Source organism: Salipiger sp. PrR003 (assembly GCF_010500785.1).
GTDB lineage: Bacteria > Pseudomonadota > Alphaproteobacteria > Rhodobacterales > Rhodobacteraceae > Salipiger > Salipiger pacificus_A.
Genome location: NZ_JAAGOV010000035.1, coordinates 1 through 107,341 on the forward strand (window position 1 = coordinate 1; position 107,341 = coordinate 107,341).

Annotated in this window: 108 protein-coding genes; 54 read left to right on the plus strand and 54 right to left on the minus strand. The window is 60.4% G+C overall.

What is annotated here, in order from left to right; genetic code table 11:
* Nucleotides 1–69: 69 nt before the first annotated feature.
* The 15 genes from G0D83_RS10190 to G0D83_RS10255 all read right to left on the minus strand — a co-directional run bounded on the left by G0D83_RS10190 (nucleotide 70) and on the right by G0D83_RS10255 (nucleotide 11,657).
* On the minus strand, nucleotides 70–1,146 hold the full coding sequence (locus G0D83_RS10190; RefSeq protein WP_164192977.1) for a type IV secretion system protein: 1,077 nt from the start codon (nucleotides 1,144–1,146) through the stop codon (nucleotides 70–72).
* A gap of 12 nt (nucleotides 1,147–1,158) precedes the next feature.
* The gene (locus G0D83_RS10195; RefSeq protein WP_164192981.1) at nucleotides 1,159–1,569 is read right to left on the minus strand and encodes a hypothetical protein; all 411 of its coding nucleotides are present in this window, start codon (nucleotides 1,567–1,569) and stop codon (nucleotides 1,159–1,161) included.
* The gene (locus tag G0D83_RS10200) at nucleotides 1,566–1,760 is read right to left on the minus strand and encodes a DUF4177 domain-containing protein (RefSeq protein WP_164192984.1); all 195 of its coding nucleotides are present in this window, start codon (nucleotides 1,758–1,760) and stop codon (nucleotides 1,566–1,568) included. The genes G0D83_RS10195 and G0D83_RS10200 overlap by 4 nt, the downstream gene beginning before the upstream one ends.
* Complete coding sequence (locus tag G0D83_RS10205; RefSeq protein WP_164192987.1) at nucleotides 1,757–2,743, minus strand: ATPase, T2SS/T4P/T4SS family; 987 nt, start codon at nucleotides 2,741–2,743, stop codon at nucleotides 1,757–1,759. The genes G0D83_RS10200 and G0D83_RS10205 overlap by 4 nt, the downstream gene beginning before the upstream one ends.
* A 4-nt stretch (nucleotides 2,744–2,747) precedes the next feature.
* Nucleotides 2,748–4,127 carry a TrbI/VirB10 family protein gene (locus G0D83_RS10210; protein ID WP_164192990.1) on the minus strand — a complete coding sequence of 460 codons (1,380 nt, stop codon included), beginning with the start codon at nucleotides 4,125–4,127 and terminating at the stop codon, nucleotides 2,748–2,750.
* Entirely contained in the window at nucleotides 4,124–4,819 is a 696-nt protein-coding gene (locus G0D83_RS10215; protein WP_164192993.1) for a TrbG/VirB9 family P-type conjugative transfer protein, read from the minus strand. The genes G0D83_RS10210 and G0D83_RS10215 overlap by 4 nt, the downstream gene beginning before the upstream one ends.
* A 1-nt stretch (nucleotide 4,820) precedes the next feature.
* Nucleotides 4,821–5,477: a virB8 family protein gene (locus tag G0D83_RS10220; protein WP_164192996.1), complete on the minus strand. Its 657-nt coding sequence runs from the start codon at nucleotides 5,475–5,477 to the stop codon at nucleotides 4,821–4,823.
* A gap of 14 nt (nucleotides 5,478–5,491) precedes the next feature.
* Entirely contained in the window at nucleotides 5,492–6,301 is an 810-nt protein-coding gene (locus G0D83_RS10225) for a type IV secretion system protein (RefSeq protein ID WP_164193158.1), read from the minus strand.
* Nucleotides 6,301–7,389 (minus strand): lytic transglycosylase domain-containing protein, encoded by a 1,089-nt coding sequence (locus G0D83_RS10230; RefSeq protein WP_164193161.1) that lies wholly within the window; start codon nucleotides 7,387–7,389, stop codon nucleotides 6,301–6,303. Before G0D83_RS10230 ends, G0D83_RS10225 begins: the two co-directional genes overlap by 1 nt.
* A gap of 55 nt (nucleotides 7,390–7,444) precedes the next feature.
* Nucleotides 7,445–7,612: a hypothetical protein gene (locus tag G0D83_RS31875; RefSeq protein ID WP_203595582.1), complete on the minus strand. Its 168-nt coding sequence runs from the start codon at nucleotides 7,610–7,612 to the stop codon at nucleotides 7,445–7,447.
* On the minus strand, nucleotides 7,609–9,972 hold the full coding sequence (locus tag G0D83_RS10235; protein ID WP_164192999.1) for a type IV secretion system DNA-binding domain-containing protein: 2,364 nt from the start codon (nucleotides 9,970–9,972) through the stop codon (nucleotides 7,609–7,611). The genes G0D83_RS31875 and G0D83_RS10235 overlap by 4 nt, the downstream gene beginning before the upstream one ends.
* Nucleotides 9,962–10,240, minus strand: a complete 279-nt coding sequence (locus G0D83_RS10240; RefSeq protein WP_164193003.1) for a VirB3 family type IV secretion system protein — start codon at nucleotides 10,238–10,240, stop codon at nucleotides 9,962–9,964. The genes G0D83_RS10235 and G0D83_RS10240 overlap by 11 nt, the downstream gene beginning before the upstream one ends.
* Nucleotides 10,233–10,517 (minus strand): TrbC/VirB2 family protein, encoded by a 285-nt coding sequence (locus G0D83_RS10245; RefSeq protein ID WP_087213113.1) that lies wholly within the window; start codon nucleotides 10,515–10,517, stop codon nucleotides 10,233–10,235. Before G0D83_RS10245 ends, G0D83_RS10240 begins: the two co-directional genes overlap by 8 nt.
* A 107-nt stretch (nucleotides 10,518–10,624) precedes the next feature.
* Nucleotides 10,625–11,245, minus strand: a complete 621-nt coding sequence (locus G0D83_RS10250) for a lytic transglycosylase domain-containing protein (protein ID WP_164193006.1) — start codon at nucleotides 11,243–11,245, stop codon at nucleotides 10,625–10,627.
* 43 nt (nucleotides 11,246–11,288) lie between these two features.
* A complete protein-coding gene (locus G0D83_RS10255; protein ID WP_089963164.1) occupies nucleotides 11,289–11,657 on the minus strand; it encodes a hypothetical protein in 369 nt (122 codons plus the stop codon).
* A gap of 210 nt (nucleotides 11,658–11,867) precedes the next feature.
* Between G0D83_RS10255 and G0D83_RS10260 the strand changes: the two genes are divergently transcribed.
* From G0D83_RS10260 to G0D83_RS10270, 3 genes are all read left to right on the plus strand, one after another.
* Nucleotides 11,868–12,119 carry a hypothetical protein gene (locus tag G0D83_RS10260; protein WP_072794323.1) on the plus strand — a complete coding sequence of 84 codons (252 nt, stop codon included), beginning with the start codon at nucleotides 11,868–11,870 and terminating at the stop codon, nucleotides 12,117–12,119.
* A gap of 124 nt (nucleotides 12,120–12,243) precedes the next feature.
* Nucleotides 12,244–12,501, plus strand: coding sequence for a helix-turn-helix transcriptional regulator (locus G0D83_RS10265; protein ID WP_164193010.1), 258 nt, complete (start codon nucleotides 12,244–12,246; stop codon nucleotides 12,499–12,501).
* Nucleotides 12,502–12,668: 167 nt separating this feature from the next.
* Nucleotides 12,669–12,896, plus strand: a complete 228-nt coding sequence (locus tag G0D83_RS10270; RefSeq protein WP_009503808.1) for a hypothetical protein — start codon at nucleotides 12,669–12,671, stop codon at nucleotides 12,894–12,896.
* A gap of 119 nt (nucleotides 12,897–13,015) precedes the next feature.
* On the opposite strand, the gene G0D83_RS10275 is transcribed toward G0D83_RS10270, so the two are convergent.
* Nucleotides 13,016–13,762 (minus strand): hypothetical protein, encoded by a 747-nt coding sequence (locus tag G0D83_RS10275; RefSeq protein WP_235958025.1) that lies wholly within the window; start codon nucleotides 13,760–13,762, stop codon nucleotides 13,016–13,018.
* A 271-nt stretch (nucleotides 13,763–14,033) separates the two neighbouring features.
* On the opposite strand from G0D83_RS10275, the gene G0D83_RS10280 reads away from it, so the two are divergent.
* Entirely contained in the window at nucleotides 14,034–16,292 is a 2,259-nt protein-coding gene (locus G0D83_RS10280) for a heavy metal translocating P-type ATPase (protein WP_235958027.1), read from the plus strand.
* Here the strand turns inward: G0D83_RS10280 and G0D83_RS10285 are convergent.
* From G0D83_RS10285 to G0D83_RS10320, 7 genes are all read right to left on the minus strand, one after another.
* Complete coding sequence (locus G0D83_RS10285) at nucleotides 16,289–17,248, minus strand: IS481 family transposase (RefSeq protein WP_164193016.1); 960 nt, start codon at nucleotides 17,246–17,248, stop codon at nucleotides 16,289–16,291. The genes G0D83_RS10280 and G0D83_RS10285 overlap by 4 nt on opposite strands.
* A gap of 152 nt (nucleotides 17,249–17,400) precedes the next feature.
* Entirely contained in the window at nucleotides 17,401–17,931 is a 531-nt protein-coding gene (locus G0D83_RS10290; protein ID WP_071974103.1) for a plastocyanin/azurin family copper-binding protein, read from the minus strand.
* An 86-nt stretch (nucleotides 17,932–18,017) separates the two neighbouring features.
* Nucleotides 18,018–18,707: a copper-binding protein gene (locus G0D83_RS10295; RefSeq protein ID WP_089852425.1), complete on the minus strand. Its 690-nt coding sequence runs from the start codon at nucleotides 18,705–18,707 to the stop codon at nucleotides 18,018–18,020.
* Between the two features lie 47 nt (nucleotides 18,708–18,754).
* A complete protein-coding gene (locus G0D83_RS10300; protein WP_110506225.1) occupies nucleotides 18,755–20,113 on the minus strand; it encodes a multicopper oxidase family protein in 1,359 nt (452 codons plus the stop codon).
* An 11-nt stretch (nucleotides 20,114–20,124) separates the two neighbouring features.
* Complete coding sequence (locus G0D83_RS10305; RefSeq protein ID WP_164193019.1) at nucleotides 20,125–21,588, minus strand: TolC family protein; 1,464 nt, start codon at nucleotides 21,586–21,588, stop codon at nucleotides 20,125–20,127.
* Nucleotides 21,589–21,882: 294 nt separating this feature from the next.
* Nucleotides 21,883–22,299: a hypothetical protein gene (locus G0D83_RS10315; RefSeq protein ID WP_235958029.1), complete on the minus strand. Its 417-nt coding sequence runs from the start codon at nucleotides 22,297–22,299 to the stop codon at nucleotides 21,883–21,885.
* Between the two features lie 204 nt (nucleotides 22,300–22,503).
* The gene (locus G0D83_RS10320) at nucleotides 22,504–22,704 is read right to left on the minus strand and encodes a heavy-metal-associated domain-containing protein (RefSeq protein ID WP_066010354.1); all 201 of its coding nucleotides are present in this window, start codon (nucleotides 22,702–22,704) and stop codon (nucleotides 22,504–22,506) included.
* Nucleotides 22,705–22,844: 140 nt separating this feature from the next.
* On the opposite strand from G0D83_RS10320, the gene G0D83_RS10325 reads away from it, so the two are divergent.
* The 4 genes from G0D83_RS10325 to G0D83_RS10340 all read left to right on the plus strand — a co-directional run bounded on the left by G0D83_RS10325 (nucleotide 22,845) and on the right by G0D83_RS10340 (nucleotide 27,582).
* Entirely contained in the window at nucleotides 22,845–25,352 is a 2,508-nt protein-coding gene (locus tag G0D83_RS10325; RefSeq protein WP_164193022.1) for a heavy metal translocating P-type ATPase, read from the plus strand.
* An 18-nt stretch (nucleotides 25,353–25,370) separates the two neighbouring features.
* Nucleotides 25,371–25,790, plus strand: a complete 420-nt coding sequence (gene cueR / locus G0D83_RS10330) for a Cu(I)-responsive transcriptional regulator (protein WP_066010352.1) — start codon at nucleotides 25,371–25,373, stop codon at nucleotides 25,788–25,790.
* A 132-nt stretch (nucleotides 25,791–25,922) separates the two neighbouring features.
* Nucleotides 25,923–26,795, plus strand: coding sequence for a DUF305 domain-containing protein (locus G0D83_RS10335; protein ID WP_164193025.1), 873 nt, complete (start codon nucleotides 25,923–25,925; stop codon nucleotides 26,793–26,795).
* Nucleotides 26,796–26,817: 22 nt separating this feature from the next.
* Nucleotides 26,818–27,582 (plus strand): MauE/DoxX family redox-associated membrane protein, encoded by a 765-nt coding sequence (locus G0D83_RS10340; protein WP_172839579.1) that lies wholly within the window; start codon nucleotides 26,818–26,820, stop codon nucleotides 27,580–27,582.
* Nucleotides 27,583–27,685: 103 nt separating this feature from the next.
* Here the strand turns inward: G0D83_RS10340 and G0D83_RS10345 are convergent, their stop codons facing one another.
* From G0D83_RS10345 to G0D83_RS10420, 17 genes are all read right to left on the minus strand, one after another.
* Nucleotides 27,686–28,423 carry a cytochrome c biogenesis CcdA family protein gene (locus tag G0D83_RS10345; protein WP_164193168.1) on the minus strand — a complete coding sequence of 246 codons (738 nt, stop codon included), beginning with the start codon at nucleotides 28,421–28,423 and terminating at the stop codon, nucleotides 27,686–27,688.
* Complete coding sequence (locus G0D83_RS10350; protein WP_164193029.1) at nucleotides 28,423–28,914, minus strand: hypothetical protein; 492 nt, start codon at nucleotides 28,912–28,914, stop codon at nucleotides 28,423–28,425. Before G0D83_RS10350 ends, G0D83_RS10345 begins: the two co-directional genes overlap by 1 nt.
* Nucleotides 28,911–29,606: an SCO family protein gene (locus G0D83_RS10355; protein WP_203595585.1), complete on the minus strand. Its 696-nt coding sequence runs from the start codon at nucleotides 29,604–29,606 to the stop codon at nucleotides 28,911–28,913. Before G0D83_RS10355 ends, G0D83_RS10350 begins: the two co-directional genes overlap by 4 nt.
* Before the next feature lie 60 nt (nucleotides 29,607–29,666).
* Entirely contained in the window at nucleotides 29,667–29,939 is a 273-nt protein-coding gene (locus tag G0D83_RS10360; RefSeq protein WP_164193032.1) for a hypothetical protein, read from the minus strand.
* A gap of 404 nt (nucleotides 29,940–30,343) precedes the next feature.
* Entirely contained in the window at nucleotides 30,344–30,856 is a 513-nt protein-coding gene (locus G0D83_RS10370; protein WP_043772509.1) for a TlpA disulfide reductase family protein, read from the minus strand.
* Complete coding sequence (locus G0D83_RS10375) at nucleotides 30,853–31,449, minus strand: DsbE family thiol:disulfide interchange protein (protein WP_043772511.1); 597 nt, start codon at nucleotides 31,447–31,449, stop codon at nucleotides 30,853–30,855. Before G0D83_RS10375 ends, G0D83_RS10370 begins: the two co-directional genes overlap by 4 nt.
* Nucleotides 31,446–31,823 carry a cytochrome c gene (locus G0D83_RS10380; protein ID WP_237267629.1) on the minus strand — a complete coding sequence of 126 codons (378 nt, stop codon included), beginning with the start codon at nucleotides 31,821–31,823 and terminating at the stop codon, nucleotides 31,446–31,448. Before G0D83_RS10380 ends, G0D83_RS10375 begins: the two co-directional genes overlap by 4 nt.
* 202 nt (nucleotides 31,824–32,025) lie before the next feature.
* Entirely contained in the window at nucleotides 32,026–32,160 is a 135-nt protein-coding gene (locus tag G0D83_RS32505) for a hypothetical protein (protein ID WP_009503829.1), read from the minus strand.
* A gap of 66 nt (nucleotides 32,161–32,226) precedes the next feature.
* Nucleotides 32,227–32,469, minus strand: a complete 243-nt coding sequence (locus G0D83_RS32155; protein WP_235958030.1) for a DUF411 domain-containing protein — start codon at nucleotides 32,467–32,469, stop codon at nucleotides 32,227–32,229.
* The gene (locus G0D83_RS32160) at nucleotides 32,450–32,683 is read right to left on the minus strand and encodes a hypothetical protein (protein WP_235958031.1); all 234 of its coding nucleotides are present in this window, start codon (nucleotides 32,681–32,683) and stop codon (nucleotides 32,450–32,452) included. Before G0D83_RS32160 ends, G0D83_RS32155 begins: the two co-directional genes overlap by 20 nt.
* Nucleotides 32,684–32,721: 38 nt before the next feature.
* Entirely contained in the window at nucleotides 32,722–34,161 is a 1,440-nt protein-coding gene (locus G0D83_RS10390; protein WP_164193035.1) for a multicopper oxidase family protein, read from the minus strand.
* An 84-nt stretch (nucleotides 34,162–34,245) separates the two neighbouring features.
* Nucleotides 34,246–34,605 (minus strand): hypothetical protein, encoded by a 360-nt coding sequence (locus G0D83_RS10395; protein ID WP_089851992.1) that lies wholly within the window; start codon nucleotides 34,603–34,605, stop codon nucleotides 34,246–34,248.
* 221 nt (nucleotides 34,606–34,826) lie between these two features.
* On the minus strand, nucleotides 34,827–35,189 hold the full coding sequence (locus tag G0D83_RS10400; RefSeq protein ID WP_164193038.1) for an STAS/SEC14 domain-containing protein: 363 nt from the start codon (nucleotides 35,187–35,189) through the stop codon (nucleotides 34,827–34,829).
* The gene (locus G0D83_RS10405; RefSeq protein ID WP_028095360.1) at nucleotides 35,161–36,126 is read right to left on the minus strand and encodes a cation diffusion facilitator family transporter; all 966 of its coding nucleotides are present in this window, start codon (nucleotides 36,124–36,126) and stop codon (nucleotides 35,161–35,163) included. The genes G0D83_RS10400 and G0D83_RS10405 overlap by 29 nt, the downstream gene beginning before the upstream one ends.
* Nucleotides 36,116–36,871, minus strand: coding sequence for a transglutaminase family protein (locus G0D83_RS10410; protein ID WP_164193171.1), 756 nt, complete (start codon nucleotides 36,869–36,871; stop codon nucleotides 36,116–36,118). The genes G0D83_RS10405 and G0D83_RS10410 overlap by 11 nt, the downstream gene beginning before the upstream one ends.
* Nucleotides 36,872–36,966: 95 nt before the next feature.
* A complete protein-coding gene (locus tag G0D83_RS10415; RefSeq protein WP_164193041.1) occupies nucleotides 36,967–37,545 on the minus strand; it encodes a cation transporter in 579 nt (192 codons plus the stop codon).
* Nucleotides 37,546–37,648: 103 nt separating this feature from the next.
* Nucleotides 37,649–38,077, minus strand: coding sequence for a helix-turn-helix domain-containing protein (locus tag G0D83_RS10420; RefSeq protein WP_037954972.1), 429 nt, complete (start codon nucleotides 38,075–38,077; stop codon nucleotides 37,649–37,651).
* Between the two features lie 171 nt (nucleotides 38,078–38,248).
* Here G0D83_RS10420 and G0D83_RS10425 point away from each other — a divergent pair, with 171 nt between their 5' ends.
* From G0D83_RS10425 to G0D83_RS10480, 13 genes are read left to right on the plus strand one after another with little or no spacing between them, the layout of a single operon-like run.
* Nucleotides 38,249–38,851 (plus strand): SCO family protein, encoded by a 603-nt coding sequence (locus tag G0D83_RS10425; protein ID WP_235958034.1) that lies wholly within the window; start codon nucleotides 38,249–38,251, stop codon nucleotides 38,849–38,851.
* 5 nt (nucleotides 38,852–38,856) lie between these two features.
* Nucleotides 38,857–39,279 (plus strand): disulfide bond formation protein B, encoded by a 423-nt coding sequence (locus tag G0D83_RS10430; protein WP_094037491.1) that lies wholly within the window; start codon nucleotides 38,857–38,859, stop codon nucleotides 39,277–39,279.
* Nucleotides 39,276–39,935 carry a thioredoxin domain-containing protein gene (locus G0D83_RS10435; protein WP_164193046.1) on the plus strand — a complete coding sequence of 220 codons (660 nt, stop codon included), beginning with the start codon at nucleotides 39,276–39,278 and terminating at the stop codon, nucleotides 39,933–39,935. Before G0D83_RS10430 ends, G0D83_RS10435 begins: the two co-directional genes overlap by 4 nt.
* A gap of 23 nt (nucleotides 39,936–39,958) precedes the next feature.
* Nucleotides 39,959–40,426 (plus strand): copper chaperone PCu(A)C, encoded by a 468-nt coding sequence (locus G0D83_RS10440; RefSeq protein ID WP_009503840.1) that lies wholly within the window; start codon nucleotides 39,959–39,961, stop codon nucleotides 40,424–40,426.
* Nucleotides 40,426–41,052, plus strand: coding sequence for an SCO family protein (locus G0D83_RS10445; RefSeq protein WP_164193050.1), 627 nt, complete (start codon nucleotides 40,426–40,428; stop codon nucleotides 41,050–41,052). Before G0D83_RS10440 ends, G0D83_RS10445 begins: the two co-directional genes overlap by 1 nt.
* Nucleotides 41,049–42,422 (plus strand): M23 family metallopeptidase, encoded by a 1,374-nt coding sequence (locus G0D83_RS10450; RefSeq protein WP_164193054.1) that lies wholly within the window; start codon nucleotides 41,049–41,051, stop codon nucleotides 42,420–42,422. Before G0D83_RS10445 ends, G0D83_RS10450 begins: the two co-directional genes overlap by 4 nt.
* Before the next feature lie 3 nt (nucleotides 42,423–42,425).
* The gene (locus tag G0D83_RS10455) at nucleotides 42,426–42,881 is read left to right on the plus strand and encodes a DUF411 domain-containing protein (RefSeq protein ID WP_164193056.1); all 456 of its coding nucleotides are present in this window, start codon (nucleotides 42,426–42,428) and stop codon (nucleotides 42,879–42,881) included.
* Between the two features lie 12 nt (nucleotides 42,882–42,893).
* A complete protein-coding gene (locus G0D83_RS10460) occupies nucleotides 42,894–43,676 on the plus strand; it encodes a ZIP family metal transporter (RefSeq protein ID WP_013959873.1) in 783 nt (260 codons plus the stop codon).
* A gap of 28 nt (nucleotides 43,677–43,704) precedes the next feature.
* On the plus strand, nucleotides 43,705–44,163 hold the full coding sequence (gene lspA, locus G0D83_RS10465) for a signal peptidase II (RefSeq protein WP_164193059.1): 459 nt from the start codon (nucleotides 43,705–43,707) through the stop codon (nucleotides 44,161–44,163).
* Nucleotides 44,130–45,743 (plus strand): apolipoprotein N-acyltransferase, encoded by a 1,614-nt coding sequence (gene lnt / locus G0D83_RS10470; RefSeq protein WP_089851970.1) that lies wholly within the window; start codon nucleotides 44,130–44,132, stop codon nucleotides 45,741–45,743. Before lspA ends, lnt begins: the two co-directional genes overlap by 34 nt.
* Nucleotides 45,734–45,901 (plus strand): hypothetical protein, encoded by a 168-nt coding sequence (locus G0D83_RS31880; RefSeq protein ID WP_009503847.1) that lies wholly within the window; start codon nucleotides 45,734–45,736, stop codon nucleotides 45,899–45,901. Before lnt ends, G0D83_RS31880 begins: the two co-directional genes overlap by 10 nt.
* 24 nt (nucleotides 45,902–45,925) lie before the next feature.
* On the plus strand, nucleotides 45,926–47,863 hold the full coding sequence (locus tag G0D83_RS10475; protein WP_164193062.1) for a penicillin acylase family protein: 1,938 nt from the start codon (nucleotides 45,926–45,928) through the stop codon (nucleotides 47,861–47,863).
* The gene (locus G0D83_RS10480; protein WP_066010418.1) at nucleotides 47,860–48,861 is read left to right on the plus strand and encodes a cytochrome c oxidase assembly protein; all 1,002 of its coding nucleotides are present in this window, start codon (nucleotides 47,860–47,862) and stop codon (nucleotides 48,859–48,861) included. Before G0D83_RS10475 ends, G0D83_RS10480 begins: the two co-directional genes overlap by 4 nt.
* A gap of 219 nt (nucleotides 48,862–49,080) precedes the next feature.
* Here the strand turns inward: G0D83_RS10480 and G0D83_RS10485 are convergent, their stop codons facing one another.
* The 3 genes from G0D83_RS10485 to G0D83_RS10495 all read right to left on the minus strand — a co-directional run bounded on the left by G0D83_RS10485 (nucleotide 49,081) and on the right by G0D83_RS10495 (nucleotide 52,452).
* Complete coding sequence (locus G0D83_RS10485; RefSeq protein ID WP_164193065.1) at nucleotides 49,081–49,593, minus strand: L,D-transpeptidase family protein; 513 nt, start codon at nucleotides 49,591–49,593, stop codon at nucleotides 49,081–49,083.
* A gap of 182 nt (nucleotides 49,594–49,775) precedes the next feature.
* The gene (locus tag G0D83_RS10490; protein WP_009503851.1) at nucleotides 49,776–50,063 is read right to left on the minus strand and encodes a zf-TFIIB domain-containing protein; all 288 of its coding nucleotides are present in this window, start codon (nucleotides 50,061–50,063) and stop codon (nucleotides 49,776–49,778) included.
* A 34-nt stretch (nucleotides 50,064–50,097) separates the two neighbouring features.
* Entirely contained in the window at nucleotides 50,098–52,452 is a 2,355-nt protein-coding gene (locus tag G0D83_RS10495; protein ID WP_089851968.1) for a cation-translocating P-type ATPase, read from the minus strand.
* A gap of 182 nt (nucleotides 52,453–52,634) precedes the next feature.
* On the opposite strand from G0D83_RS10495, the gene G0D83_RS10500 reads away from it, so the two are divergent.
* Nucleotides 52,635–52,919, plus strand: a complete 285-nt coding sequence (locus G0D83_RS10500; RefSeq protein ID WP_164193177.1) for a hypothetical protein — start codon at nucleotides 52,635–52,637, stop codon at nucleotides 52,917–52,919.
* Nucleotides 52,920–52,966: 47 nt separating this feature from the next.
* Here G0D83_RS10500 and G0D83_RS10505 read toward each other — a convergent pair whose 3' ends face one another.
* The 7 genes from G0D83_RS10505 to mntR form a co-directional block, all read right to left on the minus strand.
* Complete coding sequence (locus G0D83_RS10505) at nucleotides 52,967–53,629, minus strand: L,D-transpeptidase (RefSeq protein WP_009503854.1); 663 nt, start codon at nucleotides 53,627–53,629, stop codon at nucleotides 52,967–52,969.
* A 291-nt stretch (nucleotides 53,630–53,920) separates the two neighbouring features.
* The gene (locus G0D83_RS10510) at nucleotides 53,921–54,442 is read right to left on the minus strand and encodes a c-type cytochrome (protein WP_131821879.1); all 522 of its coding nucleotides are present in this window, start codon (nucleotides 54,440–54,442) and stop codon (nucleotides 53,921–53,923) included.
* On the minus strand, nucleotides 54,435–54,929 hold the full coding sequence (locus tag G0D83_RS10515) for a DUF411 domain-containing protein (RefSeq protein WP_089851965.1): 495 nt from the start codon (nucleotides 54,927–54,929) through the stop codon (nucleotides 54,435–54,437). Before G0D83_RS10515 ends, G0D83_RS10510 begins: the two co-directional genes overlap by 8 nt.
* Complete coding sequence (locus G0D83_RS10520) at nucleotides 54,929–55,858, minus strand: exo-alpha-sialidase (protein ID WP_235958035.1); 930 nt, start codon at nucleotides 55,856–55,858, stop codon at nucleotides 54,929–54,931. The genes G0D83_RS10515 and G0D83_RS10520 overlap by 1 nt, the downstream gene beginning before the upstream one ends.
* Nucleotides 55,859–55,875: 17 nt before the next feature.
* Nucleotides 55,876–57,321 carry a multicopper oxidase family protein gene (locus G0D83_RS10525; RefSeq protein ID WP_164193068.1) on the minus strand — a complete coding sequence of 482 codons (1,446 nt, stop codon included), beginning with the start codon at nucleotides 57,319–57,321 and terminating at the stop codon, nucleotides 55,876–55,878.
* 136 nt (nucleotides 57,322–57,457) lie between these two features.
* Nucleotides 57,458–57,802: a hypothetical protein gene (locus G0D83_RS10530; protein WP_164193071.1), complete on the minus strand. Its 345-nt coding sequence runs from the start codon at nucleotides 57,800–57,802 to the stop codon at nucleotides 57,458–57,460.
* 106 nt (nucleotides 57,803–57,908) lie between these two features.
* The gene (mntR, locus tag G0D83_RS10535; protein WP_164193074.1) at nucleotides 57,909–58,379 is read right to left on the minus strand and encodes a manganese-binding transcriptional regulator MntR; all 471 of its coding nucleotides are present in this window, start codon (nucleotides 58,377–58,379) and stop codon (nucleotides 57,909–57,911) included.
* Between the two features lie 311 nt (nucleotides 58,380–58,690).
* On the opposite strand from mntR, the gene G0D83_RS10540 reads away from it, so the two are divergent.
* Nucleotides 58,691–59,704, plus strand: coding sequence for a multicopper oxidase domain-containing protein (locus tag G0D83_RS10540; RefSeq protein ID WP_203595591.1), 1,014 nt, complete (start codon nucleotides 58,691–58,693; stop codon nucleotides 59,702–59,704).
* Nucleotides 59,701–60,882 (plus strand): metal transporter, encoded by a 1,182-nt coding sequence (locus G0D83_RS10545; RefSeq protein ID WP_164193077.1) that lies wholly within the window; start codon nucleotides 59,701–59,703, stop codon nucleotides 60,880–60,882. Before G0D83_RS10540 ends, G0D83_RS10545 begins: the two co-directional genes overlap by 4 nt.
* A gap of 327 nt (nucleotides 60,883–61,209) precedes the next feature.
* Here the strand turns inward: G0D83_RS10545 and G0D83_RS10550 are convergent, their stop codons facing one another.
* Nucleotides 61,210–62,289: a hypothetical protein gene (locus tag G0D83_RS10550; RefSeq protein WP_164193080.1), complete on the minus strand. Its 1,080-nt coding sequence runs from the start codon at nucleotides 62,287–62,289 to the stop codon at nucleotides 61,210–61,212.
* 226 nt (nucleotides 62,290–62,515) lie between these two features.
* Here G0D83_RS10550 and G0D83_RS10555 point away from each other — a divergent pair, with 226 nt between their 5' ends.
* The 18 genes from G0D83_RS10555 to G0D83_RS10640 all read left to right on the plus strand — a co-directional run bounded on the left by G0D83_RS10555 (nucleotide 62,516) and on the right by G0D83_RS10640 (nucleotide 81,156).
* Nucleotides 62,516–63,397, plus strand: coding sequence for a recombinase family protein (locus G0D83_RS10555; RefSeq protein ID WP_164193084.1), 882 nt, complete (start codon nucleotides 62,516–62,518; stop codon nucleotides 63,395–63,397).
* A 134-nt stretch (nucleotides 63,398–63,531) separates the two neighbouring features.
* The gene (repA, locus tag G0D83_RS10560) at nucleotides 63,532–64,725 is read left to right on the plus strand and encodes a plasmid partitioning protein RepA (protein WP_009827042.1); all 1,194 of its coding nucleotides are present in this window, start codon (nucleotides 63,532–63,534) and stop codon (nucleotides 64,723–64,725) included.
* Nucleotides 64,709–65,638: a plasmid partitioning protein RepB gene (gene repB, locus G0D83_RS10565; protein WP_089963198.1), complete on the plus strand. Its 930-nt coding sequence runs from the start codon at nucleotides 64,709–64,711 to the stop codon at nucleotides 65,636–65,638. The genes repA and repB overlap by 17 nt, the downstream gene beginning before the upstream one ends.
* Before the next feature lie 213 nt (nucleotides 65,639–65,851).
* A complete protein-coding gene (gene repC / locus G0D83_RS10570; RefSeq protein ID WP_164193088.1) occupies nucleotides 65,852–67,063 on the plus strand; it encodes a plasmid replication protein RepC in 1,212 nt (403 codons plus the stop codon).
* A gap of 1,196 nt (nucleotides 67,064–68,259) precedes the next feature.
* Entirely contained in the window at nucleotides 68,260–68,745 is a 486-nt protein-coding gene (locus tag G0D83_RS10575) for a hypothetical protein (protein WP_164193091.1), read from the plus strand.
* A gap of 40 nt (nucleotides 68,746–68,785) precedes the next feature.
* Nucleotides 68,786–69,724, plus strand: coding sequence for an ArdC family protein (locus G0D83_RS10580; protein WP_088726106.1), 939 nt, complete (start codon nucleotides 68,786–68,788; stop codon nucleotides 69,722–69,724).
* Nucleotides 69,725–69,747: 23 nt separating this feature from the next.
* Complete coding sequence (locus G0D83_RS10585) at nucleotides 69,748–69,957, plus strand: DUF6330 family protein (protein WP_164193094.1); 210 nt, start codon at nucleotides 69,748–69,750, stop codon at nucleotides 69,955–69,957.
* An 87-nt stretch (nucleotides 69,958–70,044) separates the two neighbouring features.
* Entirely contained in the window at nucleotides 70,045–70,434 is a 390-nt protein-coding gene (locus G0D83_RS10590) for a DUF3768 domain-containing protein (RefSeq protein ID WP_164193099.1), read from the plus strand.
* 156 nt (nucleotides 70,435–70,590) lie between these two features.
* Complete coding sequence (locus tag G0D83_RS10595; protein ID WP_164193102.1) at nucleotides 70,591–72,573, plus strand: ParB/RepB/Spo0J family partition protein; 1,983 nt, start codon at nucleotides 70,591–70,593, stop codon at nucleotides 72,571–72,573.
* Between the two features lie 72 nt (nucleotides 72,574–72,645).
* A complete protein-coding gene (locus G0D83_RS10600) occupies nucleotides 72,646–73,239 on the plus strand; it encodes a regulator (protein ID WP_089963187.1) in 594 nt (197 codons plus the stop codon).
* Nucleotides 73,239–73,895: a hypothetical protein gene (locus G0D83_RS10605; RefSeq protein ID WP_089963186.1), complete on the plus strand. Its 657-nt coding sequence runs from the start codon at nucleotides 73,239–73,241 to the stop codon at nucleotides 73,893–73,895. Before G0D83_RS10600 ends, G0D83_RS10605 begins: the two co-directional genes overlap by 1 nt.
* 104 nt (nucleotides 73,896–73,999) lie before the next feature.
* Nucleotides 74,000–74,299, plus strand: coding sequence for a type II toxin-antitoxin system RelB/DinJ family antitoxin (locus tag G0D83_RS10610; protein ID WP_044353023.1), 300 nt, complete (start codon nucleotides 74,000–74,002; stop codon nucleotides 74,297–74,299).
* A complete protein-coding gene (locus G0D83_RS10615; RefSeq protein ID WP_089963184.1) occupies nucleotides 74,286–74,561 on the plus strand; it encodes a type II toxin-antitoxin system RelE/ParE family toxin in 276 nt (91 codons plus the stop codon). The genes G0D83_RS10610 and G0D83_RS10615 overlap by 14 nt, the downstream gene beginning before the upstream one ends.
* A gap of 106 nt (nucleotides 74,562–74,667) precedes the next feature.
* Complete coding sequence (locus tag G0D83_RS10620) at nucleotides 74,668–78,930, plus strand: bifunctional class I SAM-dependent methyltransferase/DEAD/DEAH box helicase (protein ID WP_164193105.1); 4,263 nt, start codon at nucleotides 74,668–74,670, stop codon at nucleotides 78,928–78,930.
* Between the two features lie 119 nt (nucleotides 78,931–79,049).
* Complete coding sequence (locus G0D83_RS10625; protein ID WP_164193108.1) at nucleotides 79,050–79,436, plus strand: DUF6878 family protein; 387 nt, start codon at nucleotides 79,050–79,052, stop codon at nucleotides 79,434–79,436.
* 1 nt (nucleotide 79,437) lies between these two features.
* Nucleotides 79,438–79,899, plus strand: a complete 462-nt coding sequence (locus G0D83_RS10630) for a hypothetical protein (protein ID WP_164193113.1) — start codon at nucleotides 79,438–79,440, stop codon at nucleotides 79,897–79,899.
* A gap of 100 nt (nucleotides 79,900–79,999) precedes the next feature.
* A complete protein-coding gene (locus G0D83_RS10635; protein ID WP_164193116.1) occupies nucleotides 80,000–80,302 on the plus strand; it encodes a hypothetical protein in 303 nt (100 codons plus the stop codon).
* A 125-nt stretch (nucleotides 80,303–80,427) separates the two neighbouring features.
* Entirely contained in the window at nucleotides 80,428–81,156 is a 729-nt protein-coding gene (locus G0D83_RS10640; protein WP_108887203.1) for a DUF736 family protein, read from the plus strand.
* A gap of 166 nt (nucleotides 81,157–81,322) precedes the next feature.
* Here G0D83_RS10640 and G0D83_RS10645 read toward each other — a convergent pair whose 3' ends face one another.
* A complete protein-coding gene (locus G0D83_RS10645) occupies nucleotides 81,323–83,662 on the minus strand; it encodes a S8 family peptidase (protein ID WP_235958037.1) in 2,340 nt (779 codons plus the stop codon).
* Nucleotides 83,663–83,693: 31 nt separating this feature from the next.
* Complete coding sequence (locus G0D83_RS10650; protein WP_081536350.1) at nucleotides 83,694–84,776, minus strand: ATP-binding protein; 1,083 nt, start codon at nucleotides 84,774–84,776, stop codon at nucleotides 83,694–83,696.
* 687 nt (nucleotides 84,777–85,463) lie between these two features.
* Here G0D83_RS10650 and G0D83_RS10655 point away from each other — a divergent pair.
* The 5 genes from G0D83_RS10655 to G0D83_RS10675 all read left to right on the plus strand — a co-directional run bounded on the left by G0D83_RS10655 (nucleotide 85,464) and on the right by G0D83_RS10675 (nucleotide 92,623).
* Nucleotides 85,464–86,393, plus strand: a complete 930-nt coding sequence (locus G0D83_RS10655; protein ID WP_164193123.1) for a DUF2493 domain-containing protein — start codon at nucleotides 85,464–85,466, stop codon at nucleotides 86,391–86,393.
* A gap of 536 nt (nucleotides 86,394–86,929) precedes the next feature.
* Entirely contained in the window at nucleotides 86,930–87,136 is a 207-nt protein-coding gene (locus G0D83_RS10660) for a hypothetical protein (protein ID WP_007120662.1), read from the plus strand.
* 564 nt (nucleotides 87,137–87,700) lie between these two features.
* On the plus strand, nucleotides 87,701–88,294 hold the full coding sequence (locus G0D83_RS10665; protein WP_164193126.1) for a transposase: 594 nt from the start codon (nucleotides 87,701–87,703) through the stop codon (nucleotides 88,292–88,294).
* The gene (locus G0D83_RS10670) at nucleotides 88,281–90,614 is read left to right on the plus strand and encodes a relaxase/mobilization nuclease domain-containing protein (RefSeq protein ID WP_164193130.1); all 2,334 of its coding nucleotides are present in this window, start codon (nucleotides 88,281–88,283) and stop codon (nucleotides 90,612–90,614) included. Before G0D83_RS10665 ends, G0D83_RS10670 begins: the two co-directional genes overlap by 14 nt.
* Before the next feature lie 8 nt (nucleotides 90,615–90,622).
* Nucleotides 90,623–92,623 (plus strand): type IV secretory system conjugative DNA transfer family protein, encoded by a 2,001-nt coding sequence (locus tag G0D83_RS10675; RefSeq protein ID WP_164193134.1) that lies wholly within the window; start codon nucleotides 90,623–90,625, stop codon nucleotides 92,621–92,623.
* A gap of 4 nt (nucleotides 92,624–92,627) precedes the next feature.
* Here the strand turns inward: G0D83_RS10675 and G0D83_RS10680 are convergent, their stop codons facing one another.
* Nucleotides 92,628–93,422, minus strand: coding sequence for a hypothetical protein (locus tag G0D83_RS10680; protein ID WP_088664992.1), 795 nt, complete (start codon nucleotides 93,420–93,422; stop codon nucleotides 92,628–92,630).
* A gap of 77 nt (nucleotides 93,423–93,499) precedes the next feature.
* On the opposite strand from G0D83_RS10680, the gene G0D83_RS10685 reads away from it, so the two are divergent.
* The 7 genes from G0D83_RS10685 (at nucleotide 93,500) to G0D83_RS10715 (ending at nucleotide 107,141) form a co-directional block, all read left to right on the plus strand.
* Nucleotides 93,500–94,642: an exonuclease SbcCD subunit D gene (locus G0D83_RS10685; protein WP_164193138.1), complete on the plus strand. Its 1,143-nt coding sequence runs from the start codon at nucleotides 93,500–93,502 to the stop codon at nucleotides 94,640–94,642.
* Nucleotides 94,639–97,713 carry an AAA family ATPase gene (locus tag G0D83_RS10690; RefSeq protein ID WP_164193141.1) on the plus strand — a complete coding sequence of 1,025 codons (3,075 nt, stop codon included), beginning with the start codon at nucleotides 94,639–94,641 and terminating at the stop codon, nucleotides 97,711–97,713. The genes G0D83_RS10685 and G0D83_RS10690 overlap by 4 nt, the downstream gene beginning before the upstream one ends.
* Nucleotides 97,714–98,128: 415 nt before the next feature.
* The gene (locus G0D83_RS10695; RefSeq protein ID WP_164193145.1) at nucleotides 98,129–100,657 is read left to right on the plus strand and encodes a TerB N-terminal domain-containing protein; all 2,529 of its coding nucleotides are present in this window, start codon (nucleotides 98,129–98,131) and stop codon (nucleotides 100,655–100,657) included.
* Nucleotides 100,650–101,957, plus strand: coding sequence for an ATP-binding protein (locus tag G0D83_RS10700; protein WP_164193149.1), 1,308 nt, complete (start codon nucleotides 100,650–100,652; stop codon nucleotides 101,955–101,957). The genes G0D83_RS10695 and G0D83_RS10700 overlap by 8 nt, the downstream gene beginning before the upstream one ends.
* A gap of 5 nt (nucleotides 101,958–101,962) precedes the next feature.
* Nucleotides 101,963–104,134, plus strand: coding sequence for a DEAD/DEAH box helicase (locus G0D83_RS10705; RefSeq protein ID WP_164193152.1), 2,172 nt, complete (start codon nucleotides 101,963–101,965; stop codon nucleotides 104,132–104,134).
* 95 nt (nucleotides 104,135–104,229) lie between these two features.
* Nucleotides 104,230–106,437 (plus strand): hypothetical protein, encoded by a 2,208-nt coding sequence (locus G0D83_RS10710; RefSeq protein ID WP_164193154.1) that lies wholly within the window; start codon nucleotides 104,230–104,232, stop codon nucleotides 106,435–106,437.
* Between the two features lie 11 nt (nucleotides 106,438–106,448).
* Nucleotides 106,449–107,141: a competence protein CoiA gene (locus G0D83_RS10715; protein WP_164193156.1), complete on the plus strand. Its 693-nt coding sequence runs from the start codon at nucleotides 106,449–106,451 to the stop codon at nucleotides 107,139–107,141.
* Nucleotides 107,142–107,341: the final 200 nt, after the last annotated feature.

A 107,341-nucleotide genomic window follows, 5' to 3' on the forward strand; every position in this document is an offset into this window, starting at 1 on the left:
CCGTCACCGTCACCGTCACCGTCACCGTCACCGTCACCGTCACCGTCACCGTCACCGTCACCGTCACCGTCACCGTCGCCCCAGTCGACCCAATCTCGCCAGCTGCGCTAGCATTTTTGACCCTGAGTCTGCGGACCCTGTGCCGCCTGTGGAACCCGTCTGACCCATGCCTTGCCTCGCCGGCATCTGCTGCACGCCAAAGAACTGCCGCGCCCTGAGGGCTGCGTATTCCGCACCGCTTGCGCCTCCGATCAGGTAGCGGTTGTAGGCCTGCTGGCTGCCCATGGCGGCGCGGGCAAAATTGTATCCGCCGCCGAGGCCACCGGAGAGGGCGGGCATCATGATGTTGCCGGAAATCGCGCGGACGATGAAGGGTGTTGCGATTATGAACCCTTTGGCCATGAGCACCATCATAAAGAAGGGTATGAGCGCGCCGATGTTGGAAGCCCCTTCCGGATCACCCAACTCACCTATGAGAGCCGAGGCCACCCCGGTGATGGTCGCGAAGACCCCTGCGACCACGATAGGGTAGATCGCGAATGAGATAAGCGCGGATAACCAGCGCGCGAAATAATCCTTGGTCACCTCGAAGAGGGTCAGGAAAATCATCACCGGGGCGATCCCGATCAGAAGCGCGATCATCAGTCGGGAGGCCACGAGGATGAAGGCGGCCAGTCCGCCGAGGATCGAGAGCAGAAGCACACCGACGATGTCGAGCATGGCGCCAGCCATCCAGTTCAGCTCGGACCCGGCGGCATTCAGGTAATCGCCGAGCTCGGCGATCAGCCGGTCGAATTCTTCAGCGAAAGTTCCAGAAGGCCCCGGGCTGCCGCCGCCGACGGAGGCCACGAGCGCGCCCGCGATACTGTCGATCCCATAGAGAATGGCAGACGAGAAAGCGTTGAACTGCATCCAATTGGTCGCGAATATCCCGATGAGCCCGATCTTGACCGCGAGCCAGAAGGCTGTGTGCCCATCCATGGCCCGATATTGATAGATCATGTTGATGCTGACGAGGATCACCACCAGCGTTGTCCCCAAAACCAGGAGCGTGCCGACCGTTGCCGCAACCGCACCAAACTGGGTTTCGGCAGCGGTGTCGAGATAGGCTTGGGAGGTTTCAACGAAATAGGTGACGACGCTCATCGCGGGGCTTCCTTACCAATTGCCCGCGACGTCGCAGATGGCCTGGGCTTCCGGACGGGCGGCGTTGGCGCGGCGGTTGTAGGCGTCCGAGGCTTGCAGCATTTCCCATCGTTCGTCGCTCGCGTAGCTCTCATGAAACTCGGCCTCGGCTGCGTCCCAAGAGGGGAACCGGGTCGCGCAGTCGCAGTTGCCGATCTCGACGACCCGCTCGAGATTCTGGGCGCGATAGATGTCCTGAACCAGAACCCGCTGATAGGCTTGGCGCAGGGGGATCTCCTGCATCCAGACGGGTTCAGCGGGCCGGTTCGGACAGACGTCAAAGCTGCGATCGAGGGTTGGCACTAGGTTGCGCTCGGCAACGGCGAGGGTCGGCGTCAAGCTTAGGGCCAGCGCAGCCAAGGCGAGGCAACGCGCCCGCCTCATGTCGTGACTCCAGCGGGTGTGGTCTCACGCTTCAGGAAGACGGTGTGCCCGACATTGGCGAATTCCGAAGAGCTGATCGACACGACCTCCCAGCCTTCCGCACCTTTGGCATTCAGGCTGGCCTGCATGTCGGCGAGACTGGTCTTGCGGGTCATGGGGAAACTGAGGATTTCATATTCAAAGGTCTTCATTGGGAAGCTCCGATCTGATTTGCGCCGGGGAGGTAGAATTCCGTGATGCCGCGTTTGCCGTCATGGCGACCGGCCTGGATGATCACATCGATGGAATTTTCGATGTACTGGATCATGTCGGCATAGGTCATCGGGATTTCGGTCTTGAGTGCAGCGATCGCGAGCCGCTGTACGGCGAGTTGCGGGGTTTCGGCATGCAGCGTGGTCATCGAGCCGCCATGGCCGGTGTTGATGGCTTCCAGAAAGGTCATGGCCTCCTTGCCGCGCACCTCGCCGAGGATGATCCGGTCGGGGCGCATGCGCAGCGTGGCGGTGAGAAGCACATCGGCGGATTGGAATTCCGCGTCGCGATTGGCGATGAGGGTCACGGCATTCGGCTGGGTCGGAAGAAGCTCGGCGGCTTCTTCGATAGTGACGATGCGCTCCTCAGCAGGCACATGAGAGAGGATTTTCCGCGCTGCAACCGTCTTGCCGGTGGAGGTGCCGCCCGAGACGATCATGTTGAGCTTGTTCTCGACGCAGAAGGCAAGCGCGTCATCGATCACGCCCGCTGCCACGACGGCGCGCAAGGCGTGCTTCTTTTCGATGCGCAGGTCTTCGAGCTTGCGCTCCTGGCCGTAGAGAAAATCGAGCGCAATGCCGTCGAGTGGCAGGCTTGAGAAGAACCGCAGGCTAATCGACATGGCCGAGAGCACGGCAGGCGGGGTGATGACCTGTGCGCGGATCGGGCGACCCTTGTAGGTGATCGAGACCGAGACGATGGGGCGGTCCTTGCTCATCGTGGTGTTGGCAGAGGACGCGATCTGGTTGCCAAGGTCCCTGACCTGAACGCCCGTCAGCCTTTGATCCAGCGCGCGCATGAAGTGATCGCCCTGGAATTCGCCCCAGCAGGTTCCGTCTGGGTTGATGCAAATCTCGATGACATCGTCGCGAGCGGCGGCGTTGATCCGGTCCAGGGAGGTTTCGAGATAGCTCAGCGACATGGGCTCAGAATATCTCCAGATCGCGGTCGACCATGACCGTGACGCGGGCGCCCTGGTCGACATAGATGACGGGGCCGATGGAGAGGTAATCGCCAATGACGCTGTCCGTGGCATCTGCCAGATCATCGCCAACGTCTTCGAGAACGTCGGCGGCAGTCTCATCCTGGACCTCGGAGGCGGCGGCACTTGGCGCGGCGGAGATCAGCGAGATCAGGGCGGCCGACCCGAAACGCTCGGCGAAGCGTGTGTCCACGAAACCCGTGACGCCAGAACGGCCCAGTTCATCACCCCCGAATGAACTGATCTGGACGGTCTGGTTGTCGGGCAGGATAATCCGATCCCAGGCGATCGTGACGCGGCGCTGCGCGATATCGACGCCGGCGCGGTAGCGCCCGATGAGACGGGATCCGCGCGGGATCAGGAGGCGCGCGCCATCGACGCTGTAGACATCTTCGGAGACAACGGCACGGGTCTGGCCAGGCAGTGAGCTGTCGAGAGCGGTTTCCATGACGGCCTGGATCATGGTGCCCTGGATGATCGTGTTGGAGGGATTGGCGATCACCTCGGCTTGCGTCACGGTGGAAGGCAACGCACCGTTCAGCACGAAATCTGTCACCTCGCCAAAAGTGCGTTCGGTCAGAGCCGTTTCATTCGCTCCGGAGGCACCGCCAAAAGCGATGGTGGGCGAGGCGATGCGCCGCTCCTGAAAGGCGCGTTCCTCCCCTGCGCGGCGCTCCAGCTCGGCCATGCGCCGGGCTTCTTCCTCGCGGCGCAGTCGCTCTTGCTCGCGTGCGCGCAGCTCATCTTCCGTGGGGCCCGCTGGGGCGGGTTGCGGGCGATTGGCCTCGAGTTGGGCCAGTTCCAGATCCATGCGTAATTGCTCAAGGCTGCGATCCCGCGCCGTCAGTTCGTCCTGAAATCGTTGCTGTGCGGCTTCCGAGGCGGCTTGCAGCGCAGCGATCTGGGCGGTCAGCGCGTCGATCGCCTCTGCGGCGGCGGTGTCTTCCTCGACGACCGGTTCGGGGGCGTTGCGCAATTCCTCGATCTGAGCCTGCAGCGCGGTGATCTGCGCCAGAAGCTCCGCGTTGGGCGCGACTGGATCCGGTCCGACAAACACAACCTCGGGCTCGGGCGGGGGCAAGGTCTCGATAGCGCCAAAGCCGTCCCCCTCGTTTTGGAAGACGTCCGGGGTGGCCGTCGGCAAGGCTTCCTCTTCGTCGGGCTGTGAGAGGAGATAAAGCAGGGCACCACCCGCGACGATGACGAGGACCACGATCAGCGCGAGAAGGGGCGATCGTCGCTGCGCCGCCGAGGGGGTGCGCGCATTGCCTTTCTCAAGGGCGGCGAGGCGTTTTTCCAGCTCGGTGTTCTCGGTATCGCTCATGAGGCGGCCTCCGCGGGCGGGATTGCCTCGATGCAGACCACCTCTTCGCCCAGTCGCAGGACCCATTGGCGGTTTATGCCGCTGACGCGGATCACGCCGTCCTCAGGGGTTTGCGTGTTGACCGTGCGTTCACGGCCGCCCGCGTAGCGGAAGATCGCGGGCACAGGGGCGTTTCTTGGAAACGCGAAATAGGTGAACGTCCCGTCATCCCAGATGCGGGTGGGCGTGAACTCGGTCCGCGCGCTGGCACCGTAATTGTAGTTTGGGGCTTGGGCCGCGATGGCCCGGGTCGGGCGCGCATCGTCCTCCGGATAGCGGAACTGCACCACGTAGAAGGTTGGGCTGCGGACCTCCTGGACGTTGAAGTAGTAGCTCCGGCGGTTCGTATAGACTGTCACATTGGTATGCACCCCGCGCGCCACAGGCTTGATCGCGAAGGCCTGACCGCCCGGGACGCCGTCGATCTCGAAGCCCTCGGTGTCGCCCGCGATGATCGAGCGGATGCTTTCGCCCTCGCCGAACTCGACCGTCGTCACATGGGTGAGCGAGACGCTGATGCGGTAGACCTGGCCTTCCTGGTAGGTGGCCAGCCGCACACGACTGTCATTTGGACCACCGCGCGGGATCGCTTCGGCAAAGGCAAGGCCGGGCAGCAAAACAAATATGGCAGCAACAAAGAACTTATTGATCAAACTAATTCTCCAATCTGTCGGAGCGGATGGAATATTCGAGCACAGTGAACCCAAACGGGTTGGTCCAGACCTCATCGATGGAACGACGGGTTTCGGGACGGAACTCGAAGAGAAGGGTCGCGGTGAAGAGCCCGGTTTGGGTGCCGTTGATGGAGGTCAGACGCTTGCGCAGGCGCACCGTGGCGCGGTTGCTGCCGATCCGGTTGATGCTGAGAATTTCCACGTCGAGCCTGGCGTTGGGGCCATAGACGGTCGGCGGATAGGTCTCATTTGCGCTGTTCCAGATCTGGCGCAGCCCGCTTTCGGCGGCCCCGTCCGAGCGGCGCAGGACGCTGCGGATGCGCAGATCGTTGTCGAGCTGATTGTAGACCTCCCGGTCGGTCACATAGCGGAAGACCTCAGCCTCGATGATCGCCTGGTTGGCGGTGACGGATGTGGCCCCAACGGAGGCCTCGGGGAGTGCAAAGCCGGTGGCGGGATCATAGGGGACAACGACGGGGGGCGGATCGACATCGAGGATCGAGACAGCTGCCGCGCTCAGACAGCCGATGATGCCGAAGACAAGGCCTATCAGGCCAAGACGCTGCCAAAGCCGTTCACGGCGCAGGGCACCGTAGACCAGTTCTTCCTCGATGATCTCTTGTTCACTCGCCACCATTCATGCCCCCACGATCAGTCTGCCCGGAGGTCCGGTAACGTGAAATCCATGAAGCGCTGCTCTTCGGCGATGGTGGCGGCATCGATCACGCCGCCCGTGCCATCGCCCACGGTTTGAATCGCTTCCAGCTGCCACATTGCCACGAGGGCGATGGCCAATTCAGCTGTCACGCGCGTGTTGAGATCGACGCTTTGCTTGAGCTCTTCCATGTCGTCGATGAGCCCGACAAGGCGGTCTACCCGCTCGAGCGATTGGCCGGCATCCTCATAGCTGTTCTGGGCCGCCGCCGAGACGAGCGCACCGGTCGTGGCCTGCGTCGCCACGCGGTTGGCCCCGGGATTGCCGCTGGTGGCCATTTCCGAGAGGGTGTCTTCATCGAAGCCGAGATCGGCCAGCACCCGGTCCATCTGGGTTTCGATTTCGCCTGCGCCAGAACCGGACAGGCCCGAGAAATCCCCATTCTTGATCGCCTCAATCGTGGCGAGGATGTCCCCGAACTCTTGGTCGAGCAGACCGTTCAACTCGTCTTCCATTTCCGTCCGGATGATTTCGGGAAGCTCGGCAAGTCGGGTGAGCGCTTCATAGGTTCTTTGCAGCTCCGCGAGTTGATCCGTGAGTGTGGCAAGCTGTTCGCGGAGCTGCGTCAGCTGCTCGTTTTGCAGGATCTCGTCTTCGATCATCTGCCGGAGCTGCTGGATGTTTTGCGCGATGTTCTGGGTATCGACGACTGGCACGCCTTGTGCTGCGACAGGGGGTAGTGCGCTGAACTGCAAGCCAATGCCAAGCGTTGTGACCAAAGCTGTCCTCAAGAGCAGATGTCCCATCATTCAATCTCCCTGATCGTAAAATCCATGAACGCGCCTTCGGCCATGCGGGCGCTGGCCTGGGCCAGCTCTTCGGCGGAGAGTACGCGGGTGCGGGCGGCCTGAAGCCGGATGCGGGCGGCCACGAGACGCACGAGTTCGGCGCGGGCATAAGTGTTGAGCGCAACGCTCTCCTGCACATCCTCGGTCTCGGAAATCCGTTCGACGATATCCGCAATACGCAGGGCGGCTTGTCTGATCGCGGCGGGTGAGTTGTTGCCATAGAAGGCCGCGCCGTGCCCAGTGAGCGAGAGGTTGGCATTGGCCAGAAGCGCGGGGTCGATCGTGCCAAGCGCTTCGATCCCGCCGATACGGGTCAAATAGAGGTTATAGCGTTCGGGGATCACCTGGACGTAGTGCTGGGTCTCGCGGAAGGGTGGCACGCCGCCATACTCGAAAACCCGGCCGGGTCCGGCGTTATAGGCCGCGAGGGCGTTGATGATGTTGCCATCGAATGTGTTCAGTTGGGTTGCGAGATAGCGCGCGCCGCCATGCACCTGCAGATAGGGGCTGTCATAGTATTCTGGGTTGATGCCGAGATCGCTGGCCGTGCCAGGCATGATCTGGGTGAGACCATAGGCGCCAACGGGAGACCGTGCCCCAATCGTAAACCGGCTTTCCTGCCAGATCAGCGCTTGCAGCAACGCGCGCCATTGGACGGGGGAGAGCCCTGCGCGGCCAACACCCGCAAAGCCACTGGTTTCTTGAGCCACGCGGATGATGAGCTGCTCGATGGTCTCAGACGCATCCCCGAACATCTGTGCGCCGCCGGGATTGGGATCGATTTCTCCCGTGCCATAGACGGCTTCCACGGCGCGGTCGGGATCGCCGCTGCCGCTTTCCAGCCCCGAGACCATAGCCGGCAAGCCCTGACCGCCGAAGCTGGTCTGGGCATCGAGGATGCGTCGGAGGGTTTCCAGCTGCTCCCGTTCGATCTCGGCGATGAGTTCGCGCACGGCAAGCTTGTCGGCCTGAAGGGCCAAGTCTGCCTCGCGATCGCCGGTCTCGACGATATCACGCGCGGTCAGCCCACTGTCATTGGTAGGCACGCCTTGTGCGGCGACCAGACTGGGCAGCAGGCAAAGTGCCAGGATATGAGGCAGGCTAGACTTCAATGTCGCCCTCCGGCGCATCTAGAGGCGTGAAGGTGCAATCAGGCGCGACAGGGGCTGTCGAGGCCAGGAAGGTGAAGCAGTTTGCCTGCGGTTCCTGATACTGGGCGCAGGAGGCCAAAGCGCAGAGCGCGGTGAGAAGAAACAGGGTACGGATCATGAAAGCCTCCAGAAATCAGGGCGGTCGCGGTAATCGGCGCCGACGAGCGCCTCGCCTTTCTCCATGCCGCCAAGGATGGTGAGATTGGGTCCAAGCGTGCTCAGATCGGCATCGACGACGATTGAGCCCTGATCGTCGCGGATCAGTGCGAGGCGGCTGTTGCTGCCCGTGTTGAGAAGGACGTCGAGCTCCTTCTCCGTGAGGTTCAGCATGGCGTAGTCCGCAGGCTGCGCGCGGATATTGGGCAGCAGGATCTGCGTCGGAACGGCTTCGACGATGGTCTTGCCGGTCCGGGTGCGCTCAAGCTGGCTGGCATATTGCGTCATCATCACCGCGACGGTGTTCTGCTTGCGCGCGGTCACCAGCCAGTTCGACAGCCGTGCGGCGAAATATGCGTTGTCGAGGGCCTTCCATGCTTCGTCGATCACGATGATGGTGGGGCGGCGGTCCTCGATCTCGCGCTCGACCCGGCGGAAAAGATAGGACAGGATCGCCATCCGTTCCTTGTCGGCCTCGCTGTCGAGAATGCCGGTCAGATCGAAGCCCACCACATCGCCTTTGAGTGAAAAAGTGTCCTCAAGGCTCTGCCCGAAGATCCAGCCGTAGCGGCCGTCTTCGGTCCACTCGAGCAGGCGCTGGTGCAGATCGCCGCCGTCATCCGTAGACACAAAAAGCGATGCGAAATCCCGCCAGTTCCGCAGGGCCGGATTGGTGGCCTGGGCATTCTGGCGCACCACTTCCTGGATGCGGTTGGTCTGCGCCGGGGTCAGGGGTTTGTCGGCGCGGTAAAGTAGCGTGGCAAGCCAGTCCGAGAGCCAGGCGGTGCCGCGCGCATCGGTCTCTGTCCAGAGCGGGTTGAGACCCGTGGGCTGGCCGGCGTTCAGGGAGGCGTAGCGCCCGCCATTGGCGCGCACCGCCATCTCCATGCCAAGACGGTAATCGAAGACGAAGATCCGCGCCCCTGCGCGACGGGCCTGGGTCATCAGAAAGGCTGACAGCACCGATTTGCCGGACCCGGGCCGCCCCATGATCAGGGTATGGCCGCTGGTCGGTTCTTTGTCGGGCGATCCCTGCTCGTGATAGGAAAACCGGTAGGCGCTCTGCTCCGGCGTGGGCAAATATGTGACGACCCGGCCCCAGGGGGTAAGTGCTGCAGGTTTGCCGAGCTGTGTCCGGTGGAAAGCCGCAAAATCCGCGAAGTTGCGGTTGGTGACGGCGCTGGCGCGGACGCGCTTGGGCTGGTTGCCGGGATGCTGGCTGAGGTAATGGGCCTTTGCGGCGACCCGCTCGCCGATCATCTTCACGCCTTCGGTTGCGGCGGCGTTCACGATCTCCGCGCTGAGGGTCTGCAGCTCTTCGAGCGTGTCGCAAAAGAGCGTCACGACCATGTGATGCTCGCCGAAGCTTTGGCGCTTGGCCTCGAGATCATCGGCGGCGATGTCGAGGGCTTCCAGGAGGGAGAGGGCCGCATCCTGGCTGGCCTGCATCTGGCGCTTTTGCCGTTTGATGCGGCCCGCCATGAGGTTCGAATTGATCGGCGTGAAGGAGTGCGTCACGATCATGTCGACCGGCAGGTTCAGCATGTCGAACATGGTGCAGGAGGTGCCTTCCGAGTATTCTCCGATGGTGAAGCTCTTGCCGTAGCGGTGGCCCACGACGCCTTCCGAGAGCTCGAAATGGTCGCCGTGAAACGTCACGCGGGTATTGGCGACGTTGAAGGACAGAAAGCCGTAGGTGTTGGCCGGGTAGAGCGGCAGCTCGGTGCCCGTGTTGAGCGCGCCCAGAAATCCCACCAACTCTCCCGATCCGGCTGACAGCAGGCGCGGCTTGAGCTCGGTGAGCCCCGAGAGAAAGACGTTCACGGCCTCACCGAGGCGCTGCAGGCGTTTGCGGGTCTCCTCCTTCAGTCGGTCCGGCGCGCTGCGGCTGAGGAACGGCAAGAGGCTTTTGGGGGGCGGGCGGTGAATGACGGTGAGCGTCAGTGTTTTGTCGCGGAGCCCGCTGGTCTCGAGTTTCGCGCGCCAGCGCCGGTCCACCTCGTCCGTGAAGCTGTCCTCACGGATCGGGTCGAGATCCGGTTTGATGGCCTTGGAGACCTTGTGGACGTAATAGCTGAATTCCGGACCGAGCTGCGCGACGATGCGGGCAAAAAGTGCTGTCACCTTGTCGAGATAGGCATCGTCCGTCGTGTAGCTGTTGATCCCCTCGAGCCGGATGCAGCGGAAGAGCTCGTTGACCCGGGTCCGCACGGTCTGGTCATCGACGAGGCTCACATAGGGCAGCATATGCGCAAGGCGGGTCTCGCGCGCATACCACTCCGGCGTCATCGTGCGCGGATCGAGCGCTGCATCACGGGGCATAGCTGTCCCCGCCATGGATGCTGCGGTTTCGCGTGGGTGGCGTTTCCTGCAGTGCCGTCATCATCACATCGATGAAGCGCGGATCCCAATCGGCAGCTTTCCAGAGAACCGGGTAGAGTAGGGCGGCCACGCCCAGCGCCCCGATGTGCTGGACCCAGACGAAGAGAAGCACCGAGCCGAAGAGCCAGACCATCGCATACATGATGGGCAGGCCCAAAAGCTTCGGCGGGCGCACGAGGCCGAGAAAGAGAGGCGCGCGCTCAGCCACCGGCAAAGACCGCGGCAACGATGGTGGGGGCGGCGGCAACACCAGCGATGCCCACGAGGACCCAGAGCGCCTGGCGCAGATCGATGATGTTGAAGAACCAGCTGAGAAAGACCCCGAGAACGGCAAGCGTCGCGATGACAACGCCAAGTGGGCCGGTCAGCGCATCGACGATGCCCTGCAACAGGCTCTGGATCGGGGAGAGATCAATGCTCTGGGCGAGGGCGGGTTCGGCAATCAGCAGGAATAGCGCCAGCGAGGCGACGAATAGGTGCGAAATCCAACTTGTTTGGAAAAAGCGGTATCGCCAATGCACTGCCGCGCTGCGCGCTCTCGTGACATTGGCGATAAGTGTTTTGAGGAATGATTTCCAAAAAGGTTGGGACATCATGAATTTGATCCTTCCAATCGGGCCACGACGGCCACGACGCGGGCCACGTGGTTCTGGGTTTCTCGGTAAGGGGGAATGCCACCGTGTTGGCGCACGGCGTCCGGTCCCGCGTTGTAGGCCGCCAGCGCCAGATGCGGATCGCCGAACGTCTCCAGCATCATCGCGAGGTAGCGGGCGGAGCCGTCGAGGTTCTGCAGCGGATCACGTGGGTCAACGCCGAGATCACGGGCAGTGGCGGGCATTAGCTGGCCAAGGCCGATAGCGCCCGCGCGGGAGACCGCATCCTGCCGGTAGGCGCTCTCAACCTCGATATTGGCCCGGTAGAGAGCCAGCCAATCCGTGACGGAAAGCTCCGCGCGACGCAGGCCGGGGTGGCCGGCATAGCGCAAGGCCGTTGCCTCGATGCCCGAGAGAACGTCTGCGCGGGGCAGGGGTGCTGGTTGGGCGAACGCCGCAAACCTCAGCGCGTCAGGCTCGGAAGCCGCTTCAGTCTCACCAAGAATGGCCAGACCATCGGACGCCGATCCCTGACCAACGCCGTCATTGTAGTTCCGGGCAAAACCGCTCTGAGACCGGGATGGGGTCAGAGAGCCGTCGCTCTCCATGACCAGGACCATTTGCGCTGAGGCTGGCGCGGCGACCAGCCAGAGGCAGACAAGGTTAGTTGCCAGCGCCCTTGTCTGATGGGGCTTTGTCTGGCGGGGCGAGTTTATGCGTGCGGCTCGTACCCGCCTCAAGCGGCAGGTCGACATGCGCAAAGCCAAGGCCAATGAAGAATGACACCACGCCGGAGATCGTCTTGAACTCGCGGATCTTGATATCGTTGTAGGTCGTCCGCGTGCGGGCGGTGACGAGGAGCTTTTCCACGCCTTCGTCAGAGACAACGCGCATGATCCAGACCCCGTAATAGCTGGGGCCTTTCTTATGTGCCGACTCCTGGCACAGGATTTCTGCGCTATAGCCGCTTTCCACGAGCTCGCGGAACCTGGCTTCCGTAACCACATTTGGTGCTTCGATGTCCCAGTTCATGGCCCGGCTCACGCTTTCTCCAATGGCGCGACCCCAGGCATTCCCACTTGAAGCCCAGAGTTACGATAGTATACTATCAACCGCAAGATGTAATATCGTGCTTTAGCTGTAGTTTGGTCACGCAAACACTAGTCACGGCCAGTGTCCGCGATCAAGGAGATAACAGGTTTGAGAAACCCAAGGTTGACATGCCTGCTCCCATTGCAAGCTATAGTCCTTCTAATCTGCGTTCCCGGGCCGGTTTTGGCGGAATCCTGCTTCGCCCCGGCCCGTCCTTTCCTGCCAAGCGATTCGCAGGCGGCGCGGGACTATGCGGACATCATCCGTGGCGATTTCGAAAACTACATCCAGGATATCCAGAGCTACTTCCGTTGCCTCGACAGCGAACGCGCCCGCGCTTTCGAGGAAGCGCGCGAAGTCAGCGAGGACTATGGCCGATTTCTACAATTGGTAGGGGATTGATGGGCGACCTCGGGAGCATCAGACTTGCAGCCCATGGAAACCAAACGCCGATAACACCCTCATATATCTACTTTTTAGATAACAGATTTCATCCGCTAGCGACGTCACAAAAGGTATGTGACGCGTGGCAAAGACAATCAGAAGCACGGGACAGGTGGCACTCTGCCAGGCGTTGGTCGACGCCCGAATCAAGGCAGGCCTTGGACAGGCTGAATTGGCGACTAAGCTCAGATGCCACCAATCCCTCATTGCCCGCCTTGAAAGCGGCCAGCGCCGAGTCGACGTCGTCGAACTGGTCGTCCTCGCCCGCGCCATCGGCTTTGACCCCTACGAGGTTCTCGCGATCGTTGAAGCCGCCACGGAGCCCGACCATAGAATTTGAGAAAAATGCAGATTTGGGGCGTACCGCTTTGGATGTCCCTTCGTGAAATCCGCTACCTCAAGGAAGAGCAGTTAGCCAACATCCACCAATTGCGTCATGCTGTGCAGGCGAAGCCTGGGAACACGATGCCGCGATTGCAGCGCCAAAGTGCAGGAAGTCAGTAAACAGTGGACGATGATAATGGTGAAGGCGTCGCGATTGCCAATCTGATCGGGACCGACGGGCGCAGCGTTGTTGGTTGGGTTTATAGCTGGACTACAGGCGCACACGCGGTGATGTGGGACGTCCATGGACCCCAGCCGGTATCGAAAATCCGGCCGGATATAAGTGACGAACAGAAGCAAGAAATCGACTTCGAGGCGCTCATGCGGATCGGAAGAGACGAGGGCGGGTGAGGAGGGCTACCCTGCGGCGTTTGCCGAAATGCCAAACCGCACTGCGATGACTAACGCGCGAGGTGGCATTACACATGTCCAAGAAACCAATCTTACAGTCCGAGCCATTTTGCGTAAGTTCAGTAGTTCACCTGTTCAAAGCCGTAGTTGCCCTCGTAGTCACGCCAGTCGACGAAAACGGATCGATGATAGATACCGGGGCAATTCTGGCCCCATCGTTCGAGACCGGCATGGGCGGCTGGTAGGGCGGTTATGGAGGACCTCTGCCAGGCGAAGTCACCTTGCGTTCCATATGTGCCGAGGACCACGGTGGCACTACGGTTGCAATCGCCGTCGCGTCCGGATTCGTGCTGTCGCGCATACCGGACATCAAAGACGCGGATGGACCGCACGAAGTTGAACTCAGGTCCGCTGATATCAATGTCCGCGCGATCTTGAACGACCCGGAGGGCCTGCTCGGCGGGAACAAGGTAGTCTGGGGCTTCTGAGGTGCGCCAAGCGGCCGCAATTGGGTCAGCGGTATCGTGCGCTGGAAAGGATTGTCGCGGACCAGTGCCGTTGTACTGGAAGAACGCTTCAAAGATGCGGTCTGAACTGTTTGGTGCTGGAGCGGTCTCAAAGGAAGCGCCCATAGGACAGCGCCAGATTTGAAGCGGAGGTTCCACCGGCCAAGGCGTAATGCGTCGGATGAATTCGGCTCGAGCTCTGGCGCATGGCACGGAAGCAGGCCAGCCGCCAGACAGGCACAGAAGGATCGCGCAATCGATCGGGTACGTCTGCGCGCGGGCGGGCATCGGCAGCCACGTACTTGTCACAGTCAAAGCGACTGCGAACGAGGGGAGGAGCTTCTTGAGTAAATGACGCATGCTGAAGTCCTAATGTGATAGGTCTCAGCATACATACGATAATATACTTTCGCAACACTTAGTATAAATACGCATAATGAAGTTTATGTAATATATTGGTAGTATCAATCAGCTTTCCTTCGCTAATCAGCAATCCAAGCTTGACCTTCCAGTTGCTGGAAGCCCCATCTTAGGAGTTGGCATCATTTTGGAGGGCTAGAGCATGATACAGGTAACAGAACCGCACCCGCGAGAGCGGTCATCCGATCAGGCCAAGGATCCAGTTTGCGGCATGTCCGTCACTATGTCTCCGGAGGCCCGTCAGGCGGATTATGACGGTGAAACCTTCTACTTCTGCTCCGATAAGTGCCAGACCAGGTTCGAGGCCGATCCGATCTACTATGCCTCAGGTACGGCATCGGATCACAGCATGACCCCGAAAGCCGGGACTCAGTACACCTGCCCAATGCACCCCGAGATAGTTCGTGACGAGCCCGGCGCCTGTCCGATCTGCGGCATGGCGCTTGAACCGATGGTGCCGTCGGATGAACCCAGCGAAGAACTGACCGACTTTACCCGCCGAATGTGGATCAGTGCCGCCGCGGCCGTTCCTCTGGTTATCCTGACTATGGGAGAGCTGGTCGGTTTGCCGGTCCGGGACTGGATCGGACATCGGCTGGCGACATACATCGAGTTTGTGTTGGCGACGCCGATCGTGCTGTGGGCGGCGAAGCCGTTTTTCGTGCGGGGTTGGGCGTCGATCGTGAACCGCTCACCCAACATGTGGACGCTGATCGCGATTGGTGTCGGCGCGGCATATCTCTATTCGCTGGTCGCCACGTTCCTTCCTGGTGTGTTTCCGGACGAGTACCGAATGGGCGCGGGTGTCGGCACCTATTTTGAAGCTGCCGTCGTCATCATCACTCTGATTTTCGTCGGGCAGGTTCTGGAATTGCGGGCGCGTGAACGGACCGGCGATGCCATCCGGGCACTGCTCGATCTAACGCCGAAAACCGCGCGGCGTATCCTGCCCGACGGCACCGAATACGACGCACCGCTGGAAAACATCGTGGAGGGAGATCGCTTAAGGGTTCGCCCGGGCGACGCGGTCCCCGTCGACGCCAAGGTCATTGACGGCACGTCTTCCATCGACGAGAGCATGATCACTGGCGAGCCAATGCCAGTCGAAAAAGGCCCCGGCGATACGGTCACCGGCGGCACGATCAACAAGAACGGCTCGCTTGTCATAGAAGCCGCCCGAGTGGGGGCCGACACGATGCTGAGTCAGATCGTCGAGATGGTCTCGAACGCGCGGCGATCCCGTGCACCGATCCAGGGGCTCGCGGACCAGGTTTCTTCCTATTTCGTGCCGACCGTTGTCGTGGTCGCCATCCTTTCCTTCGCCGCTTGGCTCGGCTTCGGGCCCGAACCGGCACTCGTCTTTGCTATCGCCTCGGCGGTGTCAGTGCTGATCATCGCCTGCCCCTGTGCTCTGGGTCTGGCGACCCCGATTTCGATCACGACGGCCGCAGGTCGCGGTGCGCAGGCGGGTGTCCTGATCAAGGACGCCGAAGCGCTGGAACGCATGGCCAAGGTCGATACGCTGATCGTCGATAAGACCGGCACCCTGACCGAAGGCAAGCCGACGCTAACCGATGTGAACGCTTTGGACGACGAGTCCGAAGAAACCATTCTGACCCTCGCGGCTACCTTGGAAAAAGGCTCCGAGCACCCGCTGGCAGAGGCCATCGTCGAAGGCGCGAAAGAGAGAGGTATCAAAGTCGGCAATGCCGAGAACTTCGAAGCCGTGACCGGCAAGGGTGTGAGCGGAACCGTCTCGGGCCGAGCCGTCGCGCTTGGCAACACCGCGATGATGCGCGACATGTCCCTCGACACCTCCGCAGCAGAGGAGGCAGCGGATGTTCTGCGCAGCGAAGGCAAGACGGCCATGTTCGTGGCCATAGACGGAAAACTGTCCGGCATCGTCGCGGTCGCCGACCCGATCAAGGAAACGACGGCCGAGGCCATCAAGGAATTGCACGAGGCGGGCCTGCGGATAATCATGGCTACGGGTGATAACGAACGCACAGCAAGGGCTGTGGCGCAGCGTCTTGGCATCGACGAAGTCCGGGCCGGCGTTCTCCCGGAAGACAAAAAGGCACTGGTGGACGAGCTTCACGCGAATGGCAAAAAGGTCGCCATGGCCGGCGATGGTGTCAACGACGCGCCTGCCCTCGCGGCAGCGGATGTCGGCCTTGCCATGGGCACGGGTGCGGACGTGGCGGTTGAAAGCGCGGGCATCACTCTCTTGCGCGGCGATTTGAACGGTATCGTCAAGGCACGGACGCTGGCCGTGGCGACGATCCGTAACATACGCCAGAACCTGTTCTGGGCCTTTGCCTACAACACGCTCGGTGTGCCCTTAGCCGCGGGCGTGCTCTACCCAGTATTCGGGCTGTTGATGTCGCCCATGTTCGCCGCCGCCGCAATGAGCCTCTCGTCGGTCTCGGTCATCGCGAACGCGCTCAGACTACGGCGATTGAGGCTTTAGGTGTTCAGTCCCGGCATCTGGTGGATCGGGTTCAAGATGAATCTGTCCGGCTCTGAAGTCCAGATCTTACAGATGTATTCGTAGGGTGTGAGCCCGTTGAGGGTCTTGAGCCTGCGAGCGAAGTTGTAAGCCGCCATGAAGTCTGCAAGGTGCGTCCGCAGCTGCTCATGGGTGTCGTAGTGGAAGCGTTTTACGGTCGCTTCTTTGATCGTGCGATTCATCCGTTCGACCTGTCCATTGGTCCAAGGATGGTTGGGCTTGGTCAGCCGGTGCTCGATCCCATTGGCCTCACAGATCATGTCGAAACGCATGGGCCGAGAATAGGCAGTATTCCTGTTCCGAGGCTGCTCAGCGAACTGAATGCCGTTGTCAGTGAGGACGGTGTGGACCTGGTATGGCACGGCCTCGAGCATGTGTTGCAGGAATTCCCAAGCTGTCTTCCTGTCAGCCTTTTCGACGAGTTGGGTTACGGCAAACTTGCTCGTGCGGTCGATGCCAACGAATAGAAAGAGCTTTCCTTCAGCAGTCTGCACTTCGGCGATGTCTATGTGGAAGAAGCCGATCGGGTAGCGTTTGAACTTCGACCGCTTTGGCTTGTCGCCCTCGATATCAGGCAGGCGCGAAATGCCATGTCGCTGCAGACAGCGGTGCAGCGCTGAGCGTGTCAGATGAGGGATGGATGGCTGCAGCGCATAAAGGCAGTCATCAAGCGGCAGCAGCGTGTGGCGCCGAAACGCGACGATGGCTGCCGCCTCAGCCTCCGTGAGGACTGTCGAGCGAGGCTCTTTTGGGCCGGTCTTGAGATCCTCGACCGTCTGCCGTTTGCGCCACTTCGCAACCGTCTTGGGATTGATCCCGAACTCCCGGCTCAGCGCCGCGAGCGAAGCTTGCGATCGCTGTATTGCTGCTCTGACGGCGTACGTGGTCGTGGCGCTTCCGTGACGAACTTGTCCCATAGGGCATCCTTCCATTCCTTCGAAAGGATCACACCATCAAACCGTGGGATCAAACACCCAGTCTGCCGTCGCATCGCTGTAGTCGTACCCAAACGCGGCAGATACGTTGTGTACAAGCACGTGATACCTGTCCAGGAGTGACATCAAAAACTCTAACCCTTGGATTTCGGCGCAAGGTGATCGTGCACGATGATGACGCCCCACATGCCCGCTTCCCGGTGGCCGGGTATCAAGCACACGAACTCCAGGTTTGTCATATCGGAGAACTCCCAGATCAGGTCGGCATTTTGTCCACTTGGGATCAAAACCGAGTTGGCGCGATCATGTTGCATATCGGGGTGTTCGCGCATCCACTGCTGATGTTTCGCAATTTCGTCAAAGGAGCCGAGAAAGAACTCGTGATCCAGAGCGCCCGTATTGCCAATCAAAAACCGAACGACCGATCCCTTTTCAATCTGGATCGCGTCCGGCTCGAAAAGCATGTATCCGCTTTCTGTCTCCCTGATGGATATTTCGATCGTCCGGTCGAATGAGGAACCGACACCGGGCTTCCCGATCGCATCATGGCCAGGCAATTCAAAGGCCCGCGCATGAGGTTGCTGGCCTTTGCCACTGGAAGCGTTCACTGAGAAAGCCGGAAAGACGAGCACAAGGGCGGTGGTGCAGATTATCAGGAAATTCATACTGCTCGGCTACCTCCTTAACGCTTGATTTTATTGCCTCAAAGCGTTGGGGCCGGGCGTGTTCGCCTCGGCCCCATTGTCTATCTTCACTTCATCTGCGTGACAGTAAGCTTGCCCTTGACCCGGTCGGCAACGAACTCGATATCCTGACCTTCCGCCATCTTGGCCATCATCGCTTCGTCCGCGCGGAACACCATCGTCATCGCGGGCATATCGAGGTTGACCAGAGGGCCGTGGATGATTGTGACCTTGCCGGCTTTGGCGTCGATCTTCTTGATGGTCCCGCTCGTATATTCCACATCAGCCTGAGCCATCTGGTCCCCCACTGAGACCGCACGGTGCATTCCGGATTCGTAGTGACCCGGGATCAGGCACGCGGCTTCGAACGTACCAGCATTCGCGAACGTCCAGACGACCTCGCCCGTGGCACCCGGATCAAGACGGATACGGTTCGGGTCGTCGTGTTCCATGTCCATCTTGGCCATTTCGATCTTGTGCTCGGCGTTATTTTCCAGCGTGTCGAGAACAAACTCGTGTTCCAGCTCACCCTTGTTCGTGATGTTGAAGCGGATGGTTTCACCCTGCTTGATGGTCATCTCCTCACTCTCGATCAGCATTTCGCCTTCGTCGTTTTCAAGCAGGGTTACATCAATCGACCGGTCGACTTTTGCCGTATGGCCGGGCATACCGACGGCCATTTTGGCATGACCAACGTCAGCGAAAGCCCCCGTTGAAGCGAAAAGGACGAGAGAGGTGCTCAGAAGAAGTTTTTTCATTTGGTTTTCCTGTAGGTTTGGTTTGGTTGGAGTCGACGAAGGGCCGTTCAGCCCTCCGAGTTTGGTTTTGGTGTGAGAATGGTCTTGGGACTGTTGTTCGAGGCGAACTCGGGCAATTCGCCAGTCCATTCGTAGGCCATCTCGCCCGGAGGATTTTCGTACCAGCCGGGATCGGAGTAATCGTCCGCGTCGATGCCGTCCCGCACCTTTACGACCGAAAACATGCCGCCCATCTCGATGGGGCCGTAGGGCCCCCAACCCGTCATCATCGGGATCGTGTTGTCAGGCAGCGGCATTTCCATTTTCGCCATGTCCCCCATGCCGGACATGCCCATGGGCATGTATTCCGGCTGGAACTGACGGATCTTCTGGGTCAGCGGCTTCTTGTTGACCCCGATGAACGTCGGCACATCGTGACCCATGGCATTCATCGTGTGGTGCGACTTGTGGCAGTGAATCGCCCAGTCACCCAGATGGTCTGCGACGAACTCATAGGCGCGCATCGCGCCCACGGGGATGTCGATGCTGACCTCCGGCCATTGCGCTTCTGGCGGCACCCAGCCACCATCCGTGCAGGTGACCTTGAAGTCATAGCCATGCATGTGGATCGGGTGGTTTGTCATCGTGAGGTTGCCGACGCGTACTCGCACCTTGTCGCCCTTGTTCACGACCAGCGGATCGATGTCGGGGAAGATCCGACTGTTCCACGTCCACAGGTTGAAGTCCGTCATCGTCATGATGCGGGGCACGTATGTGCCGGGATCGATGTCAAAGGCATTCAGCATGATCAGAAAATCGCGATCCACCGGCATGAAGGTGGGATCCTTGGGATGGACCACGAACATGCCCATCATCCCCATCGCCATCTGGGTCATTTCGTCGCCATGGGGGTGGTACATGAACGTGCCGGACTTCACCAAGTCGAATTCGTAGACAAACGTTTTTCCTGGCGGGATGCTGGGATGACTCAACCCGGAGACCCCATCCATGCCCGAGGGCAGGATGAGCCCGTGCCAATGCACCGTGGTGCCTTCCGGCAGCTTGTTGGTGACGTAGATGCGGACCCGGTCGCCTTCGACTGCTTCGATCGTTGGACCGGTGGACTGGCCGTTGTAACCCCACAAATGCGCAATCATGCCGTCTGCAAGTTCGCGCTCTACCGGTTCGGCGACGAGGTGAAATTCCTTGACCCCGTTGTTCATCCGGTGCGGCAGGGTCCACCCGTTCAGCGTGACCACAGGTGTGTAGTCCGGCCCTGACGACGGACGCGCCGTAATCGCCGTTGCCGCACTGTCCATCTGCGCGGCTTCGGGGAGGCCCATGTTCAGGGTTTGACCCCAGGCTTTTGAAGAGACCAGCGTTGCACCTGCGGCGCCGGCTCCGAGTAATTGACGTCTGTTCAACATGTCAGTTCCTTTCAGTGTCCTGCGCCGCCACCGGCGGCAAGCGTTGCGCCTTCTCCACCAGCACCACCGCCGCCTTCGCCGCCGCCATAGATCGCGGCGGTCAGATCGGCCTGTGCCATGTAGAACTCGCGTTTTGCGTTTGCCGCTTCCAGGGATGCGCCAAGTTTCTCGCGCACATCAGTCAGCAGCTCGAAAGTGTTGGTGATCATGCCGTTGTAAGACAGCAAACCCTCTTCTTCGACGGTCGTGCGTAGCGGCACCAGAACGTCGCGGTAGTGGCGCGCGATTTTATAGGCGGCATGATAGGAAGTCTCAGCACCGCGCGCTTCGGACCGGACGTTCACGGCCTTCTCTGCGAGCACGTTGGCCGCTTGTAGATAAGACAATTCCGCCTTGCGCATCCGGGCCTTGCCGGTGTCATAGATCGGGATCGCGAACTCCACTTCCACCTGAGGGGTGGTCACGGTTTCCGTTTCTCCGTCCTCAATTTCCCGCTCCGCCTCGAACCCGGCAATGAACTCAAGATCGCTGACAATGCGGGTCTGATCGGTCAGCCCAAACGCCTTGGCCTGCGCTTCCAGGCCAAGTTTGGCAACACGGAGATCCACCCGGTTTCGGAGCGCCTTGGCCTCGATGTCGGTCACACGGCCGACAGAACGCGGCAGTGCAGGAAGGGCATCTGGCACATAGTAATCGACTTCGGTGCCCCAGAGACCCATCAACCTGGTCAAAGCCTCCTTGGACCGAGTGGCGTTCAATCGTGCCTGTGCAAGTTGCCCCGCCAGTTCGGCATTGAATGCCTGTTCGCGGGCCTGCCCAGCTTTGTTGAGTGCGCCGGTCTCGCCCAACCGCATAGCCAGTTCCGAGCCGGCGTCAGAGGTCGCTTTCGCGCGCCGCAGATAGCTCACTGCCTCGAAGGCGGCGACTGCATCGACCCATGCCTTTCGCGTCTGATTGGCCAGTGCAAGTGTGTCGTTCACGGCATTGAGCTGAGCCTGCCGGAAGCTTGCATCAGCAATGGCCATGCGCTGTTTGCGCGTGGTGGCATCGAGGACGTTCGACCGGATCAGCCCTTCGATCGCCCTGTAGGCACCGAGCTCAGGCGCACCGATTCCCAGGACGCCAATTGAGACGATCGGGTTTTCCGGCGTCGATTGCTGCCAGGCCTCAGCGGCCGAGAGGCCAACATTGGCGTAAGACGCTTGCAGACCCTTATTGTTCAGCAGCGCAACCTGAACCGCCGTATCGGCCGAGATCGTCTTCTGATGCACCATGCTGTGCACCTGTTTCTTGAGAGCTTCGTTTTCGGCCTGCGTTTCCGCAAACACGGTCCGTTTGCCGATCGCTGGCGTGATCTGGCTGGCCACATTGGCAAAACCGGCCTTCGGTTCGGTGTAGCTTCCCGGTACTGCGGTAGCGCAGGCACCCAAGAAAAGTGGAAAGCCAAGAACCAGCGGAATCTTAGATACCCGCATCAGTTGCCCTCCGTCTGCTCTTGATTGACAGACCGCCAATCACGGGGGCCGGTCGGACCACGATAGGTGTAGCCAGCCAATGGATCTTGATAGCTGATCGGAGACGAAACGGTCGCGTTGACGACAGCCTGTTGTGTCGCAACGGAGGGCAAAGGGGTAGGCTCATAGGCGCATGCGCCAAGCCCGAGGGCCGAAGCCCCCATAAGTAGATGAATTTTCATGAAGGTATCCTGATTGATGAACGATGTCTCACGCAGAGTCTGCGCAAGGCTCACACCCGGATTGGGCGCCGTTTCAGATCAGGAATCGAGGGGGCCGCAGAAACCCTGATGTTTCGACGGAATGCGTCTGACCGCTCAGGATCATATATTCTTTCGCAGCAATAGGATCCGGGAATACCAAGTCTGCGTCTGGAATGACGACAGAAATGCATATTCCGTTACAACACTGAGTTGATTGATGCTCTGTTTCACCAATGTCGGAGGATATGTCATCCACGTCAACTGTCGCCGGGTGTTTCATGTGGTCGGCGTGGATATCAGTTCCCTGACCAACTGTCGGTTCGCTGAGAAGGGCACTGATCGATCCAGAATGCTGACCATCATGCATTCCCGAGGCCGCGTGTGCCGCAGAAGGTGGAGACAGAACCAATGCCAACGCAAAAGCGAAGCAAGTGAGGAATTTCACCCATACCGAAGTGGCGACACGCATTCTCATGAACGGGAACTTGGACGTTTTGACAAATTAGTCAACGCTTACAGCGCGGGAAGGTTTGGCACATTCTAGCGAGGCAGGCGAATTCTCGCTGCGAGCGCTCAAAACTGTTGCGCAATAGATACATAGCAACGTTCACCAGTCAGACAGAAGACGCGAAAATGGCAGGGAATATTTCAATAATGACTGGAATTGCCGGGACTAAGTCAGTCTTTCCGATCCGTAGCCCGCATCATGAATCGCTGCCTTCAGAGCGCTTTCATCCAATGCGCTATCTACCTCGACGGAACGCGCAGTCAGGTCACAGGTGACAGTCGCGTGTGGATCTATCGTCACAATGGCCTTCTCTATCGACGCGGTGCAATGTCCGCAGTTCATGTCCGGCACGCTGAACCTGATCATCACGATCTCCTTCTTGCTGCTGCCATCTAGGCCGCTGCCCTATGGGAAGGTCAATGCCCGAAAAAATTCCTCGATGCATCTATTGACCTTCCAGCGAATGGAACCCTTATCTCTCGCAAGACCAGGATCAGGAGTCACCCATGTCGGATTCGCATACCCTTCGACTTTCCCTGCAGAACATGTCCTGCGCCTCTTGCGTTGGGCGGGTGGAGCGTGGACTTTCCGGCCTGCCGGGTGTCAGCGACGTTCACGTCAACCTTGCCAGCGAGACGGCCAAGGCGCAGATCGACGCGCAAGGGCGCATTTCGAACATCGTCGAAAAGCTGGAAGAGATTGGCTATCCGGCCCGTAATCAGAGCACTCGCCTGAACGTGGCCTCCATGTCTTGTGCGTCCTGCGTTGGGCGGGTGGACAAGGCGCTGGCGGCGGTGCCGGGCGTGCTGGACGTGAACGTCAATCTGGCATCGGAAACTGCGACGGTAACGTATCTCGAAGGCTCGTTTGCGGTTGCGGACCTGCTGAAGGCGGCGGGTGACGCAGGCTATCCCGCGACCTTGCCGCCGGACAGCGCGCCGGAAGACACGAGTGCCCGCAAGGATGAAGAGGCGCGGACGCTGGCTCGCAGGACCGCGCTGGCGGCGACCCTCGCCCTGCCTGTGTTTCTGCTGGAAATGGGCGCGCACCTGATCCCCGGCATGCATGGTCTGATCGGCGACACGATCGGCCATCGGGCAAGCTGGCTGATCCAGTTCGTCCTGACCACGGTGGTCCTGCTCTGGCCGGGGCGCAGCTTCTATACGCGCGGGTTTCCCGCGCTGTTCAAGGGTGCGCCGGACATGAACAGCCTTGTCGCTGTCGGCACCTCTGCCGCCTATCTCTATTCTCTGGTCGCTCTTTTCGCGCCCGCGCTGCTGCCCGAAGGGTCGCGCGCCGTCTATTTCGAGGCGGCGGCGGTGATCGTCGTTCTGATCCTGCTGGGCCGCTGGCTGGAGGCACGCGCCAAGGGCCGCACCGGCGCAGCGATCCAGAAGCTGCTGGGCCTTCAGGCCAAGACCGCCCGCGTGCTGGTGGACGGAGAGCCTGAGGACGTGGCCATCGAGCGCATCGCCGCGGGCGACATCCTGCTCGTGCGCCCCGGAGAGCGGATTGCCGTGGACGGTGAAGTGACCGAAGGCAGCGCCCGCGTCGATGAGAGCATGATCACCGGCGAGCCGGTGCCTGTGGCCAAGTCGTTGGGCGATCCCGTCACCGGCGGGACCGTCAACGGTTCCGGTGCCTTCCAGTTCCGTGCGACACGCGTGGGAGCGGATACGACGCTGGCGCAAATCATCCGTATGGTCGAAGAGGCGCAGGGTGCCAAGTTGCCGATCCAGGGTCTGGTGGATCGGATCACCCTGTGGTTTGTGCCCGCTGTCATGGCGCTGGCGCTGCTGACGGTGATGATCTGGCTGCTGGTCGGACCATCGCCCGCCCTGTCCTTTGCGCTGGTCGCCGGCGTTTCGGTGCTGATCATCGCCTGCCCCTGCGCGATGGGGCTGGCCACGCCGACCTCAATCATGGTGGGCACCGGCCGTGCCGCCGAAATGGGTGTGCTGTTCCGCAAGGGCGATGCGTTGCAACAGCTTTCTACCGTCGATGTGATCGCGCTGGACAAGACCGGCACGGTGACCGAAGGACGCCCCGAACTGACCGATCTGGTGCTAACGGAAGGTTTTGACCGGGCCGAAGTGCTGGCTCTGGTCGCGGCCGTAGAGGCGCGGTCGGAACATCCCATCGCCGAGGCCATCCTGCGGGCGGCAGAGGCCGAGGGCGTTGCCCGGCACGACGCCCGAAACTTCGCGTCCGTCACCGGCCACGGTGTTCGGGCGGAGGTCTCGGGCCACGACGTGCTGGTGGGGGCAGACCGCCTAATGGCGCGCGAAGGCCTGGACATCGGCGCGTTGGTCGACGAAGAGCGCCGCCTGGCCGAGCGGGGCCGCACCGCGCTTTACGCCGCCATCGACGGACGCGTTGCCGCCGTTATCGCCGTGGCCGATCCGGTGAAGCCGTCCAGCGCGGCGGCCATCCGGGCGCTGCACGATCTGGGCCTGAAGGTTGCCATGATCACCGGCGACAAGCGCGAGACGGCAGAAGCGATCGCGCGCGAGACCGGCATCGACCATGTGATCGCGGGTGTGCTGCCGGATGGCAAGGTCGCGGCATTGGACGATCTGCGCGGCACGGGCCAGCACATCGCCTTTGTCGGCGACGGCATCAACGATGCACCCGCGCTTGCCCATGCGGACGTGGGCATGGCCATCGGCACCGGCACCGACGTCGCCATCGAATCCGCCGATGTGGTGCTAATGTCGGGCGATTTGCGCGGCGTGGTCAACGCGCTGGAAGTGTCGCGGCGTACGATGCGCAACATCCGCCAGAACCTGTTCTGGGCCTTCGGCTACAACGTGGCCCTCATTCCGGTGGCGGCGGGGCTGCTCTACCCGGTGTCGGGCCTGCTGCTGTCGCCGGTGCTGGCGGCTGGGGCAATGGCGCTCAGCTCGGTCTTCGTACTGACGAACGCGCTGCGCCTGCGCCGCGTCCGCCCGGCGATGGACGAGGCGGCGAAGGCCGCGACCGACCCCCGCATGTCTCCCGTCCCGGCTGAATGAAACAAGGAGAATACGATCATGAATATCGGAGACGTGGCCGACCTGTCCGGCCTTCCCGCGAAGACCATCCGCTACTACGAGGACATCGGGCTGGTCGAGCCGCTGCGCAGTGCCAACGGTTATCGCAGCTTCCGGCAGAGCGACGTCCACAAGCTGGCATTTCTCGGCCGGGCGCGCGCCTTGGGCTTCACCATCGAGGACTGCCGGAGCCTGCTGAAACTCTATGCCGATACCGAACGCGCCAGCGCCGAGGTCAAGCAGATTGCTGAGGAACACCTCGACCGGATCGACCGGAAAATCGCAGAATTGACCGAGATGCGCGCGACGTTGTCGCACCTTGTCGATGCCTGCGCTGGCGATCACAGGCCTGATTGTCCGATTCTCGCAGATCTGGCTATGGAAGAGGATAAGACCCGGACCGCCAGGGCAGCGGATTAAGCGGGCTTAGATATGTTCCGCAGCGGGCAGCGCCACCCATAAGGTGCGACTGACTGTAGTTATTTCGGAACATTCCAGCGCGGGAAAGTTGTTCCACCTCTAGACTTCACGATTTCGAGAGAGGACAACTTCATGTCATATGGCCGCTTTTTCGCGATGATCGCCACGTCTACCGTCGTCATGTTCGGTCTGATGTATCTCAATACCTACCTCTGGACGCATGTGTTCTGGTCGGAAACGCGGGCCTACATGGCTCTCCTGATGGGTGCCACCATGGCGATCATCATGCTGGGCTTCATGCTGTCGATGTATTCCAGCAAGATGGCTAACGCCACCATCTTCATCGGTGCCGCTGTGGTCTTTGCCGCCTCGCTTTGGCTGGTCCGCAGCCAGGTGACGGTGGGCGACACCAGCTACATGCGGGCAATGATCCCGCACCACTCGATCGCGATCATGACCTCCAGCCGCGCCGATATCTCGGACCCGCGCGTGCGCAAGCTGGCGGATGAGATCATCTATGCGCAGGACAAGGAAATCGCCGAGATGCGTTATCTGGTGAACGATATCGACGCCAACGGTGACAGTCCGGCACAGTCAGAAAGCGGACCGACGCAGATCATGAGCCTCGACGAGGCGCTATCAACCCCGGAAATCGCCATTCTCGACCTCGAATTTCTTACTACGGAGGACATTGCGCAGATGTTTCCCGGCGGCGCCGCGTGCACGTTCACCTACACCACCACAAGCAGGCCTGCGCTGGCGGTGGGCCGCATCGACGGTGGGAGTGTAGCTCTCGCCAAGATCAGCGGCGATCTGGTGCGGCTGGAGGCTGGCGACGCCGGAAGCACTTGGGGCATGGAAGGCATGACAGTGGCGTTGAGCGCGCCGAGCGGACCCGGCATATTGGACGCAAATAGTGGCGAAATGCAGGACGCCGATCTCGTTCTCGAACTTGGGTCCGGTCTGCGTGCAGGGTATCGCGGATATTACGGTTGCGGTGCCTGAACCAGAAACTGGAGGAAACACCATGCCGAAAGACGCATCGAAATCAGCCCAACTCTACCGGATGGTCATGCAGGATCATCTTTGCCCTTACGGTCTCAAGTCCAAAGACCTGCTTGAACGGGAAGGGTACGAGGTCGAGGATCATCACCTGACGACACGTGAGGAAACCGATGCCTTCATGGAAAAGCACGGGGTCGAGACCACGCCGCAAACGTGGATCGGCGAGGAACGGATCGGCGGCCATGACGATCTGCGGGTGCATTTCGGTCTCGACGCGCCGGAAAGCGAACGCTCGGACACCTCCTATCAGCCAGTGATCGCGATTTTCGCCGTCGCGTTCCTGATGGCGCTCGGCCTGTCGTGGTACAGCTTTGGAACCATCCTCAGCCTGCGCGCGCTGGAATGGTTCATAGCGATCTCGATGTGCTTGCTTGCAGTGCAGAAGCTTCAGGATGTGGAAAGTTTCTCGACCATGTTCCTGAATTACGACCTGCTGGCGCGCCGCTGGGTGCGCTACGGCAAGATCTATCCTTTCGGAGAGGCATTCGCCGGCATCCTCATGGTCGCCGGGGCGCTCACCTGGCTTTCGGCACCCGTGGCCTTGTTCATCGGCACCGTCGGCGCGGTATCGGTGTTCAAGGCGGTATACATCGACAAGCGCGAATTGAAATGCGCCTGCGTCGGGGGCGACAGCAACGTGCCGCTGGGGTTCGTCTCGCTCACCGAGAACCTGATGATGATGGTCATGGGCATCTGGATGCCGATCCGGGTCTACCTGATCGGCTGACGGCCCCGCGACCTCTACAGAGGCGCGGCGTGTACGACCTTGCTGAGTGGTGGAGATGATCCTCACCTACCAGCCATCGCGCCAAGAGCTGGTTCGAGGTTCGTCAGCCGATCGTCGCGAGAAAGGGAAACGTCCCCAGCAGCCAATAGGCAAACCGTGACAGTTGCCCGGTCATGATGGCAACTCCCATGATGATCATGGCAACACCCGCGCCCTTGTAGAGCCAGCGACCGGCCTTGCCGATCTGCCTTACCCGCGCGGCGACGGCGTCGGTGAACAGCGCAGCCAGCAGGAAAGGCACCCCCAGACCAGCGGAATAGATCGACAGCAGCCAGATGCCGTCCGACATGCCGCCGGAGGTCGAACTGAGTGTCAGGATCGCGCCGAGGATCGGTCCGATGCAAGGTGTCCAGCCAAAGGCGAAGGCCAGTCCCAGCACGTAGGCCCCAAACGGGCGACCGCCGGGAATGTCGAGATTGAAACGGGTATCGCGCGAGAACGCATCCAGACGAAAGATACCCACCATGAACAGTCCGAACAGAATGATGATCCCGCCACCGAAATAATTCAGCTCGGTGCGCCATGTCAGCAGCAGCGACCCGAGCGCGCTGGCCCCGGCCCCGAGGGCGACGAAGACCGTCGAAAAGCCCAGCACGAAGCAGGCACTCAATCCGAGCGCCCCGGCACGTGCCCGCAGACCAACCGACCGCGTCGTACGCAGGTCCGGCTGCCCCGCAATGTACGAAACGTAGCCCGGCACAAGCGGCAGGACGCAAGGCGACAGGAACGAAATGGCCCCCGCCAGGAAGGCCGCGAAGATGCCGATGCCGGAGATGTCCATCACGCGTCACGCTCGGTGCTGAAGGGCCACACGGCCCACCAGAACGCGACCAGCGGGACCACGATCCATTGCAACACAGGTGACAGGCCCGCATCGAGGACCGGAATGATTGGCATCAGGTCCGAATAGGCCCAGGCGGCGCGGATCACGATGTTGAGCCATTCGCTGAACAGCGTGTATCCGAGCCCGAACACCACCGTCAGGACGGTCACAGACCGCCGCGTCGAGGCGACCAGGGGCCAGCCCCGGCCCGACAGCATGAGGGCAAGCATCAGCGCGCTCATGGCGATCAGGATATCGCCACCCGTGCAATGGACGGCTGCGAAGACAATCTCACCCCAGGTGCCCTCGTTCCATATCGTGTAGAGCGGCATATGCGCGAACTCCCAGATCAAGTTGGCCGGGATGATCACCGCAAAATACCGACGCAGAGCTGTCAGGGAAATTCCGTCTGTCGAGGACAGCCTGACGCCAGTCGCGACGACACTCATTGAAACACACCTGTCAGCCGGTCCCACCAGCTGGGCTCCCGGCGTCGATGCTGGGCGTTGTTGATCAACTCGCTGACATAGAGGATCAGGTTCACGTTCTTGAAGTCCATGCCATGGAATTTTGCAGCGAACCGCCCGCCGATGTCCACAACATGGGTGACCGCTCCGTGCATCATCATGTCGCTGTCGGCGGTCATCGTGAACTCCAGCCCATAGTCCCGCGCCAGAACGCGCGTTGCATTTTCAGTCTGATCGGGACGTTTGGTTAGAATAACCCAATTGCTTGGATCGAGCCCATGCCGGTCCGAGTAATCGCGCAACACGTCTGGCGTGTCGTTCACAGGATCGGTCGTGATCGAGATGAACTGCACAAGCTCCTTCATCGGCCCGTCGTTGATCGAAGCCTGGACCGCCGCGATCTTTTCCGCATGGAGCGGGCAGATATCCGGGCAGTTGGCATAGATGAAATGAAGGATGACCACCTTGTCGCTGAAATCCGACAGGCGCACGGGATTCCCCTCGGAATCCTGCAGCTCGAAACCCGGAGCCTGCGCTGCATCGATGGCTTGGAAGTAGGGCTCCATCTCGAACATGCGCGCATCCAGGTTTTCCCCCGGATGATTGGCGAAGGCCGGAGACGAAATCGTGGCCGCGAGTATCGCTAAAGCGGCGCGCCGTGTCAGTGCTGTCAATTCTTGTATCCTTACAATAAATGCCTGCCGATCCGTTGACCGACAGGCATTTGGGCAAATCTAGCCTTCAGACTTTTCCGACGGCATCATGCCGCCGTCCATATTCTCGGTCATGGACGCCATCATCTCGGTGCAGGCTTCCATCATGGGTTTCATTTCGGCCATCATCTTCATCATGCCCATCATGTCGCCGTCCATCATGCCGCCTTGCATGGCCCCCTCATTCTGCATCATTTCGCCCGTTTCCGGCGTGGTCTGTTCCTGGGCGCTGACGGCAAATGCACTTGCGGTAAGGGCCGTCGCAACGACGAAAGTTGTAAGTGTTTTTCTCATGGTTTTCTCCTTGGGTTGATCGTATGGTTATCGAAAGAACTCAGTCGGGAGACGCCCCGTCCGGCGAGTTGGAGCATCCCTTTCCAGACCCGCCCTTCATGCACAGACCCAGGCCGCACATCGCGGCACAGGGGGCCAGCGAGACCAGAACAGGCGCGAGCCCGATCGCGGTGAGCCATCCCCAGTTCAGGGCCATGCCGCCCCCCATCACGGTTGCCGCACCGACGAACAGCAATCGTCTGCGCGTCAACCACCGGGGCCAATTTCCTGCGCTTTCGATGTTGGCGGCACCCGCAATGTTGGAAGGTGATATTTCGGTCATCCGGAAAGTCCTTTCGATGATTAAAAGCTAGTCATTCCAGTAACTGGAAGGTCAAGGGTGAGCAGTGGACTTTTGCTGGGATTCATTCAATAAAGCTTCGCAAAAAGGACACCATCTCGGGATCATCCCATTCGGCCGGGCCGACCAGTCGCCCGAGCTCCCGCCCCTGCGCGTCGATCAGGATCGTCGTCGGCAGGCCAACGGTGCGCAGCGCGGTCATCGAAAGCATGGTCTGGTCGACATACATATTGAGATTGGTGACACCGATCTCGTCGTAGAAACGCCGAACGATTTGTGATCCGGCCCGGTCGATGGAAAGGGCAACCACTTCGAAGTCGTCGCCGCCAAGTTCCGCCTGAAGCGCATCGAGCGTCGGCATCTCTTCGCGGCAGGGGACGCACCAGGTTGCCCAGACATTCACGAGGATCACTTTGCCGCGAAAATCTTCCATGTCTCCGCGGCTGCCGTCATCTTTCTCGTAGCGCACATTGGCGACAGGCTGCGGGGTGTCGTGAAGTGCAAACCCTTGCGGTGTCGCGAAAGCCGCGCCGACGGACAGTGCCCAGGCGATCAGCGGCGGTTTCAGATTTTTCATGGCGTTTTCTCCTTGGCGGATTGGGTTTTGTGGTCACGGACGATCGGCAGCAGCGTTTCCTGCAGGATTGCTCGTGTGATCGGACCAACATGGCGGTAGGCGATGGTGCCGTCGGGCGCGATGACGTAGGTTTCGGGCACGCCATAGACGCCCCATTCGATACCGGCGCGTCCGTTGATGTCGGCCCCGATGCGCGCGTAGGGATCACCCAACTCGTCGAGCCAGGCGCGCGCCTGATCGGGCGGGTCCTTGTAGTTGATTCCGTAGAGCGGCACCTCACCGGTTGCACTCAACTCCATGAACAACGGGTGTTCGGCACGGCAGGGCACACACCACGAGGCGAAGACGTTCACCAGTGACACGTGTCCGATCAGGTCCTGCGTCGAAAGACCTTCTTCTCGGCCGAGCACCGGGGGCAGCGCGAAGTCGGGCACGGGTTTGCCGAGAAGTGCCGACGGCAAGTCGTCGCCACCCCTGAAAAGCCCCCAACCGAACAGGACCATGAGGGCAAAAGCTATCAGCGGAACCAGCACGAACCCGGAGATACTGCGTCGCGACACAGGGTCGGCATTTCCCTCGACCTCTTCCGTCATGGCTGCGCCTGCTCATCGGCAAGGGATCGGCTTTCCTGCGACGCGCGGATCCGGTTGGGCCATGTGCTCTTGATGTAGTCAATGATCGCCGTGATCTCATCGTCTGTCAGCACATCCTCATATCCGGGCATGTCGCTTTCGTACCCGTTCCCGACAATCGCCGCCGGTCCGCGTTTCACGATGTCGAGCAATACGCGGTCGGGGTGATGCCAGGTATGGCCGGAGGCGTCGTGCGGCGGGGCAGGCAACCTGCCGTTCGGCAATCGTGTGCGCCAATCTGATTGCCCCTCCAGGTTTGCCCCATGGCAACTGGCACAATTCTCTTGATAAAGGCGCTCGCCCATGAGCACGTCGCTCTGCGCCGCTACGGGCAAAACCGTCGTGGCGAGCAGGACAGCCGAGAGCCTAATCGTGTTTTTCACTAAGTTTCCGCCTTCTTGTTACGAGCCACCTACAGAGGACGATTAGTGCCGCGAGCGACGACAGGACAAGCAGGACGCAAAGCGCCCAGACCAACCCCATCGACAACAGGCTATCGCCGCTGCTGGCACCCTCAATCCGCATTCTGGCACATTTCTATTTTCCGCTGTCCGAGCGGATGTATTTGACCAAGGCGATCGCCGCGAGGACCAGCACACCCACGATCAGCAACCAGACGAGGCCCATCGCAATCATCATGCCGCCGCCCATCATTCCACCGTCCATCATCATGCATTCCATCCTTTGTTTTCCCTTGAAGCCGGTCCGGCACGGGTTCGCACCAGACCGCGCAATTGATCATTCGACCGCATATACGGTCGGGCTCACACCTTCCTCGACGGTGTAAATCTTGAAGGGCTCCTGTTTCGCGCCGCCCATACCCGGCGATCCCAATGGCATGCCGGGAAGAGTCACACCGGCAATTTCCGGGCGCTCTTCCAGCAGCCTGTTGACGACATCAATCGGCACGTGGCCGCTGACGACGTAATCGTCTAAAAAGGCTGTATGGCAGCCTTGGAAGTCATCCGGGATGCCGCGCATCGCGGCTGATCTGCGCCAGATCGTGGGTCGGCTTCACCTCCACCGTGAAACCGTTCTCGCGCAGATAGTCCGCGTAACTCTCGCAACATCCGCATTGTGGGTTCTTGTAGAGCGTGACCTCCTGCGCGGCGGCAGGCGCGGCATTCAGGCTCATCGCAAGGACGGCGACGGCACCTGCCGTGCCGAGGCTGGCAAATCCAAGTATCTTGTTCATCGGTTCATTCCTTTCCGTGGCCATTGGGTTGTGAGATTTCAAATTTTGGTCGTGCCGGGATTGATGCGGATGACGCCCATCATGCCTGCCGCCTGGTGTTCCAGAATGTGGCAATGGAACATCCAGTCACCGGGATTGTCCGCGGCGAAGGCAATATCGACCCGTTCTTCGGGTGCCATCAGGACGGTGTCCTGCCATTCGCGATACCGAGTCGGTTGTCCGTTGCGGGCGATCACACGGAACGAATGCCCATGAAAATGGATCGGATGGTGCCAGGCGGTGCGATTATCCATCTCGAACACGTGCGACGTGCCCTGCGGCAGGACCAGCAAGGGGTCCATCATATGACCCGTTGCGGCTTCTGCATTGATGAACCACATGTTGCCCTCGCGCATCTGGTCCATCATCGACCCCATGCCGCCGCCCATCATCATCTGCCCCATCATTCCGCCGTTGAAGACGATCTGATGCCGCGCGGCCGACGCCATGTCCGGTTCGGCCAACGGGTTGGGGGGCAGATCCATCGACCAATCCGGCACCGTGTCCCGCAACCTGTCCGGCCCGTAGGCGAGATCGACCAGACGGTATTCAAGTCCCTCGTAGAAGGCATCGATGACGGTTACGGCATCTCCGGGCTTGCCGGTCAAGTCGATGACCAAATCGACACGCATCGCCGGGCCGATCACCACGACCCCGCCGTCAGGGGCATGGGGCGTCACGGGTTGACCGTCCAGCGCGACCACGACCGGAGCAAGACCCCCGAAATCCAGCCCGAATATCCGCGCTTTCGCCGCGTTGACTAGCCGCAAGCGGATGCGTTCGCCGGATCGCACCGCGATGCGTTCGGGTATCTGACCGTTGATGGTCACGGAATTGCCGATACGACCGCCGTGCATGGCGTCGTGGCGGCTGCCGAAGTCACCCGCAATCTGTCCGTGCCGGGTCATGCGCCAGTCGTCCAGCATCCAAGTCAGGTCACGATCCACGCGGATCGGGTCCGCTTCCTCGACAATCAGCGGCCCGTAAAGGCCGCGTCCAACCTGTTCCGAACTGCGCTGGTGCGGATGGTACCAGAACGTGCCCGCATCCAGCGCATCGAACTCGTAGAGAAAATCGCCATCAACCGGGGTCGGATCCTGTGTAAGGAACGGCACTCCGTCCATCGCATTGGGCGTGCGGATGCCATGCCAGTGGATTGTGGTTCCTTCATCCAATCCATTCTGAGCCAGAACGCGGAGTAGGTCGCCCTGGCGTACTCGGATTTTAGGGCCGGGGACGGATCCATTATAGCTCCAGACATTAATCGGGCCGTATGGTGACGGGCGCAGGGCGGCCTGTCCGGATGCCGCGCGTAGGACGAATGGGTCCCCAGTTGGATCGGCCATCGCCATTTGTGCAGGTGACAGAGCGGATAGGGCTGTGAATGCGGCACCTGTGCGAAGCACGTGCCTTCGTGAAATCGGTCTGTGGAGGATCATCGCAACTGCCTTGATCTGAAAAGGTCGCACTCAGCCAGCTTCGGCCAAGGCAACAATCAGGCCTCGCAGCAGGCGAGGCCGGTTTCAGGTTCCGAGAGGCAGTTTGGGAGGGAATGGATCAAGCGACGGATTCGCGCCGAGTGGGATCAAAGGTTCGGCACCCCGGACGGCAGTACCAAACGGCATCGCGAGCCGCGCTGACGGCATCTTGGCAAGGAGGCCAGCCGTACCGCTGGAGCCGCAGGGAACAGGACACCCACCTTCACAGGCAGTACCGTCAGCAAATCCGGCGGGATAGCAACCATTGCAGAGGCCATCGGCGCTTTCGGCGGTTTCCATCTGCGCCATCGCCGTGTCCGACATATTGGCCGACGACACATCCGGCGCAGTCACGGCACCGAAGGTCAGCATGAGAATCAAAACAAGGCGAAAAACGCGGAACATGAACAATTCTTAGAACCTTCCAGTAAGGGGAGGTCAAGCGATATTCTGTAACTTGGACGTGATGCCCCTGTAGCCTCACGATCTTGAGGCGGATCTCATTTCACTCGAATCGCACATCGGCACACAGTACCCGGTTAACGTCGCTACGTAGTAGGGCCGGATCCGCCAGAAGCATTATTCCATATTCAATTCAGTTAGTCCTTTTCTTGCAGAATCGTTGGCTACCCGTCACGCGCCCACGCAATTGCGGACTCGGTATCGCTGGATTCGAACCACTGCATCTCGGAGCCCGTCAGTAGGTTGACCACCCGTGCGCCCCATTTCATCCATCTGCGTTCTCCGACAACCGCTATGCGACGGAAATCGTTCACGTGGGCGGTGTCGATCTTCAGATCTTCCAGGATCGCCGAAGGCTCTTCGTAGCCCTCGAAACTTGTAAGGTCGAGAACCAGACCCGGATTATCGGTTGTTCCAAGACGTTCATGAAGCAGCGCGTGCATTTTCTTGAAGTCTGCCTCTGTCAACTTGCCTTCGCAGACGAGCCCGATGACATCATCATGCTCGGTCAGCGTTTCCTTGAACATTGGTCTTCTCCTTTTCACTTGCGTTGCCGTGACCGTAGAGATCGGCGTTCTGATGAGCGCGATCCTCATGCTCAAATTCGAGACTGGAATGGCTGATGCCGAACTCTTCCTTCAGCCGCTTCTTGATCGCGCTCTTGATCTCTTCGATCTTCGACCAGCCCTCGGCTGCCACGACGACATGGCAGTCGAGCGCAGCCTCGTGCTCTTGCATTTGCCAGAGATGGACGTAGTGGACGTCGGCGACGCCTTCGACTTTCCGCATCGCTTCGACGACGGCCTCGTTGTCGATGTCCGGCGGGCTCCCGAGCATCAGGGTTCGGATTGGGCCGCCTATTTCAGTGAAAGACAGATACAGGATGTAGATCGCGATGCCGATGGTGATGGCAGGATCGACCCAACGCATGTCGTAAAGGATGATCAGCGACCCACCGACGATAACCGCGACCGAAGCAAGCGCGTCCGACAGGTTATGCAGGAAAAGCGCGCGGATGTTCACGCTGCCCTTCTGCATCGAATAGGTCAGCATTGCGGTCAGCGTGTCGACCACAAGCGCAATTCCACCGAGAATGACGACGGTCCACCCCATGACTTCGGGTGGATCAATCATGCGCATGCCACCTTCGTAGATCAGATAGAAGCCGATCACGATGAGGGTGGTGTAGTTGATCAGGGCCGCCACGATCTCGACCCGGCCATAGCCGAAGGTCATGCGTTCATCGGCCGGGCGGCGCGCGATCTTGCGTGCGGCGAAGGCAATGACAAGCGAGGCCATATCGGAAAAGTTGTGCAGCGCATCGGCGATCAGTGCCAGACTGCCCGAGAATATGCCCCCGACGACTTGCGCAACGGTAAGTAGCCCGTTTGCCCAGATGGCGATGGCAACCCGCCGGTCCCCAGAATTCGGATCGATAGGCGCGTGCCCGTGGTCATGTGGCATTGGCAGGCTCCGCGTGCGCGTGTGTCGCGCGTCGGTCAGTCTTCAGGCGACCGCTGCGAAAACCACGTACGCGCGCATTCATCCAGTGGCGGATGATATGACGGTAAAGGGCACCACGCAGCCATCCAAAGGATTGCTCATGGGACAAATAGAAGGCGTCCGGCGTATCAAACACGCCGAAATCTTGCACGATGCCGGATTTCTGAATGTAGGTATCTTCTCCGTTCCAGGTGACGGGAGGCGCGCCAAGGCAATCCGTGCCCGCGCCATAACCGCAGAGACTGTCCGTGTCCGAGAAAGACGTTTGCAGGACTGTCAGGAAAGCGTCATCCAGGATGAAGCCTTCGAGGTTGAACCAAGCACCTTGATATTCGATCTCAACCCATGAGTGGAGAATTTCTTGCGGAGCAAGCGGATACACCAACTCTGGGACAACACCGCGCTGCAAGCCTTTGTGGATCGTAAACCCATGCAACCGGCAACGAATGCCAACACCACGCAGCAACGCCATCAAGAGCGTCCCTTTGGTATTGCACTGCCCGCACCCGTCGGAAAGCACCTCGGAGGCGGGGATGTCGTCAGCTCGATTGTATCCGAACGCGATTTCATTCCGAACGAAATCATAGGCAGCTCCGACCCGATCGTATTCGGATAAGCCGCGCCAGCTGCGGTTCTCAATTAGATGCGCAAGAGGCGCGGCATCAAAATCCAGTAGTTTGGTGGGTACAAGTAGGGGGTCGGTCATCTGCAACGGGTCGCTCCTCGAATCGTCTTGGAACAAGACTAATTGCTATAGTCACTGTAGCTTCAATCCTTTCTTTCAGAAAGAATCTCCCGCAATTATTTGCCCGTATGAACTGCTTTGTGGTGTTCGCCGTGTGCGTCGCGCAGAATGTCGATACCTCCCCAGGCCGCGATCCCGGCGACAATCACGCCGACGACGAGGTCCGGCCAGTTGGTTCCCAGCCAGGCGACGAGGCCGCCAGCCACGACGATTCCGAGGTTCGCGGCGAAATCGTTGTAACTGAAGGTGTTGGCCGCGCGGATGTTGACGTCCGGATCTTTGAGCTTAGCGAGCAGCCAGACGCAGACTGCGTTGATGGCCGCCGCAATCAGGGCCATGACGATCATGATCGTCCCGAGCGGATCTGACCCGCCGATGTAGCGGCGCCACGCATCGTAGAGGATGCCTGCAGCGAACAGGATCAGCAGCCCACCGGAAACGTTCGCCGCCCCGCGTTTCCATTTGTCGGATCGGGACAAAGCGAAAAGGCTGATCGCGTAGACGAAGCTGTCGGAGAGGTTATCGAGCCCGTTGGCGATCAGAGCACTTGAATCGCCGAAGGCGCCTGTTGCGAAAAACGCCACGGCCAAACCGATATTGAGCGCCAGAACGATCCAAAGCGTCCGTCTCTCCATTGAATCTTGTCTAGCGGCCATTTTGTGGTTCCAGCTTGTGTTGTGCAACACATTAACTTCTGCGGCTGATCTGCGTTCCAGCCGGAATGTTGGCTGAATTCCTTCAGACCCCGATTTCCTCGTGCTCGGTCAAGCATTCCGAATGGTCCCGCAACACCTCAAGCACCTTGCAATCTCCCGTCCGCCCGCCGCTGCATTCGTGAACCATGCGTTTCAGTTCCGTGCGCAGCGCCTTCAGGCGCGCCATGCGCTGCTCCACCTGTTTGAGCTGGCGACGCGCGATGGCATCGGCCTCGTGGCAGGGCCGGTTGGGATGGTCGCTGAGGTCGAGCAGCTCGCGGATCGCATCGAGCGAGAAACCGAGTTGCCGCGAGTGGCGGATGAAGGACAGTCGATCGAGCTGTGCATTGTCGTAGCGCCTCTGTCCGCCTTCGGTCCTGCCAGGTTCGGGCATGAGTCCGATCTGTTCGTAGTACCGGATGGTCTGCACTTTTGTGCCAGTCTTCTTTGACAGAGTACCGATCGTGAGCATTTTCGCCTCCATGAAAAAGATACAGTTTGTGTAGGTTTTGCCGTCGAAATAAACAAGTGTCGGATTCACAGACGCGTGAGTTGAAGCTATACCATGATTTCGCGCTTGAACCTCTAGCGGCTAGAGGATGTATCCGCACATGCAATAAGAATCAAAAACAGGCGAACAGGATTGTCCCTTACATCGGCACAGAAGTTTCTTTGGGTTTTGGCAGGCGTTGCAGCGCTTGCCTTCCTATGGCTTTTGCTATGGTCCGATTATCGTGCCGATAGCGCCCGAACTGACGCCGAGCCGCCTTTTTTCGCTCAGTTCGAACTGACGGACCACCAGGGTATGGTTCGAACCGAGGAGGACTTTGCGGGGCGCTGGATGCTGGTTTTTTTCGGCTTTACCAACTGCCCCGACGTTTGCCCAATGACCCTATCTGAGGTCGCGGCGGTGATGAAGGGTCTGGGCGACGATGCCGCCAAGGTCCAGCCGATTTTCATAACAATCGACCCTGAACGAGACACGCCCGCAGCACTCGCCGAATACGTCCCGCTGTTCGATTCGGGCATCATCGGGCTGACGGGCACGCCGGAACAGATCGCCGCCACGTCCGAGACGTTTCCAATCGTCTTTGAGCGCGTCGAAGAGGCCGCAGCGCGGGATGGGTACACCATGGGCCACACGTCGCATCTGTTCCTCTTCGATCCCGACGCGGGCTTCGCCGACTCGTGGCCCTACGGCACCTCCGCCGAAGAGATCCTCGCCGATCTGGAAAAGAGGATCTGACCGAAATGAACCGTATGTCCGGAGAAACAGCCCTCGGGCTGGCGTGGATCATCGCGCTCGTCGCCTCGCTTGCCGTGCTTTTCATCGGCGAGGTGCTGGGGCAGACGCCCTGTGTGCTGTGCTGGTTCCAGCGCGCCTTCATGTTCCCCTTGGCCATTGTCCTCGGGCTCGGCCTTTGGTGGCGGGACGGCCGCGTGGGGCGCTACGGCATCGCATTGGCGCTTGGCGGCGGCGCAATCGCCCTCTGGCACATGGGGCTGTACGTCGGTCTTGTTCCCGAACGCATCCAGCCCTGCACGGCCACCGGCCCCTCTTGCACCGATGACAACCAACTGGTCTTCGGCATCCCGATCCCGCTGATGGCGCTCGCCGCCTTCGCGCTGATCGGGGCGCTGTCGGCCCTTTCATTGAAGGACACACGAACATGAACCGACGCGGCCTGATCCTGTCCGTTCTCGCCCTCGGCGTCGCCGGTTTCGGCGGAGCCACCTGGTTTGCAACCCGCCCCGGCCCGGTGGCCGGAGCGGAGCCTGTTGCGCCGGAACTCGCGGACGCGATGATCCGCCCCTACTCGCCCATCCTCGGGCCTGCGGAAGCGCCCGTCACGATCGTCGAATTCTTCGATCCGGCCTGCGAGGCCTGTCGCGCCTTTCATCCCATCGTGAAGGACATCATGGCCGAGCATGGGGATGCTGTCCGCGTCGTGATCCGCTACACGCCCTTCCACGGCGCGGCATCCGAGGAAGCGATCCGCGTGCTCGAGGCGGCGCGCATGCAGGACGTTTACGTGCCGGTGCTTGAGGCCGTTCTGCGGGAACAGCCGAGATGGGCGTCGCACGGTGCCCCGGCGCCTGGCCTGATCCTTCAGATCGCCGCCACGGCCGGACTCGATGCCGAGGCCGCGCGCACGCAAATGCTGGCACCCGATGTCGTGGCGATCCTGAACCAGGATCGTGCTGATGTCGAGACCGTGGGAATTCGCCAGACGCCCACATTCTTCGTGAACGGCAAGCCGCTCGATCCATTCGGAGAGGCAGAATTGCGTCGTCTGGTGGCTGCCGAAGTCGCTGCCGCGCCAAGCTGAATGGAAAGTGCAGGATCAGAACGATGAAAAAGTATATTTTGACCAGCACACTGGCGGCGCTTTTGACCCTTGGAGGGTTCTCAGCGCCCGCGCTGGCCGGACCCGAGGATGTTGTCGTCGAGAACGCGTGGTCCCGCGCCTCCATCGGGATGAACCGTCCCGGGGCCGCTTACATGACGATCCGCAACACTGGCGACGAGCCAGTGACGCTGATCGGCCTTACAACACCGCTCGCGATGATGCCCGAAATTCACGAGACGAAGACAAATGCCGAAGGTGTGAGTTCCATGAGCCCGGCGGGGGAGATCGCGATCGCCCCGGGCGAGAGCGTCGCGCTCGAACCGGGGGGCCTGCACGCAATGCTGATGCGGCTACAAGAACCGATGACGGAAGGGGACACCTTTCCGCTGACCCTGCTTTTCGACGACGGAGGCGAAGTGACGGTCGAGGTGCCGATCCTCGGAATCGCCGCGCGGGGGCCAGAGGACTGATGCGGCGACGGGCGATCCTGGGGTACGGCGCGGCTGGTGTCGGGGCGGTCGCCCTGATGCTCTTCGTCGGTTGGTGGCAGGTCGATGGACCCGGTGGACCCGAACCTGTCGGGCAGCGGCCTGTGGCCCTGACCGAGATGGATTTCCGTCTGACGGATCATGAGGGCAACGCGGTCGGGCCAGAAACCCTGATCGGTCGCCCGACGATGGCGTTCTTCGGCTTCACCTACTGTCCCGATGTCTGCCCGACCACGCTCTCGGACATTTCGGGATGGCTCGACGATCTGGGAGACGAGGCCGACGAGATGAACGTGGTTTTCATCACGGTCGATCCCGAGCGCGACACTGTCGAAACGATGGCCGAATATGTCGGCTACTTCCATCCTGCGATCCGTGGCTGGACGGGACCGGAAGAGCAGATCGCGCGCGTCGCGGACGGCTTCCGCGCCACCTACGAGCGGGTGCCGACGGAGAGCGGCGATTACACGATGAACCACACCGCGAGCGTCTTCCTGTTCGCAGCCTCTGGGCGGTTCGTCACCATGATCGACTATCACGAAGCCAGAGAATTCGCGGTGCCGAAGATCCGTCGCGCGCTGGCAGAAGAAATGGTGGGGGCGACATGAGGCTCAGAACTTTGGCGGCGGGTGTCGCAATTGCGGGGACGGTTTCGGGAGCGGCTATCGCCATCTCTGATTTCATGTCGAAAGAACCCGTGCCGCCGGAACTTGCCCAGGCAGGTAGCTGGATGCCCCAAGGTCCTGAAGCCCCTAGAAACGGTGACATCCTCGTGACGCTGCCCGCGACGGCATGGGCAGAGGATGCACCCGACCTCGGCCCCCTACCCCTTCTGCAGGTCGCATTTGCCGACAGGCCGGTAAGGACGATCGAGCCACCGCTATCGACGTGGTCGCGCGACATTGCACCTGGCGAGACGCTCGATTTCTTGCTGTCCGAAGCCGGTCTTGCGGCACCTGAAAGAGCCGAAGTTGCCCTCGCGCTTGGCGCGGAATACGATCTGCGACGGCTGCGGCCGGGGCATTCGGTCACTGTTGTCTCGACCATGGACGGCAGCCCCCGCACCGTCTCGCTCGCCGTCGAGGACGGGGTTCGGATCGAGGTGCTTTTCGGCGAGCAGTTGTCCACCCAGGTCTTAGCTCCAGACCCGGAGATCGTAACCCTTGCCGGCGAAGCCGTGATCGACAGTTCGATCTTCGCGGCACTCGACGAAGCCGGCATACCCGCCCGTTTTTCCGTGGACCTTGCGCAGATGCTGGGTGGGACCGTGGATTTCCGCCGCGAGTTGGCCGGTGGCGAGACACTAAGGCTTCTCTGGCGTGAGGCGCGTGTGGGCGAGGACAGGATCGGACAACCCGATCTTGCCTTTGCCGCATTGGAGATCGGCGGTTCGCTTTACGAGATCGTATGGCCGGACGACGGCAGCGGTCAGGCGACGATCTACGTCGATGGCGAGGTGCTGCGCGTCTTCGCACAGCCGGTCGAGGGTGCGCGCCTCAGCTCGGTGTTCGGACGCCGCACGCATCCGGTCTTTGGCAACGTCCGGATGCACACCGGCGTCGATTTCGCAGCGGCACGTGGGACACAAGTTCAATCGACGGCACCGGGGCGGGTTAGCTTCATCGGCTGGCGCGGTGGCTATGGTCGCGTGGTCGAAATCTCGCACGGCTCCGACACCATGACGCGCTACGCGCATCTGAGCGCCGTGCCGGAAGACCTGGCACAAGGCCAACGCGTTGCGGCGGGAGATGTGATCGGCCGCGTCGGCGCGACCGGCACGGCGACAGGTCCGAACCTGCACTACGAAGTCCTCGTGGATGGGCGCCCGACTGACCCGCTCTCTGACGACCGGCTCGCCGAAGCAGCCGAGAGCGAAGCGGATGATACGGCCGCGCTCTCGCGTCTGGCCGAGGCGCGCGCGCTTCTGAATCAAAACCTCGGCAGCGAGATTGCCGAAACGACAACCGAAAGGCTCTGACCCATGAAACGCATGACCCAAGCTCTTGCCATCACGCTCGCCCTGTTCCCGGCGGCACAGGCCCTCGCAGAGGCAACGGCGATCGACGTGCGCAAGACGAACGGATGCGGCTGCTGCCTCTCGTGGATGAACCATCTCGAAGAGAACGGTTTTGCGCCGACCGGCCAGGACATGAACGGCGGGCTGCTGGTACGTTTCAAGCTCGACAACGGCGTGCCGCAGCGCATGGTCTCCTGCCACACCGCGCTCATTGATGGCTATGTGATCGAAGGCCATGTCCCGGCCGCTGACATCCGCCGCCTTCTCGAGGAGCGCCCGGACGCCGTCGGTCTCGCCGTGCCTGGGATGCCCTATGGCTCGCCCGGTATGGGGCCTGAAGATGACCGCGAGGCCTATGATGTCTTCCTCATCCGCGAGGACGGGTCGACGGAAGTCTTTTCGAGCTACGCCGAAGGATAATCTGGCCCGCCCATGGAAAATCTGTCCCCGATCATGCTCGGCTTTCTCGGAAGCCTCGCCGCCGGATCGCTTACGGCGGTCGGAGCAGCTCCCGTGCTGTTCGGGCGCATCCCGTCGCGGGCCACACGCGATCTGTCGCTCGGCTTCGCTGCCGGTGTCATGCTGTCAGCCTCGTTCTTTTCGCTGATCATCCCGGCATTAGATGCCGCAGAGCCGATGTTCGAGAACGGCGCGATGCCTGCGGCCATCGTATGCGTTTCGATCCTTCTGGGCATGGGGGCTGTCGCCCTGATGAACGAAAAGCTGCCGCACGAGCATTTCAAGACGGGACGCGAAGGGCCCGAAGCGGCGTCATTGCGGCGGGTCTGGCTGTTCATCATCGCGATCACGATCCACAACTTTCCCGAGGGTCTCGCGGTCGGGGTCGGGTTCGGTTCCGGTGGCATGGAAGGTGGCCTCCCACTCGCCATCGGCATCGGCTTGCAGAACGCGCCCGAAGGATTGGCCGTCGCGGTGTCGCTACTGGGCGAGGGATATCCGAAGCTGCGCGCCTGGGGCATTGCGGCGCTGACTGGCATGGTCGAGCCGATTGGCGGTCTGCTCGGGGCCGGCATCATCACACTGTCGGAACCGCTGCTTCCATGGGGTCTGGCCTTTGCCGCGGGCGCAATGCTCTACGTCATTAGCCACGAAATCATCCCCGAAACCCATCGCAGCGGCCATCAGAACAGGGCGACGCTCGGTCTCGCAGTCGGGCTCGTTCTGATGCTGTTCCTTGATGTCTGGTTGGGATGAGGCAATGTCACTAAACAAGGTATCTCCGATGATCGGCGTCTTCGCAGCGCTTGCTGCGTTCGCGATCGATCAGATCACCAAAGCCATTGTCGTTGCGAATGCCGTCACTTTAAGCGCCGGGATTTCCGTGTTTCCGGGATTCAACCTCGTCTTTTATCGTAATTACGGCGTGACTTTCGGGATGCTGGGCGGCGCTCCGTGGTGGAGCCTCATCGCTCTCGCTCTTGCCATCTGTGTTTGGCTGGGGGTTATGCTGTTTCGCGCCGAAAATGCGGTCGAAACACTTGCCTATGGCGCGATCATTGGCGGAGCCTTGGGCAATGTTATCGATCGTGTGCGGTATCGGGCTGTAACAGACTTTCTCGATTTCTACATTGGCACAACACATTGGCCTGCCTTCAACATGGCCGATATACTTGTTGTAAGTGGCGTGGGGCTCTTGCTCGCCGCGCCATGGATCAGCGCGCGGCGTTCGATCAAGTCGTGAAACCGAAAATTCTGAACCGCATCGCTCTGCGCCACCGTTTGCTTTCGCGGATGACGCTTGGTTTCGCCGCCGGGGCGCTGACCGTTCTGACTTTCCCGCCTTTCTCGCTTCTCCTGCTCGTTCCCGTTGCCTATTCCGCGTTCTTTGTCGGTCTTTGCGATCTCTCCCTAGGGCGTGCTTTCCTCGTCGGCTGGGCGTTTGGTCTTGGCCAGTTCGGTTTCGGGATTTCGTGGATTGCAGAGAGTTTCTACGTCGAGGCCGAGCGGTTCGGGGCGATGGCGATCCCGGCTGTCGCGGGATTGTCCGCAGGTCTCGCAATTTTCCCAGCCATTGCCGCAGCGCTCTTCGCCGAAATCGCGCGGCGCGGAGCCCTGGGTAGTCTCCTCGCCTGCCTCCTGTTCACGACCTCCTGGACCGCGACCGAGTGGTTGCGTGGTCACGTTCTGACAGGGTTTCCCTGGAACCTCGCCGGCTACGCACTTGCCGACTACGCCGCCCTTCGCCAGACCGCCGCCTGGGTCGGAAGCTATGGGTTAAGCTTTCTCAGCGTGTTCGTCGCGGCACTTCCCGGCGCGGCTGTCATGACGTCCGGGCGGCAACGATTGACCGTTTCGCTCATGGCGCTGGCCGGCATCGCGACGATGTGGGCTGTCGGTACGCTTCGCCTCCAGTCGGATGCACAACAGCCACCCGGTGTCGACCTGCGCATCGTCCAGGGCAACATTCCACAAGAGGAGAAATGGGCGCCCGAGAACCGCGAGGCGACCTTCGCGCGCTATGTTGAGCTTTCAACCCAGCCCGGCGATTTCGACGTACTTCTTTGGCCGGAAACCGCCTTTCCGGGTTTCCTCGATGAGGATACGGAGGCGCGGGATCGCATTGCCGCAGCGCTACCAGACGGCAGCATGCTGCTCACCGGGGTGCCGGACCGTGTACCGAGCGAGGATGGCACCCGATATTTCAACACGGTCCAGGCTTTTGGCGAGACCGGCAGAATCCTGACCGGATACGCGAAACACCATCTCGTACCCTTCGGCGAATATGTGCCATTCCGTGGCTGGTTGCCCATCGAGCGACTCACGGCGGGTCTGGGCGATTTTACGCCCGGACCGGGCCCGCGAACGCTTGCGCTTCCGGGTGTGCCCCTGGTCGCCGTGGCGATCTGCTATGAGATCATCTTCCCAAGCCATGTGGTCGACGACCTGTTCAGGCCGGACTGGATTTTCAACGCGACAAACGACGCCTGGTTCGGCACCAGCATCGGACCCGAGCAGCATCTGGCTTCCGCACGGATGCGCGCCGTAGAGGAAGGCCTTCCTGTCATCCGAGCCGCGAATACGGGCATCTCCGCGGTCATCGACGCGAACGGTGACCTCGTCGCGCGGCTCGGCAACGGAGAAACCGGTGTAATAGATGCGGCTCTGCCCTCTGCTCATCCGTCAACGCTATATGCGCGCTTCGGCGACTGGGCGCTGCTGGCTCTCATCTTCACTACTTGGGCCGTGGGACTGGCTGCAGGTCTGGTCGGCACACACCGGTGCAACAAGAGAACACGAACGGAGAAAAAGTCATGCTGGTAATCGCGGGCATTGTCGCGGGTGCGATCTGGGGTGGATATCTGGCGCGACGCCGAAAAGGAAACCGGCTGGATATCCTCCAGTATGCGGCGAGTTCGGCGATCGCCTTCGGTCTTCTCACCTATTTCGTTTCGGTGGTCCTCTTGCGCATCTTTGCATGAGAAGGGTTTCGAAACGGCACCGACGTGAGACGTCTTTTCAACATATTACTGTACGGGTTCTTGGCGATCTGTATCACGGCATCGGTTGGTTCCGGGTTGGTCTATTTTCTGCTGAGCGCATCCGTTCCCGACTACAACGAGGACTTCTCGGTAGCAGGCTTAGGTGGACCGGTCGATATTCTGCGAGATGCCTCGGCAATCCCGCACATTACCGCGAGTTCCGCCGCGGATGTCTATTTCGCGATCGGCTTCGTTCATGCGCAAGACCGACTCGGTCAGCTGTTAAGGGCAAGGCGAATGGCCGAAGCTTCTTGGCCATCCGATGAGACATTGTCCGTTGCGCCAGCGGTCTCAGACGCGCTCGAATCCTATGCCGCCGGCGTCAATGCGTGGCTCGAGCTGGTGTCGGCGGGAGGGCGCGGCAGAGGCTCGCCGGAACTGTTGATCGCAGACGAACGGTCGATCGATGCCTGGACACCTGGCGATAGCCTGAGGATTGCCCGGTCTTTTCTGAATGGCCTGCGACCGGAAAGCGCACGGAAAGGAACGCCGAGCTTATCAAGTGCAATTATACCGTCGGATCGACCAAAAGTGCTCGAACTATTTGCGACTGATCCGCAGCAGCGCCTCGATGCATGGGCGATAGACGGTGACCGAACCGCTGCCGGGACACCAATTCTCGCCGCCGATATCAGCGGTTCCCTGTCGCTGCCCTCGGAATGGTATCTCGCCGATCTTCAGTTTTCGACAGGGCCGGCCATAGGGGCCACGATGCCGGGCGTACCTTTCGTTATTGTCGGTCGCAATACGCGCGTCGCCTGGGCCTTCCGGTCATTTCCCGTGCCAGACGAGGAGGCACCAAGGGGGCCGTCACCCGTGCAGGCGGCAGGTTTCCTGACGATGCTGGAGCTGTTCACGCGTTCGGCCGACGCGACCGATGCCATCGGAGTTGCCGCAGACATGTTGCCGAAAGGCATGGAGGCATTGGCCATTGACCGAGAGACCGTTGCCCGATGGCCAAAAGAGGAAGCCGTACGAGCGTTGTCATTTCGCGACATTCGACTGGCGGAGCTTGAAGCGCGGCAATCGATCTTCTCGACTGAAGGCGCCATCGGTGTTCAAAGGGACACCGTAAGTACCGTGGCGCGAACCCTGCTGCCCCTGATGGCGAAGGAGCTTTGGTTCGTGCAGTCCAGAGACAGCATCGAAGGCACCGATGCGAACGACCTTCGTCGTGAACTACTGGACAGGCTTGCGTCGTGGAATGGCGACATGGATCGCTATTCACCGGAACCTCTGCTGTTCTGGACTTGGCTCCGGGCTTTGCAGCAGCGCATTTTGAAAGACGAATTTCCGGCAGCGCAGCAACTCTGGACCCGTCCGAACCCGAACTTTCTTTATGCGGTACTCAGCGATCGTCGCGGTAGCGCAATCTGGTGCGACATCCGCCTATCCTCACCTCGCGAGACATGCGAGGAGCAGGTTCGCGTGGCCCTGGTTGATGCCCTTGGCTGGCTGGTCGATCGATATGGGCGCGATCCCTCGACGTGGACCTGGGGGGAGGAGCATAGATTGGACATGCAGTGGTCGCCGATCAGTTCACGTGGGTTGCTGACCGACCTGCTGTCCCTTCAAGCGCCGATTTCAGGCGATCCGTTTACGCAATTCTTGACATCATTTGGTGTTGAAGAAGACCGTCCATTCCTTGTGAGTGCCGGAAGCAATTTTCAGGCGGTCATGTCGATATCGGAAGCAGCGGGATCATACTACATCACGCCCGCCGGACAGTCGGGACATCCGCTATCTCGATTCTACGACAATCTCTTTCCCTCGTGGATACAAGGCGAATACCTCGCCATGTCGACCGATCTGTCACTGGCCCGTGGCGGCGCTTCCGGGATCTCGCGGCTCACACCGGCTACCTCCGACAACCCTCGGATGAGCGAGGGCCAGAGCGAATGATCACAAACTTCTTCTTTCTTTACGACCCTTTCGGCTATGTGCTGTCACCGGTGTCGCTCATTGTTGTCGGTCTTACAGTATGGCTGTTTTTGCGTGGGCTCAAAATACACGCTCGCTGTCTCGGAAGGGTTTCTGGTTGGCGTCGAACCGCCTTCTTTGTCGGCCTCGCGGCCGTCCTCGTCGCGACGAATGGGCCGCTCGCGCCATTGGGGCACAGTCTGTTTTCGGTACATCAGGTCGAGCATCTTCTTCTGCGACTGGTAGGACCGCTTCTTATCGCGGTTTCTCAGCCCTGGCTTGGCCTTCAAGCCGGATTGAAAAGGGAATGGCGCCGACGCCTTGCCGCGATTGGGCGTGCGCGTATCCCGCGATTCTTGGCGTTTCCTGCATCTGCCACCTCCTTGTTGATTGGTGCGCTTTTCGTCTGGCAGATCCCGATGATCTACGCCCTTACACAACGTATTGCGGCGATGGAAGCGCTGGCACATCTGTCTATGGTGCTTGCTGGGCTTTGGTACTTTGCTATGCTGTTCGATCTGCGTGATCCGCCTGAAGGAGCGCGGCGCGGCGCTCGGCTGATGTCAGGGTTCGTGGTGATCGTTTCCAACATCTTTCTGGGCTCCCTGACAACGCTCAAGGAGGTGCCCCTCTATGGATCAGAAATCATCGCAGCGAGCGGTGGTCGACTTCGCGCCCTGGCTGACGAGACAATCGGTGGCTACGTAATCTGGGTCCCGTCGTCGATGGTTCTCATCGCGGCAATCATTCTGGTGCTGAACGGCTGGAACGCGGCGGAGGAACGGCGCTGGACGTCCCGCTACGACCTGATGCGCCAATCGAATGCGGCGGCGCTCGAGTTTCCGGAAACCGCGGAGGAACTGCGTCTGAAAGTAGAGAAGCCGAACCGGGACATGGGCCGTACGCTCGCCCTTGGCGCATTCTCCATGTTCATGGTTGTCATGATTACCGTCGTGACCATCGTCTATGCCCTCGGATAGATTGAATTCGACATGAGACCAGACGCATTCTTCTCCGCTAGGGCCAGCCTGTTTCGCCACTGCCACGGCTGGACACATATTGTAGTGTCCTTGCGCGTACCGGGTGCTTGCGCTGGCCCCCGGCGGCGAGCGTCACTTTAGCCGTGATCGCCATCGAAGTGATCAACGTGGCCCTGTACCGACGATTTTCCTGATCTGACGGAAGATCATCTCCTCCCATCAGGCGTAGATGTCGATCGGTGTTCCGTCTTTCACCATTGCATAGATGTCCTCGATCTGCCGATCTGTGACCGCGATGCAGCCAGCTGTCCAGTCGCGGACATCCGTTGGGTCGATCCCTGGGCGTGGACCACCATGGATGAAGATGTCGCCGCCGGGGGAAAGGCCCTGCGCTTCAGCGAAGGCTATGTCGGCCTCATTCGGATAGGAGATGCCAACCGAAAGATGATACGTACTGTCGGGGTTGCGCTTATCGACTACGTAAGCGCCCTCAGGGGTCCGGCCGTCTCCCTCGAATTGCTTGTGACCCTCAGGAGCGAAACCCAGCCCGACCGGATAGGTTTGCGATACGCGATCGGCTCCGTCCAGAACAAGCAAACGCTGCCCCTTGTAAAGCCGAACACGGGTCACCTCGGGTCCGCCATAGCTGCGGAACTTGCTGGCACAGCCAGACAAAAACGCTGCCAACCCGCCCAACAGGACGGCGCGGCGCGGAAATCGGATGGTTTTCACTGCTCGATGCCTCTTTCGTGAGGTCTGATATGGACATTACGTTACCTTGCAAATGCTGCGTGATCAATGTCCGTGGGCAAGCGCGGCCTTTGCGATCTCTGGACCAACCTGCTCACCGCTGAATGCCTTGAGGGCCTACCGCAGCGCCTTGAGGGCGACCGGCAGGGAGGCCACGGCAAGCCTTAATCGAACAACTCGTGAAGCCAGGATTTGCGCCGATAGCCGTGCTTGCCGTCGCCGCCGCCGTGCTTTCCGCGCCGGTAGCCGCGATCATCGTCGTAGCCGCGCGGCTCAGGCACCCGCTGAGGCGCCACATCGGGTGCCGAACGCTCGATGATCTTGTCCAGTTCGCCCCGGTCGAGCCAGACACCCCGGCAATCGGGACAGAAGTCGATCTCGATCCCCTGGCGGTCGGTCATGCTCAAGGGCACCTCGCAAACCGGACACATCATCCTGCCCTTCACGCTCATGTCTCGTCTCGGCTCCTTTCCGGGTTCTCCCAGTTCAATGACCATGTGCCAGCGCCCCTTTGGCCAAGCCTTCGCCAACCTGTTCACCGCCGGACGGCGGCGCCTTGGCCTCTTGGCTGTTAAGCAGGCGCAGGGCGTTGGCCACCACCAGCAATGACACTCCTACGTCGGCTGCAATAGCGCCCCACATCGATGCCAGTCCGAACGCGGTAGCGACAACGAAAACGCCCTTGGTCGCCAAGGAAATACCGATGTTCTGATGGATAATCGACATTGTCCGGCGCGAATGACCGATCAGCCAAGGCACCTTGCCGAGGTCGTCGGTCATCAGGGCAATATCCGCCGTCTCGATTGCCGCGTCCGAACCAACAGCGCCCATCGCGATGGCGTAATGCGCGCGCGCCATGGCGGGGGCGTCGTTCACCCCGTCGCCGATCATGGCCACCATGTCATGCGTTTCGACCAGTTCTTCGATGGCTGTCACCTTGTCTTCGGGCAAAAGCTCGGCACGGACCTCGTCGATGCCGACCTCGGCTGCAACGGCGCGCGCTGTCCGCTCGTTGTCGCCCGTCAACATGACGATGGTCTTCACGCCTTGCGCGTGGAGCTGTGCCACGATGCCCTTGGCGTCGGGGCGGATACGGTCGCGCAATTCCAGGATGCCGGTCACGCCGGTGTCGTCGCCCACGGCAACAAGGGTGCTGCCAGCCCCTTCGATGCGGTCGCGCAGATCCTTCGGAATGGCGTCGCCGAAACCCTTCTCCTCGGCAAACCGGTCGGACCCTAGCCAGATCGACCGGCCGTCTGTGCGTCCTTCAAGTCCCCTACCGGGAACGGTTCGGGTGTCTTCCGCGGCGGACACATTGATGCCGTCGGCTTCTGCCCGCGCGAGAATGGCACGCGCCAAGGGATGCGAGGAACGTGCCTCCAGCCCAGCGGCGAGGGTCATCAGATCTTGCGCCGATGCTTTGCCCAGCGGATGCACCGCCGCCACCTCGGGCTCGCCCATGGTGATCGTGCCGGTCTTGTCCATGGCCAATGCAGTGGTCTTGCCCGGTGCCTCAACATATGCACCGCCCTTGATCAGCACCCCCGCCCGCGCAGAGGCGGTGAGTGCAGCGACGATGGAGACCGGTGTCGAGATGACCAGAGCACACGGGCAGGCGATCACCAGCAGCACGAGTGCATTGTAGAACCAATAATCCCAGGCCCCACCGAAAATGAGCGGCGGCAACAGGGCAATTGCGATGGCGAGAGCCATGACGATAGGCGTGTAGATGCGGGCAAATTTCGCCACCCACTGCTCCACCGGCGCGCGGCGGGCATGGGCGTCGCCGACCATGCGGATAATCTTGGCCAACACGGTGTCCGAGGCGGCCTTCGTGGCGCGCACCGTCAGTGTGCCTTCGCCGTTGATCGTACCGGCATAGACATCGTCGCCCCGTTCCTTTGGGACCAGCGCACTCTCTCCGGTGATTGGCGCCTGATCGACGGCCCCTGCCCCATCGACAACCTCACCATCCAATGGGATGCGGTCTCCGCCGCGCACGACGAAACGTGCGTTGATAGCAACCGCGGAAGCCGGTACGTCCGCTTCCGAACCGTCATCATAAAGAATTCTTGCCGTCGGCGGCGCCAGGTCCAGCAGAGCTGAAACCGCATTCCTCGCACGCCCGACGCTCCAGCTTTCGAGGAAAAGCGAGAGCGAGAAGAAGAACGCAACCGTCGCCGCCTCGAAAAATTCGCCGAGGCCAATTGCACCCGCGACTGCGACTACCATGAGCAGGTTCATGTCGGGCGACAGCCGCCGTGCGGACGACCATGCCTTGGGCGCCACGAGCCAAACACCGAACAGGATCGCAACCGCGAATAGCCCTGCCTCGACCAGTGGCATCGGCGCTTCGCCGTGCCCTGCGAAGAGGCCGAGTGCCCCCCCCATGCCGGTCTCGATGATGTGCCACAGAAATCCCGCGGCCCAGAAGCCGCCACTGAGCGCCGTAAACAGCCGCTGGCGTGCAAGATGGGCCGCCTGGTCGACCGACGCGTTTTCGGCATCCCAGGGCTTGGCGGTCATGCCGGTGCTTGCGACCAGCTCTGCAACTTCGCCGTCCGATACACTCTTGGCGCTGTCGAGAATAGTCATCCGTCCATTGATGATGTCGAACGCGAGATGCTCGGCCCCGCCGATCTTCGGGCCGACCACCTTGTTCAGGATTGCTACCTCCTCGGCGCAATCGAGGCCGGACACCTGAAAACTGCGCCCGCCCGCTGGCGCGGGCGTCGTCGGAACGATGTCGCCGCACGTTCCGGCGCTCCCGCAGCAGCTGCCGCCGCTTGTCTGGGCATCTTCGGCGTGATCGTGGTCGTGACGATGGGTGTCGGACGGCATGAATGGACCTCTGGATTCGGGTGCTTTACCATGACATAGCCCCTACAGTAGCTAGAGCTTCAAGAGCAGAATACGGTGGTATTTCAGTTTGTTTTATTGCTAGAGGATGCGGCGACCGGCTCCATCACGCCTTGAGGCATGAACAGCCGCTGCAAAGAAAAACAGTCACGAAAGGAAGCTTGATGCGGGTTTTGATGCTGAAGCAAAAAATTATGGTTGCAGTGGTGCTGTCGCTTACGGCCGGATGCGCAGTCCAGCCGACTGGGCCAGGCGACGCGGCAGACCAGCGGGGCAACGTTCCCGAAGCCGTGATTGCAATGGCTGCCCCGGATCAGGATGTTGCAACCGCGCGCTTGGTGCCCGAGGACGGGTGCTACTGGTACGAACACAGCGGCCCCGTTGAAACGACCTTGCTGCCGCTGCGCACGGCGAACGGCAACCCTATCTGCGTCGCGCGGGAAGTGTGACGACGACCCGCACGTCACATCAATGCGCTGAGAGCTATTTACCTCATTCAACTTCTCGCGGTAACGCTGTCCTCAGCCGAATAAAGATGTGCTGTCGATCCGATCTCGACGTTCGGATAAAGCTCGTTGATGTGTGCCATAACCATCCGCACGCAACCCGAACTCGCACGACCGCCGATGCTTCTCGGATAGGGTGTGCCGTGTATCCGAAGATAGGTGTCGCGATCACCGACATAGAGATAGAGCGCCCGCGATCCCAAGGCGTTTTGAGGCCCGGGTTCCATTCCGTCGGCCCATCTTGCGTTTTCGGGATCCCGCTCGATCATATTCTGTGTCGGCGTCCAGTGCGGCCACCTGACCTTGCGCTTGATGTTATAAACACCTGGCTCGTAGAGGTTGCCCCGCGCGATCGCCACGCCGTAGCGCATCGCGGTTCCACCCTCCTCAATGTGGTAGAGATACCGCGCGACCGCATCGACATGGATGTCTCCCGGCACGAGGCCGTCCTTCGCGTCCACACGCTGAGGCAAGAAACGTGGGTGTAGTCCCCAAGGGTTTGACGTGGCCGGATCGAAGCCGGGCGGGCTGACTTGCGCGTCCCATTCAGCCTTCTGCGCCTCGGTGGGCCAGCTATCGGCAAACACAGGGTTGGCCACAGTCGCCGAAAAGAGCGCTGTTGTCGTTTGAATGAAGTGTCGTCTTGTCAGCATGTCGTACCCTTTCGGTTCCCACCGGCGATCAATGGCAAGAACGATATACATTCTCGTCGACTAGATAGGACTTCTAGTGGCTAGAGGTTCAAGGGCAAATTTTCGTGAACGCATGCACGCGACCCTGGTAGCACATGCTTGCCTTGCGGTCGGGTTAACGGCCAACCAGGTCAGGTCCGAATTAGCGTGGTAAAGCGGGAGTCGGGGGGCGGAATAGGACAGATTTGCCGAATTGGTCCCCCGGTGGATCGGCTTTGGTCGAAAGATACTATCCTGACACCCTGTCGATCTTCACCCGCCCGTGTCATTGGCCGAAACTTCGGCTTGGAACTCACGTTGTCGCTCAGGCCAGGTGCTCTTGATGTAGACGAGGATAGCCGCGATCTCTGCGTCTGTCAGATCCTCTCCGAAGGCCGGCATGTCGCTCTCGTATCCCGGCACGACGGCCCCGACCCCGCCTTTAGTGATCTGAAAAAGCATGCGGTCTGAATGGTGCCAGGTGTGGCCTGTGTCATCATGCGGCGGGGCCGGCATTCTTCCGGTGTCAAGACGACGACGCCAATCGGGCTGGCCTTCGAGGTTCGCACCATGGCAACTGGCGCAGTTGTCCGCATAAAGCCGTTGCCCTGCCGTGACCTCGGCTGCAAGCACGGGCTCTCCCAAAAACGTCAGTCCCTCGACACGCGGGTCCACCGGTTCCGATTGGGCCAGCACCACGAGACCGGTGGCCGCGAGCGTGGACACTAGGGCAGCGAGGTGCACTGACCGCCTGACCGTACCCTTCGCCAGTCGGTTCTTTGGCCCCTTATTCATCGGCATAGATTGAGATTCCTTCCGGGCCAAAGGCGTAGGTCCTTAGCGTGCCTGACTTGACCGCAGCCATCCCGGGTGCATTCGCGGGCATTCCCGGCAAGGTGATACCCGTTATCGCCGGACGGGTTTCCAGCAGCCGCTCGATGATGTCGACGGGGACGAGACCGCTGACATAGTAGCCGTCGATCTCGGCCAAGTGGCAGCCGATGCCCTGGGCGGGCACACCGACTTCGACCGAGCGTTTGTCGAAGTCGCGGTCATCCACACGCGTTACGGTAAAGCCGTGTTCTTCGAGATAATCCCCATAGGCATCACAGCAGCCGCAGCCCGGATCGCGCCAGATGGTGATCTGCCTTTCGCTGCCCGCCAGACCGGGTGCCACATCGTCTGTCGCTTGCGCCCAGGCCGATGTGGTCAGGCCCACCATTCCGACAATGCCGCTGCCAATCAGACCAAGCGCGTTTCTTCTCTGCACCCTATTTTCCATCATCGTTCTCCAGTTTCGATCCAGGTTGCGCCGCCGTCACGGCTGATTTTCAAGATGCCGCCCAACAGGGCAGCGATGTAGGTCTCGTTTCTTGAATGAACCGCAACAGTGGTCGCAGCTTTGCTGGCCCGCTTTTGCCAGATGACTCCGCCGTCCTGCGATGCCCAGAGGCCCGAAGGCAGCGCGGCATACATCACTTCCGGCGCCGAGGGGGCGCTGGCCAGCGACAGGATCGGTTCACCGCCTGGCAATGGCGCTTCGGACGGTGGGGCTTCACCCGCAACCAATGAGTCCATCGCGTTGCCTGGCCGCACGTCCTGCCAGCGACAAAAGCAATCGGGCACCCGCGCAAGGCCAACCTCGGTGCCCGCATAGATCCAGATACCGCCCATGCCGGTCTCAAGCTCGACCGAAGCCAGAGCAAGAGGATCGCGCTCTGCGTCGTCGAGCCAAGGGCGGTCCATGGCGAGCGACCAGGTTGCACCGGCGTCCTCGCTCTTCCACAACCCGTCGCCGCGAACCGAGGCATAGATCATGTCCGGGTTCCGCGAGGCGATGGCAACGGCATTGATCTCTCCGTCAGGCAGCCCAGCGTCGCTGACGCGCCACGAAGCGCCCCCATCTTCGGAAATGCTGACACCGCCCTTGGCCAACCCTGCGACCACACGGCCGGGCCGGTCGCGATGGGTCGCCAGCGACAGCACGTTCCCCGGTGTTTCTGTCGCGGTCCAAGTCCGGCCGCCATTATCACTGACGAACAGCCCTCCTCTCGCCAGCAGGATGGTATCGCCATCAAAGGCAAGAGCCGCTGGATCACCATCGCTCGCCGCGAGTGCGAACCCCGGCAACATCGAAGCGACGCCGATACTGAGTGCCGCGGTGAGTACCTTGCGCCGGTTTGGCCGACATCCAATCTCAATCGACTTCAATCTGCATGCTCCTCTGCTCATGCGACGCGGATCACGCCCATCATCCCGGCCGCCTGGTGCTCGAGGATGTGGCAATGGAACATCCAGTCTCCGGGATTGTCGGCGACCAGGGCGATTTCCAGCTGCTCGCGCGGCGCGATCAGCACGGTATCTTGCCATTCGCGGAAATCGGTCGGCACCCCATCGCGGCTGATGACTCGGAAGGAGTGGCCGTGCAGGTGGATCGGATGGTCGAAGGCAGTGGCGTTCGTCATTTGGAGGATATGGCTCGCGTCGCGCTCCAATGTCAGGAAGGGGTCGAGCATGTGCCCTTCGGCGGCGACGCCATTGACGAACCACATGCCGCCACCCACAACGCCACCCATCATTCCGCCCATCATGCTGCCGGACTGGCTCAGGCCCATCTGGCGCTCGACCATGGCGCCCATCATGCCCCCGGTGAACAGGATTTCATGACGACGGGCTGCGTTCAGATCAGGTTCGATCAGTGGATTGGCTGGAAGGGCAATTTCCCATTCCGGCGGCGTGGCACGCAGGGGCGTTTCGTCAAAGACGACATCCAGCAGGTTGAATTCATTGTCACGATAGGCGCGGTCGACGATTTGCAGCCTGGTTCCGGGGTCGGCAGGGCAATCGAGCATGATGTCCGCACGCATCGCCGGGCCAAGAACCACGACACCGTCAGGCGCAGCGTGCGGGGTGACCGGCTGGCCGTCGAGTGCAATGATGCGCGCGGAAAGGTCGCCGAAGTCGAGCGCGAAGATGCGGGCGTTCGCGGCATTGATCAGCCGCAACCGGATACGTTCGCCTTGCCGCACCGCGAAGACATCGGGAACACGCCCATTTATCGTGACAGTATTGCCCAGACGGCCCGCATGGCTCATGTCCATGGCTGCGCCGAAGTCATCCGCGATCGATGCGTCCTGCGTCAGCCGCCAATCGTCCAGCATCCAGGTGACATCGCGGTCGACCTGCGGCGGGTTGGGTTCGTCGATGATGAGCGGTCCGGCCAGCCCACGTCCGACCTGCTCGAAACTGCGCTGGTGGGGGTGATACCAGAAGGTTCCGGCATCGATCGCGTCGAACTCGTAGGTGAAGGTTTCTCCGGGTGCGATCGGCTTCTGCGTCAGGTGTGGAACCCCATCCATCGCGTTCGACAGACGAAGTCCGTGCCAATGGACGGTGGTTTCCTCGTCCAGACCGTTTGTGACGGCGATGCGCAGCCGATCGCCTTGCCGAGCCCGTAGCTCCGGGCCGGGAACCTGGCCGTTGAAGCCCCAAACGGGGGTTGCGGGATAAGGTTCTGGGACCAACCTTGCCTGTCCCGGCGCGGGGCGCAGCGAAAAGCTGCGGATTTGCGGCTCGGCGCGCAGAGGCTTTCCGAAAGCCGTGGCGCCGATACCCGCCAAGGACGTTGCAAGAAAAGATCGGCGACTGAAACGGGAACTGATTTGGGAGGACATGGATGAACACTCTCTGATTTCACTGTAAGCCGCCAAAGCAATTGCGCGGCGATGTTCATGGCCCCGCGCAAACGCCCATTTGAGGGCGTCCGGCACGGAGAAACACACGAAGCGCAATCAGCCGCCGTGTGTCAGATCAGAGGTAGAATCGAGGAGGTTGCTGGGCCGGGGGGCCGGATATTCCGTGCGGAACGTCCACGAGCTGGATTTCATGGGCTGCGGTGGCAGCGATCGGGCTGGTACCAGCCGGGATCGAAAGAAGAGCGGCCATTCCCGCAGCATTGCACACAAAATCACAGACGGAACCCATCTTACCGTCTTCCAAGCTGCCGCAGGCGTCGCAATCGTCCATCGCCATCATGCCGCCATCCGTGGAGACCATTGACGAGGCCATGGCAATTGAGCCAGCAGACTGCGCGACCGCGCCGATGGCAAAAGCCACCAGCGAGAGGATACAGATAAGGCGTGCCCAACGTCTCATGATCTTGATCTACTACCCGCGCGATCCGAATGAAAGCGGCACAATATCACGTTTCTTGGAACATCCGAAGGTTGGCTTGTTCAAGTCCTCGGCAAAACGACTTGTTTCAGCGGCAACCACCCGCCCATGACCGCTTGGAAAAGGCCGCGAACAGGGCAAGCGTCCGTTCGCTGACATGGTGCTCGACGCCTTCGGCATCGCGTTCCGCGGTCTCGGGATCGAGCCCGAGGCTCAGGAGAAACCGCAAGACGATCTCGTGGCGATGTCTGCATTCCTTGGCAAGCGTCCGACCTTCCTCAGTCAGGAAGACCGAGCGGTATTTCGCGCGAGTGATCAGGCCGTCCCGCGCCAGACGGCCAAGCGTCTTGGCGACTGTTGGCGCGGTCACGCCCATGCGTGTCGCAATATCGACCGGCCGGGCCTCGCCGTTCTCGTGGATGAGTTCGGCGATCAGTTCGACATAATCTTCCGCCACTTCACTGCGCCGCGCTTCGCGCACACCGATGAAGGCCTCGGCGCGGGATTCGACCGCACGTGCCTCTGCCTCGTTTGAGTCAAGGTTATCATCATCCGTCATGCCGTCACCCTCGCACGATCGGGATTGACTCGTAAAGCCTAAGCGATGATTGTTAGCCGAAGCTAACTTTTTGCGCCGGGACTTTGGCTTGCGTGTCATCTGAGGGGACATCGTCCATGCCTGTCGATACCAGCAAGCGAGGGCGCGATGTGTCGTCCGCCGTGGAGACATCTCGGCCCACAGCGCCACCTGCGATGGTCACGGAGCCAGTATCGGCGTCGCGACGCGCGTTGTTGGTCAGCGGTCTGGTGGCTGCCGGCGGAGCGGCCGTGGCCGCGAGCCGCGCGCAATCCCAGGCAACGCCCGACCCGATGGCGGGGCATGCGATGTCCGGCGGGGCGGTCGATCCGTATTCGGCCCATGACAGTGGCATGGCGCATGGCAACATGACGATGGTCGGCCAAGTCGACCACGCCCGGAACGGGTTCGACCCGACGGCCATGCTGACCGACTGGGAGACCGGTCGCACCGAAGTCCTGCCGGATGGGCGCACGTTGCGAACGTTCGAGGTGGACGCCATCGACGTGGAGATCGAGATCGCTCCCGGCGTTTTCTTTCCCGCCTGGACGTTCAACGGCCGCGTGCCAGGCCCCGCCCTGCGAGCGAAGGAGGGCGAACGACTGAGGATCGTCTTTCGCAACCTCGGGTCACACCCGCATTCCATGCATTTTCACGGCATTCACTCGGCGCGGATGGACGGCGTTCAAGGCGCCGGGCTGATCGATCCGGGCGAGGAGTTCGTTTACGAATTCGATGCCAAGCCCTTCGGCTGCCACCTCTACCATTGCCATACCCTGCCACTGAAACGGCACATGCACAAGGGCATGTACGGCCTTTTCGTGGTCGATCCGGATCCGGCGCGCCACCCCGAATTTGCGGCCGTTGCGGCGTCGCGTGTGCTGGGCAGCCCGGAAAACGCCGAATGGCAGGAACTGGCGATGGTGATGAACGGCTTTGACACCAATTTCGATGGTGAGAACGAGGTCTATGCCGTAAACACGGTCGGCCAAGCTTACATGAACGCGCCGATCCGGATCGACAAGTCGCGCCCGGTGCGCATCTACCTCATGAACGCGACCGAGTTCGATCCGATCAACTCGTTCCACCTGCATGGGAATTTCTTCGACTATTACGACACCGGCACCCAGCTCACGCCGACCCTACGCACGGTCGATGTGATCATGCAGTGTCAGGCGCAGCGCGGCATCCTCGAGTTCAGCTTCGCCGATCACGAGGACGGGATGTATATGTTCCATGCGCACCAGGCCGAGTTCACCGAACTTGGCTGGATGGGCTTTTTCGACGTGCGAGAGGCCGGAGCATGACCGATCATATCCAACGCAGCCGCCCGCCAATGACCCGCCTGCTTCTCGTCCTCGTGCCGCTGGCCGTCATGCTGGGCGCCTTTGTCTGGATCGCCTCGCTCGATCCCTTGCGCGGCTTCAACAACGGCGCCCCCCCGGTCGAGGCGCTGACCGTCGAACGGACGATCCTCGATAGGTCGGGGATATCGCTCAGGGTGCGCGCCGGCGGATCGGAAGCGATGGTGGTCGCGCAGGTTGCCGTGGATGATGCATACTGGACCTTCACGCAGGAACCGGCGGGGCCGATTGCCCGCGGCGATGCGGTCTGGCTGCGCATTCCCTATCCGTGGGTCCTTGGCGAGGCCCATCATATCAATCTGCTGACGAACACAGGCGCGACCTTTGGGCACGAGATCGCGGTGGCAGTTTCGACGCCAAGTCCCACCTGGGGGCAACTTCGGCTCCAGGCGGTGATCGGGGCGATCGTCGGCCTTTTGCCGGTAGCGCTTGGCCTGATGTTCTATCCGGCCATGAAGGGCGTCGGGCAAAGGGGGATGAACTTTCTGCTGGCGCTGACGGTCGGGTTGCTGGCCTTCCTGCTGATCGACACCATATCCGAGGCACTGGAGCTATCGGCAGAAGCGGCCGCGATATTCCAAGGTTCTGCCATGGTCTGGCTGGCGGCGCTTACAAGCTTTCTTCTATTGATGGCTATCGGGCGCTGGCGCGGCAATCCGGAAGGCATCGCGCTTGCGTTCTACATTGCCCTCGGGATCGGGCTTCACAACTTCGGCGAAGGGCTGGCAATCGGCGGCGCATTCGCCGCCGGGTCGGCGGGGCTTGGAACTTTCCTCGTCCTAGGCTTTGCCTTGCACAATGTCACCGAGGGCATAGGCATCGCCGCCCCGATGCTTCGTGCCCGGCCAACGCTTTGGACGTTTGCCGCTCTGACCCTGCTCGCCGGTGGCCCGGCCATCCTCGGAATGTGGGCGGGCAGCCTTGCCTATGCGCCGCAATGGTCGGCACTGGCACTCGCCGTCGGAGCGGGTGCGATCCTGCAAGTCATGGTCGAGGTCAGCGCCTACCTTGTACGTCAAAACGCCGACAGGCAGGCGGCGCTGATGTCACCAGCCGTACTGGTCGGGTTTCTGGGCGGCATCGCCTTCATGTACGCGACGGCGGCATTGATCAAGATCTGAGCGGTGATCGGCTGTTTCGGCTTCATGGGGCGGTCGCCCAGCTCTATAACCTGACCCCGTCTGTCCACGGGGAGATCGCAATTTTCGTGCCCCAGTTTGTGCGCCCAAGAGACTTATTCTTTCGTGATTTCGAAATAAAGAATTTGAGGCTAGAGCGACTAGAGGATCCCACAGATAGGTGAAAACACCGCAAATCCATCTGACTACTATTTCTGAGCCGCACGTCGAAATCGACTGTCTCATATTTTTGGTCTGTCACGATTCTGGTCCTCCGTTGAACTATCAACAAATGTTACGCACCAAAACGAGTGCTTCTTTAGAGGTGTTTCATGGCATCGCCCGCCACATGCGGAAACGCACCTGTTCGGTCACCTCGCGGATTAGACCTTGCGCTTCCATCCAAGCAAGGTTGCGCTGGACGGCGGCGCGGCTGGCACCGGTCAGGGTCTCGGCCATTGGAGCGGAGACGACGGGCCATTCGGTCAGCACCGCGCGCAATGCAGGTGGTGTCTTGCCAGAGAGCGGTGCCATCATGTTGTCCGCCCGCGCTGACCATGCCTGGATATCGTCGAGGTGCCGCATCGCGGTCAGGCATGCTGTTTCCATTCCCTCGAGCCAACGCTGCAAGCGCTCGGCAGGTGGGCCACTGGCGCGCAGCCCCCCTGCCCCGCGCATAGCCAGAGGCGCAAAGATGGCCCCCCCATTCAAATTCGGGCCTTCGCTCGCGGCAATGCGTGCGGCGGTAACCGCCGCTTCCATCCGGTCGTCCTGTTGCCCGAGGCCCGCAAGGTTCCAGAGGTGAAACCCCATGCAGGCGCGTGTAATCGAATGCAGGTGGGCGGCTTGCGCCATCAGGTCAAGCCAACCGACCGCGCGATCCGCAAAGGGCTCGGCTTCATTGGCCATGTTTTCAGGGTCACGGCGATCGAGGAAAGCGGATAAGTCCACCTCTGGACCGGGACCGCCTGTCAGACGGCGCACCGCCCATCCGACACGCGCGAGCGCTGCGGTGTCGTCCTGCACCCCGGACAAGCGCATGGATATCCAAAGCGCCAGCCGATCCGGGCCAATTCGGTCACCCACAAACCAGCTGAGGTCTGCCGCCTCGATCAGGGCGAGCCTGAGCCGCCAGCCTTCCGGCCCACGGTGCAGACGGTCATCCAGCGCGCCAATCCGGCTAGCCACACGGGCAAGACGGGCGGCATTACCTGCCTCTGCCTTCCGCCAATCGTCGAGGACTGCGGTTTCAGGCAGCTCTGCCCTCGGTCTGGGCGGCAGATAATCCGGCTCCACTTCTATTGGACCGGGCAGGAACCACAGGTCGTCCTCGGACGTCTCTTCAATCCCCTCTGCATCAACTAGAGGATCGTCCAATTTACTATACTGCGTAGTTACTTGAGGCTTCATATGTGCAAAATATGGCGCTTTTGCATTTTACCAAAGTGTTTTGTTAGGGTGCGCCTGCACACCCTATATAGCACGCGCGCGCGGTGGTCTGCGATATCTCTCTGATCGCGCTCAGCATATGAAAACCAAGGGGTTTTTGATTTGCAGCACCACAAAGAGCGCCCTTGCCTCTGTTTACAAACGGTCGTTTAGTAGCGATACCTAAAATTGCAAACGGCCCGATTTCATGCCCCTGATAGGCTATGCCCGCGTTTCCACAGAGGATCAGACCCCCCTGCCCCAGTCTGAGGCCATGCAAGCTGCGGGTTGCGTCGAGATATTCGAAGAACACGCCTCAGGTGGCAATCGTGCGCGGCCGGTGCTCGCGCGGGTGCTCGAACGTGTCCAGAGCGGCGACACGTTGGTCGTCGTGCGAATCGATCGGCTCGCGCGGTCGCTGTCGCACCTTCTTGAGGTGATTGAGCGTCTGGAGGCCAAGGGGGCTTTCTTCCGCTCGCTCCAAGACCCGATCGACACATCCTCACCACAGGGCAAGTTCACGCTGCAGGTTCTGGGCGCCGCGGCCGAGTTCGAACGCGCTCTGATCCGCGAACGCACCAAGGCCGGGCTTGCTTCTGCGCGGGCCAAAGGGCGCGTTGGTGGCAATCCTGGACTGCGCGCCAAAGACCCCGCCGCACTGCGCAAGGTGCGGCTGGCGCGACAGGACGGCTATATGGAGCGCCTCAACGAGACCGCGCAGGATTGGGTGCCCCATGTGCGCCGCTTGCGCCCCGATATGGCCTGGGAAGACCTGCTGCGGATCATCAATGGCCCCCTGCCCCCAGATCGCCATTGGACACAAAGCCGACTGCTCCGCGCTGTGAAGGCATATGTGCGCGACGGGTTCCTTCCTGCCGAGGTGCTTGGCCGCGCCGGACGCCGCGAAACCGATGACCGCCTGCCGGCCATCGTGGCGGCCATCAAAGGGTCGGACCCGGATATCACGCTACAAGCGATCTGCGACCGGTTGGAAGCCATGCGTGAGCGCACCCCTCGAGGCCGCACTGGCTGGCAGCCGTCTTCGGTCAAAATGCTGCTTGAGCGTGCGGAAAAGTTGGGGCTCCTCTGAACACGACACTTGTGTTGGCCTAACGGATTGCCACTAAATCTAGAAAGTGCTTGCACGAATCTGGCTGCTCGGGCAATAGTCTCGAAAAATAACGCGCGGTCACATAAAAAACGCGCCCACGGATCGGGGCAAACATGAGCGAAGCAGAACAGGATCTAGATATCGCCATCGGGCACTACGCGGAACTTCTCGCGTCGAACCTGCATGCTCAGCGCGCTGCACACTTCCCACCAGATGCAAAGAAGGTGATGCGCACTCTGACCAGCGGCGAAGCTGCTGAGCTCCTTGGCGTCGACCATACCTATCTTCGGAAGCTTCATCGAGAAGGAAAGATCGTTGACGTCGAGACGACGGCTGGAAGTCATCGCCGCTATACGCTCGACGATATCTGGGAAATCCGGCAGACGCTTGAAGGAAACGCAAAAAAGTCTGGAACTTACGTGCCTGGACGTCGCGACGGTGACGAGCTTCAAGTCATTTCAGTGGTGAACTTCAAGGGCGGGTCCGGCAAAACGACGACGTCTGCTCACCTCGCTCAGCGCTTGGCGCTCAAGGGGTACAGGGTTCTTGCGATCGATCTCGACCCCCAAGCATCTCTTTCGGCTCTTCACGGAATCCAGCCAGAACTCGACCTCATGGAGGGCGGAACCCTCTATGATGCCGTTCGCTATGACGATCCGGTTCCGATCGCCGAAGTGATCCGCAAGACCTACATCCGCGGCCTTGATCTTATCCCGGGCAACCTTGAACTCATGGAGTTCGAGCACGAGACGCCTGCTGCGATCCAGCGAGGCGGAGCGAAGGCGTTCTTCGCGAGAGTTCATGACGCACTCGATAGTGTTGAAGCGAACTACGACGTTGTTGTGATCGACTGTCCGCCGCAACTTGGTTTCTTGACGATGTCAGCACTTTCCGCGTCCTCTGGTGTGCTCGTGACGGTTCACCCGCAGATGCTTGACCTTATGTCGATGTCCCAATTCCTGCGAATGACTGCGGATCTCCTTGGAGTAATCAGGGATGCAGGCGCAAATCTGCGCTTCGATTGGCTTCGCTTCTTGCCAACGCGATACAAAGTCGGCGACGCACCACAGACCGAAGTCATCGCCTTCATTCGCGGGCTCTTTGGGAGGTCGGTCCTGACCAATCACATGGTTGAGTCGACCGCAATTTCTGATGCCGGCTTGACCAAGCAAACGCTATACGAAGCTGACAAGAAGGACTTCACGCGTCAGACGTTTGATCGTGCGATCGAGTCTATGAACGCAGTGAACGATGAGATCGCTGAAATCATCCAGAACACATGGGGGCGGAATGGCAAGAAAGCCTAAACTTGGCCTGCCGCTGCAGACCCTTCGCAACGCTCCTGACGCTCTTGAAGGGCGCCGACTGCGTGGCGGTGTTTTTGAGATCGATCCGGCGCAGATTGTTACCGAAGGACGGTTGGATGACAGGCTTCAGATTGAAGTTGAGGGCCTGAAGAACTCTATTTCCAAGAACGGTCAGCGTGTGCCTGTCTTGGTCCGCCCACTGGAAGGCGATCGCTACAACCTGATCTATGGCCGCAGACGCTTGGAAGCATGTCGCGAACTCGGTATCAAAGTTCGAGCCATCGTCACAGAGGTTGAAGGTGATCAAGCGCTTCGAGATCAGCTTCTCGAGAACCAAGAGCGTCGTGATCTGAGCTTTATTGAACGTGCGCTAGTAGCGACGGCGCTTCTAGACGGCGACCATTTGGAAGGGGCTGAGCGCACCAATCGTGGTGTCGCCGAAGTCCTTAACCTCCACGAAGCTGGGGTTTCACAGCTCTTGAGTGTCGTTCGGACGGTCGGCGAGGATCTCATCCAGGCAATTGGTGCAGCTCCTGGGATTGGTCGCCCGAGATGGGAAGAGCTCAAAAAGGCTTTGGGTGCCTACGACGGTAATCGGGACCAACTGCTAGCCATAGCTCATGCAGCCAAGTCCGGAAGTTCCGGCTCGGTCGATGAGGTTTCTGAGCGTGCGTTTCTCGCAGTTCTGGCAGCTGCGAAGAGCGCAGAAAAGAAAGCAAGCCCGTCTAGAAAGGGTGTGCCTGCTTTGGCGATCCCCGGTGTTGGAGCTGCGACGGTCAAGACCAGCCGCCAAGGCAAGCAGCTCAAACTTGATCTAACTACGGATGAACCTGATTTTATCAGCTGGTTGGAGGGCAACGCCCCAAAGCTGATTACCGAGCTTCATGAGCGCTGGAAGCGTTCAGGAGACTGAGGAAGAGCAACCAACAAGAAGGAGGCACGATACAGGCAAAAAGAAAAAGGCCCCGAGAAGCTAGCTTCACGAGACCTTTGTAAGGTTTCGCACCGGGATCAGCCCGCTACAAAATCTCAGTTTTCGCACTTCTGAATGTAGCGTTCTGGCCCCTACCCCGCAAGCGCAAAGCGATTCGCGGGCCCTAGAATTTTTGTCTTCGTGGACATTTTCATGGAGTACACACCAATCTCGCCGTTTATGCGGCCAATTTCGCACGCCCATTTGCGCGTCATTGAGCGACCCGAGGCATCTGTTCCAGCCAGACCCGTTAACAAGTGGGAACTCCTGCGCGAGCTCTCCAAGGCGCAAGCGGCCTTTGGGGTCTCGGAACGTGATCTGACGGTTTTGCAGGGGCTCCTCAGCTTCTTTCCGGACGATGCGCTTGGCGGGAACGCCGAGATGGTCGTCTTCCCCTCGAACAAGGCGATCTGTGAGCGCCTGAATGGTATGCCCTGCTCCACGATGCGTCGTCACCTCGCGCGTCTTGTCGAGGCTGGCTTGCTCCAGCGGCGCGATAGCCCCAATGGGAAGCGCTACGTCCGTAAGCACGGCGAAGACCGCGTTGCCTTTGGCTTCGATCTTTCCCCGCTCTACTGTCAGTCCGAGGAGATAGCACGGGCCGCAGAGGCCGTACGTGAGGCTGAGGAGCGCGTCAGGCGCCTGAGAGAGGTCGTAAGCCTCATGCGCCGCGATCTCGCGGCCCTCGCCGAGTTCGGAGACGAGATGCAGCCAGGCCTAGGCTTCTGGGATCAGCTTCGCGACAGGGCTGCCCTCACAGCCCGCGCGCTTCGCCGCAAGCTTTCAGTTGAGGACCTCGCGGCCTATCGAGCCGACCTTGAAGCTCTCCTTGACCAGGCACGCAACATCATTGATGGCCCTGAAACAGAAGAAATGAACACCAATGATGCCCAATCTGAGCGTCACCATCATAATTCAAATAAAGAATCTATAGATCTTGAACCTGCTTTAGGAAAAAGCGGGGCGGCGGCGGGTGTGCCAGATGTGGACACGAATGAGCCGGTGGCTGACGTTGATGAACAGGACACAAGACACCTGCCAAAGATCCCGCTGCACCTAGTGATCGCGGCATGTCCCTCGCTCAAGACCTTCTACCAAGGTGAGATCCGGCATTGGCATCAGCTCTTCGATGCGGCGTGCCATGTGCGGCCAGCCATGGGCATCAGTGCGTCTGCATGGGAAGAAGCACAGCGGTTCATGGGTCCGGAGCAAGCGTCGATCGTCGTTGCTGCCATGCTGGAACGCTTCGCCGACATAAGATCGCCTGGTGGATACTTGCGAGCTCTGACTGCCAAAGCTGCGGCAGGCGAGTTTTCTTGTGGCCCAATGGTCATGGCATTGATTGGCCGGCGGAACGCGGCTTAACAGCTGTTAAACTCCGATCTCGTGCGGCGGGCATGGCATAACTTAACAGCTGTTAAGCAGGCTCTCGGCACACAAACGGTGTTCGAGAGAGAAAAGTTAGGGGGTTGAGGTGTGGCGGTATTTGAGATCGTGAAAGTGGCTTTCGCCTTCGTCGCGGCGAAGATCTGATGACGAGGGCATCCCGATCATCATGGTAAAACCTCAGCTGGTGACCATCGCTGCTAGTAGCGCAAAGGCGGCTAGTGAAGAACATACAGAGCGTTGCGCTGTAGCCAACCTAGCAGTTGCGCGCCTCCGCGGCCCCTGCCCTTTTCGATGTCTGAGATCTGAAGATGAATACCCTGAACAATTGGTTCTACGCGATCCGGCGCCTGCTGACGGCGATTTGGGTCCTGGCCTCGGATATTCCCTTGGCCTTCATCGGTGCTAATGCCTGAGAGGTAGGTTGTGGATGTCTGTTGCATGATATCGTGGCTACGGGCCGCAGCGCACAAGGAGCAGACGATCGATGGTTGCCAAAACCGTTTGACCAAGGGCTCGATCCTCGAATTCCCGCACGCGGGGAGCCGGTAACTTCTCAGTCACTTCGATAATGGCGACATGGCCAGCGAGGCAATCGGTTCCTCAAGCGCAGCAGCTGGTTGCCAGCGGTCCCGCGTTCCACTGATTTGGTCGTAGTGGACGGCGAGGACATCGCAGAACAGCGGGTGCAACTTAATCTCTTGATTTCATGACACCCGAACTCTTCAAAAGAGTGCTTTGATGTTGGTTGCGGAATGATCTGATCCATCCGGTGGATGAAAGCGATTTAATAACAATGGGTTATTGTGTTTTAGTGTTCGCGATGGGAAATTATGCCCATAACAGCCATCATCGACATGGTTTCCCTTTCCAGGGTGCCGATCCGCTACATCGGCGGGAAGCCAAAGCATCAGCACGCTTTATGAAGAAGTTGGCAGTTGCGGGCCGATTGAGCGGTTTGGGCTATCTCGTGAAGAAGGAGCCGCCACAGGTCTAGCCGATGGGCCCTGTGGAAGTTCTGATCCCGTCGTACCAGTACAGTTCGGTGGCGGTTGGGTGTTTCATGGGTTTGGTCCACGAAAAGTGAAAGTGTTCTTCGGGTTTTGTGACTGACGGATGAGGGCCTTTGGGGTCCCTCAGATGGGTCCGGGCCGGGTTCCGGTCTGCCGTTCCGGATGAAGGGCATTTCCATGCAAACAGGTGTCTTGCGCGTGCTCCGCGCAACCGCGGCCTCCTGGTGGCGACATAGAGAGCTGCGCCGAACTGGCCAGACGGCGCTGGCACAGCGGCTCGAACGCCAGACCGTCCTGCGTGATCTCGGCTATCTCAGGCAGGCGGCGACGCTGCCGAATGCCCATGTGATCTGCAGGGCGGGTGGAACGTTCCTCCATCTCGGCTGCGCCACCGTATCCACCCACGCGCCAATCGAGCGCTTTCCCGTGGCCTCTCTTGCGGTCGCGCGAGGGACGCCGTTCATCGATATCCGACCCGTCACCGATGGCATCGGCTTCGCGAACCTGCCCCGTGTGACACGAGGCAGATCGGTTGACGCTGACCATTCAGGTGCCGGCCAGTCTGTCTCGCTGACCACCTACATCGACATGGTCGAGCGGCTCGGCGCGAGGATCGTCAACGATCCGCGCCCCCGCCAGTCAACCTGACCCCTAAATTCTCTCACCAACACACGAAAGGACGCCAGCCATGGCCCGATCCCGCACGCCCAAATTCGATGCCTCCGAGGTCATCACGAACGAAATCATCCGCATCATCGAGCGCGGCGTCCTGCCGTGGCGAAAGCCCTGGACCGCAGGCGGCAGCTCTCGCCCCCTGCGCGTGGGCGGGGAACCCTACCAAGGGGTGAACAACTTCCTGCTAACCATGCGCACCGTGATGGCGGGGCACAGCTCGCCCTTCTGGATGACGCTGCCGCAAGCCAATGCGTTGGATGCGAAGGTCCGCAAGGGCGAGAAGTCCTCTGTCGTCGTTTACTACGGTCAAAGCCGGAGGGACGCCGGCGGCGAGGATGACCACGGGGAGAGGGATGATCGCTCCGAGGAGGCCCGCGTATTCCGCTTCCAGAAATCCTACCGCGTGTTCAACGCCTGCCAGATCGATGGCTTGCCCGACAGCTTCTTCCCCGACCCGGAGCCCGTGCCCGAGCATCCGCCGTCCGAGCCCATCCCGCACATGCAGGCGTTTTTCGATGCTATCGACATCACGACCGTTTTCACGGGAACAGAAGCCTACTATTTGCCGCCCGTGGACAAGGTCTTCATGCCGTCGATCGCGCGGTTCGAAAACCCGCGGAACTTCTACGGGGTCTGGGCGCATGAGCTGGCCCATGCCACGAAAGCCCCCCATCGACTGAACCGTGATTTCGGGTTCTCGAAGTTCGGCAACACCTCCTATGCGCGCGAGGAGATCGTCGCGGAATTGACCTCGGTTTTCCTGGGTCAGACGCTCGGCTTCACGGCCCATACGCTCGAGATGAATGCCGCCTATCTCCACAACTGGTTACGGGTCCTTCGGTCGGACAAGGGTGCGATCTTCAAGCACGCCGCGGATGCGCAGCGCGCCTGCGACTATCTGATCGCCAGATCGGAGACGGGCAGGGCAGGGCGCAGTGCCGAGGCCGCCTGACCACACGGAGAACGGAGACTCCCATGTCAAGTAAGGAACCCAAAACGCTGCGGATGGCCTGCTTCAACGACGGCCGCCGCAAGATCATCACCTTCAAGCGCGGTGCCTATTGGTGGAGCGCTGCCGAGGGCGCTTATCCGCTCTCGGCAGCGCTCGAGAGCATCACGGACCAGGGCGGCTGGATCGAAACCATCCCCAACCCGAATTACAGACCCAAGGGGCTGTTCGGGTAGGGCACCTTCTGCTTCGGTTCCTCCGCCCCGCGGAAAAGAAAAAGCAGGCTTTGGGAAGGGTGTTTCAACTTCTCAAAGGAAAGACCCATGTCCATGACCGTTCAACCCCAGTCAGACCGTCCGGATCCGACCGTGATCGCGGCGCAGAACGACGCGTTCCGCAAACTCGCGTGCCTTGGAGTGCCGCCCGCGCAGCCCATCCAAGGCCGGATGCATGTTACCCGTTCGCTCATGGAGGCTGGTGACGGCTTCATGGCCGAGGCGGTGAAGGCGACCGGTGAGTTTGCCACGTTCGAGCCCGAGAACGACCCGGAGGGATGGCATGATTTCGGGTCGGTCACGGTCCGCGGCGAGACCGTGTTCTGGAAAATCGATCTGTATGAAGCGGATTCCGACTTTCGCTACGGAGCCGAGACCCCGGACAACCCCACGACCACCACGCGCGTGCTGACCATCATGCTGGCGCGCGACTGGTAGAAGGGCAGGGGACTCCTCCCCGACATCTCAGGCAATGAAGGCCCACCGACCCCTCAAAGGGAGAGTGGGCCTTTTGTCCTTTTGATCCCCGAAGCCGGGGATTGGTCACGTGCGTGAACGCGCGGATCTCACCATACCCATCGAAAAGGACATCCCATGACCGCAAGCTTCAAACCCGTCTCCGTCGCCATCGGCGATCTGACTGCCCATCCAGCCAATGTGCGTAGCAACTCCCCGGAAACCTACGACCCCGAGAACATCGCCCATCTGAAGGCCAGCATCGCCGTACTGGGCCTGCTCCAGCCGCTCCTTGTCCAGAAGCTCGACGGCAAATATGCCGTGCTTGCCGGTGGCCGGCGCCATGCCGCGCTGAAAGAGCTGGTCGCGGACAAGGCCGTCAAGGGGTTCACGGCGAAAACCAAGGTGGACTGCCGTCTCGTCCGGGACGACTGCGACGTCACCACGGCCTTGTCGCTCGCCGAGAACATCACGCAAGCCCCGATGAACGCGATTGACGAGTTCGAGGCCTTCGCGCGGATGATGGAGGTCGATGGCCAGACCCCCGAGACCATCGCCAGGACCTTCGGCACCACAGTCGCTGCCGTGAAAGGCCGCCTGCGCTACGGTCTCATTCATCCCGACATTCGCGCGGCGGCTCGCGCGAAGACAATCACACTCGACACGATGAAGGCCTTTGCTGAGCATCCGAGCCAGGAAGTGCAGCGCGAGGTCTTCGAGGCGCTCACCAAGGAAGACAGCTACTTGCAGGCCTACACCGTCCGTCAGGCGCTCAAATCGCGCGGGGTGCAGGTCAGCGACGACATCGGTACTTTCGTGCGCGAGGAATACGAGGCCCGCGGCGGAGCGATCGCGGCCGATCTCCTGGAAGAGCATTCGGTGCTGGAAGACGCTGCGCTGGTCGAAACCATCCTGCTCGAGAAGCTCGCGGCCGCCGCCGAGGAGGCCCGCATAAAGCTGGGCTTTGCTTGGGCCGATTCGGTGGTCCGCTACGATTACGCGACCATGGCCGACTATGGCCGAGTCTATCCCAGCCCGATCGAGCCGGATGAGGCGAGCCAGAAGCGCATCGATGAGATCACCGCCGAGCTTGAGAAACTGCAGCTCGAGATGGAGGATGAGGGGCTCGAAGACGATGCCTACAATGCCCTTTACGAGCGCGTGGACGCTCTGGAAGACGAAGCGCGCGATCTGCAGGAGGCCTATAGCGCCGAGGACCTCGCGCGGTCCGGGGTGATCGCGTCGTGGCAGGGTGGAAAGATTACGCTCCATATCGGCCTCGTGCGCCCCGAGGACACCGTGAAAGAGGAGGGCGCGCGCGGTTCGTCGACCAACACCAGCGGAGAGGAGGCCCCCGACGCTGGTGAAATCAGCTACCCGGCCTCGTTGGCAGAGGACCTCAAGACGGAGCGGGCCATGGCCCTCGGCGCCGCGATGGCGCTGCATCCCGAGGCCACGCTCGATCTGACGCTCTTCAAGCTGGTCAGTGATGTTCTGGCCAGCGGCATGAGCGTCACGCAGGCGATCAAGATCGATGCCCGCAAGGAATACCGCAGCCATGCCAAAATGGACGAGATCGACGAGACCTCGCTTGAGCAGGTGGCGGCGGCGCATGATGCGCTGGACCTCTCCTGGCTCGATGACAACCGTTCGCCCGCCGATCAGTTCGCGGCGTTTCGCGCGCTGGAGGCCGGCGAGAAGGCCAAGCTCGTGGCCTATGCGACCGCCAGCACGACGCAGTCCTGCTTCGCACGGGACCGCCAGCGCGACAGCCTGATGCATGACTTCGAGATCGAGATCATGCCCGACATCCGCGCCCACTGGACGCCAAATGCGGCGCTCTTCAACCGCTTCAAGAAGGCCTGGCTCCTGAAGATCCTCGGCGAAGATCTGGGTCTGGCCCAGGAGGCGGTGACGCTGGCCTCGTCGAGCAAGAAAGAGATCGTCGCCTTCTGCGACAAGCTCTTCGCCGAGCCTTTCGCGACGCTCACGGACGCGCAGCGCGCTGCTGTGGCCGCCTGGTGCCCGCCCATGATGCAGACCGCCGGCGTCGCCTGTGATGAGGCGGAGCATGCCTCGCAATCTCCCGAGCCTGACAGCGAGATCGCGCAAGCGGCCTGAGTCCTCACGCGACCCGCGCGAGGCATTCCCCGCGCGCGTCGACCCTTCCAAACCGAACAGAAAGACATCCCCATGGCTATTCTCAAGTTCTCTGCCTCCGCTGTTGCGGCGCAAATCGCTCATGCGCGCGCCTGCAAGACCTTCCTGCCCAACTGGAACGGACCCGTGGACAGGCCCGCCCTGATCCTCATCGTCGGCAATGGTGTGCATCTGCGCTCGAACGGCATCGACGGCACGACCACCCGCATCGTCACGACCGAACAGGCCGATCCGTCCTTCGCTTTCGCCCAAGGTATGAACCCTTTTCGGGATGCCGACTGGATGGCGCAGCGCCGCATGGCGTTTCGCGATCTGACCGGCCAGTTCTACACGGACATCCTTGACGATGTGCAGGCGCTCATCGATCGGGGGCAGGGGGCGATCCGGCTCGCCACCGATGGCCACAGCATCCGCGTCTTCGTGCGCCGGGCCTCGGACTATCTGATCGGCGGGACCTACGAGGTGCCTTCAGGTCTTGGCGGTACCTTCCGGGTCATCCTCAAGGATGCCTGCGACACCTTCGCGATCGTTCAGAACTGCGGCAATTGCGAGGATTTCGACGCCATGCAGCCCTACCGCGTGCCGCTCGATACGCTGATGGAAATCGATGACCGGAGGGCGGCGTAATGGGTTGGCTCTTCTACACCGACGGCCGCGTCAAATCCTACGCGGATGAGAAAGCAGAGATCACCCGGCTTTGCACCTTTGAGGGCGACACGCGCAAAACCGAACTGGTGAAAGCCTGCAAGGTCGGCTCAACCTGGTATGCGGCGGCTAGGGTTACCAATCGTGATGGCACCCCTGTCGAGGACGCGACCTATGTCACCGATCCTGACGGCTCGATCACTTTCGCCGCCGTCTTCCTCACCGCCTACGACGATGGGTGTTGGGGCTACAAGGATATGGAGGAAAGCGCTGGCCCGAACGCGTCGCGCGCGCCCCTTGCGCTGATCGAACTTCTCTCCGACCTGAAAGACCCGGACAGCTACGCCCGGGACTGGCGCCAGCGCTGCCGGGAATGGGCTTCGATCCCGAACTACGAGGAAGGCGACAAGATCAGGCTCGCCACCCCTGTGACGCTCACCGATGGCAGTACATGCCAGATCGTCACCGCGACCCACTACAAGCGGGGGCGGCAAAAACGCCGCTGCTACCGGATCGAGGAAACCGGCGGGCTCGTACGCCTCTCGAAGGCCACGCTTGCGGGTTCTGAGCTGCTCAGCTCCGCGAAAGGTGCTGCCAGCCCGGTGCTGGCGGAGTATCTCGCGGGGCAGGGTGGCTGAGTTTCCCGCGGAGACAACACCACGGGACCACGTGCACACATACTGCCGCCTTGAGATCGTATCTCAAATGAGATACATCGCTCCCATCAACTGGAGGACCATCCATGCCTGCCCAAACATCCATGCTTCATGTCCGTGTTGACGATCAGCTGAAAGCACAGGCTTCGGACGCACTTGCGGGCGTCGGTCTGACGCTCTCCGACGCGGTGCGTATTCTTCTGACCCGCGTGGCCGCAGAAGGCGGCTTGCCTGCCGGATTGACCGCTGATCCGGATGCCTATGACGCCTGGTTCCGGGCGAAGGTACAGGAAGCGCTAGACGATCCAAGGCCCACAACGCCCCATGCCAAGGCGATGCAAGACGCTCAGGCATTGATTGACGGGAAGCGCCTTGCCAAATCTTGAATGGAAAGCGACGGCCATCGCCGACTTGCTGGCAATCATTGACTACATCTCTGACGACAACCCGGATGCCGCCCAAGTTCTCAAAGACGAGATTGAACACAAGACGTCCCTCCTTCCAGAACGCCCTCAGATGTACCGCGCGGGCCGTGTGGACGGGACTAGGGAGATGGTTATTCGGCCGAACTACATCGTGGTTTATGCTGAAAGCCTTGAGATGGTGACCATTTTACGCGTTCTTCATGCTGCGCAGCAGTGGCCATGATGGGGGTGCAGGCCCCCCGCTAAGAAATTGCCCGCTCTACGCCTTCAAAGTGTAGAGCGGGCTTTTTCTCCTTTGGAACTCAGACCCTGATCCAAAGGAATTCCCCATGTCCAAGCCCTGCTCAACGCTCCCCGATCCTATTGAATCCAAAGCTAACTTCGTCTCTGCCCTCGAGCAGATCGGCACGGAGATCGACCACCAACCCCTGCGCAGCTCAGCGCTCGCACGCATCATGCGAGAGACCTTTCTTGGCAGTGATGCCGGGGGCGCCTGGGACTGGCGGAAGGCCTATGACCTGATGCAGGCGGCGGCTGTGCAGGCGCTGCTACGTGGCGACAACAGTGAGGATGATTACTTCGCCGCAAAACTGCTTGCCTCACGGCTGCTGACGGAAACCCGCCGCTCCGAGCAGCAGATCCGGTTGCAGCAGTTTTCCACGCCACTGCCATTTGCCGCCTTGGCCGTGCGGGCGGCAGCCATTCGCAAGGGCGAGACCGTGCTGGAGCCCTCGGCTGGCACCGGTGCTTTGGCCGGTTTTGCTGCCCGGGCCGGTGCCACGCTTTCTCTCAATGAAATCGACCCCTTTCGCCATAGCCTATTGCGCGCGGTCTTCGGCGGCGAGGCGACGGGCCATGACGGCGAGCATATCGACGATCTGCTGCAGACGCCGGTTCTACCCGACATCGTGGTGATGAACCCGCCGTTCGCCTCCTCGGTCGATCGCTCCCGCGACAAGCACATCGCCGCCAAACATCTCATTGCGGCTGCAAAGCGTCTCGCGCATGGCGGGCGGCTGGTGGCGATCATGCCGCCGGGATTCACGCCCGAACGCGATGCCGCGCATTGGTCCCGCGCTTGCGGTCTCCTGACGCCGCGCTTGGCCCTCACGATGCCGGGACAGGTTTACCGCAAGCTCGGCACCTCTGTGGAAACCCAGCTGATGGTCTTCGACAAGGTGCAGGAGGACGGAGAGATGATCCGCGCCAGCGTCAGGGACTTGGATGAAGCCCTTCCTTTTGCCGACGCCGTGGCCGCAACCCGGCCCGAGGCGCGCCCCGTACAACAGGCGGCGAAAAACCCTCATGCGCGATCGGTCGGTCCAGTACCTGTCACGCGCAAGCGACCAGTTGCTAGAGTTGTGGCGTCCAACGCTCAGACCAACGCCGCCATACCGCTCACTTTCACAAGCCTTGAGGCCGCGCGCGACAACACGCCCGTCTCGGATATCTATGCGCGCTATCGCCCTCAGCGGATCGAGATCGCTGGTGCGCAGGAACATCCCACGCCCTTGGTCGAAAGCATCGCCATGGCTTCCGTGGCGCCGCCCGTGCCTTCTGGCGCGGCCAGTGCGGAATTGCGCCTGCCTGCCAGGCTGATCGAGGATGGGCATCTCTCCGAGGCTCAGCTCGAGACCATCATCATGGCCCATGATGCCCATGGGCGTGACCTGCCGGGGCGGTTCACCATCGACGACGACCAGACCAAACTCACCCGTGCCGATGATGACCCGGACGCCAATGCTTATCGCCTTGGCTACTTCCTCGGTGACGGCACGGGCTGCGGCAAGGGGCGCGAATGCGCCGGGCTCATCCTGGTGAACTGGCTCGCTGGACGCAGAAAGGCGATCTGGGTCTCCAAATCCGCCACGCTCATCGAGGACGCGATCCGCGACTGGACCGATCTTGGCGGCTCGCCCGCCGACATCCAGCCGCTCTCAAAATGGAAACCGGAACAGCCCATCCCGATGGGTGACGGCATCCTCTTTGTCACCTACGCCACGCTGCGGTCCGCGGGCAAATGCGGCACCACGCGGCTGAGCCAGATCCTCGACTGGATGGGCGAAGACTTTGAAGGCGTGCTGGCCTTTGATGAGGCCCATGCCATGCAGAACGCGGCCGGGTCCGAGCAGGGCAGGGGGGTCAAACCCTCCCAGCAAGGCCTTGCTGGCCTGCGGCTGCAACTGGCAGCACCCCGCGCTCGCGTCTTCTACATCTCGGCTACCGGCGCCACGAGCGTGCACAACCTGGCCTATGCCGCGCGTCTCGGTCTCTGGGGGCAGGGGCCCGAATACCCATTTCCAAGCCGCGAGAGCTTCGTCTCGGCGATGGAGGCGGGCGGTGTCGCGGCGATGGAAGTGGTCGCCCGTGATCTCAAGACGCTCGGGCTCTACACGGCGCGCGCCCTCAGCTTCGACGGTGTTGAATACGATGTGTTGGAACACGCGCTGACCCCGGCCCAGATCGAGGTCTACGACGCCTATGCGGGCGCGTTTCGGACGATCCACCACAATCTCGAGGCGGCACTGACCGCGACTGGTGTCAATGACGCCTCGGGCGAGACCAATGCTTCGGCCGCACGCGCTTCGGCCAAGTCCCGCTTCGAGAGCACGAAGCAGCGGTTCTTCAACCATCTCCTGATGGGCATGAAAGCCCCGACCATCATCCGCGCCATCGAGGACGACCTGGCGGCGGGCAAGGCTTGCGTCATCCAGGTGGTCTCGACAGGCGAAAGCCTGTTGAAGCGGCGGCTTGAGACGATGGACGCAGAAGATGAGCTCGTCGAGGGGGCCTTGACGCCGCGCGACTATGTTCTTGGCTACCTCGAACAGGCCTTCCCGATCCATGCGCAAAAGCTGGTCGAGATCGACGGCAACATGGTGGTCGAGCCCTTGCGGGATGCCAATGGCGCGCTCGTTGTCTCGCGCGAGGCGCTCGCCTTGCGTGATGCGGCTATGATGGAGTTGATGACTCTGGCCCCGATCCCCTCGGCGCTCGACCAGATCCTCTGGGCCTTTGGTGAAGAGGCCGTCGCCGAGGTCACCGGTCGATCGATCCGGCCTTTGAAAGCCGAGGACGGCCATCTCTTCATCGAGAAGCGCGTCGCCAGCAGCAATTCCTCCGAGACCCAAGCCTTCATGGACGGCGAGAAAGATATACTGATCTTTTCCGATGCAGGTGGCACGGGCCGGTCCTATCACGCGGCGCAAACGGCGAAGAACCAGAAACGGCGGCGGCACTATCTTCTGGAGCCCGGCTGGCGCGCGGATGCGGCCATCCAGGGGCTCGGGCGCACGCATCGCTCGGCTCAGGTCAGCGCGCCCTTCTTCCGGGTCTGCACCTCGGATGTGCATGGCGAAAAGCGTTTCACCTCGACTATAGCCAAGCGCCTCGACCAGCTGGGGGCCTTGACCAAGGGTCAGCGCGAGACCGGCTCGCAAGGCATGTTCCGCGAGGAGGACAATCTCGAAAGCCCGATCGCAAGGGCGGCCCTGCGCGAGTATTTCGCCGATATTGCCGCCGGGCGCGCCGAGGCGATGAGCTACGAAAGCTTCACCGACTGGACCGCCCTGCGGCTGATCGACAAGGACGGGGTGCTGCTCGAGGAGCTTCCACCGATCCAGCGGTTTCTGAACAGGGTGCTGGCGCTGCCTATCCACATGCAGAACGCGCTCTTTGCCGAGTTCATGCGCCGGATCGCTGATCAGACCGAACGGGCGCGCACGGCGGGCACGCTCGATCTCGGCGTGGAAACCCTGCGCGGCGACAAGATAGAACAGGTCTCCACGGAAGATCTCTGGACCTGCCTGAAATCTGGCGCCGTGACGCGGATCATCGGACTTGAGGTGACGGACCCGGTCCACGTGCTGTCGGGGGATGACGCCCTGTCGCGCAACCCCGACAAGCTGCCGATGGTCAATCGCGCCTCAGATCGCGCGGCGCTCATCTCGGCGCGGCCCATGCAGATGTATGACGAGGACATCGTCACGCTGATGCGCAAGGTGGTGCGGCCAAACGGGTCAAGCTATCTCGAAGAGGCGCGGTTCGAGTCCTCGGCCTGGGAGAACATCGGTAAGCCCGAGTTTGCAAGGCTTTGGGATGCCGAGGCTGCCTCCTTGCCCAAGACCACCACGACCAAGCTCTACCTGTTGACAGGGCTGCTGTTGCCGATCTGGAAGGACATTCCGACCACCAATGAGCGCATCTACCGGGTCACGCCCGACGGGGCGACCGCGATGATCGGGCGGACTCTGAGCGAGCAAGGCGCGGCCGCGCTGCGCGCCCGCTTCCTCGTGTCCAACCCGCAAACACCGCAGGAGATGTTGACCGCCGCCCTCGGCACCACCGCGCCTGTCGATCTGGGCCGGGGTCTGACCCTGACCCGTCGCCGGGTCGCAGGCGAGATGCGCCTTGAGTTGGGCGGCGCCGACAAGGGCATGATCGACGGCCTCAAGGCCCTCGGCTGCTTCACCGAGATCATCGCCTTCCAGTTGCGGGTGTTCATGCCGCATGGGGACGGGATCGACACGGGAAGCATTCTGGCCCGGATCGTGGGGCAGGAAGCCGCCATGACGTCAGAACAAGCCGCCTGAAAAGCCAAAGCGGGCTTTGGGTCGGGCGTCGCGGATCGGGATTTGGCCGGTCTGCGCTTTCCGGGCGCGCGGGCCAATGCCACGCGCGGCCCCCCAATTGCAGACAAGAGGACAGACCCATGACCAATCCCCAGATCGACTATGCCGCAATGGCGGCTCAGTGGCGCGCGGAGCGCGAAACCACCTTGAAGGCATCTCGAGCGGAGCTGCTCGCGCAACTACGTGCGCTTGGCATCAGCGAGGTGACTGCCGAATACGAAGGCTATGGCGACTCCGGCAATGTCGAGGATGTGACGGTTCAGCCTGCAGAGGTCCGACTGCCGGAGGCGCTTGCCACAGAGATTGGCGATTTCGCCTGGTCGCTCGCCTATCACCATCACCCGGGGTTCGAAAATAACGAGGGCGGCTACGGCACGCTGACCTGGGACTTGCGCAACGACAGCATCACCCTCGATCACGCGGACCGCTATGTCGAATGTTCGCACAGCTATGTCGAGGGTCTTTGAGATGGCCCATCCGCTTCATCATGCTGAAAGCTCTGCGCGGAAATTCGGCGGGGTGCCGTCTGACTATCAGTCCATACATGACTGGTTCGATGCCTCGAAAGAGCACCTCGCGCTCTTTACGCACCGAGCCATGCGCCACCACGCTCAAGGCCTGTTCGAGGCGGAACGGGTTTTCGGCCTGACCCTGACCAATAGCGCTGGTCGGGACATCCCCGTGCGCTGGATCGGCGAACAGCATGTCCGCGAAGACTGCCAGGGCCGCATCCCGAGCATGGCGGACTGGCTGCGACGGATCCAGCCCGAGCCATGGATGGCCAATGGCCATATCGACCGGCATGTCGGCTCCGAGCCCTGCGGCGATCCAAGGGTTGCCTGGGCCTCCGAGGTCGCCTCCGGACGAACGGTTCTTGGCCTGAAGGATTGGATGGCGGCGCGCGCGATGCAAGTGGCGCAGAGTGCCTGACAGGACCCGGCTTTTTGCCAATTGAATGCCGCACGGAAGCCCGGTTGGAAGATCGGGCTTCTTGCGTCGTTTACCCACCATTCTACTTGAGGAGGGTCACATGACACTCGATGAAATCAAAGCCGCGGTCGATGCCGGGCAGACCGTGCATTGGGCCAATACCGGCTACGTTGTGCACAAGGACCGGCTCGGTCAGTACCTCATCACCTATGTGCCGAATGATAGCTGCATCGGCCTGACCGACCGAAGCGGGCACCGGTTGAACGGCAAAGAGGCGGAGTTCTTCATCGCGCAATCGAAGGACGCCGCGGAAAATCCGGGCCGCCAATCAAGATCAGACGGACAGGAGAGGGGCGCAGCACCCGGGCGCGCGGTGGCACACCCATTCGGACGACAGCCCTGACCCACGGGCGGGGATGAAAGGAAAGCAGGCTTTCTGATTTGTGATCCCAGGAGGGGTCGAGAAAGCAATCCCGGATGCGCTGACAAGAACGTCAGGCACCGGCCAATCCAAGAAGGAAATATCCCATGTTCGCAGGAACCCTCACCCGCAATGTCGAGACCGCAGCCGCCGAGTACACCGGCATGATCCACTCGACGCGCTTTGATATCGCCATCCAGCTGGAAGCGCGGGCCAAGATGTCCGAACGCAGCCCGGATTACGACGTGACGGCGGTCAACAAGTCTGGCCGCAAGGTGCGCATCGGTACGGCCTGGAACGAGACCGGTACGACCAGCGGCAATCCCTACATCTCGATGCAGATCGATGTCGGTTTGGGCCCGTTCCGCGTCAATGCCGTGCAGACGAAGGAAGCGCGCGCGGCCCAGAGCGGCGAATTCGAGATCATCCCGCTGGTCTCGAACGGCCTGATGAAATCCGGCTCGATCTCGGGCGAGCTCACCGCCATGGACGCTGACAACGCCTTCACCGGCTACATCGCCAATATGATGTTCGATCTGGAGTTCATGCTGATCGAGAACAGCTACAAGTCCGAGGAGACCCACCCAGACTACCGCATCGAGGTCAGCTCGCCCCGGGGCACGCCGATCCGCGTTGGCTCGGCGTGGATGGCCAAGAGCAGCCGCACGGGCAATGACTACCTTTCGCTGCTGATCAACACGCCCGATGGTGATCTGCGCGTGAACGCCGTGCAGAACGAAGAGCAGCGCGGCGGTCAGACCTTCTCGATCATCCCGTTCATCGATAGCGGTGAGCCGTCGCACGATGCGGGCGCGGGGCTGTCGCTGGTCGCGTGACCTTGGTACGAGGCTTGAACATCTGAACTGCAAGGGGAGCCGTGGGTTCACGGTTCCCCTTTTGCTGTGCTTGCTTCAATAGAGCGATCGAACTGCCACTTCATATGGCGTTCCGGTGTAGATGAGACTGCTAGATCGGAAGTGCCGCGCGGAGTTTCGATTAAAGTCAGACTTGTACAACTGCTTGAGCGGCAATCAATGCGTCAACAGCAACTTGAACCTCGGCGTAGAGCTCGGTGTCCAACTCTGCTGCGTCGATTTCCACAATCAGTGCGTAGCGTACGGAAGGCAAACTCTCAGCGAGAAGCTTTTTCGACTTCCACCAACCGGTGACTGGGTGAACAGCCAGCAAGTTGCGCCGCGCCAGATCTGAAGCCCTACATGTCAGCTGATCTATATGGAGCGACCCGACATGGCGCCGATTGCTACCGAAGTCCCAAAGATCATCTTCGTCGCTTGCAGGACCATCGGGCTGTTCGGCCGCCTTGCTGATCCGGGCCAGAAATTGGGCTTCGTTCTCGCCAGCGCGATTGAGTTGGAAACGTAAGTTGTGGGACGCGTAGCGATACCGAACGCCGCGCGAGGCTTCGGACGGGTTCGGAGCGATAAAGCTACTGAGTGCCACCCGCAAGGTCACATCGGCATTGCCGAGCGCGCGCAAAGCCTCAACGGGCCAGGGAAGGGCGAACAGCTTCATTTCATTGTGGACATCACCGCCGGTCTTCTCTGAAATCCCGTACGGCGTAATCGTATCTTCCACGATGAGGGTCAGCGCGTTCGACGCGCTGCGGCGGGCACGCGCCATGTCCGGCACACCATACCCATAGCGCTGAAAAAGGGGCGTGAAGTGACCCTTGTTTGGCTGGGCCGGCAGATGCGCACGCATCTGCTGCGTCCACCGCGCTGACGACACGTAGAGACCACGCACTGTCTCGGGCCAAAGCGTCGGATAGTCCGACCAGAGTTCCGTTACATCCTTCGCGGCAAGCGCGGTCGCCGCGCTGGTATCGAAGGTGAATGTGAAGGATCGGACTGGGTAATTGTGGTGAGTCGAAAGCAGCGATAACCATCCATGCCGCATTGGCGGTGGCATGGCACTTAGCGCCCAGTTTCCACCCTCAAGGACGACGTCCGGCTTGTTCGGCCAATGGGACGACCACGATGCAGTTCTCGAAGCTGGCGATAGATCGCCGAATGGTGCAAGCGCCTGGGCCGGCTCTCCGTCTGGCAGTACGGTCTTCTCTGTAAAGGCCCCAACAGACAGAACATTCCATGCCTGGGCCGGCGACTCGATTTCGTTGTCTTCGTGATCGCATCGGTCCAGGTAGTTTCCGGCACCAAAGGTGAAGTTGTCGGTATTCCCTGCGGAGACAAGCACCAAGCGTTGTTGTTTCACCTCACCTGAAACACCGGCGGCGAGCTGATCGACCTCCGTCGACCATGACGTCGGCGCGCCGTCATGCGGGGTGTCCTCACCCGTCGTCGTGGTCATGGTGAAGGTCCGGCGCCGGGGGCCGACCTGTTCTACTGTATTGATCGCCTGCCTGGTAACCGCGCCGAGGAGATGATGCGGGTTCATCCCTGCATCAGGCAGCAGCTTCACGGATTCCAGACGGTTCACGACAGAAACCGGATTCGCCTGGTGCAGTTTCGGCGTCAGGTCTCCAAAGAGCGCCAGTCCTCCCATCTGCGTGCCATGGCCCTTCACATCCTCCAGCCCCCAGGCCGGGTTGGCGGCATGTCGGTCATCCACGCTGAGCGCCGGCTGAATGAGAGGATGCGCGCGACTGACACCGGTATCCAAAAGCGTGACGTAGCTAGGATCGGGATTGTCAGTGTAGGTCGTACGACCCGCGAGTTCGTCGACCCACTGCGCCTGTTCTGCCACCGGCAAGCCGTCGAAGAAATCCGCTGTGATGGTGGGAGCAGCAAGGGCGCGCACGCCGCCTAGTCGGCGGACGGCTTGGGCGAGCTGATTGCGATCGGCCTCTACGATCACAACGATATCTTCGGGAAACTCCAGCCGATCTGCTCCCACGGTAACGCCATAGTTTGGTGCGGCCGCGACGAAACCTTCGGTCATTTGAGGCTCGAGCCAAACCTCCCAGACGGTCGCAACATCCGCTGCTGGAAATTTGCCTGAAGGGCTGCGCCAGAGGGCACGCAATCCCGCTTCCGTGATGGCAGCGACGCTCTGCACTAGATCCGCGTTCTTCGGACGGCCTGGGATGAATTCACCATCCTTTTCCCGGTCGGGTGTGTCTTCCGTCCGAAACTGCTCGACCTTCTTGCGCAGCTTTTCAATACCCTTGGCTGTCGCAAACACCGTCGCGCGCTCTTCGGTGCCACCGGGATCAGGGGTCTCGGCGACGCGAAGGAGAGTCAGGCCACTAGCGTCGAGGCTGCCTTTCTTCAGGCGCTCGTCGATACGCGAGCGTACTTCCAGATAGACGCCGGGAAGTTCGGCTGCTGGAATATCTGGCAGCGCGTCGATGGCCTGAAGCAATGCTTGGGCGTGCGCCGCGCGATTGGGGACATCACTTGGTCTTTTGGACCCGCCCCCGCCCTTTGCTTGGAACGGGCGAGGTTGTCCGAGATTGCGAAGGTGGAAGTGCCGAAGGTCTCGTGCCATTGTCATCGGTCCCTAGTTCTTGGAGCGACCGTCGGCGTTCGAGGGCATCAAGCAAATCCTGTGTCGCAATCTTGTCGGTATCATTCAGAACAGCACGTCGAGCGGCATCTTCCGCCGCTGCCACAACATCGGCCGTTGAGAGGCCTGTGGCAACGTCTATAACCCGTTTCCATCCCATGCGAGCGAGTGAGAAGCCGATCAAACGGCGTTCGAGCGCCTGCCGAATGGCAGGGCCATCGGGCATGACATATGGCAAAACAAGATCAAAGCGGCGCAGCACAGCGCGGTCAAGAATTCCCGGCAGGTTTGTAGTGGCAATGACGATCGAAGGCCCGGTATCCTCATCCAGGAATTGCAGGAACGAGTTCAGAACCCGCCGGGCCTCACCGACATCGTTCTCACCGCCCCGGGCCGCGGCCAAAGCGTCGATTTCGTCGAAGAGATAGATACCGCGCGTCGTCTTGACGGCATCGAATATCATCTTCAGCTTCTGCGCTGTTTCACCCATGAATTTTGTGATCAGTCCGTGGAGCATGACCGAAAAGAGAGGGTACTGCAGCTCACCGGCAAGCGCTGAAGCACTCAGGGTCTTGCCGGTTCCGGGAGGACCGGAGAGGAGAACGCGCCGCCGTGGCTTCAACCCTTTCGCCTCGAGCTTTTCGCGCATTCGTGTCTCTACAACGAGATGCGCGAGTTCGCTCTCAATCCTGTCTGGCAAGATGACATCGACGAGGCGCTCGGTCGGATAGGACGCGGCAAGGAACTCCGCCAGATCACCGCGGGGTGTTGCGATAGGAGTGATCGCAGGGGTTCGCTTCGAAGGCGGCTTCTGTCCCGCTTCGGCCCATTGTCGCAACTGTTCAGCCAGACGGGTATGTCCCTTCTGCTCTTCAGCCGCAGAGAGTTGCATCGCCAGATCGTAAAAACGATCAGCGTCCCCTTCTGCGTGGCTCTTGACGAGACCGATGAGTTGTTGGGCGGAAGCCAAGGTCGAGTTGCTCTTTCTGAATGATCATTTTCAATGATACTAAGGTCTTTTCTACATTCGAACCCCTCAGCAGACCAGACAATTTGCGCTGTTTGGAAGCAGAGTGTGTCGGTTTTGTGCTCTCGAGCATCGACTTGGATGCTTGCCTTGCGGCCTCCCCCGCTCGGCTTCGCGTGTCGCAGGGGAGAACGGCCCTTCGGTCCGTCGCGCATTCGGCCATGCGGCCTCACCGCGGCGTTGCACCTAGGCCCCCGGTTTGCCCGCCTCGCGAGCACGTCCCTCCCCGGCCGCTCCGCCGGATTGCGCTCTGGTCTGTTTTGCTTGAGAGCAAAACGATCCCGCCACTCCATCCGTCTCCCGCGTCCGGTCGGGCCGTTTGCCTGCTCGGGTCGGGCAAACCTACCGTCAAAACACACACACATGAGTGCGGAAGCATATCCTCCGGATGGCACCCAAATCAGCCCGCGTCAAGGATCGCAAAACTTTTCGGCGAGGGCGGTACATATGGCTTGGGGCGATCCCGTGCGTGAGCGCGGGCCTGTGTCGGGTGCTGCGCTCGGAAAACTTTTGCGCCCGGCAAGCCGGCGGCTGCGCCGTCCCTGACCCGGGCAGATTCGGAAACCAGGCATTCGGCCATGCCCCCACACTCACGTGGAGGCCTTGGAACCGAACACTGGAGATAAGAACATGGCTTACGACACCGCAAACACCTACGAGACCATCGAGCTTTTCGGGCTGACCGAGAAGGACGCACAGCTGCCGATCCCGGAGGATCACGTTCTGACCGACCGCATCATCCGCGAGAGCTTCGAGGCTCTGCTCGGGCAGCTGCGCGGGACCGGGCTCGAAGCGGAAATCGAACCGCTGGCGCACGGGCTCGCCACGATCCTGCAGCGCCGCAAGGTGGCGCTCGGCAAGGAGGTCGACCGCACCGCTGACAAGATCGGCGCGCTCGCAAAATCCCACGATGGATCCGAGATTGCCGAGACCGCGCTCGAAGAGGCGCAGTCGCGCTTTCTGCAGCTGCGCGATATCGTCGGCGCAATCGAGGTGATGAGCGAGGCCGCAGCGGAATGCTACGAGGTCGAGACGGGCCACGCCTTCATCCCGGCAGCCGGATCGCGCGCAAGCACCCGGGCGCAAGAGACCGGGGCGGTCTTCGAGGCGCGGCAGCTCCTGGAGCAGCACGACCGCGAGACTGCCGAGAAATCCAAAGTCGAGGGGGTGCCCCTGATCGTCTCAGGCGCCACCGACTGGACCGATGTCGATGTGATCTTCAATACGCTCGACAAGGTTCGCGAGCGGATCGAGCAGAACCGCAATCAGGAGATATTCCTCTGCCACAAGGGTGGCAAGCACGGGGCGGAGATGATTGCGGCGCGGTGGGCCCGGGCACGGGGTATCGCGCAGGCGCGCTTCGATCCGCGCTGGTCCGCTCACGGACGGGCGGCACCGTTCAAATGCAACGACGAAATGCTGGACGACAAGTTCGCGGCGACGGGGGTTGTGCTCTTCGGCGGCAACGGGGTCGCGCTGAACCTCGGGCAGAAAGCGGAAGCGAAAGGCCTGACGGTCATGCGGGTTGCTGACCCGGCGAAGAAGACTGCGCAGGATTGAAGAGAGGGGGTCGCGCTTGGCGCGGCCCTTTCGTCATATCTCATGGCGCGTGCGGTCGGTTACGCGTGATCGGCAGCTCACGGCGTCCAGCACCGTCATCCCTCTACCCGGTCCGTCAGCGTGCGGCCCATCCGCATCGGTACGGGATGGGGATGGTGCGCACCTCGCACATCGTCAGCAGCGCAAGACCGAGGGGTCGAGACGTCGCACATGAGGCTGAAGCCCTGCACGTCCCTCGGGGCGTGTTTCGGAACATCGCATCCACGCGGGCGGGCTCCGTCAGCTCCCCGGCCAGGCTTGGCGGGACGCGGACGCGGAAGGTGGCGGCTGCGTGATGGCAAAGATCATCCGGATCACTCCTTTTTGCTCATAGATGTGGATCGCACGGGGTCGGCCCGTCCGTGCCCTCAGCTCACGCTTCGGCAAGCACAAATACGGCTTCCACGGCGGAGCCGCGGACCCTCCGCATTTGCGCTTGCGACCGGGCCTCCTGCCCCCGTGCTGGCAGATCCCCATCGCAACAAGGAGTAACCCAAATGACCAACCACTACGTCGCCACCGTCCCCGTCAAGTTCACCGACACCGATGGCCAGGAGCGCACCCGCTTCCAGCGCGTGGGTGCAATGTTCCGCAACACCCGCAACGGGGACGGCTCGGAGTTCTTCAGCCTCAAGCTCGACTTCCCGGTCGCGGTCTCGGAGCTGGTGATGTTCCCGCCGAGCGCAAAGGACCCCCAGGACTAAATCCTCTGACGAGGATGGGCCGCCCCGAGACGATCTTGGGGCGGCCCGATCCCTGTTCCAGGGATGCCGTCCCCAACGTGGGTGATCGCCGATAGCGACCTCCTCTTGGTGCCGGTAGCCGCGCGCTCAAAGGACGATCGCCGCCCGGAATGATCGGGCCGCGACAGACCGGCCAGGCAGCCTCAAGGGGGCCATCCACAAAAACCTATCGGCCAGGGCCTCCCGGTTTTTGCGGCAGAGATTTGGGGACCCAAATCTGGCCCTCCTTGACCCTGCCTGTCCGCCCTGTCGGTGGGGTTTGCGCCCGCCCGCGGCTCCGTCCGAACACATGCGTGTTCGGCCAGACCCTCGGGCGGTGCTGGGGAAGGCGACCCATTGGACAGGTGGGTCGCCCGGTGGTGAGGGCGGCAGAGCCGCGTCCCTGCGGGCCGCGGCGTGAAGCGGACACCAAGGCTGCCTGAGCATCAATGCAACATAAGTATATAATTGACAGCCCGATATATTATCGTAAGGTAGGGGCAGCCTTTGTGGAAGGTGGCAGGAAATAGGGGGTCTTTCTTCCGCATGTCCCGAACAAAACGCCTGACAGAGATCGAGAAGATGCAGATCGTCCGCGAGGCCGCGGAAGGTGTGTCGACGTCTGAGCTGGCTGAGCGTTTCGAGGTCACATCGCGGGCCGTGCGCTACGTCCTGAAAGCCGATGCCGAGCGTCAGACGGATGCCGCGATCCCGGTCTCGGCGGTCAGTTTGAAGGTCACGGCTGCGGAGCTTGCGGCGCTCGACGCGGTGTTGGCGAAGGCGGGGATCGAGAGCCGGGCCGAGGGGCTGCGGCGGCTCATCCAGGCGGCAGGCGGGGTGTTTGTTCCGGACGCGCAGATGGCAGCCGAGATGGCGCGCTACAGGGCCTCGCTACATGAGGTCGGCAACGGGGTCGCGCAGATCGCCAAACAGATGACGAAGGCCAACCGGATGGGGCAGGGGACGACGGCGAAAGCGGGTGCCGAGTTCACCGAATTGCGCCTAGCGCAGATGCGCGGGCTGGCGCGGTTCATCCTGGATTCCGCTGACGAGATCGATCTGCTTTTGCGCCGCCGTCGGGACGCAATGAAGCTGCAGGCCACGGCCGCGCTGAGGGAGTTTGCGCATGCGGCTGAATGATGCCGTCGACGCCGTCACGGGCGAGGTCTTTCGGGACGGCTGGAGCCGCATCCGAGGCTCGATGCAGGGGCTGCACGTGGCCAAGCAGACCCAGCTTGTGCGCGCGGCAGCGGGGCATCGGCCAGCGGTCTTCAAGGCGATCCGGGGCGGGGGCACGCATACCAAATCGCAGCTCGCAAACCAGCTCGATTACCTCACCACCAAGTCTACCCATATCGTGGACAGTAGCGGGTTCCTGGATGGCAAGGCGAAGCTCGAGGCGGGCGACATCAAGGACCTGACCGCTCGCTTTGCCAAGCGGTGGGATGCGGGCTTCAAACCCAAGCTCGGGCAGACCACCCACATGCTCATGTCCTTCCCCATCGGCACGCGCGGGGAGGATGTGCGCGACATCGCGACCGACGTGGCCGAGCGGTTCTTCCAGACCGACGAAGGGCATTTCGACTACATCATCGCGGTGCATGAGGACCGCGGTCACCCCCATGCGCATCTGGTGTTGAACCGTCGCTCGCAGGAAGGCGAGTTCTTCTTTCTGGGGCGCAACCACCGCTTCAACTATGACGACTTCCGCCTCGCCATGGTCGAGGAGGCGGAAAAGTATGGTGTACGGCTGGAGGCCACGCGGCGGGTGGATCGCGGCGTCGTGCATTACCCAGCCCCTACCCGCGAGGTCTATGCGGCGAAAGAAGAGGGGCGCGCACCCCGCGAGCGCGAACGCGTGGGGCAGGACCTGACCGGGACGCTGGCGGAGATCGCCAATACCAGAACCGTCTACCATTCGCTTGCCGCGGAGGCTTCGCGCGAGGCCCGCGAGGATATTGCCGCGGCACTCTTCCGCGCGGGCGAGGTGCTGGCGCATGGCGGACAGGTGGACCGAACAGGAGATGTGTATATGGCCGAGGATCAAAGCTTCGAGGATCTGAGAAGCCTCTATGCGGAAAAGCTCGCGCGGGTGCAGGGCATGATCGCCGAAAAGCCTGACGCGGAACGTCCCGTGCTGGAAAAACGTCTCATCGAGATCCAGACGCAGGTCCAGCCCATGCAGCCTCTCGGATTGCGATCATCCACGCTGTCAGAGACCCCCTCGGAGGGCGGGATCTATTCCGAAGCCAATATCGACGCCAGCCAGCGCGAGCGTCTGGCCGAGCCCGACCTGAGATCGCGCATTGACGCGGCACTTCGGGGCACCGGGATCAGCACATCGGAAGTGGTGGCCCGGATCGAGACGGGCGCCTCAAATGCAGCGCTCGAGCATCAATGGATCGCCAATGATCTCTCCAAAGTGGCCGAGACGCGCGATCTGAACCTTGAACGCCGCGCCGATCTGGAACAGGCGCGAGCCATTCTCAACGATGTGCATGTCGCGCTTGGTACGCTGTTGGAGCGCGAGAACGTGCTCCGCCGGGATGGTGTCATGGAAGCGGAACCGGTCAGCGAGCAGTTCCATTATCATGAGGACGCGGTCCGGGCGATGGAAGGGACAATCCGTCAGGAGATGCGCGCAGACGGTCTGACAGCGCAGCAGATCGAGGACCGGGATTGGGAGGTTGTCTCGCGAGCGGAGCGCCGGATCGAGACGGAGCAGCGCACGTATCTCGAAGCACACCCGGACCTGCTCGCACGCCCCGGCGATGTGATCGACCGGTCTGAGCCCTATAGGGAGACCATCACCGATGCGGCCCGCGCCAGCGAGATCACCCGCGAGGTCGACCGGATCATGGAGGGACGCGACCTCCGCACGCCCGTTGCAGATGCTGTCACGGATGACTTGCGCGCGCGCTATCCGGACATGCCCTCCCACCTCGCCCGTGGGCTCGGCGCGACCTATGCCGCCGTCGTCGAGATACGGGACACAGAGGCCATCAATCAGGTCCGCCGCGAAACCGAGATGCGCGATGGGCTTGGGTCTGGAACGCGCGACGCACTCCTCGCAACCCGCGGTGAAACTGCGCCGCAGTCTGACCGTGCCGACCGCCTTGCAGACGAGATTGCGCGTGTCCTGGAGCATGAGCGGGCCGGGGAGTTGTCTGCGCCCTTCGAGACTGTAGCGGAGCGGGAAGCTTTCCGCGAGGAGATCGCGCGGGTGCTTGATGAGCGCCAACTCGAGCGGCTCACATCCGGTGATGCCGATGCGCTGGACAAGGTTCTCGAGGACCGCCTCGACCGGCTCTATGTCGCCAAGGTCTATCTGCAATCCGATGCCGCGACGGCCAACACGGAGGCCTTGCGCCAGGTGGTCGATGATCTGGCTGACACCGAATACGAACGGCATCGCGCCGCTGATCTGGACAGCGAGACTGAGCGGGGTCAGGTCCATTGAGCGCCGCAATGGGCAAAGCACGGATCGCCACAGGCGTTTTGCTGGTGACGCTTGTGACTGGGGCCATGGGCTATACCATCGCTTCGGCCGTACTGACCTACCAGGATCTCGGCTTCGGGGCCGAGATCGACTTTGCCTATATCGCGCAGAACTATCTGGCGATCCTGGATCGCCGCCCGGAGGACGCCCAACTTATTCACTTGATCATCGGCAGCTTCGCCGCCGCCGGCCTGATGCTGAGTCTCGCCCTTTCAGGCTCGGCCCTCACACGCTTTGGCCAGACCCATTGGCAAAGTGCGCGAGAGATGAAGGCCAATGGCTTCTTCGGGGCGCCCGGGACCGGGTTCATCCTCGGCAAGCTGGGGACGCCGGGCTCCCGCGCCAATTACATCTGCTCGAAGGTTTTTCCGCATGCGCTGATCGTGGCGCCCACGGGCCGCGGCAAGACTACGGGCTTTGTCATTCCGAACCTGCTGACCTGGCAAGGCTCCGCCGTGACGCTCGATGTAAAGGGCGAGTGTTTCGAGGCCACGGCCCGGCACCGCGCGGCGCAAGGCGACAAGGTCTATCGCTTTGCCCCCACTGATTGGGAGGGCAAGCGCACGCATCGCTACAACCCGCTCCTGCGCATCTTTGAGCTGAAAGATCCCGCGCGCCAGCAGATGGAACTGCAGCTCCTCGCGACGCTCTTCTTGCAGAGTGACAACGACCGGGTGCAGGGTCTCCTCAAAGGCGGGATCGATCTCTTCGTGGCGGCAGGCCTGCTGGCATTCCAACGCAAGCGCCCCACCTTGGGCGAGATCTATCGCATCGCGGCGTCGGGAGGGAACAAGCAGAAGGAATACTTCGCGCGGGGCCACGAGGTCGACAACCGGGCGGCCAAGCTGATCTTCACGCGGCTGGCCTCGACCAACAACGACACGCTGACGTCTTACGTCTCGCTCCTGATGACCTCGGGGCTCGACCAATGGCAGAACCCGGCGATCGATGAGGCGACGGCTGTTTCGGACTTTGATTTCCGGACGATCCGCAAGAAACCCTTTTCGGTCTACCTCGTGGTCCAGCCGCTGATGGTGAAACCATTGGCACCCCTCATCCGGCTCTTCTTCTCCGATCTCCTCTCCGCCATGCAGGAAAAGGACCCCGGGCCGGATGAACCCTGGCCCGTGATGATCATGCTCGACGAGTTCAACCGCTTGGGCAAGATGCCCATCGTGGTCGAGAGCATCGAGACCCTGCGTACCTATCGCGGCCACCTGGCCGTAGTCACGCAAACGATCCCCGCCCTCGATGAAATCTATGGTGAAAACACGCGCCGTGCGCTGCAGGGCAATGCGGGTGTGAAACTTTACCTCACGCCCTCCGATGAAAAGACCGTCGAGGAGCTGAGCAAGGCGGTCGGCAAGACCACGAAGACCGTCATCACGCGATCCCAGTCCATCGGCAAGAACCCCTTTGAAGGGCGCAGCCAATCCACACGGACTGAAGAGAGCTCGTTGTTGCCCGAAGATGAGGCGCGCCGCCTGCCGCTCGACGAGATTGTCATGGTTATCGATGCTCAGATGCCGGTCCGTGCGAAGCGGATTCAGTATTTTGACGATCGGCTGTTCAAGGCGATCCACGCGGCACAGACGGGCGAATTGCCGTTTCCGGAGCCGGGGGGAGGGGGATCGCATGGCACGCTACCGCTGAGTGTGCGCGCCATGCCGATGACTCCGCCAGCGAACGGACCAGGTGGGTCTGACGTCGTTGTGGAGACCGCACGCCAAGATGCTGGTAGTCAAACGTCAGGGCAAACCGACGTCTCCCCAAAGAAGACCGCGCCTGTCGTTCAAGCCGTCATTGCTGAGGAACAGCGCCAGATGGAGATGGATTTTGGGGGTCAGGTCGTGGATGCTGAAGCTGCGAGCGTAGTTGATGAGGTGCAGATGCGCTCCGCCGTCGATGGTCTCGATATGTTGGAGGCAACTATGGAGCGGAGCAAGAACGGCGTACGAGAAGGGATTTAGTTATTCATATTGGCTCGTAGTCCGTTTTCGCGCGCTCAAGCCGTGCGCCTACGGTATCCAATCCCCATCGACGATCAAAAAAGAACTCCAGCGCTCTTCTGGTTTCGATACGAAGCCATTCGCCTTCAAAGCCGAATTCACGTCTGACGACCTTTGCTTGCTCTTCTGAAAGTCCTGTCTTTGGTCTCAGCCAGATGATTGCTCGAGTATTCCAATCCACGTCCTCCGGCAGAGGCTTGTCTATGAGTTTCTCCTCGAAAGAGCTGTCAGGATCGATGCGGATCGGGAGGTAGTTCCGATATTCACCGTGCTTGAAACTGTGGGCGCGCACGTGCACGCTTTCACCGTCGGACGTGAAGCGGGTCGGCGCGATCCACTGCCCGTCGTCGGCACCGGACGACATCGATGTGTATCGGACGTGGACGGCTTTCCCCGACCTGATTGCTTGATGAAGAAACGCGATGGTCCTTTGATCTGCCTTCCGTTCCGGTCGAGGCAACGCGGACGAAGGCGTGTCTTCATCGTCGCTCGTCAGGATAGCGAAGGCTTCGGTCAGGCCGGATGGTGCTAAAGCCTCGTGTTCGCTAGCAGCTATGTAGGTCTTTCGCACCGGATCATAGGTCGGCGGTGAACTGTGCGCGAGACCGAGATAGACACGGAAGTCCAGCGCTGCCTGCGCGGTCGAAATACCGAAGCGGTCGATCAGATCCTTGCGGTTTGCCATACCCCGCCAAGTCAGGCAGCGGTCCAGAAAGATCAGGCGCTCTCTCTGCGCATGTTTGAGGTCGTCGAGCTTCATGTGCGCATCCCTACCTTGACTCTCGCCTGCATGTCCATCTAGAAATTATACGAATAAAAAATATACGGACTATTGCCATGAGGATTCTCCATACCGCCGACCTACATCTCGGGCGTCAGCTCAACGGGATTCCTCTTGATGCCGATCACGCAGCAATTCTCGACCAGATCGTTTCGGCGATTACCTCCCGCAGCGTTGATGTCCTTGTGATTGCAGGAGATATTTTTGACCGGGCTGCCCCGCCAACGTCTGCTGTGCGTCAGTTCAATAGGTTCTTGGCACGCGTCGCTTCGGAGACCGAGGCGGCCGTGGTAATGATCGCCGGCAATCACGACTCGGGTGATCGAATCGCGTCGATGGCGATCATGACAGACACACGACGCGCTTTAATACGTGGGGCTATCAGTGCGGACGAGAAGCCGCTGTTACTCACGGACGCCCACGGACCTGTGGCGTTCACAGGGTTGCCCTTCGCCTACGAGTATGCCGCCCGTGAATGTTTTTCCGACGAAGCTCTCCACACTCCCGAGGACGTTATCGCGGCTCAAGTGGCTTGCGGTCGGCGCAACATTCCCGATGGCACGCGTTGGGTCGTCGTTTCGCATGCATTTGTAGCCGGGGCATCGAGCAGCGAAAGCGAGCGGCCTCTCACTCGGGTCGGCGGCATCGAGACCGTCAGTTCGGCCGTGTTTGAAGGTGCTCATTATGTGGCGCTCGGGCATCTGCACCGGCCGCAATCGGTTGGTGCTTCTCATATCCGGTACTCGGGATCTCCATTAGCTTTCGGGTTTGATGAATCCGACTGCCAGAAGTCGATGAGCCTCGTAGAGATCGATGCGGTCGGGCAAGCCACGATTGAGAGCATTCCTTTTGAACCCATTCGCCAAGTGCGCGTCTTGAAGGGACGTCACGCAGAACTTCTCCTCGCAGACCGATCTGACGATTTTATCAAAGCCGTGCTTACCGATGATGCGCCTGTGATCGATGGAATGAAGCGCATCCGCGGCGTGTTCCCGAACGCCTGTGAACTTGTCTACGAGCGGAATGAACGGGAGCCAGAAGTAAAGTCCCTAGCGGGACGTGCCCTAGCGGTCGCGAACCCTGTCGAAGTCATTGGCGACTTCCTCGAACACGTGCGGGAAGAAGGGTTCTTAGAGAACGAACTGGAGGTCGTAGCGTCGGCACTCGGTCGCCTGCGTGAGACGGAGGACGTCCAATGAGACCGGTTCGGCTAACACTTCAGGCGTTCGGTCCCTATCCAGGTCGGGTGGTTATCGACTTTCGGGATGCCGTTGAGGCGGGTCTCTTCGGCATTTACGGACAAACAGGGTCAGGTAAATCGACCATCTTCAGCGCGATGACCTTTGCGCTCTTTGGAGAAGCGGCGAAGGCAGAGCAAGACGCTCCTTCGCTGCGCTCCGATCACGCCGATCCGGATGTAATGACCGAGGCGGAGTTCGTGTTCGACATTGGTGAGCGGCGATATGTTGTGCTTCGCCGACCCGACCAGATGCGACCCAAGGCACGCGGTGAAGGCGAGACGCGGAGCGCACATGAAGCCTTTCTGTTCGATGCGACCGGAAGGTCGTTGGACGACATTACAGACGCGGCGCGGGGCAAGATCTTGGCCGAGAAGAAGGTGCGCGACGTCGACGCGGCTGTTGTTGAGATGCTCGGGTATGGCTCCGAGCAATTTCGCCAGATCGTCCTGCTGCCGCAAGGGCGCTTCGAGAAATTCCTTTCGGCCAAGACGAAAGAGCGCCTCGAAATCCTACGAGAACTCTTCGATGTCTCGCTATACGAGAAGCTCATGGCCAATCTCAAGTCAGCAGCCGATGAGGCTGAACGGCAGGTGCGGGAGGAGCGTGCGCTCTGCATCAGGCAACTCGCGGCAGAAGGGTTCGAAAGCACCGATGCACTGATTTCGGGCATCGAAGCCGCAACTGCGAAATGTGCAGAGCTTCGTGCACACGAAGAAGCCAAGAAGGAGACGGCGGAAGCTGCCGAGAAGGCGCTGCGCCAAGCAGAGGCCATCGAGGAAAAGTTTGCGGCAGCCGAAAAGATGAGGGAACGGCTTCTTGTACTTGAAGAGCGGAAGGATGATGTCGAAGCGCTCGCCGAGCAGGTCCGACAAGCCGAGTGCGCCCGCGGTTTGATCGACGTCGAGGAACGTGTGAAGGATGCCGAACGCGAAGTTGGTGAAGCCGAGACCACACGTGAAAATACAAAAAGGACCGCCGAGGAGGCCAAAGAAGAAGCGGACAAGGCGACAAAGGCGCTCCGAAGTGAGGAAGAACGTGCCGAAGAAGTCGAAACACTGCGCCGGAAAAGTGATGAACTGGAGAGGTATGGTCGCATCCTCGAGGCAGCAGCCGATAGCCATCAGGAAGTCGAAACCGCGCTGAAAGAGCAGCGGGACGCCGACAACGCTTTTCAGGCAGCAAAGGTACAACTGACCGAACTGCAGGAGAAGCGCACTTCGAAAATCGCAGCGCTAAAAATCGCGCGAGAGGCGGAGACGAAGCGCGCGGAGATCGAGGGTCGGCGCACTGAGCTCGACAAAAGGCAATTAGCCGCCCAAAACTACGAGGACGCTTTGCAGGATGTTGCAACTGCTAACGGTGCTATCGAAGAACAGCTTCGGATGTCGGAAGCTGCCTCGGGAAAAGCCGAGAAGGTGCGAGAGACTTTTGAGATAGCCGAAAGAAATCTCGCGTCCGCGCAGGCGCTGCACCTTGCGACTAGACTTGAAGCAGGGTCGCCATGTCCGGTCTGTGGCGCGACCGAGCACCCCGCGCCTGCGACAGGAGAGATCGGCAGTGCCGGCCTGGACAAGGTGTTCCGAGAGTCACGAGAAGCATGGCTGGCCGCCGATCGCGAAGCCAGGCAAGCCGGCGAAGCACTGGTCGGGGCGCAAGCTACGCTCGAAGAGCGACGGAAACGCTTGTCCGCGCTGGAGACGCCAGAAGAGCGTGCGGAAGTCATCGCGGCGCAGATCGGTCGTGAGGATGCCGCACTCGCGGCGCTTGGGCCCTGGGTTGACATTCTTGCCGCGGAGGCCGGGATCGAGGAACTGGCACTGCAGATCGAGGAACTGGAGCGGAAACGCGATGAGTTGCGGGACTGCTTCGACGAGCGGCGGAACAAGGCAACTGAGGCCAAGGCGGCGCGCGATGGCAGGCTCGCCGAGGTGCCGGAGAACCTGCGCGATGTGCCGGCGCTCGCGGCCACACAGAAGAAGGTGACCGGATCTCTGGAGTCGCTCCAGGCGGCGCGGACTGCCGCGGAAAAGGCGCTGAACTCCGCTCGCGAAAAAGCACTCGGCGCGGTCAAGGATCTTGAAAGCGCAGACAAGGTGCTCGCGGGCTGCAAAACGCGCCATCAGAAGGCGGTGGAGGTCTTCCGAACCAAACTGGCTGGCGCTGGACTTACAGCAGAGGCGTTTCAGTCTCTCAAGCCGGCCGTCGAAACTCTCGATGAGGATAGGGAAACCGTCGAGACATACCGGCGCGAGCACAAGAGTGCGTCTGATTCAGCCACAGATGCCGCCTCTGCGATCGAAGGGATGTCCTGGCCTGATCTCGAAGCGCTACGAGAAACGCACCAAACCCATGGCGAGGCGCTCGGCAACGCAACCGAAGAACGCGTCGCCGCTCAGGGCCATGTCGATCATCTGGATCGGCTTAGAAAGGGGATGGAAGAGACGCTGCGCAAGCTTGAAGAAGCGGAAGCGGCATCTGGCCCGCTGCGCGGTCTAGCAGCGCTGGTGAACGGGCAGAATTCGCAAAGACTGACCCTGGAGACATTCGCAATAGGCGCGATGTTCGACCAGATTTTGGAGGCTGCAAACCTACGTTTCGGCCCAATGACAAACTACCAGTATAGTCTTGAGCGCGAGATGGAGAATGGAGGGCGAGGTAAACGCGGCCTTGGAACTCAGGTGTTTGATGCGCACACAGGGAAATCGCGCGCCACAAGCACACTCTCTGGAGGCGAGACGTTCATTGCCGCACTCTCTCTCGCACTGGGTCTTGCCGACGTGGTCGAAGCGGCGAGCGGCAAGGTCCGGCTCGACACGATTTTCATCGACGAAGGGTTTGGAAGCCTCGACACCGAAAATGGGTCGGGCACCCTCGAACAGGTCCTACAGGTTCTCAACTCCATTGTCCGGCAGAACCGCGCCGTGGGTTTGATTTCGCATGTACCGCTTGTTCAAGAGGCGATCCCCAACGGCTTCTATGTCAGGAAAGGGATGTCTGGGAGTAGTATAGAGGAAAGGGGGTTGGTTTGATGGTACCTCGTTGGTTTCGACGGCGAGCTCATTCGCGGCGCTTGTCAAGCGGTGGCACTACCGACGTTCGAGAAAGCTGGGTCTTGCAGTCTTCTTCGAAGGCAAAGAGCCAGCGCAGTTTCCGGCATAAGTGCCCCATATGCGGTGCAGACGTGGTTACGGTTCGTATGCCCAATGGTGGAAGCGCTCATTTTGAGGGCGCAAAGGGATTGAATAGGATCAAGCACCCATGTTTGCATGTTGGCGAAGGTTTGAGCCGAGTGCGTGACGCCAACACGCCTGACCTATTCGAAAACTGCTGAAATGTGCACCCCACTCGGGGATTCGATTGTTCTAGCAGAGAAAAATCGCCTAAAGGTTGAGATGCAGGCGGTGGTTTCTTGAGATCGAGCTGGCCAGTTTGGAGGTTTTATTGATGAGTCTTGTATGGAGGGTTTTTCGCGTTACATTTTTTTTGGCGATTTATTTCTTTGCTGCTTTGGTAATTGTCGCACTTGTATTGCAATCATGGCCGGTTGGCAGCCAGATGGTGTTTGCATTCGGTGTTCCTGTGATTCTGGTCTGGTGGCAAGAAAAACGGAAATCGAGGAAAGTCGCTGTACAAGCGCAAGCCGAGGCAAGCTCCGAAACCCGAACATCTCGATCTGAGCCGGTAGCCCGACCAAGTGCCTACGACACACGCAACGAGCGTGAGCGCGAACGTACTCGCCAAGCCAATGCGCCCAAAGCGCCGGCGACCGTTCAGGCCTATTCCCCACCAAAGAAGGACTACGCCGAAATCGTTCGGGCTGGAAAGTCTACGACGCCGGCAGTTGCAGCGGTCGCTGAACGAAACCAACCAACGCGAGTGGCATCGAGCGCATCGGCCCGATCATCGAAAAGCGGGTGGGTCCCGTCTAATGAAACAGCTAGCGTCGCCGGCCGCAACATCGGCGGGATGGTCTATGTCGGCACGCCTCCCTTGCTGAACACCAACGGGTATCGTGACAAGTGCCGAGCCTATATCGATCCGTCTCTGTCTGTCGCGCGCTCTGGAGCCGACAAAGCTGGTGAAGGTATGCCCTACTGGCCCGGATACGCGGATATCTCACCTCAGTGCCGGGCGACCTACCTCGACTGGTTGGCCAGCGGGCGCAACGACGCTTCCTACAACCCTGGATACATGTTCCTGTACTTCTACGGACTGGAGCGTCGCTTCTTCGTCGATCAGTCCAACGAAGATGCCAAGGATATCGTCCAGGAAGTTCGGCGGCTGCAGTCACTGTACCCTGACAACCACTCTGTCAGGCGTTATTTGGGGGAGTTCCTCGACATTGCGATGCTTGCCGAAACCGACCTCGACGCCATCGAGCCGATGTTCGAGAAGCAGGGCTGGGAACTTCCGTTCTCACTCAAATACGCAATCGGAGCTCGGATCGACAAAGGCGAGAACCTGACAGCTGACTGGTTGCTGAGTTGGTTCATCTGCCATCCGGAAACATATCTGAGAACTCCCGCGACACGGTGCCGTGACGAGTTCGTCGCTCTTTTCCGTTTGCGGTTTGATCGGCGTTTTCCTGATGGGCTCAAAGTGACCAAACCCCGGAAATCACTAACGGCTTCTTATAGGGCCGCCTCGAGCGAGTTTCAGGGGGCTGCCAACCCAACCGTTGATGGCAAACCGGTCCCGGATATTTCCGGTCTGCGCAAACCGGTCGAGATTGCCCAGGAGTTGGCTGACGAGGTGATGAACGACCTCGACAAGCTCAGTCGCTTCCTGGGCCGAAATCCCGATGGCCGCGGAAGCGTGGAAGCGCATGCTTTGCTGCCCTCTGAACTATGGGATGCCTTCCCATCAGAGGAAATGGACCGCTTGAAATCTTGGGCAAGCGATATCGTCGATCGGGGGGGATTGGTGCCGCTCGAGGAGGTGATCGGGCGTCTGGAGGGAGAAACGAACGAGAAGATCGGGAAACGGCAAATGACAGGAGCCGCCGACGCGCTCGCGCGCCTCGGTTTCGGTCTGGCGCCCGACCCTCGGTTTGCGCTCCGGTCGCCCAAGGCGGAGGAGCCCGTTGTGCTGTTTAACCTGGGTGAACCCATCGAAAGACTGGAGGAAGTTTCCGACAGCTATAGAAGCGCCTTGATCGAATTGGCACTTGGGTCGTTCGTCGCCCATGCTGATGGTCGCATCGCAGAGCCTGAACGCAGGGCGTTGGAAGATCAGGTTTCTGCCGCGGCCCTCAGCGATCAGGAACGCCGCAGGCTTCGTGCAAACCTTGAATGGTTCCTGGCCGTGCCACCGGACATGGCACTTCTGCGGCGGAAACTGAAAGAGGTGGGCCAAGACAACCAGGCCGCCATGCGGGCAGCGCTGGTTGGTGCAGCACATGCCGATGGCATCATTCACTCCGACGAAGTCGCAAGCATCGAGAAAATCTACAAGGCTTTGGGCCTTGACCCCGCGCTTGCCTACTCTGACCTGCATGCTGGCGAAGTTGCGGATGGTCCTCGCACCGTTCGTGCCTCGCAACCGGGCCGCCCGGGCGAAGCGATACCCGCGCTCGAAAAAGCCAGCGGACCGAAACTCGACGCTTCCCGGATCGCAGCAATCCGTTCTGACACCGAGCGCGTGTCGTCTGTCCTAGGGCAGATTTTCGACGTCGAAGAGGAAGAAAGTGGTGCGTCCGGGCCCGCCAGCCAAAGCCAGCTGGCGGGGCTTGACCCGAAACATGGCGCCCTTGTCCTCGAACTAGTTACTCGGGAGCATTGGTCTGACACAGAGTTCGAGACGATCTGCGCCTTGCATGGCTTGATGGCGTCCGGGGCACTGGAAGTGGTGAACGAATGGGCTTTTGAGACCTACGATGAAGCGCTTCTCGACGAGTATGATGGATATGACGTGTCTCCGGAGATTGCGGAGGCGGTAAAAGAAACGATGAGTGCGGAGGGCAGGGATGTCTAAGTTGAAACCACGCGAACGCGATGCAATCGTACAGGCGCTTCGGGCCGGGGTCGTGCCCAAGCTCGGCCTGCGTCACATCCAGGTTGGCCGCGTTCGAGAGATTGAAGAACTCGTCAAAGACATGGATCGGATATCCGATGGCGGATCGGCAATCAGGTTCATCATCGGGGAATACGGATCGGGTAAGACGTTCTTCATGAACCTGATCCGCCTTGTGGCTCTGGAGAAAGGCCTGGTCGTGATGTTCGCTGATCTGGCGCCGGATCGCCGCATTCACGCGACAGGTGGACAAGCTCGGGGGCTTTATGCCGAGATGGCTCGAAACCTGTCGACGCGGACAAAGCCCGATGGCGGGGCTTTGGCCAGCGTGGTGGAGCGGTTTGTCAGCCAGGCGCACCGAGATGCCGAAGAACGGGATTTGCCCACGGGGACCGTCATACGTGAACGCCTTGGCCACTTTGAAGAACTTACCGGAGGGTTTGAGTTCGCCGAAGTCATCCGTCGATACTGGGAAGGCCATGAGACCGGCGACGACGAGTTGAAATCTGCAGCCCTGAGATGGTTGCGCGGCGAGTTCGCGACACGCACCGACGCGCGCAAGGCGCTTGGAGTGCGAACGATCATCGACGACGCCAGTGTCTATGACCATCTGAAGCTGATGTCGGCATTTGTGTGCGAGGCCGGTTACAAAGGCTTGCTCGTCGGCTTCGACGAGATGGTAAACCTCTACAAGCTGACCTCGTCGCAGGCTCGCAATGCAAACTACGAGCAGATCCTCCGGATCCTGAATGATGTGCTGCAGGGCAGTGCCGAGAACCTCGGATTTCTCATGGGCGGGACCCCGGAGTTTCTGATGAACACCCGTCGAGGGCTCTACAGTTACGAAGCCCTTCAATCGCGTTTGGCCGAGAACACCTTCGCAAGAGACGGGTTGGTCGACCTTTCAGGACCCGTTGTCCGGCTGGCCAGCCTGACCCCTGAAGATCTCTTCGTTCTTCTGGCCAATGTCCGGCGGATCATGCAGGATGATGCCGGTGCTCTGCCGGACGACGCGCTCGAAGCCTTTATGGCGCATTGCTCGGACCGGATCGGTGAAGCTTACTTCCGCACCCCGCGCAATACGGTGACGGCATTCGTGAACCTGCTTTCCGTGCTTGAGCAAAACCCCGGTGTCGAGTGGAGCGATCTGATCGAAAAGATCGAAGTCTCCGAAGACCTCGGCGAAGACATGACCGAGGTAGACGAGTCGACTGGCGCCCAAGACCCCGGTGACGATGACCTGATCAGCTTCAAGCTCTGACGCCGATGAGCAGTGCGTTCGATAAACTGGCGAGGCCTGTTCAGAAATGGATACGCCAGAAAGGATGGCGCGAACTTCGCGACATCCAGGCGCGATCCATCCGGACGATCTACGAGACCAACGCCGATTTGATCGTTGCGGCGTCCACGGCGGGCGGAAAGACCGAGGCGGCGTTCCTGCCGTTGATTTCACAGGTGCTTGACGAGCCGTCGGGCGGCACCGGCTTCGACCTGCTCTACATCGGCCCGCTGAAAGCCTTGATCACGGACCAGGCCATGCGGCTGGAGGGCATCTGCCAGGAAGCAGAGCTTCCGGTTGTTCCCTGGCACGGGGATGTCTCGCAATCGATCAAGACGCGCGCGTTAAAATCTCCAAAAGGAGTCCTTCTGATAACCCCGGAGTCCCTTGAGGCGCTTTTCATTCGTCGCGGTTTGGAAGTTGCCCGCCTGTTTGGGGCCACGCGGGCGGTCGTGATCGACGAACTGCACACGGTTCTGGACAGCGAACGCGGTGTCCAGCTTCGTTCACTGCTCACGAGGCTCGAGCTCGCAATAAAGCGCCCAATACGTCGGGTAGGTCTGTCAGCTACTCTGGGCGACATGGACCTCGCCAAGGCTTATCTTCGCCCTGACGCCGCAAACGCTGTCCAGCTCATCGAAGCAGATGGCGGCGAGGCTGAATTGAGGCTCCAGCTTCGCGGCTACGTCTCAGGCGATGAAGATGAAAACAGTCCATCCGCAACGGATGCCATAGCAGCCCATCTTTTCAGACACCTTCGCAGCAGCGACAACCTGGTCTTCGCCGGAGCGCGCCAACGGGTCGAGATTTACGCAGATCGGTTGCGGGAGCTTTGCGAACGGGAGCACCTGCCACAGGAATTCTATCCCCACCACGCGAGCCTCTCCCGAGAACACCGTGACTTCGTAGAGCGGCGCTTGAAGGACCCTGCGAAACCGACGACAGCCGTTTGCACGTCGACGCTTGAGCTTGGAATCGACATCGGTGACGTGACCTGCGTGGCTCAAATCGGTGCGCCATTCAGCGTCGCGGCGTTGCGACAACGGCTTGGCCGGTCAGGCCGGCGTGAAGGACAACCTGCCATTCTCAGGCAGTACGCTGTCGAAGCCAAGTTGACGCCGGAGAGCAGTTTCGTGGATCGTCTTCGCCTCGGCCTGATCAGGTCCATCGCGATGATAGATCTGTTGTTGGAAGGCTGGTGCGAACCGCCAAAACCGCAGGCGCTTCATCTCTCGACGCTCGTCCATCAGATTCTGTCGGTCATTGCGCAGCGCGGCGGTGCGTCTGCAAGCGCAGTCTACAACGTGCTCTGCCGCGAAGGCCCCTTTCGGAAGGTCACAACCGAAGTCTTCGCAGATGTGTTGCGTGCTATCGGCCATCCAGAAACCGGCTTGATCGAACAGGCCGGCAGCGGGCTGTTACTTTTGGGGCCGACAGGCGAGAAACTGGTTGAGCATTATAGCTTCTATGCGGTGTTCCAGACACCTGAAGAATTCCGTTTGGTTGCAGAGGGGCGGGATCTTGGAACTCTGCCAATCGACAATGTTCTTGCTCCCGGGATGCTACTGATTTTTTCTGGGCGGCGTTGGGTTGTTCATGAAATCCATGATCGTGAAAAGGTCATCATCGTCAAACCCGCGAAGGCCGGTGTGCCTCCCGTCTTCGGCGGCGACGCAGGCGACATTCATGACAAGGTCATCGACCGAATGTTCAGTGTGCTCGAGGGGGATATCAATCCACCCTACATGGAGGCCGTTTCGCTAGCGCTGCTAGACGAAGCGCGCGCCCACTATGAGCAAATCGGGTTCCGGAGCAAGAATATCTACAGTTCTGGCGAGCGTACATCGATTATCGCAACGCGGGTCGGAACGGTGAAGACGTCAACTCTCGCGCTCGCACTCAGAAGTAAGGGGTTCTTGGTTGAACAGCATGACGGGTTTCTGCTGGTGGAGGACGGGGACGAAACCCCCGACCTTCAAACGGTGCTAGCGCATATTCGATCCGGCGAACCTGTCGATCTGTTCGCGGGAGCAGGGAACTTCATGTCGGAGAAGTTTCATCCGTACCTGTCGAAGCCGCTCTTGGAGTTGGATGCAGCCAGTTCGAAGCTTGTTCCTCAAATTCTTCCAACGTTGGTTGAAAGGATCATTCAGGCATGAGCGGTGGGAAGCAGAGGTTGTTCCCTTGCATGCTCTGAACCGCTAGGGACAAATGCAATTGCCTTTGGGGGCGCAGAGATCATTTGGAGAATGTCGTGGCCGATAAGCTGAACATAAATCTAAGATATTGCTATGGAATTGGAAAGCTTGAGGCAGAGCTGGAGTTTAAGCATAAAGGCTACGCCATCTATGCTCCGAACGGTGTCATGAAAACATCGTTTGCGAAGACAATGATGGATCTTTCGGAAGGCAACACGCCTAAGGACCTGCATTTCCCGAATCGCGAACCTACTTGCGAGATCACCCTGAATGGGGAGGGGCTTAAGAAAGAGGAAATTTTCGTCGTTAAGTCGTACGATGACAAATTCTCCTCAAGCCAGGTATCCACTCTTCTCGCAAATGCTGAGCTTAGATCGAAGTACGAAAAAATCCATCAGTCTATTGGCGAAGCAAAAAAATCTTTGGACAGAGCTCTCAGAAACGCTGCAGGGTTTGGTGAAAGGTCCCGGGAGAATTTAGACTCGATTATCGAGGATGTGTTTAGCAGTAGCTACTATGAGGCACTTGCTGCAATAGAGGATGAACTCGGGGGAGTCAGCCAGTCAGACCTTTCCAAAATCGACTACAAAATCATTTATGATCCCAAAGTTCAGCAATTCCTTTCCAGTGAAGACGTAGCGGCTGCAGTCGAAGACTTTGCGCAAAAGTATGATGAGATCACCGAGCAGTCTCCAATCCTACGAAGGAACTTTCAGTATCACAATGTTGCTCAGGTTCAGCAGCAGCTGGAGGCGAATAACTTCTTCGGTGCTGGGCATCGCATCAGCTTGGTAGATGAAAACACTGATCAGATGGAAGAGGTTTCCTCGGACCAATCTCTCCGCGAACGCATTGAGGAGGAGAAGCTTCGCGTTTTGAACGATGAGACAGTCGCGAAGAAGTTCGACACATTCAACTCGAAGCTCAAAAATAAAGAACTACAGGCTTTCCGGGACTATATCACAGAAAACAAACACCTTCTGCCGATGCTAAGCGATCCGGAAGGCCTTAAACGTGACCTGTGGATGCAGTATCTTCGGGTTGCATTTGATGAGTACAAAACTCTTGTTTCAGAGTATCGAACCGGTCAACGGGACCTGGATGCAATCGTCACAGAAGCAGATGAAAGCAGAGGCGATTGGGATGCCGTGGTTGCCGACTTCAATCGCCGCTTTCTTTATTTGCCATTTGAACTTGCTGTTGAGAACAAATCAGATGCGATTCTCAAAGGCAGTGCTCCATCCATAGCCTTCGTTGTCAGAGATGCGGGCGAGGAGAGGCGATACGCTTCATCTGAAAAGCAGGATTTACTTCGTGCTCTGAGCACCGGCGAAAGCCGAGCACTGTACATCTTGGATATCATGTATGAGGTGTTTGTGCGGTGGAAGAACCGGGCCAAGACCCTCTTTGTTTTTGACGATATTTCGGACTCTTTTGACTACAAGAACAAGTTTGCGATCATTGATTTCCTGGAAGATGTGACCAAGGTCGAAGATACTAATTTCCTAGCTATCGTTCTGACTCATAACTTTGATTTCCTTCGAACAGTTTCAAGTAGAGATATCTGTCCAGCACATCAGTGTCGGCTGGCCTTTCGATCTGAGGATGGAATTAAACTTGAGCCTTTTGAGCAGACAGACATCCAGAGTCCGTTTCGTAAGTGGCAGGGAAGGTTGGCGGAACCGTCCGTTCTAATCGCGTATATCCCGTTCCTGCGTAATTTAATTGAATACACGATCGGTCCTAAAGATTCAGATGGGAACGCTAACGCTGACTACCTACAGCTTACTAGGATGCTCCACTTCAAGGATGAAACTGAAGCCCTTACTATTCAGGACTACAAGATCGTGTTCGAACGTCATTTGGCGGGTTGTACATTTCCAGATGTTGATTTGACGAAAAAAGTTGTGGAGTATTTATTCGCGACTGCCGATGAGTGTGAGAACGTTGCCGATGGCATAAATCTAGAGCATAAGATTGCTCTCTCAATTGCTATCAGGATGCGAGCCGAACGCTACATGGTCGCGAAGATCCGTTCTGCGGAAGCAGATTATGATGTTTCGAACAAAACTATGGGAAAAATACTACAAAAATTCAAAGACTTGTTCAACAACGAAGCCGAGAAAATTGGACTTCTACGCCGCGTCAATCTAATCACGCCAGCGAACATACACCTCAATTCCTTCATGTATGAACCAATCCTAGACATGGGTATGGCTGAATTGGTGGCGCTGTATCAGGCTGTTAAGTCAGATTTAAGATAGGCATACTCAGAATGCGTTTTGCACTTTTGAATGGTCAACGAGTTGAGGCGACGCCTGGTGCCTTGGGTGTATGTCCAGGCTGCAATACCGACATGATAGCCCGATGTGGCACCAAGAAGGTCTGGCACTGGGCACACAAAGGGCGCCGTCACTGTGATCATTGGTGGGAAAACGAAACCGAATGGCACCGCGATTGGAAGAACCGGTTTGTCACAGACTGGCAAGAGGTGCCAGATCGTGATGAAACTGGTGAGCTGCATATAGCAGATATCAAAACATCCTATGGTCTTGTGATCGAGTTCCAGCACTCTGCTATCAAGCCTGATGAAGTGAAAAAGCGCACTAATTTCTACGGCCAAGTGATCTGGATCATCGATGGAACCCGCCGCCCATCTGATATGATCCAATATGAACGGATGCTTTCAGAAAACCGCTGGGAACGGTTCGATGGCGTAGATATCTATACCGTCTATTGCGAGGAAACCCGGCTCCTTAAGGAATGGGGATCACTGGGCAAGATTGTCGGATTTGACTTTGGTGGCGAAAATCTGTGCTTGCTTACAGCCGCACAAGGCAGAAGCCGCTATCTCTTCGATTTTTTAAAGGAGGAGTTCGCAAAGTTGATCAATGAGGGGAGGCCGTTGCCAGTGGTCCAGTTTGCAGAACCCACCCGGCGCGGTTATGGAAGGCGCAGAAGGTTCTAACAAATGTCAGGCCACAAACGGTCGTTCTTGGCCGTTCGTCCTACTCCGCCTTAGATCAACCCTTTAGATGTGATAAAATCCCCGGCAAAACCCTTGCGGTTTTAGCAGGTTTTTGACACAGGCCCGTCACCGTCACCGTCACCGTCACCGTCACCGTCACCGTCACCGTCACCGTCACCGTCACCGTCACCGTCACCGTC

Bases quoted from the DNA above. Each gene is read 5' to 3' on its own strand.
- G0D83_RS10190 (WP_164192977.1), bottom strand. From the start codon at position 1,146: ATGAGCGTCGTCACCTATTTCGTTGAAACCTCCCAAGCCTATCTCGAC.
- G0D83_RS10195 (WP_164192981.1), bottom strand. From the start codon at position 1,569: ATGAGGCGGGCGCGTTGCCTCGCCTTGGCTGCGCTGGCCCTAAGCTTG.
- G0D83_RS10200 (WP_164192984.1), bottom strand. From the start codon at position 1,760: ATGAAGACCTTTGAATATGAAATCCTCAGTTTCCCCATGACCCGCAAG.
- G0D83_RS10205 (WP_164192987.1), bottom strand. From the start codon at position 2,743: ATGTCGCTGAGCTATCTCGAAACCTCCCTGGACCGGATCAACGCCGCC.
- G0D83_RS10210 (WP_164192990.1), bottom strand. From the start codon at position 4,127: ATGAGCGATACCGAGAACACCGAGCTGGAAAAACGCCTCGCCGCCCTT.
- G0D83_RS10220 (WP_164192996.1), bottom strand. From the start codon at position 5,477: ATGGTGGCGAGTGAACAAGAGATCATCGAGGAAGAACTGGTCTACGGT.
- G0D83_RS10225 (WP_164193158.1), bottom strand. From the start codon at position 6,301: ATGGGACATCTGCTCTTGAGGACAGCTTTGGTCACAACGCTTGGCATT.
- G0D83_RS31875 (WP_203595582.1), bottom strand. From the start codon at position 7,612: ATGATCCGTACCCTGTTTCTTCTCACCGCGCTCTGCGCTTTGGCCTCC.
- G0D83_RS10235 (WP_164192999.1), bottom strand. From the start codon at position 9,972: ATGCCCCGTGATGCAGCGCTCGATCCGCGCACGATGACGCCGGAGTGG.
- G0D83_RS10250 (WP_164193006.1), bottom strand. From the start codon at position 11,245: ATGGTCCTGGTCATGGAGAGCGACGGCTCTCTGACCCCATCCCGGTCT.
- G0D83_RS10255 (WP_089963164.1), bottom strand. From the start codon at position 11,657: ATGAACTGGGACATCGAAGCACCAAATGTGGTTACGGAAGCCAGGTTC.
- G0D83_RS10275 (WP_235958025.1), bottom strand. From the start codon at position 13,762: ATGCGTCATTTACTCAAGAAGCTCCTCCCCTCGTTCGCAGTCGCTTTG.
- G0D83_RS10280 (WP_235958027.1), top strand. From the start codon at position 14,034: ATGTCCGTCACTATGTCTCCGGAGGCCCGTCAGGCGGATTATGACGGT.
- G0D83_RS10285 (WP_164193016.1), bottom strand. From the start codon at position 17,248: ATGGGACAAGTTCGTCACGGAAGCGCCACGACCACGTACGCCGTCAGA.
- G0D83_RS10290 (WP_071974103.1), bottom strand. From the start codon at position 17,931: ATGAATTTCCTGATAATCTGCACCACCGCCCTTGTGCTCGTCTTTCCG.
- G0D83_RS10295 (WP_089852425.1), bottom strand. From the start codon at position 18,707: ATGAAAAAACTTCTTCTGAGCACCTCTCTCGTCCTTTTCGCTTCAACG.
- G0D83_RS10300 (WP_110506225.1), bottom strand. From the start codon at position 20,113: ATGTTGAACAGACGTCAATTACTCGGAGCCGGCGCCGCAGGTGCAACG.
- G0D83_RS10305 (WP_164193019.1), bottom strand. From the start codon at position 21,588: ATGCGGGTATCTAAGATTCCGCTGGTTCTTGGCTTTCCACTTTTCTTG.
- G0D83_RS10315 (WP_235958029.1), bottom strand. From the start codon at position 22,299: ATGCGTGTCGCCACTTCGGTATGGGTGAAATTCCTCACTTGCTTCGCT.
- G0D83_RS10320 (WP_066010354.1), bottom strand. From the start codon at position 22,704: ATGATCAGGTTCAGCGTGCCGGACATGAACTGCGGACATTGCACCGCG.
- G0D83_RS10325 (WP_164193022.1), top strand. From the start codon at position 22,845: ATGTCGGATTCGCATACCCTTCGACTTTCCCTGCAGAACATGTCCTGC.
- cueR (WP_066010352.1), top strand. From the start codon at position 25,371: ATGAATATCGGAGACGTGGCCGACCTGTCCGGCCTTCCCGCGAAGACC.
- G0D83_RS10335 (WP_164193025.1), top strand. From the start codon at position 25,923: ATGTCATATGGCCGCTTTTTCGCGATGATCGCCACGTCTACCGTCGTC.
- G0D83_RS10340 (WP_172839579.1), top strand. From the start codon at position 26,818: ATGCCGAAAGACGCATCGAAATCAGCCCAACTCTACCGGATGGTCATG.
- G0D83_RS10345 (WP_164193168.1), bottom strand. From the start codon at position 28,423: ATGGACATCTCCGGCATCGGCATCTTCGCGGCCTTCCTGGCGGGGGCC.
- G0D83_RS10350 (WP_164193029.1), bottom strand. From the start codon at position 28,914: ATGAGTGTCGTCGCGACTGGCGTCAGGCTGTCCTCGACAGACGGAATT.
- G0D83_RS10360 (WP_164193032.1), bottom strand. From the start codon at position 29,939: ATGAGAAAAACACTTACAACTTTCGTCGTTGCGACGGCCCTTACCGCA.
- G0D83_RS10370 (WP_043772509.1), bottom strand. From the start codon at position 30,856: ATGAAAAATCTGAAACCGCCGCTGATCGCCTGGGCACTGTCCGTCGGC.
- G0D83_RS10375 (WP_043772511.1), bottom strand. From the start codon at position 31,449: ATGACGGAAGAGGTCGAGGGAAATGCCGACCCTGTGTCGCGACGCAGT.
- G0D83_RS32505 (WP_009503829.1), bottom strand. From the start codon at position 32,160: ATGATGATGGACGGTGGAATGATGGGCGGCGGCATGATGATTGCGATG.
- G0D83_RS32155 (WP_235958030.1), bottom strand. From the start codon at position 32,469: ATGCGCGGCATCCCGGATGACTTCCAAGGCTGCCATACAGCCTTTTTA.
- G0D83_RS32160 (WP_235958031.1), bottom strand. From the start codon at position 32,683: ATGAACAAGATACTTGGATTTGCCAGCCTCGGCACGGCAGGTGCCGTC.
- G0D83_RS10390 (WP_164193035.1), bottom strand. From the start codon at position 34,161: ATGATCCTCCACAGACCGATTTCACGAAGGCACGTGCTTCGCACAGGT.
- G0D83_RS10395 (WP_089851992.1), bottom strand. From the start codon at position 34,605: ATGTTCCGCGTTTTTCGCCTTGTTTTGATTCTCATGCTGACCTTCGGT.
- G0D83_RS10400 (WP_164193038.1), bottom strand. From the start codon at position 35,189: ATGTTCAAGGAAACGCTGACCGAGCATGATGATGTCATCGGGCTCGTC.
- G0D83_RS10405 (WP_028095360.1), bottom strand. From the start codon at position 36,126: ATGCCACATGACCACGGGCACGCGCCTATCGATCCGAATTCTGGGGAC.
- G0D83_RS10410 (WP_164193171.1), bottom strand. From the start codon at position 36,871: ATGACCGACCCCCTACTTGTACCCACCAAACTACTGGATTTTGATGCC.
- G0D83_RS10415 (WP_164193041.1), bottom strand. From the start codon at position 37,545: ATGGAGAGACGGACGCTTTGGATCGTTCTGGCGCTCAATATCGGTTTG.
- G0D83_RS10420 (WP_037954972.1), bottom strand. From the start codon at position 38,077: ATGCTCACGATCGGTACTCTGTCAAAGAAGACTGGCACAAAAGTGCAG.
- G0D83_RS10430 (WP_094037491.1), top strand. From the start codon at position 38,857: ATGAACCGTATGTCCGGAGAAACAGCCCTCGGGCTGGCGTGGATCATC.
- G0D83_RS10435 (WP_164193046.1), top strand. From the start codon at position 39,276: ATGAACCGACGCGGCCTGATCCTGTCCGTTCTCGCCCTCGGCGTCGCC.
- G0D83_RS10440 (WP_009503840.1), top strand. From the start codon at position 39,959: ATGAAAAAGTATATTTTGACCAGCACACTGGCGGCGCTTTTGACCCTT.
- G0D83_RS10445 (WP_164193050.1), top strand. From the start codon at position 40,426: ATGCGGCGACGGGCGATCCTGGGGTACGGCGCGGCTGGTGTCGGGGCG.
- G0D83_RS10450 (WP_164193054.1), top strand. From the start codon at position 41,049: ATGAGGCTCAGAACTTTGGCGGCGGGTGTCGCAATTGCGGGGACGGTT.
- G0D83_RS10455 (WP_164193056.1), top strand. From the start codon at position 42,426: ATGAAACGCATGACCCAAGCTCTTGCCATCACGCTCGCCCTGTTCCCG.
- G0D83_RS10460 (WP_013959873.1), top strand. From the start codon at position 42,894: ATGGAAAATCTGTCCCCGATCATGCTCGGCTTTCTCGGAAGCCTCGCC.
- lspA (WP_164193059.1), top strand. From the start codon at position 43,705: ATGATCGGCGTCTTCGCAGCGCTTGCTGCGTTCGCGATCGATCAGATC.
- lnt (WP_089851970.1), top strand. From the start codon at position 44,130: ATGGATCAGCGCGCGGCGTTCGATCAAGTCGTGAAACCGAAAATTCTG.
- G0D83_RS31880 (WP_009503847.1), top strand. From the start codon at position 45,734: ATGCTGGTAATCGCGGGCATTGTCGCGGGTGCGATCTGGGGTGGATAT.
- G0D83_RS10480 (WP_066010418.1), top strand. From the start codon at position 47,860: ATGATCACAAACTTCTTCTTTCTTTACGACCCTTTCGGCTATGTGCTG.
- G0D83_RS10490 (WP_009503851.1), bottom strand. From the start codon at position 50,063: ATGAGCGTGAAGGGCAGGATGATGTGTCCGGTTTGCGAGGTGCCCTTG.
- G0D83_RS10495 (WP_089851968.1), bottom strand. From the start codon at position 52,452: ATGCCGTCCGACACCCATCGTCACGACCACGATCACGCCGAAGATGCC.
- G0D83_RS10500 (WP_164193177.1), top strand. From the start codon at position 52,635: ATGCGGGTTTTGATGCTGAAGCAAAAAATTATGGTTGCAGTGGTGCTG.
- G0D83_RS10505 (WP_009503854.1), bottom strand. From the start codon at position 53,629: ATGCTGACAAGACGACACTTCATTCAAACGACAACAGCGCTCTTTTCG.
- G0D83_RS10510 (WP_131821879.1), bottom strand. From the start codon at position 54,442: ATGAATAAGGGGCCAAAGAACCGACTGGCGAAGGGTACGGTCAGGCGG.
- G0D83_RS10515 (WP_089851965.1), bottom strand. From the start codon at position 54,929: ATGGAAAATAGGGTGCAGAGAAGAAACGCGCTTGGTCTGATTGGCAGC.
- G0D83_RS10525 (WP_164193068.1), bottom strand. From the start codon at position 57,321: ATGTCCTCCCAAATCAGTTCCCGTTTCAGTCGCCGATCTTTTCTTGCA.
- G0D83_RS10530 (WP_164193071.1), bottom strand. From the start codon at position 57,802: ATGAGACGTTGGGCACGCCTTATCTGTATCCTCTCGCTGGTGGCTTTT.
- mntR (WP_164193074.1), bottom strand. From the start codon at position 58,379: ATGACGGATGATGATAACCTTGACTCAAACGAGGCAGAGGCACGTGCG.
- G0D83_RS10540 (WP_203595591.1), top strand. From the start codon at position 58,691: ATGGCGGGGCATGCGATGTCCGGCGGGGCGGTCGATCCGTATTCGGCC.
- G0D83_RS10545 (WP_164193077.1), top strand. From the start codon at position 59,701: ATGACCGATCATATCCAACGCAGCCGCCCGCCAATGACCCGCCTGCTT.
- G0D83_RS10550 (WP_164193080.1), bottom strand. From the start codon at position 62,289: ATGAAGCCTCAAGTAACTACGCAGTATAGTAAATTGGACGATCCTCTA.
- G0D83_RS10555 (WP_164193084.1), top strand. From the start codon at position 62,516: ATGCCCCTGATAGGCTATGCCCGCGTTTCCACAGAGGATCAGACCCCC.
- repA (WP_009827042.1), top strand. From the start codon at position 63,532: ATGAGCGAAGCAGAACAGGATCTAGATATCGCCATCGGGCACTACGCG.
- repB (WP_089963198.1), top strand. From the start codon at position 64,709: ATGGCAAGAAAGCCTAAACTTGGCCTGCCGCTGCAGACCCTTCGCAAC.
- repC (WP_164193088.1), top strand. From the start codon at position 65,852: ATGGAGTACACACCAATCTCGCCGTTTATGCGGCCAATTTCGCACGCC.
- G0D83_RS10575 (WP_164193091.1), top strand. From the start codon at position 68,260: ATGAAGGGCATTTCCATGCAAACAGGTGTCTTGCGCGTGCTCCGCGCA.
- G0D83_RS10580 (WP_088726106.1), top strand. From the start codon at position 68,786: ATGGCCCGATCCCGCACGCCCAAATTCGATGCCTCCGAGGTCATCACG.
- G0D83_RS10585 (WP_164193094.1), top strand. From the start codon at position 69,748: ATGTCAAGTAAGGAACCCAAAACGCTGCGGATGGCCTGCTTCAACGAC.
- G0D83_RS10590 (WP_164193099.1), top strand. From the start codon at position 70,045: ATGTCCATGACCGTTCAACCCCAGTCAGACCGTCCGGATCCGACCGTG.
- G0D83_RS10595 (WP_164193102.1), top strand. From the start codon at position 70,591: ATGACCGCAAGCTTCAAACCCGTCTCCGTCGCCATCGGCGATCTGACT.
- G0D83_RS10600 (WP_089963187.1), top strand. From the start codon at position 72,646: ATGGCTATTCTCAAGTTCTCTGCCTCCGCTGTTGCGGCGCAAATCGCT.
- G0D83_RS10605 (WP_089963186.1), top strand. From the start codon at position 73,239: ATGGGTTGGCTCTTCTACACCGACGGCCGCGTCAAATCCTACGCGGAT.
- G0D83_RS10610 (WP_044353023.1), top strand. From the start codon at position 74,000: ATGCCTGCCCAAACATCCATGCTTCATGTCCGTGTTGACGATCAGCTG.
- G0D83_RS10620 (WP_164193105.1), top strand. From the start codon at position 74,668: ATGTCCAAGCCCTGCTCAACGCTCCCCGATCCTATTGAATCCAAAGCT.
- G0D83_RS10625 (WP_164193108.1), top strand. From the start codon at position 79,050: ATGACCAATCCCCAGATCGACTATGCCGCAATGGCGGCTCAGTGGCGC.
- G0D83_RS10630 (WP_164193113.1), top strand. From the start codon at position 79,438: ATGGCCCATCCGCTTCATCATGCTGAAAGCTCTGCGCGGAAATTCGGC.
- G0D83_RS10635 (WP_164193116.1), top strand. From the start codon at position 80,000: ATGACACTCGATGAAATCAAAGCCGCGGTCGATGCCGGGCAGACCGTG.
- G0D83_RS10640 (WP_108887203.1), top strand. From the start codon at position 80,428: ATGTTCGCAGGAACCCTCACCCGCAATGTCGAGACCGCAGCCGCCGAG.
- G0D83_RS10655 (WP_164193123.1), top strand. From the start codon at position 85,464: ATGGCTTACGACACCGCAAACACCTACGAGACCATCGAGCTTTTCGGG.
- G0D83_RS10660 (WP_007120662.1), top strand. From the start codon at position 86,930: ATGACCAACCACTACGTCGCCACCGTCCCCGTCAAGTTCACCGACACC.
- G0D83_RS10665 (WP_164193126.1), top strand. From the start codon at position 87,701: ATGTCCCGAACAAAACGCCTGACAGAGATCGAGAAGATGCAGATCGTC.
- G0D83_RS10670 (WP_164193130.1), top strand. From the start codon at position 88,281: ATGCGGCTGAATGATGCCGTCGACGCCGTCACGGGCGAGGTCTTTCGG.
- G0D83_RS10675 (WP_164193134.1), top strand. From the start codon at position 90,623: ATGGGCAAAGCACGGATCGCCACAGGCGTTTTGCTGGTGACGCTTGTG.
- G0D83_RS10680 (WP_088664992.1), bottom strand. From the start codon at position 93,422: ATGAAGCTCGACGACCTCAAACATGCGCAGAGAGAGCGCCTGATCTTT.
- G0D83_RS10685 (WP_164193138.1), top strand. From the start codon at position 93,500: ATGAGGATTCTCCATACCGCCGACCTACATCTCGGGCGTCAGCTCAAC.
- G0D83_RS10690 (WP_164193141.1), top strand. From the start codon at position 94,639: ATGAGACCGGTTCGGCTAACACTTCAGGCGTTCGGTCCCTATCCAGGT.
- G0D83_RS10695 (WP_164193145.1), top strand. From the start codon at position 98,129: ATGAGTCTTGTATGGAGGGTTTTTCGCGTTACATTTTTTTTGGCGATT.
- G0D83_RS10700 (WP_164193149.1), top strand. From the start codon at position 100,650: ATGTCTAAGTTGAAACCACGCGAACGCGATGCAATCGTACAGGCGCTT.
- G0D83_RS10705 (WP_164193152.1), top strand. From the start codon at position 101,963: ATGAGCAGTGCGTTCGATAAACTGGCGAGGCCTGTTCAGAAATGGATA.
- G0D83_RS10715 (WP_164193156.1), top strand. From the start codon at position 106,449: ATGCGTTTTGCACTTTTGAATGGTCAACGAGTTGAGGCGACGCCTGGT.